Raw genomic sequence first — 101,487 nt, forward strand, 5'->3', positions numbered from 1 at the left:
TATTTGACGTAGCAGAAGAATGAGTAATCCTATTTCTACACTAAAAACTAAAAAAAAGGCCGTAAACACAACCCATCCATGAAAAAACTAATCCTTATACTAGTTGCCCTTGCATTATACTCAAACGAAAGTGCAGCGCAGAAAAATAAAAAAACCGAAACTGATACACTACTAAAAGAACTTGCTGATAACAGCTGTAAATGCATTGACTCCATCAGTGCGTATGACAAAACCAACGATGCTGTTGCCCTTGAAATTAGCGAATGTATCAACAAAAATACGGAAGCCTTACATATAGGAAAACAACTCATGAACACTGCAACCTTAAAGCAAACCAACAATGAAAAAAACAATAAAACAAAGGTAGACATCACAATTAATCTCGATAAAGAATCAACTAGCTACAAAGAATCGTATTATGAACTGGAACGCTATCTAATGAGTAATTGTAGTGAAATGAAAGTAAAAGCAGCTTCATCAGAAAAACAAAATGAAAACTCTGTTTCTAACAATAAAAAAGCACGTGAATTTTATTCTATAGGGCAAAAGGAAAGCACGAAAGGAAATTATGAAAAGGCTGCCGAAAATTTTGAAAAAGCTGTAAAAGAAGATCCTAAATTTGCATTTGCTTGGGATAACTTAGGCATCAGTTATAGACAACTTAATCAAATCGACAAAGCCATTGAGGCCTATCGCAAATCCATTGCACTTGATCCTACTGGAACGATGCCGTTACAAAACATTGCCGTTGCTTATATCTATAAAAAGGAATACCACAAAGCAATTGAAGCTTACGAAAAACTTGCCACGGTAGAAAAAAACAATCCTGAAGTGCAATATGGAATTGGAAACATATATACTAATTATCTCAAAGAGTACGAAAAAGGACTTGATAGTATGTGTAAAGCGTACAATTTATATGTTGATCAAAAATCACCTTATAGAACAGATGCCGAAACAATAATTAGTATGATCTATGCCGAAATGAAAAAGCAAGGCAAGGAAGAACAATTCAATACCATTTTAAAAAACAATCATATTACTCAAAACTAAGAAGACAAAAAAAGCTGCATTTTATAAATAAATGCAGCTTTTTTTTATGAATTATAAACCGAAAGTTATTTTATTTTCACTGGTGGCAAATCAAATGCCGCTGGTTCATGCTCAAAACCATTACGGTGTGATCCATCACAAAAAGGCTTATTTGCAGATAGTCCGCAACGACATAAACCTAAAGCGGTTCTTCCTTCTAAACCGTATACTTTACCTTCACTGTCCATGATTTCAAAATCACCTTCGATCTTGATTGAACCATTCTTATTGATTGTTAATTTTGTCTTGCTCATAATGCTATTTATTTTATCGACGCCAAAGATTGTAAAATATTTTTTAGCTCCCTGAATTGCCAACACTTTTTTATGCTCTTACCCTCTATTTACATTAATTCTATTTTACAAAAAAAGACCACTGCTACTTTATCAAATCTATATATGAAATCGTTTATCAAAATGCAATTTCAAAAACGAGACCTGCACCAATACTAAAACCGACAAACAAGACACTGCATAAAGAACAATTTTTGAAACAGAAAAACCAAAAGCAGTGCTGGAAATCTTATCCATCACCACGCTATTAACATTCGTCATTTCCATCCAACTTGAAGTTTCTTGCTGTGGACCATACAGAACATAAGCGATGATCAATGCAAACAAAGCAGCAATCAAAGACCATCCTTTTCTTGATATCAATGGCTTATAAATGGTCGCTTTTGACTGACTCATAGCACTAACTTGCATCATCAACTGCGCAGTAAAATCAATAGTAGGCGATTGCAAAGAGCTACTTTTCATCGCTTTATTTACTATGCTTTCTAGTTTTTTATCTTCGCTCGCGTTCATATTGCTCAATTATTTCTGGTTCTAATTTTTCTTTTAACAATGCAGCTAGTTTTTTCCGACTTCTAAATAGTTTTACTTTGACGTTAGCCTCAGATATAGCCACGATTTTTGCAATTTCGGCTATTGACTGTTCATCAAAATAATAAAGTGTCAGTAAAAAACTTTCTTCTTCGGGTAATTTTTGCAAACAGGCTTCTATTATTTGGCTCTGTTCCTTGTCTGCCAAAATTTCAAAGGCATTATCTAATGTTGCCAACTGCCTTTCCGTGAATTCGTCAATTGTATCTTTTTGATATTCTTGTTTGTACTTCTTTAATGCATCAAGACAACTATTATATGTAATTCTGTAAATCCAAGTCGAAAACTTTGCCTCTCCTTTGAACTTCGATAAAGACTTAAACACTTTTATAAAAGTATCTTGAGCAACCTCCTCTGCTTCTTCCCTGTTTTTTAGCATGCGCAACGCTAAGGTAAACACCAAATCCCGATACCGATCTACTAATACAGCAAAAGACTTTGTATCTCCAGCTAGCACTTTCTTAATGTAGTATGTATCTTCAATTTGAATCATATAATGGTAAGACTGTGATCCAGCTGTTTTGGTTACAGTTAAATTAAAAAAAGTTTTTTTTGATAAAAAGTGTAACCAAAGTATCATTACTACCGTCCTAAGCTAGGAACACATTAAAAGTAATCAATTAAAAAACAAACTATCATGGGACCAGAAGTATTTATCATTTTCATCATTTTCGGAGCTATCTTCGGAGTATTCTATTTATTTTTTTCGACTCGTAACAGAGAGCGCTTAGCGTTAATTGAAAAAGGAGTTGACGCCAGTGTTTTTATGTCTAAGAGACCCAAACACACCTCTTCGTTATGGAAAGCTTTTCTATTGAATCTAGCCGTTGTTTTAATGGGAGTAGGTGCAGGGATATTAATCGCATTAATGATACAGAACATTTTTGGGATTACAGACAACGCCTTATTCCCTGGAATAATCTTTTTAACAGCTGGTACAGGCTTACTAGTTGGATTTAAAATAACCAAAGATTTAGATGATAAATAAGGTTTCAAACATCAATCCATTACAACCGCTACTTCATCAATAGCGGTTTTTTTGTACTCGAAAAAGTCATAGAGCACAATAAAGCCCTAGCCCTGATGGTAGTGAAATACTTATGAAATTAATTTTTACTTTTTCTTGACCTAAAAGAGCGACTAAAAGAAGCTCCTTTTGGGGCATTAGAAAAATAAAATTAATGAAATAAGGATGCAACGACAGCAGGAAATAGCTCCTAAAAAAAAACTCCCAAGCATATAGTTGGGAGTTTATTATCGTTTAAAAATCGCCTCTTTTTTTTTACAACACGCGGTTGATTTGAGTAACTCTTTTAGTATAATATTTTTCTTTGAGTGATGAAATAATAACCCCAGTTGACGAAGCATGAATGAATTTTATATCGCCATCATTTACTTCTACCACCATACCTACGTGGTTTATTTGTCGTCTCCCATTGGTTTTAAAGAAAATCAAATCTCCTTTTTGAGCATCTTCATTATTGATTTTTGTACCATAATGAGATTGCTCTATTGAAGTACGAGGCAGGTCGATATCAAAAGCTCCAAATGTAGTGCACATCAAGCCCGAACAGTCAAAACCATCTTTAGTAGTACCACCTGAACGGTATCGTGTCCCTATGTTTTCTGACGCTGTAGACACTAGTTGATCTAGAAAATCAGTACCATGAAATCCTTTTACATTGTAATTTGATGTATTAGTATCTATAGCTACTGCTTCTGGCACAATAACAGGCTCAACAATTTTAATATTACTGATAGATAATTTAAAGCCTATTGGCAAATTATTTACGATACTTGGATTTTGTCTTTCCAGCTCTTTAACTGATATTCCGTACTCTCTTGCGATTCCGTATTTAGTTTCTTTTGGCAACACTTCGCGCGTTACTGTGGTAGTCTCGGCAAGTTTTTCATCTGGAACTACTGGCTTCAAAGTTTCTAAAACTACAGGTTTTACACTAGTAGCTTCAACTACCGCTACAGTGCCTTTATTTTCTTCTGCTTTTACTGGAATCAATATTTTTTGTCCAATTTTTAATCCTTCGGTTTCTAAAATTGGATTTGCTTTATCTAAATCTGCAACTGTAATACCATATTCTTTTGCAATTGCATACTTGGTCTCTGTGGCTTGTATTTCACGAACAACCATATCCGAAGCAGCAACAGGAGTATCATCCGCTGCCACAGTCGACTTTTTATCAATAGTTTTCGAGGTCTCTTTTTCCGTTTTCTTTTCTGCGACTTGCGCTGTACCTGCATTAAATTCGTTACCTGGAATAGTTATTTTTTGACCTTTTCTTAAACCTGATTTTTCTAGTGTAGGATTACTTTGGTACAATTCTTTTACCGTCAGACCATATTGTTTTGCAATACCGTAAATGGTTTCTTTGGGAAGAACAGCATGTGTTTTTTCGGGAAAGTTGGTTGGTTTTTCTGTTGATGTAATTTTAGTTTTTTCGCTTGTTGACGGAATCAATAAAACAGATTTAAATTTAATTCCCTTCTTAGCATCTGGGTTTAGTGCGTAAATAGCTGATGATTTCACCTTGTATTGTTCTGCAATTTTAGTAATTGTTTCTCCCTTACCAACAGTATGCTTTGTATAGTTTTCTTGTGAAAAAGAACTGAAACCTGCCAACATTACCATTCCTAAAATCAAACTACTAAACTTCATACCACTATTTTAAATTCAATAAAAACTAACTATAATCAACTGATTTTCAATACTAAATAATGCAATTATTAAAAACCAGTACATTTAACTTATTCTAAATCAACAATATTAAAATACAAAAATGTACTAAATGCGAATTTAGCCAATTATTACAAATATCGTTTTTTTTTAACAACTCTTTATATAGAATTTAACAAAAACTTAAAAAAAAAAACAAAAACGCTCTGTTTTCACAGAGCGTCTTTAATATATACTAAACTTAAAATTAAGCTTCAGCAGCAATTAAATTTAATGCAGAACCTGCAACATACCAACCAATTTGACCTGCATTGTAAGTATGATTAGCCAAAACCAAATCCTTACTTCCATCAATATGGACAAATTCAATTGTTAATGGTTTTCCTGGAGCAAAATCTACTAAATCAATAAAGTTGATCGTGTCATCCTCTTGAATTTTATCATAATCCGCTTCATTTGCAAAAGTCAAACCTAGCAAACCTTGTTTTTTAAGATTTGTTTCATGAATACGAGCAAAAGATTTTACTAAAACCGCTTTTACACCTAAGAAACGAGGCTCCATTGCAGCGTGTTCACGAGAAGAACCTTCTCCGTAATTATGATCTCCAACAACAACAGAAGGAACTCCAGCTGCTTTGTAAGCACGAGCGACAGTAGGAACAGCATCATACCCTCCTGTTAACTGGTTCTTAACTGAATTTGTTTTTTTAGTATATGCATTTACAGCACCAATCAACATATTATTTGAAATATTATCTAAATGTCCGCGGAAACGCAACCATGGTCCAGCCATAGAAATATGATCGGTTGTGCATTTTCCAAAGGCTTTGATAAGCAATTTAGCTCCTGTTATATTTTTACCGTCCCAAGCATCAAATGGCGCTAATAATTGCAAACGATCTGAGGATTCATCAACAACAATTTTCACTCCAGATCCATCAGAAGCAGGCTCTTGAAAACCATTATCATCAACATCAAAACCTTTTTTAGGCAACTCATCACCAAAAGGAGCTTTCAGCATCACTTCTTCTCCTTTATCATTCAATAAAGCATCTGTCAAGGGATTAAAGTCCAAACGTCCTGAAATTGCAAGTGCAGCTACCATTTCTGGAGACGTTACAAAGGCGTGGGTATTTGGGTTTCCGTCCGCTCTTTTGGAAAAATTACGGTTAAATGAATGTACAATGGTGTTTTCCTCTTGCTTATCTGCTCCTGCTCTATCCCACTGACCGATACAGGGTCCGCAGGCATTGGTAAAGACTTTGGTTCCCATTTTTTCAAAAGTCGCAATCATACCGTCTCTCTCGATCGTGTATCTTATTTGCTCTGAACCTGGGTTAATTCCAAATTCAGCTTTAGGAGTAATTCCGTGTTCCACAGCTTGATTTACGATGGATGCAGCGCGAGCCATATCCTCGTAAGAAGAGTTGGTACAAGAACCGATTAAACCCCATTCTACTTTTATTGGCCATCCGTTTGCAGCAGCTTCCTCTTTCATTTTAGAAACTGGTGTACCTCTATCTGGCGTAAAAGGACCATTGATATAAGGTTCCAACTCTGAAAGATTAATTTCGATTACTTGATCAAAATACTGCTCAGGATTAGCGTATACTTCAGGATCCCCTGTTAAGTGATCAGCCACTTTATCCGCAGCGTCAACTACATCTTGGCGTCCTGTAGCACTTAAATACCTACGCATGGAATCATCGTATCCAAAAGTAGATGTAGTAGCACCAATCTCGGCACCCATATTACAAATAGTTCCTTTACCCGTACAAGACATATTAAGCGCCCCTTCACCAAAATATTCTACAATTGCTCCTGTTCCCCCTTTTACAGTAAGAATATCAGCCACTCTTAGAATTACATCTTTTGGCGCTGTCCAACCTGATAATTTACCTGTTAATTTTACACCTATTAGTTTAGGGAATTTCAATTCCCATCCCATTCCTGACATTACATCCACCGCATCAGCTCCACCAACACCAATAGCCAGCATGCCTAAACCACCTGCATTTACAGTATGCGAATCAGTTCCAATCATCATTCCACCTGGGAAAGCATAATTCTCTAAAACGATTTGGTGAATAATCCCTGAGCCTGGTTTCCAGAAACCAATTCCGTATTTATTTGAAACAGAAGATAAAAAATCAAAAACTTCACTTGATTGCTGTTTTGCAAAAGCTAAATCTTTTTCGGCTCCTACTTTTGCCAAAATCAAGTGGTCACAATGTACCGTTGTAGGTACTGCAACCGTTTTCTTTCCGGCATGCATAAATTGCAACAAAGCCATTTGTGCAGTTGCATCTTGACAAGCAACTCTATCTGGAGCGAAGTCAACATAATCCACTCCTCTGCCGTAAGCTTGACTCGCTTTACCATCCCAAAGGTGGGTGTATAAAATTTTCTCCGTTAATGTAAGCGGACGTCCCACTACCTTACGTGCAGCTTCAACACGAGTCGCCATATTGTCGTACACTTTTTTAATCATATCAATATCAAAAGCCATACTTTCTAAATTTTATATTTATTTATCCTTTTAAACACCACAAGATACAAAAAAAACAGCTCTAATAAAAAAGCCTGAGCTATTAACTCAGGCTTTTAGAATATATTTAACAGACAATTTACAATTATCTAACTAGTTGCTTGTGTGAAGGAGAGAACTTAGTCAAGTTGATTCCGTCTACCGCGGCGATATACTCTTCGATAGTAGGTGTTCTTCCTAAAATTGTAGACAAAACCACAACTGGTGTTGACGAAAGTAAGGACTCTCCTTTTTTACCTTCTGTATCTTCTACTACTCTTCCTTGGAAAAGACGTGTTGATGTTGCCATAACAGTATCTCCTTTAGCCGCTTTTTCTTGGTTACCCATACAAAGGTTACAACCAGGACGCTCTAAGTACAACATTTTTTCATAAGATGTACGAGCCAAAGCTTTAGGCACATTATCATCAAATTCAAAACCTGAATATTTTTGTAAAACAGCCCAGTCTCCTTCGGCTTTTAATTCATCAACAATGTTATAAGTTGGTGGAGCAACAACTAGAGGCGCTTTAAATTCAACTTTACCTTGTTGTTTTTCGATATTCTTAAGCATTTGAGCTAAGATTTTCATATCTCCTTTATGAACCATACAAGATCCAATAAAACCAAGATCTACTTTTTTATCACCACCATAAAAAGAAAGTGGACGAATTGTATCGTGTGTATATCTTTTAGACACATCAATATTATTTACATCTGGATCTGCAATCATTGGTTCAGCAATAATATCAAGATCCACCACTACTTCAGCAAAATATTTTGCATCTGCATCTGGAGCCAAAGCTGGTTTTTCACCAGTTCTAATCTCGTTAATTCTCTTATCTGCGATAGCAATCAATCCTTTTAATACTTGAGTTGCATTATCCATTCCTTTATCAATCATGATTTGGATTCTGCTTTTTGCAATTTCCAATGATTCGATTAAAGTAGCATCTTCAGATATACAGATAGACGCTTTCGCTTTCATCTCTGCAGTCCAATCTGTAAATGTAAACGCTTGGTCAGCAGTTAATGTACCAATATGCACTTCAATAACTCTTCCTTGGAACACGTTATCTCCTTTAAATTGTTGCAACATTTGAGATTGAGTAGCATGAACTACATCACGGAAATCCATGTATGGTTTCATCTCTCCTTTGAACGTTACTTTTACTGATTGCGGGATTGGCATAGTAGCTTCACCTGTAGCTAATGCTAAGGCAACTGTTCCTGAATCTGCTCCAAAAGCAACCCCTTTAGACATTCTAGTATGAGAGTCACCTCCAATAATAATAGCCCAGTCATCAACTGTTAGGTCATTCAATACTTTATGAATAACATCCGTCATGGCAAGATATTCTCCTTTAGGATCACGAGCTGTAATCAATCCGAAGTCGTTCATAAACTTCATTAACCTTGGGATATTCGCTTTTGACTTATTATCCCAAACTGATGCAGTATGACAACCTGATTGGTAAGCACCATCAACAATTGGCGAAATCACAGTAGCAGCCATAGACTCTAATTCTTGTGATGTCATTAATCCAGTTGTATCTTGTGAACCTACGATATTAACTTCTACACGTACATCTGAACCTGCGTGCAATACTTTACCCGGAGTTGTTCCAACAGCGTTTTTGTTGAATATTTTTTCAACAGCCGTAAGTCCTTGCCCTTCGATAGAAATTTCTTTTGATGCAGCGTAAACTTGCGGAATTTCAATATTTAAAGTTTTGCAAGCAAATGTTTGTAGTTTTTTACCAAAAACGATAGCATAAGATCCACCCGCTTTGATAAATTCCACTTTTTGCGGAGTTAATGAAGAAGAGATATCAATCAATTCTTTGTCTCCGTTATATAATTTCTTAGATTTTGTATTGATAGTCAAAACAGTACCTGTTGCCACAGAGTAAACCTCTTCAAGAACTGGTTCTCCAGCAGCATCCACAACAACATTTCCTTGTGCATCTACTTTTTTAACCCAGTTTTTAAGATCAATTCCAATTCCTCCTGTAACACCTACAGTAGTAAGGAAAATTGGTGATATACCATTTGTTCCTGCAATGATTGGAGCAATATTAATAAAAGGAACATAAGGACTTGCTTGTTTTCCTGTCCATAATGCCACGTTATTCACACCTGACATTCTTGAAGATCCAACTCCCATTGTACCTCTCTCTGCAATAAGCATAACGCTTTTATCAGGATTAGCTTCGGCCATAGCTTTAATCTCATCTTGTGCTTCAGGAGAAATTAAACATTTTCCATGCAATTCACGATCCGATCTTGAGTGTGCTTGGTTTCCTGGAGAAAGTAAATCTGTTGAGATATCTCCAACACCAGCGATGTAAGTAATTACCTTAATTTCTTCTGCGATTTCTGGTAACTTAGTAAAGAATTCTGCTTGAGCATAACTCTCCAAAATTTCTTTAGCTACAGCATTACCACTTTTATAAGCTGCTTCTAAACGATCCGTATCTGCTTCATAAAGAAAAACTTGCGTTTTTAAAACTTTGGCAGCCTCTTTTGCAATAGCAGCATCAGCTCCTAAAGCCAAGTCTAGTAAAACTTCAACAGAAGTACCCCCTTTCATATGCGATAACAATTCTAAAGCAAAAACAGGAGTAATCTCAGCAACTACTGATTCCCCTAAAATGATTTGCTTTAAAAACTTAGCTTTTACACCAGCAGCAGGAGTAGTTCCAGGAACAACATTATAGATAAAGAAGTTTAGAGAATCTACTCTATACTCGTTATTCAAATCTTTAATTTGCGAAATAACATCGCTCAATAATTCTGCTCCATCAATTGGCTTTGGGTTAAGCCCTTGGGTTTTTCTTTCGGCAATCTCTTGGATATAATCCTTATACGTATTCATAATAGAAGTATTTTTTTTTCAATTTAAACAGCTCATTACATTGACAAATTCAACACAAAAGCCATTGTATATAGGTACTTATTTGTTTTTCAAACGCAAATTTACATATTAAAGATGAGAATTAAAAAAATTTAATAGAGGTGCGCTTTTCAAAAATTATTATTATCTAATACTGATTTTTAATGCGTAATATTAGCGAAATACAAAAATTTTAACAGTTTTATGGTTAATCCATAATTAATCATTTGTATTTTCGCGTTTTTAAAAACACAAAAAGACAGCGATCTAAGAAAACGATATAGTTCTAACAAAAAATCCAGCTCAAAAGTGCTTTAAAGCAACTTTGAAATAATAATTTCCTCCGTGATTCCTTCGGCATCTGCTTTATAATTCTTAATAATTCTGTGACGGAGTATCCCAATAGCAACCGCCTTCACATCTTCAATATCTGGCGAAAACTTACCATTAAAAGCTGCATTTGCTTTGGCTGCCAAAATTAAATTTTGCGAAGCTCTTGGACCTGCTCCCCAGTCTAAGTAATTTTTCACAAAACCGTCTGCCATAGCGTTATCCGGTCTGGTTTTACTGACTAATCCCACCGCATATTCTACCACATTATCTGCTACCGGAATCCTACGTATCAAATGCTGAAAATCAATAATTTCTTGGGCTGTAAATAATGAATTCACCACTGAGCGAGCGTCTGAAGTTGTTCTTTTAACCACTTCTACTTCTTCTTCAAATGTAGGATACTCTAATTTTATAGCAAACATAAAACGATCTAACTGCGCCTCTGGCAAAGGATAAGTCCCTTCTTGCTCAATAGGGTTTTGTGTAGCAAGAACAAAATAAGGAAGATCTAATTTATAATTTTCCCCAGCAATTGTAACTGAGCGTTCTTGCATAGCCTCCAGCAAGGCCGCTTGCGTTTTAGGAGGTGTTCTATTGATTTCGTCAGCTAGAATAATATTCGAAAAAACGGGCCCTTTTATAAATTTAAACTGGCGATTTTCATCTAAAATTTCACTCCCTAAGATATCCGAAGGCATCAAATCTGGTGTAAACTGAATTCTTTTAAAATTCAAACCTAAAGCTTGCGCCAATGTATTCACCAATAAAGTTTTGGCTAATCCGGGCACACCTACCAAAAGTGCATGTCCACCAGAAAAAATACTTAATAAAATTTGATCTACCACCGCATCTTGACCAACGATAACTTTGGCTATTTCGGTTTTAAGATCATTACGTTTTTGAACTAAATCATGTATTGCTGCGACATCAGACATTTATAAACTTGTTTAAATTAAAAAAGAGCTAACTCTATGGATTCATAAAGCTAACTCTTTTTATTTATTTTATAAAAATTATTTTTTAATCCAATTATTTGTAAAAGTACAATCTCTATATTCTCCTAGAACTTTTACATACGTTTCTTTGATCTTTTCATCAAACCATTTTCCAATAGCTTTAATTTGCTTTTCTTTTAAAGCTAATTCTTTGATCTTAATATAATCCGTAGCATAATCAGCTGTGTGTTCATTAATTCTATTTGTTACCGTTACAATTTTAAAAGTCTTTTTACCATTTTCATCAGAATCTAAGAAAGGCTGAGAAATAGAATCATCTTTTAAATTTGAGACTTGGCTGTAGAGACTTGGATCCATTTTTGTCAATTCAAAACGTGTGTCTTGCGTTTTTGGGTTAATCAAAACTCCACCGTTAGCTTTTGTTTCTTTTTGATCAGACTCTGCTCTTGCCGCATCAGCGAAAGTTATTTTCTTATCAATAATTTTATTTCGAATCAAAGTAATCTTTTCTTTAGCCGCATTTACCTCTTCCTCTGATACAGATGGCGTTAATAAAATATGACGCAATTCAATTTCTTGACCTTTAATTTTCTCTATATATATAATATGAAACCCGTAAATAGTTTCAAACGGAGCCGATATCTCCCCTTCTTGCAAACTAAAAGCAACATCCTTAAACTCTTTGATAAAAGCTGTTTTTCTATTCATTTTATAAAAACCTCCATTTGAAGCTGATCCAGGATCCTTAGAATACAAAACGGCTTTCGTAGAAAAACTAGACCCTTCCTCTACATCTTTCTTAAAACTATTTAGCTTGTCTATTACCTTTTGCTTTTCAGCATCCGAAATTTTTGGCTCAATTACAATTTGCGCGACTTCCATTTCGGCACCAAACTGTGGCAACTCATCTTTAGGAATACTTTTAAAGAAGTTACGAACCTCTTCTGGAGTAATTTCTACTCCTTCAACAATCTTTTTTTGCATTTCAGAAGTCAACCTTTGCTCTTTTAAAATATCAAAGAAATAACTTTTAAACTCTTCCTCTGAATTTTTCTTGTAATACTCTACAACTTTATCTAAAGAACCAATCTGAGCAACCATACGACTCAATTGATCTTCCATCAAGCCTTTAACTTCGGCATCTGTTACTTTAATACTATCTTGAACTGCTTGATGAGCATATAATTTATCTTCCATTAGTTTACCTAACATCTGACATCTTGTAATATCTTTGATTGATCCACCTTGACCAGAAATCTCCAAGTATGATTTATCAATATCTGAATCCAAAATAATATAGTCACCCACTGTTGCAATAACACCATCAATTTTTTGACGCTGACTTGATTTAACCTTCTTAACAGGTGCAACCACACTATCCTTAATTACTTCCTGAGCCTGTGTTAGTGTACTTGAAAAAAATACAAGAAAAAAAATAAGTGCAATTTTATTATTGATGGACTTCATTTGAAATTTATTTAAAACCATTATTTGAAATTTAAACTATAATATAGGGGCCTGTTGTTGCTTTTTTAACATCTTTCCACAAATAACTGACTCACGCAACCAAATATGCGTTATAAGTATCTAGAAATAAAAATGTTCTTACAAACCTTTAACCCGCTTTTAAGCGAACAAAAATAACAATTCGATTACATAATACAAGTTTCAACAGTACTATTAACAAAAAATTATAGACAGATGGCTCGCGTAACGGCTTAGATTAACAAAAATCCAAGACTTGCCAGTTTTCAACAGGATGATTCTCTATTTTATTTTCTATTTCAGCTGCATTCATTCAACCAACTAGCGCAAAACTTAATCTTCATCAATCACAACTAACTTACTTAAATAGATCTAAAACTGTAATAAAAATGATCCATGTTCAAAAGAGCACTGCCTTTCTTTTTTTTAGCATATATAAATAGTACTTTTGCAAACTATTTACAGTAAATATGAGCTTTTTAAAAGAAATACAAAGAAGAAGAACTTTCGGAATTATATCGCATCCAGATGCCGGTAAAACAACCCTAACAGAAAAACTACTGCTTTTTGGTGGTGCAATTCAAGAAGCGGGAGCCGTAAAAAATAATAAAATTAAAAAAGGAGCTACGAGTGATTTCATGGAAATTGAGCGTCAGAGAGGGATTTCGGTTTCTACCTCTGTTTTGGCTTTTAATTACCAAGATAAAAAAATCAATATTCTAGACACACCTGGTCATAAGGATTTTGCCGAAGACACCTTTAGGACATTAACGGCAGTAGACAGCGTAATTGTTGTTATTGATGTTGCAAAGGGAGTTGAGGAGCAAACCGAAAAATTAGTTGCTGTTTGTCGAATGCGTAAAATTCCGATCATTGTTTTCATTAATAAAATGGACCGCGAGGGTAAAGATGCTTTTGACTTAATGGATGAAGTGGAGCAAAAACTAGGTCTTACTGTAACACCTTTAAGCTTTCCTATAGGAATGGGATACGACTTTCAAGGTATTTACAATCTATGGGAGCAAAACATCAATTTATTTAGCGGTGATAACCGTAAAAACATTGAAGAAACAATTGCTTTCTCTGATGTTCAAAGCCCTGAATTAGAAAAAATAATTGGTCAAAAACCAGCCGACACATTACGTGAAGAGCTAGAATTGATTGACGAAGTATATCCAAAATTTGATCGTCAAGATTATCTAGACGGAAAATTACAACCGGTATTCTTTGGATCTGCATTGAACAACTTCGGTGTAAGAGAACTTTTGGACTGTTTTATTGCTATCGCACCTTCACCGCGAGCGAAGGAGTCTGAAACTAGACTAGTAGATCCAAAAGAAGAAAAAATGACCGGCTTTGTATTTAAAATCCATGCTAATATGGACCCCAAACACAGAGACCGTTTGGCATTTATCAAAATAGTATCTGGAACATTCGAAAGAAACAAACCGTACTACCATGTACGTCAAAAGAAAAATTTAAAATTTTCCAGCCCTAATGCTTTTTTTGCTGAGAAGAAAGAAATTGTAGACATCTCTTATCCTGGTGACATTGTAGGGCTACATGATACTGGAAACTTTAAAATTGGAGACACGCTAACCGAAGGAGAAATCATGAGTTTCAAAGGGATTCCAAGTTTCTCTCCTGAACACTTTAGATACATCAATAATGCAGACCCAATGAAAGCAAAACAGCTTGACAAAGGGGTTGACCAATTGATGGATGAAGGGGTCGCACAGTTATTTACATTAGAAATGAATAACCGTAAAATCATAGGAACTGTTGGAGCACTACAATACGAAGTGATACAATATCGATTAGAGCATGAATATGGTGCAAAATGTACCTATGAAAACTTTCCTGTACACAAAGCATGTTGGGTAAAACCAGATGACGCTAAAAACAACGAGTTCAAAGAATTTAGACGAATTAAACAAAAATTCTTGGCACACGATAAGTACGGTCAATTAGTTTTTCTAGCCGATTCAGACTTTACAATCCAAATGACTCAAAATAAATATCCATCGGTGAAATTATTTTTCACATCAGAATTTGAGTAATTCAAAAAATACTAGACATAAAAAAAAACGCTAATTTTCATTAGCGTTTTTTTTATGTTGTTACTTTATCTTTATTTAAGCCACAGCACTTTCAAAGTTAACTGCCTTTTTCAAAAAAGCCTTAATCAATAAACGATTAGGAGCTAAACCTGAAGTCATAATTTGTTTTTTTGTATTTACTCCTTCAGTAGAGATCGTACTATTTGGATCTTGCTTAGAACCCATAAACCACAGTACAAATTCCATATTTGAAGTAGCTCTGCTGTTTTGTTGTTTAACCTCATTCGTTACTTCTGTAGTAGATGAAACGATATTGTTAACCTCTTTACTTTGACCAAATGAAACACTAGATACCAAGATTAATGCAAACATAAAAAATAAACGAACTGAATTTCTCTTGCTAATTGTAACTATTGTATTAATCATAATTTTTTGCTTTTCAAAAAGGACTATTTAGTAATTCCCTTATTGTTGTACAAAGGTACGTGAACAATAAAGTTGTATAAAATTTTTCCGATGAACAACTATAATAGTCGTTGATAAACAAATAAAACGACAACAACAGGCCAAAAAATCAATAAATACAGCATTAAAACTAAACTGACCAGCCCAATACACAATCTGCTACAGCGCAGAGGTTATGACTCTAAATAAAAAAAAGGCTCCATTTCTGGAGCCTTTAGTATAAAACTATGCTTGTCCTGCAGGACCAAAATTAAGCGGTATTGGAGGTTGTTCAGTATCTTTAATTTCGCCATGAGCGATTTCAAAACGGTGAATATTTTCTCCAATTGCCTTCAATAATCTTTTGGCGTGCTGCGGAGTCAAAACAATTCTTGACTTTACTTTAGCTTTAGGAATACCCGGCATGATACTTACAAAATCGAGAACAAACTCTGATGATGAATGATTGATAATTGCTAAATTGGAATAAATTCCTTCAGCAGTTTTTTCATCCAATTCAATATTAATTTGCTCTTGTTGTTGATTTGAGTTGCTCATGTCTTAGTAAATATATTCCTCTTTATTAGCCATCATGTCATTGTAATCGTCTTTTGAACCTACTATTGTATGATCGTATTCTCTCATACCTGTTCCAGCAGGAATTCTATGACCTACAATTACATTTTCTTTCAATCCTTCTAAGTAATCAATTTTACCTGCAACAGCAGCTTCATTTAATACTTTAGTTGTTTCTTGGAAAGATGCAGCAGAGATGAATGATTTAGTTTGTAACGATGCTCTAGTAATACCCTGTAAAACTGGTGTACCAGTAGCAGTAATAACATCACGCGCTACAACAATATTTTTATCATTACGTTTTAAAAGTGAGTTTTCATCACGTAATTCACGAGGCGTTATAATTTGACCTTCTTTTAAGTTAGTCGAATCTCCAGCGTCTTCAATCACTTTCATTCCATAAAGCTTATCATTTTGGACAATAAAGTCTTTCGTATGAATCAATTGATCTTCTAAGAATAATGTATCTCCTGGATCTTGAACTCTCACTTTACGCATCATTTGACGTATTACTACCTCAAAGTGTTTGTCATTAATTTTCACCCCTTGTAAACGGTATACTTCTTGAATTTCATTTACCAAATACTGTTGAACAGCAGCTGGTCCTTGAATTCTTAAAATATCTTCAGGAGTAATCGCTCCATCAGATAAAGGTACACCAGCTCTTACGAAGTCATTTTCTTGTACAAGAATTTGACTTGAAAGTTTCACTAAGTACTTTCTGATGTCACCAAATTTAGATTCGATAACAATCTCACGGTTACCTCTTTTGATTTTTCCAAAAGAAACAACCCCATCGATTTCAGAAACTACTGCTGGGTTTGAAGGATTACGAGCTTCTAAAAGTTCTGTAATTCTTGGTAAACCTCCTGTAATATCTCCTGATTTAGAAGAACGACGAGGAATTTTAACCAATACTTTACCTGCTTTAATTTTCTCACCATTTTCAACCATCAAGTGGGCACCAACTGGTAAGTTATAAGAACGAATCAATTCACCATCATTACCATAAACTAATAAAGTTGGAATTAATTTCTTAGCTCTTGACTCAGAAATTACTTTTTCTTGGAAACCAGTTTGCTCATCAATTTCAACCATGAATGATTGACCTTGCTCTAAATCTTCGTAAGCAATTTTACCTGTGAATTCCGAAACGATAACTCCATTATATGGATCCCATTTACAGATAACATCTCCTTTTGCAACTGACTGACCGTCTTTTACAAAGATGCTAGAACCGTAAGGAATATTATGTGTATTTAATAAGATACCTGTTTTTTCGTCAATCAATTTCAATTCAGTTGAACGAGAAACTACAATATCTACTGCATTACCATCGTTGTCTTCACCTTTTACAGTTTTTAAATCTTCAATTTCTAGCTTACCATTAAATTTAGTAACAATGCTAGACTCTTCAGAAATACCACCCGCAACCCCTCCAACGTGGAAAGTACGTAATGTTAACTGTGTACCTGGTTCTCCAATAGATTGTGCTGCAATTACTCCAACTGCTTCACCTCTTTGTGTCATTTTACCAGTAGCTAAGTTTCTACCGTAACATTTAGCACAAATACCTTTTGGCGCTTCACAAACAAGAGGTGAACGTACTTCCACTTTCTCGATTGGAGAAGCTTCAATTACTTTCATTATTGCCTCAGTGATTTGTTCTCCAGATTGGATTAACACTTCATTAGTTAAAGGATTAATTACATCTTGCAAAGCAACACGTCCTAAAATTCTTTCTCCTAATGATTCAACAATTTCTTCATTCTTTTTCAATGCCGAAACTTCAACACCTCTTAATGTACCACAATCTTCAATGTTAACAATAACATCTTGAGATACATCATGAAGTCTTCTAGTTAAGTATCCAGCATCCGCCGTTTTCAAGGCAGTATCCGCAAGTCCTTTACGAGCACCGTGAGTAGAAATGAAATACTCAAGAATCGAAAGACCTTCCTTAAAGTTAGAAAGAATCGGGTTTTCAATAATTTCTCCACCACCAGCAGTCGATTTTTTAGGCTTAGCCATCAATCCACGCATACCAGTTAACTGACGAATTTGTTCCTTAGAACCCCTCGCCCCAGAGTCAAGCATCATATACACCGAGTTGAAACCTTGTTGGTCTTCTCTAATGTTTTTCATTGCTAACTCCGTTAATTGAGCATTTGCTGAAGTCCATACATCAATAACTTGGTTGTAACGTTCGTTATTAGTAATAAGACCCATGTTATAATTTGCAGAGATACCTTCAACTTGCTCTCTAGCATCTGCAATTAATTTTGGTTTTTGTTCTGGAATTCTAATATCACCTAATGAGAATGATAATCCTCCTCTAAAGGCGAATTTATACCCCATATCTTTCATGTTATCCAAGAAGGCAGCCGTTTCCGGTACACTTGTTGAATTTAATACGTGACCGATAATATCTCTAAGATTTTTCTTAGTCAATACTTCATTGATATAACCCGCTGCTGGTGGTACTACTTCATTAAATAATACACGTCCGGCAGTAGTTTCAATAATTTGATACACTAATTCACCAGCATCATTAAAATCTTTTGCTCTAATTTTCACACGAGCATTTAATTCTAATCTTCCTTCGTTCAATGCAATATTTGTTTCTTCTGCAGAATAAAAAATTAGATCTTGACCTAAAATTTTCTTTTCTGGAGTAGACAATCTTTCTTTGGTCATATAATATAGACCCAAGACCATATCCTGAGATGGTACCGTAATTGGAGCACCATTTGCAGGGTTTAATATATTATGAGAAGCCAACATCAATAATTGAGCTTCAAGGATAGCTTCTGGTCCTAATGGTAAGTGAACCGCCATTTGATCCCCATCAAAATCCGCATTAAATGCCGTACAAACTAAAGGGTGCAATTGGATTGCTTTTCCTTCAATTAATTTTGGTTGGAAAGCTTGAATACCTAGTCTGTGCAAAGTAGGGGCACGATTCAGTAAAATCGGGTGACCTTTAATTACATTTTCAAGGATATCCCAAACTACAGGCTCTTTCTTGTCTATTATTTTCTTAGCTGATTTTACAGTTTTAACAATACCTCTTTCTATCAACTTACGGATAACAAAAGGCTTGTATAATTCGGCTGCCATATCTTTAGGGATACCACATTCGAACAATTTCAATTCAGGTCCAACAACAATTACCGAACGAGCAGAATAATCCACACGTTTTCCAAGTAAGTTTTGACGGAAACGTCCTTGCTTACCTTTAAGGGAATCAGATAATGATTTTAATGGTCTGTTTGATTCTGTTTTAACAGCAGATGCTTTTCTTGTATTATCAAATAATGAATCCACCGATTCTTGCAACATACGTTTTTCGTTTCTTAAGATCACTTCTGGAGCTTTAATCTCCATTAATCTTTTCAAACGGTTGTTACGGATGATTACACGACGGTACAAGTCATTTAAATCCGAAGTTGCAAAACGACCTCCATCAAGTGGCACAAGCGGACGTAATTCAGGTGGAATAACAGGAACTACCTTCATAATCATCCATTCAGGACGGTTTTCACGGTTCAAGTTAGACTCACGGAAAGACTCAACAACTTGTAATCTTTTTAAAGCTTCAGTTTTACGTTGTTTAGACGTTTCATTATTAGCTGAATGACGCAATTGGTAAGACAATTGATCCAAATCGATACGAGCTAATAAATCCATAATACACTCTGCTCCCATTTTGGCAACAAATTTATTAGGATCAAAATCATCTAAATATTGATTATCTGCAGGAAGTGTATCCAAGATATTCAAATATTCTTCTTCTGTTAAGAAGTCTAATCTTTGAACTGATTCACCATCTGCATTTTTAGCAATACCAGCTTGGATTACTACGTATCTTTCGTAGTAGATAATCATATCTAATTTCTTAGATGGAAGACCAAGGATATAACCAATTTTATTTGGAAGAGAACGGAAATACCAAATATGAGCAATTGGCACAACAAGGTTGATGTGACCTACTCTATCTCTACGTACTTTTTTCTCAGTAACTTCAACACCACAACGGTCACAGATGATCCCTTTGTAACGAATTCTTTTGTACTTTCCACAAGCACATTCAAAATCCTTAACAGGTCCAAATATTCTTTCACAAAAAAGACCGTCACGCTCTGGTTTGTGCGTACGGTAGTTGATTGTTTCTGGTTTCAAAACTTCACCTCTAGACTCTTTCAAGATAGATTCTGGAGAAGCAAGACCAATTGATATTTTATTGAACCTTTTTACAGGGTTCTTATCTTTATTATTATTATTATTTCTATTATTCATCATAGTTTTTACTATTGATTTAATTGCAATTAAAAATTGATTCTAGCAAAGGACTTCATGTCTTTACTACTCCGGATTACTTCTCAAAACTTTAAACTTATTATTTAAAGCGCTAGTTACACAAATAGCAATCTGCATAAAAAATCGGAACGGTTTACGGCTCTAAATCCTAAAAACTTATTAAAAAAAGTGTTCAGTATTCAGCTTTAAGTGTTCAGTTTATCACTGATTACTAAAAACTGAACACTGAATACTAAAATATTATTCTTCTAATCTAATGTCTAACCCAAGACCTTTCAATTCATGCATTAATACATTGAATGATTCAGGTAATCCTGGTTCTGGCATAGACTCTCCTTTTACGATAGCTTCGTAAGTTTTAGCTCTACCAATAACATCATCAGATTTTACTGTTAAGATTTCTCTAAGTGTACTAGATGCTCCATAAGCCTCAAGTGCCCAAACCTCCATCTCTCCAAAACGCTGACCTCCAAATTGAGCTTTACCTCCAAGTGGTTGTTGTGTAATCAACGAGTATGGTCCAATAGAACGTGCGTGCATCTTATCATCAACCATGTGTCCTAATTTTAACATATAGATCACACCTACAGTAGCTGCTTGATGGAAACGCTCTCCTGTACCACCATCATAAAGATGTGTATGTCCAAAACGTGGTACTCCAGCTTCGTCAGTCAATTCATTAATTTGATCAAGAGAAGCACCGTCAAAAATTGGAGTAGCAAATTTTCTACCCAAGTTCATTCCAGCCCATCCTAATACCGTTTCATAAATTTGACCGATGTTCATACGTGAAGGTACCCCAAGTGGGTTCAACACAATATCAACTGGTGTTCCGTCTTCAAGGAAAGGCATATCTTCATGACGAACGATACGAGCAACAATACCTTTGTTACCGTGACGTCCAGCCATTTTATCCCCAACTTTCAACTTACGTTTCTTAGCGATATAAACTTTTGCTAATTTCAAGATTCCTGCTGGCAATTCATCCCCAACAGTAATAGTGAATTTCTCTCTACGTAAAGAACCTTGCAAGTCGTTCAACTTAATTTTATAGTTATGAATTAATTCATTCACCATTTTATTAGTTGCATCATCAGCTACCCATTGTCCTTTGCTTAAGTGAGCAAAATCTTCTACAGCATAAAGCATTTTTTGAGTGTACTTTTTACCTTTTGGTAAAACTTCTTCACCCAAATCATTCATTACACCTTGAGAAGTTTTTCCGTTAACGATTAAGAAAAGTTTCTCTACTAATTTGTCTTTTAATTCAACAAATTTAGTTTCAAATTCCATTTCTAAAGCACCCAAAGCATCTTTGTCTTGCGTACGCTTACGTTTATCTTTTACCGCCCTTGCGAATAATTTTTTGTCAAGAACTACACCATGTAAAGAAGGAGATGCTTTCAATGAAGCATCTTTTACATCACCCGCTTTATCTCCGAAGATTGCACGAAGCAATTTCTCTTCTGGAGTAGGATCTGATTCTCCTTTTGGAGTAATTTTTCCAATTAGAATGTCACCAGGTTTCACCTCAGCACCAATTCTAATCATACCGTTTTCATCTAAGTCTTTAGTAGCCTCTTCAGAAACGTTTGGTATATCATTCGTTAGTTCTTCATTACCTAATTTAGTATCTCTTACTTCTAATGAGTAATCATCTACGTGGATTGAGGTAAAAATATCATCACGAACTACTTTTTCAGAAATTACAATCGCATCCTCAAAGTTGTATCCTTTCCATGGCATAAAGGCCACTTTCAAGTTACGACCTAAAGCAAGCTCTCCGTTTTGAGTAGCATACCCTTCTGACAATACTTGACCAAGAATTACTCTATCTCCCTTTCTTACGATAGGCTTAAGGTTAATACTTGTCCCTTGATTGGTTTTTCTAAATTTAATTAGATTATATGTTTTCTCATCGCTATCAAAGCTTACCATTCTTTCTTCTTCAGAACGATCGTACTTAATAGTTATAATATTGGCATCAACATATTCGACAGTTCCATCTCCTTCAGCATTAATCAATACTCTAGAGTCAGAAGCTACTTGACGCTCCAATCCAGTTCCAACGATAGGCGCTTCAGGACGAATTAATGGTACGGCCTGACGCATCATGTTAGATCCCATCAAGGCTCTATTCGCATCATCATGTTCCAAGAAAGGAATCAATGAAGCTGAGATAGAAGCAATTTGATTTGGAGCAACATCTGTATAATCTACTTGTGCTGGATCAATAACAGGGAAATCACCTTCTTGACGTGCAATTACGTTTTCGGCACTAATTTTTCCAGAATTATCCATTGCTATATTCGCTTGCGCGATTAGCATTCCTTCTTCTTCTTCAGCGCTTAAGTAAATAGGAGTAGACTCAAGATCTACAACACCATTCGTTACTTTACGGTAAGGCGTTTCAATGAAACCCATTCCGTTTACCTTAGCATAAACTCCAAGAGATGAAATCAAACCAATGTTTGGTCCCTCTGGTGTTTCAATAGGACATAAACGTCCGTAGTGCGTATAGTGAACGTCACGAACCTCAAATCCAGCTCTCTCTCTCGAAAGTCCACCTGGTCCAAGTGCAGATAATCTTCTTTTGTGCGTAATCTCAGCTAATGGATTCGTTTGATCCATAAATTGAGACAACTGATTAGTACCAAAAAAAGAGTTGATAACAGATGATAATGTTTTAGCATTAATCAAATCTATTGGTGTAAACACCTCGTTATCTCTAACGTTCATTCTCTCACGAATAGTTCTAGCCATACGTGCTAAACCAACCCCGAATTGTTGCGACAATTGTTCACCAACTGTTCTAACACGACGGTTTGATAAGTGGTCAATATCATCAATATCTGCTTTCGCATTAATCAATTCAATTAAATACTTCACGATCGTAATAATATCCTCTTTGGTAAGCACTTGCTTTTCCATCGGGATATTTAAACCTAATTTTTTATTCATTCTATAACGACCTACTTCACCTAAATTGTAACGTTGGTCTGAGAAGAATAATTTGTCAATAATACCACGAGCAGTCTCTTCATCAGGCGGTTCTGCATTACGCAATTGCCTGTAGATATGCTCAACAGCCTCTTTTTCAGAGTTTGTTGGATCTTTCTGTAATGTATTATGGATGATAGCATAATCAGCTTGATTAGCATCTTCTTTATGTAACAAAATGGATTTAACGTTAGAATCAATGATTTCTTCTACATTATCTTTATCGATAATGGTATCTCTATCAAGAATTATTTCGTTACGTTCGATAGAAACTACTTCACCAGTATCTTCATCTACGAAATCTTCATGCCATGTATTTAATACACGAGCTGCTAATTTTCTACCGATATATTTTTTAAGACCTGTTTTAGAAACTTTAATTTCCTCTGCAAGGTCAAAAATTTCAAGGATATCCTTGTCTCTTTCAAAACCAATTGCACGAAATAAGGTAGTTACAGGTAACTTTTTCTTTCTATCGATATAAGCATACATTACACTATTTATATCTGTAGAAAATTCTATCCAAGATCCTTTAAAAGGAATTACTCTAGCAGAATATAATTTTGTTCCATTAGCATGGAAAGACTGTCCAAAGAAAACCCCTGGAGATCTATGTAGCTGTGAAACAACAACACGCTCAGCACCATTGATTACAAAAGTACCACTTGGAGTCATATAAGGAATTGTACCAAGATAAACATCTTGCACAATAGTTTCAAAATCTTCGTGCTCTGGATCTGTACAATACAGTTTTAACCTAGCCTTTAAAGGTACACTATGAGTTAGACCTCTTTCTATACACTCTTGAATTGTATAACGTGGTGGATCCACAAAGTAGTCAAGGAATTCCAATACAAAGTTATTTCTTGTATCTGTAATTGGAAAATTCTCCATGAAGGTATTATAAAGTCCTTCATTGCCTCTTTCATCAGATTTAGTTTCTAATTGAAAAAAATCTTGAAAAGATTTAACCTGAACATCTAGAAAGTCTGGATATGCAGGAATATTTTTAGTAGAGGCAAAATTCAATCTTTCAGTCTGATTTGTTATCATCAATGGACAAAATTTTGATTATAAAAGTAATTTTTTTCGCATAAGACATTTGCCTTATACATTATAATTTACGACCATTACATCTTTAAAAATCAATTTAGGATAACTACTTTTTTATTATCTGTTAATTTTTTTTCCTCGTAATGGGTAAAATCAATTTGTTATGAAAGCCTGATTTTCAATAAAAAAAATCTAGACTTTTATTATAGCAAAAAATGGTTTAGGTCAATGGATGATTAAACCCAAGACCTAAACCTTATTTTAAACTAATTGAGAATTATTTTAATTCAACAACAGCTCCAGCTTCTTCTAAAGATTTTTTAAGAGCTTCTGCCTCATCTTTAGTTACACCTTCTTTAACAGTACTTGGAGCACTATCAACTACATCTTTAGCTTCTTTCAAACCTAAACCTGTAAGTTCTTTTACCATTTTCACAACAGCTAATTTAGAAGCACCAGCTTCTTTTAAGATAACTGTGAATTCAGTTTGAGCTTCTTCAGCAGCTTCTCCACCACCTGCAGATACTACTACAGCTGCAGCAGCTGGTTCGATTCCGTACTCATCTTTTAATATTGTTGCTAATTCGTTAACTTCTTTTACAGTTAAATTAACTAATTGTTCTGCGAATTGTTTCAAATCTGCCATTTTTTCTATCGTTTTAAAATGATTTGTAAAATTATATTTTGTTTATTGTGCGCATTGTAAATAATAAATCTGGAATAGAATCCCTCTTTTATTATGCTTCTTCAGCTTGCTCTTCTCCAGCAAATTTGTTTTGAAGTGCTGAAATAATTCTTTGAGCTGGTGATTGAAGTAATCCGATAAGCTCTCCAATAAGTTCTTCTTTAGATTTGATAGTTGCTAACGCATCTAATTGATCATCTCCAATATAAACTTCATTATTAATGTAAGCTCCTTTTAAAACTGGCTTAGCCGATTTTTTACGGAAATCTTTAATGATTTTACCAGGTCCATTTGCAACATCTGAGATAAAAATAGCACTATTTCCAGTTAAAACTGAAGGTAAGTCACCATATTCATTTTCAGAAACCTCCATTGCTTTTACAAGCAAAGTGTTTTTTACAACCTCTAATTTTATACCTGCTTTAAAGCAAGCTCTTCTCAAGTTTGAAGTTGTTTCTGCATTTAATCCAGAAATATCTGCTACATAAACAATATTTGTACCAGCTAACTGTGCAGTTAAATCTTCAATCGCGATTGATTTTTCTTCTCTAGTCATACTAAAAATTTTTAACTACCAATTATACTGCTTTAGGGTCAAGCGCAATTGCTGGACTCATAGTGCTTGTAAGGTGAATTCCTTTAATGTAGGTACCTTTAGCAGCAGTTGGTTTAAGTTTGATTAATGTTTGAATAATTTCGTGTGCATTGTCATAAATTTGCTCAGCTCCAAAAGAAACTTTACCAATTCCTGCATGTACGATACCAGTTTTATCAACTTTAAAGTCAATTTTACCAGCTTTCACCTCTGCAACAGCTTTAGCAACATCCATAGTTACTGTACCTGTTTTAGGGTTTGGCATTAAACCTCTAGGTCCTAAAATACGACCTAATGGACCTAATTTACCCATAACAGCTGGCATAGTGATGATCACATCAACATCCGTCCAACCGTCTTTGATTTTTTGTAAATACTCATCAAGACCTACATAGTCCGCACCAGCTTCTTTAGCTTCCGCCTCTTTATCTGGAGTAACTAATGCTAAAACCTTAACATCTTTACCTGTTCCGTGAGGTAATGTAACTACACCTCTTACCATTTGATTCGCTTTTCTTGGATCTACACCCAATCTAACAGCGATATCAACAGACTCATCAAATTTTGCAGAAGCAAGTACTTTAATTAATGCAGAAGCATCTTTTAAAGAATATAATTTGTTCTTTTCAATTTTTGAAGCAGCCTCTTTTTGCTTTTTTGTCAATTTTGCCATGTCTTTCTCTTAATTAAAAAGGAGCGTCTCCTGATACAGTTATACCCATAGATCTAGCTGTTCCAGCAACCATACTCATAGCTTTTTCCATTGTAAAAGCATTTAAGTCTGGCATCTTGTCTTCAGCAATAGCTCTAATTTGTTCCCAAGTAACACTAGCTACTTTTTTACGATTAGGTTCCCCTGAACCAGATTTTAGCTTTGCAGCTTCCAATAACTGAACCGCTGCTGGAGGAGTTTTGATAACAAAATCAAATGATTTGTCTTTATACACAGTAATTTGTACTGGGCATATTTTGCCGGATTTATCTTGTGTTCTAGCATTAAACTGCTTACAGAACTCCATGATATTAACTCCAGCAGCTCCTAAAGCAGGTCCAACCGGTGGCGATGGATTCGCTGCACCTCCCTTAACTTGTAGTTTAACTACCTTACTAATTTCTTTAGCCATTTTTTAAAAAATTTAACACAACAATTAATTGAAGCAATTGTTATGATTTATTATAGTGTAACAAAAATTATACTTTTTCAACTTGCATAAAACTTAATTCTAATGGTGTTTTTCTTCCGAAAATTTTAACCATTACCTCTAGTTTACGCTTTTCATCATTTATTTTTTCAACTGTACCATTGAAACCATTAAAAGGTCCATCTATAACCTTAACTGTTTCACCTAAGTTGAAAGGTATTGAATGCGTATCTGTATTAACAGCTAATTCATCCACTTTACCCAACATTCTATTTACTTCTGACAATCTCAAAGGAACTGGTTCCCCGCCCTTAGTTTCACCTAAAAACCCAATCACCGAAGTAATAGACTTTATAATATGCGGAATCTCTCCTACTAGGTTAGCCTCGATCATCACATAACCAGGAAAATAAACCTTATCTTTAACTATTTTTTTTCCTTCTTTTACAGTAACCACCTTTTCAGTTGGCACAAGTACCTGAGAAACATAATCTTCCATTTCTAATCTAGAAATTTCCGTTTCTATGTAAGCTTTCACTTTATTCTCTTGTCCGCTTACTGCACGAACAACATACCATTTTTTTAAATTATTATCTGCCATCACAAAAACTATCCTTTTATCCAGTTAAAAAATCCAGCTAATACCTTTGCGAAAAACTCATCCACTCCCCATGTTGACAAAGCGAATAAAACAGAAAAAATAGCCACAACAATCGTTAGACGTTGCACCTCAGCCCATTCTGGCCAAGTCATATTTGATTTTAATTCCTCAAATGCTTCTGATATGTAATTAACTACTTTTGCCATTGTGATATATATTTTAATTGCACGGGCGGAGGGATTCGAACCCCCATCAACGGTTTTGGAGACCGCTATTCTACCCTTGAACTACGCCCGTAGTTAAAGCCAGTGACAACATTGAAGTAAATCAACTGGCTTTATATTTATTATAGTATTAAGCTACTATCTCAGTTACCTGACCAGCACCTACTGTTCTACCACCCTCACGGATAGCGAAACGTAAACCTACATTCATTGCGATTGGACTTAACAAAGCTACGTTAATAGTTAAGTTATCTCCTGGCATTACCATCTCTACTCCTTCTGGTAAAGTAATAACTCCTGTTACGTCAGTTGTACGTACGTAGAACTGTGGACGGTAGTTGTTATGGAATGGAGTATGACGTCCACCTTCTTCTTTTTTCAAGATATAAACCTCAGCTTTGAAAGTGTTGTGTGGTTTTACTGAACCTGGCTTAATAATAACCATACCTCTTTTGATATCAGCTTTATCAATACCTCTTAACAATAAACCTACGTTATCTCCAGCTTCACCTCTATCAAGGATTTTACGGAACATCTCAACTCCTGTAATAGTAGAAGTTAATTTTTCAGCTCCCATACCAATGATTTCAACTGGATCTCCTGTATTAGCAATACCTGTTTCGATACGTCCTGTAGCAACAGTTCCACGACCAGTGATTGTAAATGAATCCTCAACTGGCATCAAGAAAGGCTTGTCAGTATCACGTACTGGCTCTTCAATCCATGCATCAACTGCAGCCATTAATTCAAGAATTTTTGGTACCCATGCAGCGTCATTATTCAATCCACCTAAAGCAGAACCTTGAATAACTGGACAGTTGTCACCATCATATTCGTAGAAAGACAATAAGTCTCTGATTTCCATTTCAACAAGTTCCAATAATTCCTCATCATCAACCATATCCACTTTATTCATGAATACAACCATTCTAGGAATACCTACCTGACGTCCTAATAGAATGTGCTCACGTGTTTGTGGCATTGGTCCATCAGTTGCAGCAACTACAAGGATAGCACCGTCCATTTGAGCAGCACCAGTAACCATGTTCTTTACGTAATCCGCGTGACCTGGACAGTCAACGTGAGCGTAATGACGATTAGCAGTTTCATATTCAACGTGAGATGTATTAATTGTAATACCTCTTTCTTTTTCTTCAGGAGCATTATCAATTTGATCAAATGATTTTGCTTGACAGTAACCTGCATCAGATAACACTTTAGTTATTGCAGCAGTTAATGTAGTTTTTCCGTGATCTACGTGTCCGATCGTACCTATATTTAAGTGTGGTTTCGAACGGTTAAAGGTTTCTTTTGCCATTTTACTTCGTTTTTAATCTTTTATTAATATTTATTAGTGTTCAAAATATACATTCTTGAGCCAATGTCGGGAATTGAACCCGAGACCTCTTCCTTACCAAGGAAGCACTCTACCCCTGAGCTACACCGGCAGAGCCTATTATTTTTATAAACCCAAATTTTTTACCAATTTGAATTTTGTGGGGAGAGCAGGATTCGAACCTGCGAAGTTTACACAGCAGATTTACAGTCTGCCCTCGTTGGCCGCTTGAGTATCTCCCCTCTTTCCTTATCGTTAACATTGCACTTGGCCAAATACAACATTTCTGCTTATTTAGAGCCGGCGGAGGGACTCGAACCCACGACCTGCTGATTACAAATCAGCTGCTCTAGCCAACTGAGCTACGCTGGCAGTATTGATAAAAAAAGTCCGCTATTTCTAACGGACTGCAAATGTATAGATTTTATCTCTCAATCAAAACATTTTTTTGAAAAATTTTAATATTAAATGTGAGTACGTAGCTTTTCTTTCCTTTTTACTAGCAATCTCTCCAATGATTCAGCCGAAAGCTCCACTGCTTCCTCAAATGTCTTACATTGTTTTTTTACCAAAAAATCATCCCCAGGGACATTAATTTTTATCTCTACAATTTTATTTTCCTTATCACTCGTGTTTTCAACCTTCAAATAAACATCAGACGAAACTACTTTATCATAGTACTTCTCCAACTTATCCATTCGCTCTTGGATATAACCTACTAATTTTGCATCAACCGCAAAGTTAACTGCATGAACATTTACCTTCATAATCTCTTTGTTTTAATGGTTAAACTATCTCAATTATTATTTATTCCTAGGATGCGCTTCTTTATACACCTTCTGCAGCTCAGATAAACTACTATGCGTATAAATTTGTGTTGACGCTAAACTAGAATGACCTAATAATTCCTTTACTGAATTTAAATCAGCCCCGTTATTCAATAAATGAGTCGCAAATGTATGTCGTAAAATATGCGGACTCTTTTTTTCCTTTTCCGAGACTTTACTAAAGTATGAATTTATTAACCTATAAACAAAAGAATCATTCAATTTCACCCCTTTTTTTGTTAGAAAAAAAACATTGCTATCTTTAATAGATTCTAAATCAGCCCTTTCTTTTAAGTACAACAAAAACTGATTGGCAATAATAGGCAAAACAGGTAAAATTCGCTCCTTATTCCGCTTCCCCAACACCTTAATCGTACTGTTTTCCACATTGATATTAGCAACCTCCAGATGAATCAACTCTGTGCGACGCATTCCAGTGGTGTAAAACAAATCAATAATCAATTTATTACGCACTTCCTCAAAGCCTACAGGATTTTCTACATCACTCAGTACAGCAACAACCTCCTTTTCCGAAAAAGGAATCTGCAACGTCTTAGGAACCCTCAAAGCCTTATGCTTTAATAACGGACTAACCTCTATTTGCTTTGTTTTTAACAGGAACTTATAAAAAGCCTTCAAAGAAGCCATTTTTCTATTCACAGTAACATTAGACAAACCACCATTAACCAGCGAAACAATCCAATTTCTAATTTGACCATAACCCAAATCAACAATATTCTCCTCACCAAAACTATTTTTATGAAACGTTTGAAAACTCAAAACATCATTCAAATACGCGTTTACCGTATGGGTAGAATATTTTTTCTCTTTAAGTAAGTAATCCCGAAATGCTGCTACAGTAGTAATCATAATATAAAATAAAAAAACCGTTAGCATCAAAGTTAAAAAACTTTAATGACTAACGGTAATTATCATGTAAAAAGAGTTACTTAGTTTTCTAAGTTGTCTTTCATGTTTTGAATGTAAGCTGCTTTTTGAACTTTAATTCTATTTTTTACAGAAGGCTTAATAAAAGCAGTACGTGCTCTTAACTGACGAACAGTTCCTGTTTTATCAAATTTTCTTTTATAGCGCTTTAATGCTCTATCTATATTTTCTCCGTCTTTAATTGGTATAATTAACATAATTTTGACACCCCCTTTCGTTAAGCCTGCAAAAGTAAACATTATTTCGACTTAAAGACTATAAAAAACTAATTATTTTGGGTGTGCCGGCAAAAAACACGAACAAACAACACCATAAAACCCGTTTGCCGTCAGGCTATTCGCTACAATCTTTTATTCCGTTGCACTCCATAAAAGGATTTTCACTGCTATCCTTCACACAAAAAAAAGAGCCAATAACTAAATTGACTCTTCCATAGATCTAAACCATTATTTACTACTATTCAACAGCAGGCTTGTAATTTTTATTATCAATGATCATTTTCGATAAAATCTCTTTCAAAATCTCCGAAGTACCACCACCAATAGGTCCTAAACGACTATCTCTTAATAAACGTGCCAAAGGATACTCTTCCATATACCCATAACCACCTAACATTTGCAAACAACTATAAATAGTCTCATCAGCCACTTTTGTCGATTTCAACTTCGCCATAGTTGCTTCCTTAACCACATATTCTCCTTTATCCAATCGCGCAACAGCTGCATAATTAAATATTTTGCAATGCTCCACATCTGTAGCATGTTCTACTAAAGTATGTCTTAAAGCCTGAAACTTATCAATTGTTTTACCAAAAGCTTCACGCTGCCCCATGTATTCAATTGTATACTCAAGAGCATATTCTGCTCTAGCATGACCATTAATAGCCATAATCAAACGCTCTAAAGCAAAATGTTGCATGATATAAGGAAAACCTTTTCCTTCTTCACCCATTAAATTAGCTTCAGGAATTTCAACATTATCAAATGCAATTTCAGCAGTATCAGATGCTCTCCAACCCAGTTTATCTAACTTGGTAGCAGCAATACCCTTCGTATTTGTGTCTACAAGAAAAATACTAATCCCTTTATTTCCTAAATCCGGACTTGTTTTAGCCGCGACTACATAATAATCCGCATAAACTCCGTTTGTAATAAACGTTTTTGAACCATTGATCACATACTTATCCCCTTTTTTCACAGCCGTTGTGCGCATTCCCGCAACATCACTACCACCAAAAGGTTCTGTAATACACAAAGCTCCTATTTTATCCCCTAATATACTTGGCGCTAAATACTCTTGTTTGATTCTTTCGTCACCTTCAGCATCCAAATGCGTCATAGCTAAATAAGAATGCGCCCACATTGCAGCAGCAAAACCAGCCGACTTGATTTTTTGAAGTTCTTCAAGGAAAATTACGGTGTAGAACAAATCTAAATTTAACCCTCCATACACTTCAGGACATCTGATTCCGAAAAAACCCATTTCTCCAAATTTCTTCCAAATAAAACGCTCAATCGTCCCGGTTTTTTCCCATTTTTCAATATGTGGCACAACTTCTTTCTGTAAAAAATCTTTCAAACTCTCCCTAAACAACTGATGTTCTTCTGTGAAATAAACTGAATCCATGTAAATATATTTTTTTTTATAATAAATTAAAATCTTTAAAAAGCTTGGAATAAATATAACTTAAGGCGTAAAACATACAGCTCTATCACAATCCCCTTTTTCATACCAAAAGCACCATCTAAAGCGTCGTTCTTCCTGAATATTACTCCTTCAATCAACTAACCCGATTATGCACTTCTAATTAAAGTCCAAATATAAGGCAATTATATTTGCTTTTTCAACAGGAAAACCCTTAATTTTTATTAAATCCTCAATATTTTTAAAATCACCATTCATGCTTCTATAAATAATAATATCTTTTGCTAACGTATATTTAAAATAAGGAAACTGAGCCATTTCTTTTAAGGACGCATTATTGATACTAATTTTCTTAATAGTATTAGAAGGCAAAACTGTAAAGTGACTATACAAATTATCAATTACCTCTGGAGACAAACCCCAAACCTCCTTAACCTGTTCCATAGATACAAAACCGCCTAAACTTTCTTTTAAATTTAAAATTCGTTTCGAAATCACCTCACCTACTCCATATATTTTAACCAAATCTTCCTGACTTGCAATATTAAGATCGATAAGCGGCGTTTTTTTCTTCTTTTCAAATATTGGGTACGATTTATTTTTGTAAGCTACATAATCCTTCTTATTCTTTACCCAATCAGGAAATTTAAAAAATGGCGCGATAGTACGCAACAAAGAATCCGAAATCTGAGTGACTTTTTGAAATTCTGCAGCCGAGTTAACATATTTATCCTCCTTGCGATATGCAAGCAGTCTGTCAATTTCCTGAACAGACATTCCCAATTTATAACCTTTATAATCCGTAATAAAATTGGGATTAAAAGGATACACTTTTTGAACAGCAGTAACAGAGCCCGATTTTAAAGAATCAATTTCAGCCTGCAAAGACATCCATTGTTGCTTTCCCGAATCGCTTTGCTTACTAAGCACAGCCAAACCATCACAGTAATAATAGCCTAACTGCAAAAAAGCGATAACAAGAAACAGTGAAAAAATACCTGCGCGCTGCTCTTTGGAAAATCTAAAATAACAATTAAGCTTATTAAAATCCATTAAAAATGCAGTTGATTAAAAACATTAGTACTAAACCACAACGTCTACAAAACCAGTTCTTTTATTAAACAATAAATTTAAACAAATTTGCATTATGAAACTCGAACCGAAAAAAAATATTTTCACAATTATATTTATCGATTTATTAAAAAAATAACTATTTAATTAGTAAACAACTAAAAATATTCGAATTTCGAAGTTAAACAAACATCTTAGCACATTATTTTTTTTAGTTAAATTATCAAAATTGTTTTTATATTTTGTAAAAAACAATACATTTGGGCACTAATAACAATTAAACCAATAAATATATGTCAATTTGGAAAACAAAACCGCTATCGGTTTTACTAAATGAAGCTTCAGAAGACGAGAAAGGGTTAAAAAGAACACTATCTGCTCGATCCCTTGTTGCTCTTGGAGTTGGAGCGATAATTGGTGCTGGACTATTTTCTTTAACAGGAATCGCAGCCGCAGACAATGCAGGACCAGCAGTAACCCTATCTTTCATCTTAGCAGCTATAGGTTGTGCCTTTGCTGGATTGTGCTACGCTGAATTCGCATCTATGATCCCCGTTGCAGGAAGTGCTTACACGTACTCGTATGCTACAATGGGAGAATTTGTTGCTTGGATTATTGGGTGGGATTTAGTTCTTGAATATGCGCTTGGAGCTGCAACAGTAGCCGTGAGTTGGTCCCAATACGTAGATAAATTCCTCGGTAATTACGGACTTCATATTCCGCAAGCAATACTCCACGGACCATGGGACAAAACTCCTGGATTAATTAACTTACCAGCGATCTTAATTATTTTCGCCCTCTCTTTTTTATTAATTAGAGGTACAAAAGAATCTGCTTTGCTAAATAACATTTTGGTTATCCTAAAAGTAACTGTTGTTATTGTATTCATTGGAATTGGATGGGGCTTTATTGATGGAGCAAATCATACTCCTTTTATCCCTGTAAATGAAGGTGAATCTTTATTGAGTTCAGGGAAAATGACATTCTTAAATTTCTTTAGCAGTGATTACTTTGGTCATTATGGCTGGAGTGGTATTCTTAGAGGTGCAGGAGTTGTGTTTTTTGCATTTATAGGATTTGATGCGGTTTCTACAGCGGCACAAGAAGCTAAAGACCCACAAAAAGGTATGCCAATTGGTATCTTAGGATCTTTAATAATCTGTACCATTTTATATGTATTATTTGCTTTTGTTTTAACTGGTTTAGAAAACTACCTAAACTTTAAAGGAGATGCTAGTCCCGTGACTACAGCATTTGCTAAGACAGGTTATACATTCTTAAACTCAGCATTAACAATCGCGATTATTGCAGGATACACCTCAGTAATGTTAGTAATGTTGATGGGACAAAGTAGAGTATTCTACAGTATGAGCGTTGATGGTTTATTACCTAAATTCTTCAGTACATTACACACAAAAAACAGAACACCTTATAAAACAAACTTACTATTCATGGTTTTTGTAAGTGTATTTGCTGGTTTTGTACCAGTATCTGATTTGGGTCACATGGTAAGTATAGGTACCTTATTTGCATTTGCCCTTGTATGTATTGGGGTTATTGTAATGAGAAAAACCAATCCAGATGCCGAAAGAGGTTTTAGAGTACCATTTGTACCTGTATTCCCTATAGTAGGAGTCATCATCTGCTTAATCTTGATGGCTGGTTTACCTATTGTAAGCTGGGAAAGACTTGCGATTTGGATGGTTATCGGAGTAATCATTTACTTCTTATACGGAAAGAAAAACAGTATATTGAATAATCCAGACAAAAAATAACAGTCAAAATTAATCAATGAAAAAGGGATTATAAAGTGTCAAAACTTTGTAATCCCTTTTTCATTGATTAATTGTTATTTTACAAATCAAATACCGAACTTCTTTTGGTGCGTACTAAATCTTTTAACCGGATCCAGAATGCTAATGTGAGATACACCCCAAACCACAGACCTGCAGTGACAAACGAGATATAGATAAAAAACAACCTAACACTGGTCACGCGCATCCCTAGTCTATCGGCTAATCTTGATGAAACATGAAACCCATATTTTTCAAAAAAATACTTCATCTTGATCACCTTACTAATTTTTTCAGCCATTATTCTTTGTTTTACAATCGAAACTACAAAAATACAATTTTATTACTACCAATCACAGCTCCCGCATCAATAGCACTCCTATTGCACAGTCCAAACACCTTCCCTTTGCACAATATTCGTTTTTTAGCTGTAATAAAGATTGTGTCTCAAAAGCATTGACTCCTTTCAATCCAAATGAATTAAACTTGTCTATAATGGCATTTTTCTCTGGTTTAACATCCATCAATAAATCTATTATACTTTCGGAAATCTCCGTACCAAGTGTTTTTGCGTAAGCGAATTGAACAGGAACTATTGTATTTATAATCAGCAAATCAACAAAGGATCTTGACAACATCTTTTTCTTATTGGGACTCAACTTATCAAATTGATAATGATCAAGCCAATAATCTGAAGAAGGAACCTGAAAGAGCTCGTAACAACTTTCTACTGTTTTTAATCCAATAATTATTGAAAACAAGTTGCGGTGCAGATGGTACAAATTAGCCAATTGTGACAACCTAATCGTTGGAAAATTATCAGGACGATGTTTAAAAAATTGAACAGGCGCAATATGCACCTTTTCCAATTGATATTTATGTAGTAAATAAAAATACCTAATTTTTAAGTCTTTGAAGTAATTATCTTCTTTTTCAACATCTAATAATCCAGAATTTCCAAAAAGTAGTGCTTCAATATTCTCAACTTCGGAGCTCTCTTTTCTAATAATACTAAACGGTATCGAGTTGGCAATTTGAAAAAAAACGTCGCCATTAGTATTTAAACCAAAATTTTTAGCTAAAAGAGCAAACAAAACAGCCTCCCAATCGTTGTTAGTCTGGTTAAGTAACGAAAAAATGGGTTTTGACTTCCTTTCTAATCGCTCAAAAAACAAACGTTCTTGCCAGTTTTTCACAGTAAATAGATCTGCTTCTTTCAATTGTTTTTCGCAATAAATCCATGACTTTGGCGCCATTAACGACTGATAATTAGTTACCGTATCTTGATCCACATACTGCTTCAATTCAAGGACAGGAATCTCTGTATTATCTTTGCGAAAAATCTCCGTATCATGCTCCCAGACTACGTGTAAAATAACGTTTTCATAGCCCGCATCCCTTTCATGATGATGTACATACCAATCCGAAGATTTAAGGTGAATCTCGACATTTCCAGCCCATTTTTGTGTGCCAATTGTAATTTGAGCATTAAAAAAATCAGGCCCAGCCAATTCTAAATATTGACCAACTTGAGTAATAATTACATCCTCATTATTTGTTGTTTTTAAATCTAAACAATCAAACTTTTTAAATTTCCAGAGATAGTGTAGAAAATCTTCTTTCATCTTAAAACCTTGTTTTTAAGACACTAATGTAATCAAAAAACAATTACGTTTGACTTTAAGACCCAAAGTAAAATCTTACTTAAGTAGATATAATTTTGCACAAGCACGAGCATCCGATAATGCCTCATGGTGATTCAAAGCAATATTCATCGCCCTGCAACAATCACTCAATTTAGTAGGTTTTAAGCCTTTGGCTTTATAAATTTTCACCGTACATTCCCAGCGCGCAGCTATATTTAAATCGTCATAATTCAAACCATAAAGCGCCATAGACTTAGCCAACACATTTCTATCAAAGCTTTCATTATGCGCTACAACCACTTTGTTTTGTAGTCTTTTTTGAATTTCTGGAAAAACTTGCAAAAACGATTTTGCATTCACAGTATCCCTAGGATAGATCCCATGTACCTGAATAGTAAAAGGGGAATACAAATTATTAGGTGGTTTAATTAAGGTGACAAACTCGTCCACAATTTGACCGTTTTCTACGGTAACAATACCTACGGAACAGGGATGGAATGCAGTTGCTGTTTCAAAATCGATAGCAGTAAAAGTCATTATTATAATAGAATTAAAGTAGCATACTAAAGTATATAAATAAATTAAAAAAGCCGCGAATTAATAGCAACTACTTCAAATAAATTTGAATTTTACTATACAATTCGCGGCAAAAAAAAATAGTTTTGAAATTATTTTATGGAACCAATAATATCATATTTTGTTATAATGTGGTGCTTGCCATTACCTAAATCAATCAAAACAGCAGCGTTTTCTCTTGAAAACAACTTAGAAACTGCTTCAATAGTAGTTCCCATTGGGACGATAGGATATGGTTTTCCCATTATTTCTCGGATCGGTCTATCGGCAGTGTTTTTGTCATTGACATAACTTTGAAACAAATCAGACTCATCTAGAGATCCTACAAAACCAGTAATATCCATGACTGGAATTTGTGAAATTTTGTATTTACGCATTCTTTCGATGGCGTGAGAAACCAATTCCTCTGTCTTAGCAACGATTAATGGTTTCTCTATATGATCTTTTATAACATCTTCTGCTTTTGTAACCGTTTCTTCTAAGAATCCACGCTCACGCATCCAATCGTCATTAAACATTTTACCTACGTATCGGCTGCCAGAATCATGAAACAACACCACCACTACATCTTCGGGTTTAAAGTGTTCTTTTAATTGTAAAAGCCCTTTTATAGCTGCCCCTGCCGAATTACCAACAAAAATCCCTTCTTCAAGAGCAATTTTACGAGTATAAACAGCCGCATCTTTATCAGTTACCTTAGTAAAACCGTCTATCAATGAAAAATCAACGTTTTTTGGCAAAATATCTTCTCCAATACCTTCGGTGATATACGAATAGATTTCGTTTTCATCAAAAATTCCCGTTTCATGGTATTTTTTAAAAACAGAACCATAAGTATCAATACCCCATATTTTAATATTTGGATTCTTTTCTTTTAAATACTTTCCTACTCCAGAGATTGTTCCTCCAGTACCAACACCAGAAATAAAATGAGTAATCTTCCCTTCTGTTTGATCCCAAATTTCCGGACCTGTTTGCTCGTAATGAGCTATGGCATTTGATGGATTATCGTATTGATTTACGTACCAAGAATTTGGCGTTTCTGTAGCTAATCTTTTTGAAACCGAATAGTATGACCTTGGATCAGTAGGCTCAACATCAGTAGGACATACTACAACTTTGGCTCCTACTGCACGCAGAATATCCATTTTTTCTTTAGACTGTTTGTCTGAAATCACACAAATTAACTTGTAGCCTTTTATAATAGCCGCCAATGCTAATCCCATTCCTGTGTTACCCGATGTACCCTCAATAATAGTACCACCTGGTTGCAAACGACCATCAGCCTCAGCATCTTCAATCATTTTAACAGCCATTCTATCTTTTACAGAATTTCCAGGGTTAAAAGTTTCTACTTTGGCTAGTACTAGTGCATCTATTTCTTGGGCTACTTTGTTTAGTTTCACCAAAGGCGTATTTCCTATCGTACCTAATATATTATCAGCGTAATGCATTTAAAATTATTTTAAAAGTTGTTTTTGTTATAAATATTGCTGCAAAGATAGGGATTTGTTACAAAACAACCACACATAGTTGGCCCCGCGTTCGTGATAGTAGCGGCATCATTTACTTGCTTTCTTTAAGCAAGTAAATATATAGCGGATAGCGCGTTAAAACGCCCAAAAAAATTACTGATTAATTGAAGAAATTCCAGATTAAGCCAAAACGGATCGTGAAGTCGCGGTATGGTGTATTGGGTGCTGAATAGAAATTATTCCCTGTAAATGACGAATTAAAATGCTCCGCTTTAAAGTAGATTCTTGTTCTTTGAATTTTTGCATTGATGAAAAAATCAAGATTTGGATAGTTCCCAATTTCTTTTTTAGTTTGCGTAAAAAACTCCCCAATTACAGGATTATAGTCGTTAGCAAAATAGCTTGTAAAATAATTGAGTGTTATTCCAGTTTGCAAGAATAAGGCTTTTTTAAACATGAAATTTGTATAGTAAATTGTATTTCTCGTTACAATTTCGGGTACGTTTAAAACAGCATCTTGCTGATCTGTTTTTTGATATAAAACAGTATTATTGAACGCAAATCTACCAAAGGTAAATTCTTTACTCGCTTTTATAGAAAGGTAATTTATAGTGCTTCCGTATTGCTTTGGGGTAATAATTTGTTGACTAGCGTCAGTAGCTGTATTTTCAAAATACAAATGATCATTTAAAGTTGTTAGCTGTAACGAGGCTTCTATCCATGGTGTGGCAGCAGTAGCTGTTAAGCTGTTGATTTTCTCGTTTTTAAAATCATTGGACCAATTGTAATCGACATAACTACTTTGATACAAATTATAATTGTCATTTGGTAATTTGTTTAAGTTTTGATAACCAAAAGTAAATTGATACGCATCATTGAGCTCATAATTTAACTTTGCATCCAAATTAGACAATGATTGATTGGTAATTGATCTTGAGTACAGGAATTTACCGTTCCACTTGTTTTTTTGGTATTCGTACTGTCCGCCTGCGCTATTGATTTGCCTTGACAAGGATGCCGGGACTGTTTTACTGTCAAAAATTAATATTTGATCGTAATAAAAATTAGATCTAAAATCATCTGCAAAAAACTGAAACTTACCTAAGGTGGTATTCTCATAGACTAAGCCTACTTTATTATACATTTTGTTATAATGCGTTTGATCATTGATTCCTGAACTTAGAAACGAATCACCAAATCGGTAAATTGTTGAGGAGCCAACTGTAGAACCTACTGTGGGTTGATTGTATTCGAAAAATTTATTTTCGTAATTAAATTGATGAGCTACGTAAAGGTTATTAGCCCCTTTAGTGGGATTTACTCTAAAAAAATGGTCTACAAAAAAACGTTTGCCTTTTAAAAATGACTTTGCATCGGTCAAATAAACTTCTAGCCGTTCTCTTGTAGTATAGTTGGAATCACCACTTTCAAAATCGGATGTGGTAGTAATCCCTCCATTTTCTTCATTCGAAATATCTTGTGAAGTAAAATGAGCATTTACTACATACCTACTAGTCAAGGTGCTGTAACTTGTTGTAAAACGAAAATTTCCAGTACTCGACAGATGATTGATATACCTTCCTTGGGAACGTAAACCTTTGTAAGCTATTGAGAAATTTAATCTTGGTGAGGTATTTAAAGTAAAAAAAGCATCAAGCGTTTGCCCTTTTTGCATAACTGATTTAAAATATAATTCGGTTACAGGAGTTGCTACAGAGCTGTATTTTATGTCATTTGCTTCTAAAAAACTAAAATGCTTAGCCTTGAATCCAAATTCTGGATAAGGCGAATACTTAGTTAAGCTGTACTGCAGCGTATTGTAGGTTTGCCCTTCATTAGGGAAAGCTAACAGTCCAAAATTATCTTTGCGAAGATAATTAAAAGAATATTCACGCTGAATGGTTAACGAAGTATCTAAATAAGTCGTATCGCGCTCTATGTTTATAAAACGATATTGATCAATAGGAGCTACTTTTGCTGCATTGATTGTATCTGATTTTCTTTGAAATTTACTGGAACTATCCGATCTTTTGCCTGATTGTACCTGCGAAATTAAAAGCATGGGGATTAATATAAAAAATAATAAAGTAACGATTCTCATTGAAATGAATATATAATTAGGACTATCAGCCTCAGTCTAATAATTGAAGCAAAGGTAAATTATAATAAGCAGATATTAAAAAATAGATTTATTATTTAACGTAACGGATGGAGAAACTTTTTGGATAAAAAAAAACCGAGTTGGACATGAAGTCCAACTCGGTTTACTATTCAATTAATTTAATGAATTATCTATTAGCATTAACAGATTCGTCAATAAACGGATTCGCATCAATTTCTGCTTGAGGAATTTTTAAGTAAAATTTCTTATCATCAGCAGTTAAATTAGCCGCAGTACCTATTCTATGATTTCCTGTACGAGTAATTCCTTTTCTTAAACGTTTAGCGTCAAACCACTCAACACCTACTTCAGCATAAAGCTCTTTTCTTCTTTCCAATAAAATCTCATCGATCAAAGCAGTACCTGTATTAGTAGATTTAACTGCATTTACATCTCTGTTCTTTTGTAAAACATATAACAAATCATGTGCCTCTGTTTCTTTTCCAGTGATTCTAGCTTTTGCTTCTGCTTCGATTAAGATCATTTCTGGTGTTCTAATAATAGCGTTATCACCATCAAACGTAAATGTAAATTTACGAGTAACCCAATATCTATAATCACTAGTACTTGTTATAGAAGTACTTTTTCTAACAAAATATGCTCTAACATCTGTTGCAGAAAATTTATTTACAAAATCATTATTAATGTATGTAGCAGAATAAGAAGTAGTGAAATGATCTGCCATAGAAGCAGGTGCATTCCAGTAATAATTAGACTGATCAGTTCTTTGAGCGCTTCCCCAAATCCATTCTACATTAGAAATATCTGCAAAACCAGATCTATAGCTAGCTGGAGCTAATACAGCTGTTGGATTTCCTCCGTAAGCAGCATTTGCATTATCAGCAGCTCCCTGCCAGTTACCCATTACTTGGTAAACTTGAGCTAAAATTCCTTGCGCTACATTCTTGTTGATATATGATTTCCCTAAACGGCTAGCTGTTAAACCATCAACCGCTTTTGTTAAATCACTAACAATTAATTTATACACATCATCAACTGTAGACATTGGTCCTCCTGTTAAAGAAAGTTCCGTATAAATAGGTGGCGCTGGAAAAGTTTTATCTGCACTGTATGTAGGACAGAATTCCAAAACTAATTGGTGGTAAAAGAAACCTCTTAAAGCATAACCATAAGCTGACAACTCTTTTTTATCACTCGCTGCCAAATCACTTGCCTCTACACCGTTGATCAATGCATTAGCTTGATTAATCATGTAAAAACAGTAGTTCCAAGAAAAACTTGTTCTTCTATACGTAGGCTCACGATTATCATTTGCATAATCAAAATTAAACCATGTATTAGATTGAATAATATCATTCCCTTTTAATGATCTTGCATAAAAAATAGAGTTTAATCCAGCCGAATCAGTAGAAGTATACTGTCCTCTAAATCTTCTCATTATTCCAGATATAAAAGCCTCAACACCTTCTCTTGATGTAAAAATTACATCTGGTGCGACTGCATCTGTAGGTACTGGTGCGTCAAGAAAGTCCTCACTACACCCTACCGTCATAAACAAAGCCATAGCAGCTATGAATATTTTTGTAATTATATTTTTCATATTTTTCGTTTTTTATTAAAATTCTAAATTAATTCCAAAAGACATTACTCTTTGATTGTAAGATCTACTGTTTGTAGCACCTGCAAAACTTTGCTCTGGATCAATTCCTTTGTGAGACTGGTACGTCCATAAGTTATCACCTTGGAAGTATAATCTTAACTTAGATAAATGAAACTTTTCAATTGCACTTGCAGAGAAATTATAACCAAAATTTAAAGCTTTCAATCTGATGTAATCGTTTTTAAACAAAAATCTAGTAGATTGAGAATTGAAATCATTGTTTGAGTTCAATAACAAAGGAACATCTGTAATGTCTCCCGGATTTTGCCAACGGTTTTCAATATCTTGGTGAACTGCTCTACCACTTGATTTAAAACCTTCCATCAAACTTGCATAGGTACTATCATAAACACTTGCGCCATAACTGAAGTTAAACAAGATATTCATGTCAATATTTTTATATCTAAAGAAGTTAGTAAGTCCACCTACTACGTTTGGAAGTGATGATTGACCTACATAATTTCTAGAAGCTTCACTGTACTTTTTAGTAGTAACTTTTGCACCAGTTTTGTTTCCACTTCCATCTAATTCATCTTTATACCACATAGCGTAACCATCTGTTGGATCTACACCAGCCCATTCTTGCATGTAAAATTCATAAAGTGATCTTCCTACTTCCCATCTTTTATTTCCATTGATGAAACTAGCTTGAGTTAATTGTGCAATCTCATTTTTATCAAATGATAAGTTTACTCCTGTGTTCCAAGTAAACTGTGGTGTTCTAATGTTATTAGAATTCAATGTAACTTCCCAACCGTAATTTCTTAAAGCTCCTACATTTGTAGTAATTCCTGTATTTCCAGTAGAACCAGGAACTGGTTTGTTATAGATCAAATCAACTGATTTTTTATTGTAATAATCTACAGTACCTGTAATTCTATTATTGAATAAACCAAAATCCAATCCAATATCTGTTGAAGCCGTTTTCTCCCAAGTTAAATTTGGATCAACTGCTCCACCTAATACAACTCCTGTATTATCCAATTCATTATATCCAGTTTCAAACAACTGCTTGTAAGGGAAATACAAAGCATTTCCATCAGCATCTTGTGTTTGATTATTTCCTAATTCTCCGTAAGAACCTCTCACTTTTAAGTCAGAAACAATACTGTTATCTTTCAAGAAATTCTCTTCAGAAATCAACCAAGATCCACCAACTGCATAAAAACTACCCCATCTTACATCTGGGCTAAATCTTGAAGAACCATCTCTACGGTAAGAACCTTCAACGAAGTATTTTTCTTTAAAATTATAACTTAAACGTCCTAAATAACTAGAAATTCTATCCTCTGCAGTATATCCTGATACACTAGAAGGCGTTGTACTTCCGTTTAATACGTTTACTCTTGGCAAGAAACCTTCTCCTTGCGCTCCAAGAGCATCTAACTTAAATTTGTATGCTTCTTGAATTAAATCAAGACCAAAACTATGATTACCAAATGTTTTTCTATAGTTCAATGCATTAGTTAAGTTGATACCTGTAGTAACATTTCTATTTTGACTAACTCTACCATTTACATTCGAAGCATAACCTACTTCATTACTTGCATAGGTATAAGAATCGTACAAATACTTGTCATATGCCAAAGTTGTTTTGAAAGTCAAATCTGGCGCTAGAGTTAACTCTAAATAACCGTTGGCAGTATAATTATCTCTTTTGTATCCAATTTTATAGTTGTATAATGAACCATAAGCATTTTCATTATTAAAAGTAGGACGGTTACCATTTAAAGCTTGTCCTGTAGTAGCACCGTAATCAAAAATCTTTTGACCTTTTCCATCCAAAACTAAATCTCCATTACCATCTACTCTATAAGCTGGATATATTGAAGGTACTGTATAAATCCACTGAATAGCACTTTGATAGCTACTTCCACTTTGTGAAGGGAAATTTTGATCAGATGTTGAGTAAAACATAGTTACACCAGTTTTCAACCAATCATTCACCTTCGTATCCACACTTAAACGTGTTGTAACACGATCAAACTTAGAAGTAACAACATTACCTTCTTGAGACAAATAGTTTGTTGTAAAATAATACTTGGTATCCTCGCTACCTGCAGAAACAGACAATGTATGCTCTTTTCTTACAGCTGAGTTGTTTAACATTAAATCAGCCCAATCTGTATTCCATTTTTTTTCTGTTGTCACTAAATTACCATTAGCATCTACTGGTTTAACAGCAGTGTAAGGATTGTACCCTAGATTACTTACTAAGTTATTTGATGCATTTACACCAGCAGTTGCAGCGGTTTGAGCATTAACATACTGATTAGTATTTCTTAACGCTTCCCAATTTAACTGCATGTATCTGTCAGAACCTACTAACTTGTGTAAAGGCACGGCGTTTCCTGAGAAACCAACAGAAGATGTTAACGAAACTACTGGAGCCGAATTGAATTTACCTCTTTTAGTTGTAATAAGAATAACTCCATTTGCACCTCTAGACCCATAAAGAGCAGTAGAAGAAGCATCTTTTAAAACACTCATTGTTTCGATTTGATCAGAACTAATTGAGTTTAAGCTTCCGTTGAACGGAGCACCATCCAAAATAATTAATGGATCTGAAGACGCATTAATTGAACCAGTACCACGAATACGGATTGTAGGATTCTCACCAGGCATACCACCTGCTGCAATAATATTTACACCTGTAACACTACCTTGTAATGCAGTCATTACACTTGTTGCTTGTTGCTTCAGTAAGACATCGCTTCCTAATGTTGCAACAGAACCAACAATAGACTTCGCTTTTTGCTTACCATAAGCTACAATTACAACTTCATCAAGTGATTTAGCAGATGACTTCAAAACAACATTCATCTTAGTTGCAGCACCTACAGTGATCGATTTGTCTTCCATACCTATAAAAGAAAAAACTAAAACATCTCCAGTTTTTGCTTTTATTGCGTACTTACCGTCAAAATCAGTTTGAATACCAACTTTAGAACTCTTGTTGATTATGTTTACCCCAGGTAAAGGTCCAGAATTATCCGAAACCACTCCTGAAATCGCTTTCTCTTGTGCAAAAGAAAACTGTAATGATAACGCCGCTAACAGCGTTAAAATCCATTTGAATTTTAATCTCATTTTTAAATTATTTTGAATTAGTAAATTCAAATATCTTAAAAAAAACCAAAAAAACCAAAAAAAAAAAATCACTATTCTTAATAAAAATAGTTAAAAAGCAACAAAAAATAAGAATTTTAGCTCATTTTTAACTAAAAAAGGAGAATAATATAATTTGCGAAAAAATTAACTACTAAATTTACATTATTATATATAAATTAAAGATTAATATTATCAAATAAAAAGTTAAAACAATAACAATAATAGAGTATTTATTAAAAATCCTACAATTAGCTTTAAAGAAGTCTCAAAAGACCCCAAAATTTCATTTTCAATCACTAGAATGAAACCTACTTATCTTTTTTAGTATCAACTCACTATAAATTCCAAAAATTAACAATTTAGTAACATTTAGAATAAATATTAGAAGCAGCAAAACACCATTCAAAACAGACATTAAAAAAGAAATAAAAGCAAAACTTAAAAAAAAAATTAAAAAGTTTAAAAAAGTTTAAATACCTTACAAAAAAAGATAATGAATAAGATCCTAAAAGGCAGTTTAATCGAATAAGACACTTTCTACCATAATAACAATCTCACCATCAGACGTTAAAAAAAATCAATAATTACCTTTCTATTTGATAGCCTTACAAAAACACGATAAACACACCCTTTTAAATTAATGCAAGACCTTACACTAGCCTACTTAAAAAAGAGTAATAAAAACATATTTTTGCAAAAAAAACAAATATGCTATTACTAAACTTTTCTAACTTTCCAATCGAAGCGGGTACAGATGAAGCAGGGAGAGGCTGCCTAGCAGGACCGGTAACTGCTGCAGCAGTAATTCTGAGTGCCGACTTCTCCAACTCAACATTAAACGACAGCAAACAATTATCCGAAAAATCTCGAGAAAAGCTCAAACCCATCATTGAACAACAAGCGGTATCCTATGCAGTTTGCCACCTCTTTCCAAATGAAATAGATGAAATCAATATATTGAACGCATCTATGAAAGCAATGCAAGAATGCATCCTACAATTACACCCAATACCCAAATTCATTATAGTAGACGGAAACCGTCTATTGAATGCCAAACTAGGACAAATCAGTCATTCTGGTAAAACTTTTTCAAAATCAGAAATAGCACTTTTAAAATCCATTCCAAATCAAAGCATTATTAAAGGTGACGCAAAATACATGAGTATTGCTGCAGCATCTGTCTTAGCAAAAACATACAGAGACGAATACATGAATACCATACACGAGGAATTCCCCATGTATAATTGGAAAAAAAACAAAGGATACCCAACAAAAGAACACCGTGAAGCAATAAAAAAATACGGCGTTACTAAATACCACCGAATGAGTTTTAAATTACTACCTGACAAAAATTTATTTGACATCTGAAACATGCTCCAAAGTAGAAAGTGCGCAAAAAACTTACTTTATGATATTGTCAATTAATTAATCAGAAAAAACTACCCTAATTTATCATAATACGACCATTTTCCTAATAAAAATACCTACCATTTTCTTAACAATTGACAACTTATTACCTATAATACTAGCAACAAAAAACTCAATAGCATGACAAATATTAATTTTTAATCATTAAATACAAGAATAATAGCAAAAACTTAAGAAAAACCAAAACAAAACAATGCACTATTCTTGCATATTTAACGAATTATAATCAAAAAATTTAACGCTTTCTAAAATACAACCTGTAATTTTGAATTATCATTAAATAGCTTAAATTATGATTTTTTTTTATATTAATAAAATACTAATTACACAATAGGTAACTGTTAAATATTTATTTTTTTTTAAAATAAGTTAATATGATTTTTGCAGCTTACTAATTCAAAATAACTTATGATGAAATCACTTAAAATGAAATTGATTTTTGCACTCTTAGCAGTGCTATCCATGCAACTTTCTTTTGCTCAAGAAAAGACTGTTTCGGGGATTGTTTCAGATGCTTCAGGCCCCATTCCTGGAGTAAATATAATTGTTAAAGGGACTAAAAATAGCTCCCAAACAGGTTTTGATGGAAAATATTCCGTAAGCGCTAAGCCTGGAGATGTATTGATTTTTTCATTCGTAGGAATGGAAGACAAAAGTATCACTGTAAAAACAGCTACGACATATAATGTCACTATGACATCTTCTGCACAATTAATGGAAGAAGTAGTAGTAGTTGGTTATGGAACTCAAAAAAAGAAAGAAGTAACAGCTTCTATATCTAAAATCAAAGGATCAGATATAGCAAACTTAGTTACACCAAGTTTTGAAGGTGTTTTAGCTGGTAGAGCAACTGGAGTTCAAGTAACTACTACATCTGGAATTATTGGAGTTGCTCCAAAAATTAGAATTAGAGGTGTTGCTTCACTTACCGGTGGAACAAATCCGTTAATTGTACTTGATGGTGTACCAATCTTAACCGGAGACATTGGAGGTGCAGCAAACACCAACGGATTAGGGGACATTAATCCTGCAGATATTGAATCATATGAAATATTAAAAGATGGAGCGGCAACGGCAATCTACGGCTCACGAGCATCTAATGGAGTAATACTTATTACTACTAAAACTGGAAAAAAAGGACAGCTAAAAGTAAACTTTTCAAGTACTTTAGGAGTTGCAAGTGCCGCAAAAAAATACGATTTACTAGAAACTCCTGATTTCTTAGTAATATCAAATGAAAAAAGAACCAATAGAGGTCAAGCACCATGGGCAATTGGTAACACTTATAATACTGATTGGCAAAGTGCAATTTTAAGAAATGCTACTCAATTAGATCACAACCTATCATTTAGCGGTGGGTCTGATAGAACTAAATATTACTTATCATTATCTTTAACTGATCAAGAAGGGATCAACTTAGCGAATGACATGTCAAGATACTCGATTAGAGCAAATGTTGATCAAGATGTGAACAAGTGGTTAAGTATTGGAACAAATTTAAGTGTTACAAGAACCGAATACAACGGTTTAAACACAAGTGCAAGCGGACTTTCTGGAAACATTTTTAACGCTATCAGACAAGTACCTAACGTACCAATTTATGATACTACTAACCCAACTGGATATAATTTAACACAACCTTTAACTTCAAATACTGTAGGACAAGGATTAAATACTGACCCAGTAGGTGATAATATTACAAATATTGTTTACGTTCTAAACAACAACAAATACTATTCAAAAGTAAACAGAACATTTGCAAATGTATATGCAAATGCTAAAATCACTTCTGATTTAAGTTTTAGAATGCAATTAAGTTCAGACAATTCAATCACTAATGGTTTTCAATACTGGAATCCAATTCATGGTGATGGTCGTTCTTCAAACGGCTACATATATAATGACAATACTGAATACTTAAGATGGAACTGGCAAAATGTATTAAATTACAAGAAAACTTTTGCAGGAAATCATAATATCGGAGCAACATTAGTGTCTGAATACCAAAAACAAACTGCAAAATACTTCTTTGGAGAAGGTAAAGATTTATTATCTAATTTTTACAACCAAAATTTAGTAACAAACTCATACGCAACAAAAGACTCAGGTGGATCAGTTACAGAAAACGGAATTATCTCATACTTAGGGCGTTTTACATACAACTTTAAAGAGAAATATTTCATCCAAGGATCTATCAGAAGAGATGGTATATCTAAATTGAGTGAATCCACAAGATGGACTAATTTCCCAGGGGTATCTGCTGGATGGACTGTAACTAACGAAAGTTTTATGGAACCTATCAGAAATATTGTGTCTGAATTAAAACTACGAGGATCATACTCTGAAGTTGGAAACACAGACATAGGTAACTATCCATACAAAGGACTTACAATTAGCTCACCATACGGAGCATTAAACGGTATTGGTTATTCGCAATTTGGAAATGATGCACTACAATGGGAACAAAGTAAAAAAATTGACTACGGTGCTGAATTAGGTCTTTTCAATAGTCGTTTAAACTTAACTTTTGACTATTACAGAAACAATATTGACAAATTAATATTAGCTGTACCTACATCGCCTTCATTAGGAATTCCTGGAAATACAATCAACAAAAACATTGGAAAAATGTACAATGAAGGTTATGAGTTTTCTGCGAATTACAAAGTAATCAACACTGCAAATTTCAGCTGGAATGTTTCAACGAACATAACTCTATCTAAAAATAAGGTAACCGAATTATATAATGGTCAAGATTTAATTGGTGGCTCTTCTACGGACACTAACATTGCTCCAAACATTATTACAAGAGTTGGAGAGTCTGTAAATTCACTATACGGATATAAATATTGGGGAGTAAACGCCGCAAATGGTAACCCTGTTTATTACAAAGCTGATGGATCATTGGTTCAGGGTAACCTGAGTACTACATCATATTTTGTTTATGACCCTGCAAACCCTGCAAGCTTAGCTACTGCAGCTAGTTTAGGTACAGCTGACAAAAAAATACTAGGTAACACACTACCTACTTATTTTGGATCTTTTAGTTCAAATATGACTTACAAAAATCTTGATTTTGGTTTCATGTTTAGATTTAGTGGAGGAAACAAAATCTTTAACGGAACAAGAAGAGAGTTAATGAATCAAAACTTCAACAACAACGGTACAGAAATTTTAGGAAGATGGCAAAGTGTTTCTAACCCTGGAGATGGATGGACGCCTAGATTATATGCAAGTTCAAATACTTTTACAAACCTTTCAGGTAGCGCAACGTCACGTTTCGTAGAAAGTGGAGATTTCATCTCACTAGATAATATCAGCATAGGATATAGCCTACCAAAAGATTTACTTAACCATGTAAAACTTGATAAATTTAGAATTTTTGTACAAGCGCAAAACATCTGGTTAATCAGTAAATACAAAGGTATCAATCCTGAAATGGAAACTTTCGGTGTAGATGTAAACGGTACACCTCGTTCACGTGCCTTTTCAATGGGTATAAATGTTAGTTTATAAAAAAAATATTATGAGAAATATAATAAAAACACTATTACTTTCTGTAATTGTTTTCGGAATGAATTCATGTACAGAAGAAAAGATCTTAAATCTTAGTCCAATTAACAATATTGCAGACGACGCAGCATTTTCGACACCTTCATTGATTGAGTCTAGTATGAATGGAGTTTATAATGCGGCAGGTGTCGGACAATACAACTCAACTAGTGCAAATGGAGGAAGAGGATATATCTGGGGAGCAGCATTTGTAGAACAAGGAGAATGTAGAGGAGAAGACGCAGTAAATGCTGCTACTTTTTACCAACTTACCTACACCGCTACTTACGATCCTACAACTGCTAATAATTCATATTACTGGATTGACGGATATCGATTAATAAACAGATGTAACTTAATGATCGAAGGAGTTACCGCTGCAGTTGCGAGTGGTACAATCACGCAAGCTGTTGGAAACGACTATATTGGTCAAGCAAAATTTCTAAGAGCTATTACGCACTTTGAGTTATTAACTTATTTTGCTAGACCTTATAATTTTACAGCTGGTGCAACTCATCTTGGTATTCCTTACAGAGAAGTAGGGATTAATACGCAAAGTGAAATTGATTCTGAAATCTTAAAACCAAGAAATACTGTAGCTGAATGTTATACTAAAATCTTAGCGGATTTAAATGATGCTGAGACTTTAATTACAACAAATACAATATCAAAAGCGTCTAAAAACGCTGCAATTGCATTTAAAACTAGAGTATATTTACACAAAAGAGATTGGCCTAATGTAATAACAGAAGGTAGTAAACTAAATACTGCCTATACTCTTACTGCACTTCCTAGTGGTGTTTTTACTAATAATTTAGCGAACACAGAGTCTATTTTCTCTATTCAACATTCGGCTACCAGTAATCCTGGTGTAAATGGTGCATTAGCTAGTATGTTAAAAACACGAGCTCTCGTTACTATAAGTCCAATTATTTGGAGAAACGCTAGCTGGTTACTAGATGACAAAAGAAGAGAAGAAGGCGTGATGATCTACACTGCTTCAGGTAGAAAATATACCAATAAGTACATTGATGCTACAAACTTAAGCGACGCATCTCCAGTAATTAGATATGCTGAAGTACTATTGAACATGGCAGAAGCTAATGCTCGTTTAATAACACCAGATCTTGGTACAGCATTGACTTTATTAAACAGAGTAAGAAATAGATCTTTGGCAACTCCTGCAACTCAAGCTTATACTGCTGCTACATTACCTACTCAAACAGATATGGTAAAAGCAATCCTTGTAGAAAGAAGAATTGAATTTATCATGGAAGGACGCAGATGGTCTGATATTCACAGATTACAAGGTGACAACATCGCTCCTATTGATGGTATTCCAGCAAAAATTGCAAACGGAGCTCCAGCAGCTTCATTATTCACCTTAGGAACTCCTTATACTGGAACTTTCGGTGTTCCAGCAATACCTGGATCGGACTATAAATTTTTATGGCCAATACCTCAATTAGAGTTAAACACAAACCCAGGTTTAGGTCAAAACCCAGGTTGGTAAAACTTCATTAAATTAAGCTTAACTAAAAAGCTGTCTAGAAATCATTCTAGACAGCTTTTTTTAATTAGTGATACCGATTTACCCAACAATTGCAAACCATAATTCTATCTTTCTACATAAAAACAATAACATTGTTATAAAAAAAACTCGGTGCTACCATGTAGCACCGAGTTTTTTATTATATGGCAGTAAAGGATTTATTTGACCACTAAACCAAAGCAGCCTCAAACAAACTAGAAAAATGTTTCAAAATTTTACTTTTCACTTCTTCCTCATCTATCTTACTTACACCTAATTCAACGTTTAATGAAGTGACCGCTTTACCTCTAATCCCACATGGAATGATATTATCGAAGTATCCTAAATCGGCATTGACATTCAAGGCAAATCCATGCATAGTTACCCAGCGAGAAGCACGAACACCTAATGCACATATTTTTCTTGCAAATGGCGTTCCTACGCCCAGCCAGACGCCTGTTTCGCCTTCGCTACGACCGCATTCTAATCCGTACTCTTGCAAGGTTAAAATAATTGATTCTTCTAGAAAACGCAAGTATTTATGAATATCTGTAAAGAAATTCTCTAAATCTAAAATAGGATATCCTACCACTTGACCCGGCCCGTGATACGTAATATCACCGCCACGGTTTATTTTATAGAAAGTAGCTCCTTTTGCCTCTAATTGCGACTCCGATAGAAGAAGATTACTTAAATCACCACTTTTACCTAATGTATATACATGTGGATGCTCTACAAAAAGAAAATAATTAGGGGTTTCTAACTCTAATTCTTCTCTACGGTTCCTAATTTTCAGGTCTACAATACCTTTAAACAATTCTTCTTGGTATTCCCAAGTTGCTTTGTAATCTTTATTTCCAAGATCTTGAAGCTGTATTTTTTTATTCATTTTATTCAAATTCTACTTTAAAACTTAAATCCATATTGTCTGAAAGATTTTCCATAGCAATGTCTTTTACAAAACTCTTTCTATCTGCTGCTATTACAACGCCTGGCATCGATACTGTTTTTATTTTTTTAGGAAAATGATATTCAATTGAATATTTACATTCCTTTAAAAAATCTCCTAACTTTTTCGAAAATTCATCTTCAGGCTCTTCCTCTTTTTGGGGCTGTGTTTTTGATTTTTCCTTTACTAACTTCTTTTGTTGCGACTTTGTTAAGGTAACTGTTTTTGTAAAATATTTACCATCATAGCTAAAACTGGTATTACTTGCATTTTTATCCTTAGCAGGAGTTATCTTTTTTGCTGGAATTTTTTTATCTGAAAGGGATAACAATGATGCCGCTTTAGTTGGTGACATCATATTGGACATACTATCTACGGCAGGAAAATCAAACTCCATGTCATAGCTAAATTCCTTTTCGATCTCATTAATTTTCATTTTTACCCGAAAGCCTTCAAGCAACTTGAATTGTGCTTTTTCAACCTCAGATAATTTGGAAATACTGTCTTTTAATGGCAACATTATTTCTTTAAAAGTAAAAGTAGAGTCCATTACTTTGGGAACTTTAGTAGAATCTGTGGATTTGCCCATTTTCATTAGAGCCGAAACGTCAAAACCATAAGAAAATGTACCCGAACCATCTTCGTTCATTACCATTTTTTCTTTGATGGTGCAACTTGTAAAAACAAAAATCGAGAGTAATACTACGTATATCTTCTTCATCTTTTTTTTGTAAAGATACAAACTCTACTTTAAAAGACTAAACTGTTTTGCATTCATTAGTCCAATACTACCTCTAGATTCGTACTAACAGGGTTCTTTAAAAAATCTAAAATAGCAAACTGCAACTCGAAAGATTTTTTATCAGCACTAATTATAGCATTAGGATTTGAAACCGATTTAATTTTACGTGGAAAATGATATTTAAGTAAATAAGTTTGAACCAAGTTATATTGATATACTTTATTGTAAGATTCAAGTTTTTCCTTTTGCTCCTTAAACATCGCTTCATCAGTTATTGAAACAACTCTATTGAATTGATTGTCCTTTAATGTGTATCGAATGTTATAATAATGTTCTTCGGCAGTTAATGCGTAATTGTGCACGATATCACTAATATAATTTTCTGTTTTCGAAAGATCAGCCACATCCGCTACTTTTTGAAAATCTTGTGAAATGGTCGTTCTAAAATCCTTATCAAAAGCACTTTTTTTAATATGTACTTTCACATTTTTAAACTTATTGAACATCTCTTGCTCAGTAGCGGTATATTTAACAAAATTATTATTGTATTTAGCAATATAATCTTGAAAAATATAGGTAGTGTCCTCAAATACAGTTTCTTTAGTATATTGCTCTCCTGCTATTTGCATATAGCTGTTTTCATTCCTATGACTATCAAATTCTATCGTTCCAGAATTATCCGAATTTATATTTAGAGTTTCGGTAACCTCACAACTATTTAAAAATACCAACGCGAGTAGTAATAGAATATTTTTTTTCATTTTATTTTTTTTTCGGCACTAAAAGTAATACGATTTAATTTTTCAAACTAAATTTTAACAAAATATTCTTACAATAAAAAAGACACCTTGCTAGAGTGTCTTAGTCCTATTTACTGGGGCATCATCTGCAATATTTTTTTGTCCATTATTTACATGAGGTCGAAATTAAATTTACATCTTCAATTGTACTTCCAGATATCAAGGTATGCCCCGTAAATCCACTATAAGTTTTAGGATAAAAAGTGCTTCTGAAAACACTATTTTGTGCAGCGGTAACACCTTGTTTCAAAACACCTGAAGTGCTTACTGGATTGATGTATTGCCAAACGGTAGTACCACTACTATTTATTTCGGTAAAAATCCCCGCTGGACCATTACAAAAAAGCACGTTACCATTGGACAATTGTTGTGCGCCAGAAATATTTTGAGCATACAAGCTATTTGGATTTCCGTAATTGTAATTCCATGATGTTGTAGCAGGTAAATAAGGTAGTGTTTGCGTATAATTGTACCCGCTCACAGGTGGTTTTATAATTTCTATTGTCGAATAATTCCCTCCAGTTCTTCCGTTTCCATTATTGAAAATCATAATTTGGTTTTCGAATGGAAATCCCGACTCTATCCAATAAGCGTTATGTTGTCCGAATAATTGCGTTGTTGTTCCCGTGTTGTATGCCAAGGAATTCCCCCATCGATAAAGTAAATCGCCACCATTACCTGAGTTTCCTCCCGCATGACTTTTGGCTTGAGCAGTAGTTGTACTGTGATCAATAATCCATACTTCATTAAAGGAATGCGAACTAACCAATATTTGATCTAATGAAGCATTATAATCTATTGAATTAAGATGAATCCAATCTTGATTTGTAGCACTTGCATTGTAATTGATATTGATCAATTTTGAAGATGAAGCTACGGTATTAAAATTCGCTTTAGATGCGTCAAAATCTTGAACTAAATGATCCCATAAATGCCATTCCCAAACAATGGTACCTCCAGAAGTTCCTGTAGGTTTGATTTCAATTATTTGCTCACTCCACACAGTTGTGGGAACCAAATTTGGATTTCGCCCTTGTGCAATAGCTTCTGTATTTGTTTTTGACTCCCATGCTATCACTAAAATATTCCCGTTAGGCAAAGCTTTTACATCGTGATGTTGACATTGTAAAGCATCCGAAATTGTATAACTCCAAGTCACATTTCCGTTCCAATCTATTTTTTCGATAATTCCACCTTTTCCACCTGCATTAAAAGTAGTGTTATTGGTGTTTCCTGGACGCAGTAAGCTACCATCTGACAACAAATAGCATGACTGTCCTGGTTTATAACTGCTTGCCCAAGTTTTTACTTGCTTCCCGCATTTATCAATTAAATAAGTGGTGTTGCTGCCTATTGGTGCAAACAAAACATAGCCATCATTTAGTGCTCCAGCATCGTTACGAATTAATCCTACGGTATTTAAAACTGCCGGAATTACTGGGGTTTCACTAGGGTTATCATTTGAAGTACTACAAGAAATCACCATTATAAAGATGAAAATCGAAGATATTACTACTGCTATTTTCTTATTGGTCATACTTTCATGGCTTATGGTTTCTTATCCCTTTAAAATGCTTAATTTTCTTTTTTTAATGTAATAATATCCTCAATAATTCTATCCATTTCTATAGCAAGGGTACCATTATAAATTCCTCGTATGCGTTGTTTTTTATCCACCAAAATAAAATTTTCAGTATGTAAAAAATCATTCGCTTTCCCGAAATAACCAATAGAATCTCCAGCGAAATATTGTTTTTTCGCTATTGAATAAAGCGCCTCTTTGTCACCGGTAAGCAAGTGCCATTTTCCAGAAATACAACCTTTTTCTTTAGCGTATTCTTTCAATACTGGAACTTTGTCAATCTCTGGAGCAACAGTATGTGATAATAATAAAACAGCATCATCATTCTTGAATTTGTTTTGCAAAATCTCCATGTTATCGGTCATCTTTGGACAGATACTACCACAGCTGGTAAAAAAGAAATTAGCTACATAAATTTTACCGTCAACCGTTTCTTTTGTTATTGTTTCGCCATTTTGATTGGTGAAAGAAAAGTCAGGAATAGTATGGATTTTAGTATATTCAGGACTGTCTGCGCTAATCCATTCTGGAGTAAATTCATAGGAATTAAAAAAGGGAAGTCCCTCATCATCCTCTTTTACTTTGTTGCAAGAGGAGGTTATAATTACTAGCGCAATTAATAAAGTCCAGTTGTTATTTAATACTTTTTTCATAAGGGTTTTTACATAATTTAATTCCGATTAAACCGTATTTCTTGCCTTTTTTAATCACATAATTGGCACGCACGCTACCGTCTTCGTACCATAATCTTTCGCTACCTTCTTCGTGTCCGTTAGTGTAGTGAAATTTTTTAAATAAATGTCCGGTTTTGTACCATTCTAGCACTTCACCATGAAACTCATCGTTGTAAAAATGGTATTTGTATCTAGGCTTTCCATTTTCCCACCAGTTTTGGTGTACGCCTTCTTTTTTATTGGCGATATACAGGCGCTCTTCGGCTAAGATTTTATTGTCGTGCCATAATTTTTGAACACCTTCAAGCATACCGTTTAAATAGGATTTTACAAATGCGGTGTCTTTACTAGGATACAGCTCATATTGTTTTCCGGAATATTTTTCGGTTTTAAAATACAAGGTGTCTTGTTTGAAATTGAAACCCGCATCTGACGCCACTTTATAAATCGAAGGCGTTTTTTGCGCTTGTCTTTTAGGCGCCTCTTCTGGACTTTGATTGCAACTAATAAAAAATACTGTCGCAATCAAAGAGAAGATTATTTTTGTAAAAGAATTGATTTTTAAACTCATTGTATTTAAATACAGATTTGCTCCGCCTTTTTGTTAATGTTCTGGCTACCCTTTCTTAAAGGTTTTTGAATTTTGTTAACCACAGATACATAAAATAAAATCTTAGTATCTTAACAACTTAGCGATAGGCAAAAAACTAATTAGAAAATGTTCCCGCAGTACCGTAAAATCCGCTTCCGTTGATGTAAGGATCAGAGTTAGTGATGTGGTAATGGTAAATTCCGTTTGGATAGTCAACAGTTACCCCTGTGTGGCCGTGATAGACATCTAGACCAGTTACAGCAGTACCGTTTTCTTCAGGACCATAAACAGGAAAGCCATCTAGTAAAAACCCCATTAAGGCATCTTTCCCTTTGGTTTGTGTTAAATAAAGAGGTTCTATATGATAATGATACATACTTGTTGCTGTAGGATGTCCCCAATATTGATCAAAAGATTGGAATTCATCAGTCAATGGCTGGTTAGGACCTGCGTATTGATTGAAAAAAGGCACTCCGTTTATAGCAACGCCAATAGCAGCTAATGGAGTAGAAGCATGTGTTGTGGCAACTACAGGATTTAATGGTATTTTAAATGTATACGCATTTGTTAAGCTAATGATATTTGGATTCTTTTTGAAGGTGTAATTTCCAAAGGTAGTTGTCCCACTAAAAGCTTCGTATTTAGCATTAGTGGTTGGGTAATACACACTCTTATGATCCGGTTGACCATTGGTTTTAATGGTAATATAAGTACCGTCAGAGGTGATGCTTGAAGCGCCATAAACTTTCTTATATACATCAGGTACTGTGGTCGAACTAGGCGCACTCGTTGCTGCACTTTCTTCAGAACTACTGCAAGCATAAAGTACAAAAACGGCTACTAAAGAGGCTATTGCCACGATTGTTTTTCTCATATTTTTTTTTAAAAGTTTATCAATTGAATATTCATCATTCAAAGTTATATAAATTAGACTAATACAAGAGAATAAGGTTTAATTCTAAAAGTGTAAAATTAACGTTTTTGCTAATCTTACTATACTTAACTACATATGTAGATTTTATATCATGCAATTTTTCATCAGCGATAGCAGGCACAAATTAGCGCTTTTCACTTTGCAAAATTAACACATAAAGACTATCTTTGCGCTCTTAAAATCAGAATAAAATGGCATTATCAGAACAAGAAATTATCCGTAGAGAAAAACTACAAGCCTTACGTAATTTGGGTATCAACCCTTATCCAGCAAATCTTTTCCCTGTAAATCATACTTCGAAACAAATAAAGGAAAGTTTTGAAGAGGGTAAAAAGGTGATAGTTGCCGGGCGTTTGATGAGTGTAAGGGATCAAGGAAAAGCTTGTTTTGCTGAATTGCAAGATAGCGAAGGACGTATTCAACTGTACGTAAATCGTGATGTACTTTGTGAGGGCGATGATAAAACATTGTACAATCAAGTATTTAAAAAATTAACCGATCTAGGTGATTTTATAGGTATCGAAGGAGAACTGTTTACTACAAAAGTAGGTGCACAGTGCATCCGTGTGGACCAATTTACTTTTTTGAGTAAAACATTACGCCCATTGCCTTTACCAAAGGTTGATGAAGACGGAAAGGTACATGATGCTTTTAATGACGCCGAATTGCGTTACAGAATGCGTTATGTGGATTTGACGGTAAACCAAAACGTAAAAGAAACATTCATTAAGAGAACAAAATTGTTCAACTCGATGCGTTCTTTCTTTAATGATGCAGGATATCTTGAGGTTGAAACTCCGGTTTTACAATCAATTCCTGGTGGTGCAGCGGCGCGTCCGTTTATCACACACCATAACTCACTTGATATGCCATTGTACATGCGTATTGCAAATGAGTTGTACTTAAAAAGATTAATTGTAGGTGGATTTGATGGAGTATATGAGTTTTCTAAAAATTTCCGTAATGAAGGAATGGATAGAACACATAACCCAGAATTCACCGCTATGGAAATATATGTAGCCTATAAAGACTACAACTGGATGATGGAATTTACCGAAAACTTACTAGAACATTGCGCTATTGGTGTAAATGGAACCAGTGATGCTACTTTTGGTGAGCACCAAATCAGCTTCAAAGCCCCTTATGCGCGTGTAACAATGACTGATTCTATCAAGCATTTTACAGGTTTTGATATTTCTGGTAAAACAGAAGCAGAACTTTTTGAAGCAGCAAAAGGAATGGGTATCGAAGTAGATGCGACAATGGGTAAAGGAAAATTGATCGATGAAATTTTTGGAGCAAAATGCGAAGGAAATTACATTCAGCCAACATTCATTACAGATTACCCAAAAGAAATGTCACCACTTTGTAAAGAGCACCGTGACAATCCTGAATTGACAGAACGTTTTGAATTGATGGTTTGTGGTAAAGAAGTAGCAAATGCGTACTCTGAATTAAATGACCCAATTGATCAAAGAGCCCGTTTTGAAGACCAAATGCGTCTAGCAGAAAAAGGAGATGATGAAGCAACAGGAATTATTGACGAAGATTTCTTGAGAGCATTAGAATACGGAATGCCACCTACTTCTGGATTAGGAATAGGAATGGACCGTTTGATGATGTTCTTGACCAATAATGCATCGATTCAAGAAGTGTTGTTTTTCCCTCAAATGAGACCAGAGAAAAAACAAATCACTGTTGAATTGGAAGCTGACGAGAAAACGATCGTTGCTATTTTACAAGCGAATGAGAACCAAATGGAATTTGGTTTACTAAAAATAAAATCAGAATTAAGCGGTAAAAAATGGGACAAAGCTATGAAAAACCTTTCTGCTTTAGGAATGACTGAAGTCGTTGTTGAAGTAGACGTGAAAGCGTGTCGATTAAAAGGATAATTATTTAAGCTTACATAAATTGTAGAAAAGGAACTTCGTATTGGAGTTCCTTTTTTAATATAATAAATTATTTACTTACTTTTGAAACATGGAAAGAGCAAAACTTATCGTTAAAAATTTCGGTCCTCTAAAAGATATTGAAATCGAAGTTAGAGAAATGGTTACTTTGATTGGAGCACAAGCTTCAGGGAAGAGTACTTTGGCTAAATTGCTTTCAATATTTGAAAATGAAAACTTTAGAAGAGATCATAATATTACATTCGAAGAAGAATTAAAAAAGTATAATATCTTCTCTTATTTAAAGGAAGACTCGTTTATAAAATACCACAATGCTAATGATTTAAGCAACCTTCCTTTTGGTTTTACTTATTCAAATAAAACATTAACAAAAGGGAATACATTAAACATATTTGAAACAATAAAAGCTTTTTCTAAAGAAAAGGGAGCAGATAAATTAAAGTTGATTAACGATATAAAAAAAATAATTAATTGGGATTTTGATTTTTTACGATATGAGATTAGCCTTTTATTTAAATTAAATACTATTTTTAATGACACCCAAAAAAGTACAAAATTTATTAATTATCTTACAGAAATAAAGGCTAAACATTTTGATGCAAGTAAACTTTTAGAAATATTAGAAAAAGAAGAAAGTCTAGAAAATTATATTAATTTATACGATTCTATAATCAAGATATTTCCTGATATATATATTAATGACTCAATCTACATACCGTCCGAAAGATCCTTTCTACATTTAATTGAGGGAAATACATTAGGCTTAATAAAAAATAAAATACAAATTCCAGAACATATATTAAATATTGGACTTGAATATGAAAAAGCAATTCAAACTATCAAAGAATTACCTTTAGTTATTATTAATAAAAAAATAAAATACAAACGAGAAGGAAAATCTTCATATATCTATCATAATGAAACTGAAAAAGTTGATTTATTAGAATCAGCTTCTGGATTACAATCGGTAATTCCAATTTTATTATTAGTTGAATACTCTAAATCATTAAAAGACAAGTATAACTTCAATTTTGTAGTTGAAGAGCCAGAATTGAATTTGTATCCAAAAGCACAACACGAATTAATTAAATATTTGGTTAAAAATTGTTTGTTTGATAGAAAAAATCTAATATTGACTACTCATAGCCCTTTTGTATTGGCATCAATAAATAATTTATTATTAGCCTATGATAAAGGTCAATCTAAGTCAAAAGAAGTTAATAAAATTATCAAAAAAGAATCTTGGTTGAATCCAAAAAATTTCATTGCTTATGAGTTGAAAAATGGAAAAGCAAAACTAATAATGGATGATAAATTGGGGCAAATCAAAGAGAATATGATTGATTCGGTTTCTGATTCTTTTGCTGACGAATTTGATAAATTATTGGATTTATGATAAATCAACTTAGAGAAGCTTTTCCTCAAATTGAAATTAATTGTCTAACTACAATTATAGATAAACATACTTTCGTTTTTGAATGCCCTGAATTTAAAAAAGGACTTTTTGTGAATGCCACAAAAAAATATCATTTACATATACAGAATAACATAAATTCACAATTCTATTTTATCCAAAATGATGACTGTGTCATGAAAACCGTAAAAGGTGGCCAGTGTGATTATGTTATCCTAAATGATTTTTCTATCTATTTTACTGAAATTAAAGCAACTAAAGAGAATCTATCCGTTCGCAGAAAAAAAGGACTACAACAGTTAGAAAATACGATTAAATTTTATTTGAACAAAATTGATTCGATTAATCTCGAAAACAAAAACGCTTTAATTTGTTTTGACAACAATAAAAGAATTGCGCCACAAGCTAGCGTATCATCAAAACGAAAAGAATTCAAAAATAAATATCAAATAAATCTCCAAGAAGGGAATTATATTTTATTTGAATAAAAACTAAAAAAAGGAACTTCTAGTCGAAGTTCCTTTTTCGCTTTGTTACGCTAGCAAAGCTAGTTTGTTATCTATATCCTCTTTTGTTAGTAGTGATTCAATATTACCTAAAGTGGTTAAAGCAATTTGCGTTAAAGCTTCATTAGTAAAAAAGGCTTGATGGGCCGTAACTAAAACATTTGGAAAACTCATTAATCGCTGGATCTCATCATCTTGAATAATATCATCCGATAAATCTCTAAAGAATAATTTTTCTTCTTGTTCGTATACATCAATACCTAAATAACCAACTTTACCATTTTTAAGTGCCTGAATTATATCTGAGGTGTTAATTAATGCACCACGACTGGTATTGATAATCATGACATTTTTTTTCATCATCGAAAGCGCTTCTTCATCTATTAAATGCTTTGTTTGTTCATTTAAAGGGCAGTGTAGCGAAATGATTTCTGCTTGTTTAAAAATGCTTTCTAAATCTGTGAAAATGACGCCTTTTTTTTCCATTTCTGAATCAACAACTACATCAAAAGCGAGGATCTTACAACCAAAACCTTTAACTATTTTAGCGAAAGCTTTCCCGATATTTCCCGTTCCAATAATACCAATTGTTTTACCATGCAAGTCAAATCCCAATAATCCATTTAAAGAAAAGTTTTGTTCTCTAACTCTGTTGTACGCTTTATGTGTTTTTCTATTTAAAGTTAAAATCAAAGCCATCGCATGTTCAGCAAAAGCTTCAGGTGAGTACGAAGGAACACGACAAACACGAATATCGTGATTCTTGGCGGCCTCTAGATCTACATTGTTAAAACCTGCACATCGAAGCGCAATTATTTTGATCTTTTTTTGAGCTAGTAATTCTATAACTTCAGCGTCAACAACATCATTTACAAAAACACAAACAATTGTTTCATCTTGAATTAACTCAACCGTTTTATTATTTAATTGAGACTCGATGTAATTAATATCGAAGTTGAAATCAGTTGTGTATTTATCAAAAAAAACCTTGTCATAGGGTTGCGTTGAAAAGAATGCGATTCTGGTTTTTTGAATATCAATAAGTGCTTCCATCTGCTGATTGCTATTAATTTCAAGTAATTTAGGAATTATTAATCTAAAAAGTGATCAATAATTACTAAAATAAAAAGTAAATAAATACTCCAGCTAAACAACAGCACTTCTATTGATTTGAGTAGCTATAAAATTAAAAAAAGTCAGCATTATAGAGCTATTTACCAACTTGATTTTTAACTTATTATACTACAATAGATATTAAAAGACTACATGGTGCGACTAATTCATGTAACGAGATCTGGGCTGAAACTTTCTTTTTTTTTCAAAACCGTAGTGAAATTATTTCATGCTTTTTTTTGTAAGCAGTACCCTGCGTTAAATAAGTCATAAAATTCTTATATGCTTTAGTTAAACTGTTATTTTTGAGTCAACAAAAAACAAACAAATATGAAAAAAATTATTTCATCAATGATTGCAATATTCGCTTTTACATTTGCGAATGCACAAGCAAAAGACGATCAGGTTTCAAAAGGAAAATGGCTGATCGAAGCAAATACTGGCTTTGGTCAGAACGTGGGAAGCACTTCTATTTACTTTTCCTCTACAGATGGTGTCTCTTCTTTTAATATAGGAGCCGAAGGAGGTTATTTCATTATGGATAATTTAGCGCTAAAGCTAGGATTAGGTTATGGTGAAGTTGATGGTGTAGGAGATCCAATTGCTTATAAAATTGGTGCTAAATATTACTTTAAAAAAATGATTCCAATTGAACTATCCTATAACGGTGTAGGAATTGGTCAAGCCGATGCAAATCCTACTTATATTGGTGCTCAAGCAGGTTATGCGTTCTTCTTAGGGAAAAATGTAAGTATTGAACCTGGAATTCGCTATAATATGGCAACCAATCAACAATATTATGACAACAGTTTGCAATTTAATATTGGCTTTGCTTTGCATTTTTAGAAACGCATTCTCAGCTTCATATGCTAGGAAAAAAAAGCGACTTGATTCATTTCAAGTCGCTTTTGATTTTTATACTAATTCTGGAATTTTAAAATCTTGTAATTCTTGTTTAAAAAAGAATAGTGATGCTTCTGATGTGGTCTTTTCGACTTCAGAAAACCGAATAGATTCGAACAGTGATTGGTAATAGCTGATCCCTTCCAATAAATTGTTTTTGAAAGCATTCCACTTTTTTACTTGACCTGCAGTTATCGTTTCTGAAACGGTATTGATTTCATTTTTCAAATAGTCAATATACATTTTCAATTCTTTGACAAACATATTTGGTCTATTAGTAGCCGTCAAAACCGAATCATTACCATAAATGTGTTGCACCATCTTTGAAAGTGAAACTTCCTTATCAAAATAAGCCATATTAGGTCCCGGACAAATCACTACCCCTTGCGCTTGTCCCTTTATTTTCATGTCGTTTTCAAGATAGGAAGCATTAGCAAGTCCTACACAAAGACAAGATTTATCAGTAATTTTATTCTTGGCATTGTCATACATAGCAGCAGTTAATGTCTCTTTTGTAGCTTCTAACTCTTGTAGTTTTACATCTTGGTATTTCTTTGAAGCAGTACATATTCCTTCTGGCCCTAATTCTTTGCTTAACGCCAAAAATCTTTTCGGGCAAGAACTCCCTGCTTTATTTTCCTGAATTCTTTTTTGCTTCAACGCCTCATTAGTCGTACCTCTCAATGTATTAAACGGAATTCCTAATGGTGATATCGGACTTAAATATAAATCTTCTTCTTTGGCTTTCGCCAATAGTTCACGGGTATGTGCATCGACTGAAGTAGCTTCGGGAACTAATAAAAAAGGGCTTCCCCAACCCACAGAATCTACTTGATAATGATCCAATAAAAAATCATGTTCGGCAGCTGTACCCACGCCACCTTGGACAGTGATTTTTAATTCTAATGGATGCTCAGGAGTGTGTTTTCCTTTTTGAGTTAGTGCTTTAGTCATTAATTCATGTGCCGATTGTATTAACTGCACCTTCTTTTCTTTGAATTCCTCTAAAATAGGTCCTAATAAAAAACCATCGGTTGCAAAGGCATGTCCGCCGCAATTCAATCCTGATTCAATTCGATATTCAGAAACCCAAAGTCCTTTTTTGGCCAAGAAATTCCCTTGGATCATTGCCGATCTAAAATCACTTACTTTCAGTATTATCTTCTTACTCAACTGATTGTTCTCATCTGGAAAAAAGACATCAAAATTCTCAAAATAACTATACAATCTTGGATTCATTCCCGCCGAAAGCACTACTGATGAAGTCAAAGTACTATTGGCAAAACCACGAAGCGATGCATGAGCATCATTAAATTCAGTAGGCAATTGTTCTTCCTTAATGAAATTGTCTTTATCGACTTTGGTCATAATGTTAACATCAATGGCACCAGGACTTAAATTAGAGTCCAAGTAGTTCATAATAGCCTCTTTACCTTCTTCCATCATGTTTTGTAATCCTTGTTTGATTTCTGATTTATTAGGCAACATTGCAATGTAATTTTCTAATGTTTGCTTGCTTTCGGCCAATTCGTTTTTAAAACTTTCGAACTTATCTTTTACAATTTTATCAACTAAATTCAGATATGAAGTCACGCGCTCCGCACGATAATCATGCATTTTTTGAGTGATTTCTTGGTAAGGAAGATTAAATTTCGAGCTATAAAAAGCGCTCATTTTTTCTATTAAATCATCATCAATGATCGAAATCACTGACGAGATTCCGTATTTCGCTACACGAACCGGACTGTCAATCGTGTAAGCCAATCCCATTACTGGGATATGGAAAGTATGCAATGGTTTTGTAGTTGTCATGGATTATAAATTTTAAAATAAATAGTCCACAAATATTAGCATTATCATCCATAAAAAAACTGATATTTATCATACCCCATTTTGAAACCAAAAAAAAGGCTAACCTTTGAAAACAATTTCAAATGCTAGCCTTTTCAACTCATTTAAAGAGACTTAAACAATTGCTACAAAGTATAATTTAAGTTTACGCTCCATCTATAATTAGCTTCAATAGCTCCGTTTGCCAGATTTTGATTGACCGGCAACATGGCATTCACGCCCAATGAAAACTTATCTTTACCTATCTCAAAACCAAATTTCCCAAACAATATATCTCCAGCTGTATTTTGCACTCCAGTACCATATTGCTTGTTTTGTCCATACACTTCGCCGGCTAATCCTATTTGAGGAACAACCTGAATCGATTTTAAATCTAACAAATAAAACAAGGTACTACCATAATTAAATTGGTTTCCGAATTGGTAATTCTTGTCGTTTTCTGTTTTAAAAGTATAATTCAACATCGTATTCAACCCTAGATTTTTCTTTTTTATAACGTACTCTGTCAGCAATAAATAATCCCAACTCCCTGTTCCTAATTGAAAACTTTGGTTTACCGTTCCTAAATTATTTGCTGCTTTAAATTTACCCGTTGGGATTTTCACTCCACCACCCAATTGCAAATTGTGCGTAAACACAGTACTGTCCTTTTGCGTCTTGAACAAGGTATAAGTTGCCATCACCGTAACATCCCCTAGTCCACTAATTTGATCTGTACCAGTTGCTAGTTCCCTATTATGAAAATGATAAGGTATCAACGCTGTCACTTGTACTTTATCTGAAATGGGGATCTTGGCCCAAACTTGGGTTGTATTAAAGTTCTCGTCAATCCAAGGAGAATTGGCAAAAATCCCATCTCTACTCGTATAACTTTGATAAAAATAACGCAGCCCTACAAAATTAGCGTTCAGCATCGAGCTAAAACCCATGCTTCCGCCACTGGCTGAGCATCCGCAGGCATCGCAATCAAAATCTAAAGCGGCATCCAATTGCATTTTTTGAAAAGTAAAGCTAGAAATGCTGTCTTTTACCGGATTTGCATGAGCAAATTGTAGTACTAACAAAGCAAAAAGCACTTTTATGATTGTGTTTTTCATAGTATTTAATATTCTGAGAATCGTTTATCTGTTAGATATTGATTGTCTGTTAATGTTTTTAGAAAGACTATTAATTGTATTTTTTCTATTGTTGTAAGCGCAATTCCTACCATGCCATTTTGCTTTAAAATAGGATCTAATGTAGCCGACTCAGTAACGCCTGAACTATAAAAATCCAATACTGCCTGTAAAGTTCCAAAACGTCCATCATGCATATACGGTGCCGTCATCTCGACATTACGCAAGCTAGGCACCTTGAATTTATAATAATCGGTTATTAGTTCAGTTACACGGTAGCGCCCCACATCATTGATAGCCGGATTGACTACTAAGCCATTGTTGCGAAAAGAATTATCCGTCATCAAATCCGTGGCGTGGCAAGACGCACATTTAGACTTAAATAAAGCGTAACCCGCTAGTTCATCTTCTGATAACGTTCCTCCAGTTTCTAAGCGGCGGTATTTATCAAAACGAGAATCAGAGGACGTAAGCATCACCATAAATTGCGAAAGCGCTTTTAGCATGTTTTCGATCGTAATTGCTCCGTCATTAAACGCTTGCTTGAACAATGTTTTATAAACTGGATCAGCTTTTAGCATGACTAGAATAGCCGTTAAATCACCATTCATTTCGACCGTACTAGTCAAAGGTATAATGGGTTGCAAATCCAGATGACTTGCCGCTCCATCATACATAAAAGTAGTTTGGTATCCCATGTTTTGAATTGCAGGCGTATTTCTAGTACCAATTCCTTCACCAACTCCATGACTAAAAGTATGTCCGTGGTGGGTGAATGCATTTTCTTGAATGTGGCAAAACCCACAAGAAACCAAGCCATCTGAAGACAAACGGCCATCATAGAAGAGTTTTTTTCCTAGTTCAAATCCTTTTTCGGTAGGTGGATTAAGCGTTACATCATAGACTAAATCTGGAAAATTAGCGGGAACCGTAACCGTTAATGGTTTGTCAATATAGGCATCATCATTATCCGTACAACTGAATAATAATGGCACAAGTACTAAACAATAATATATGTTTTTCATCTCACAATGTTTTAGATACGAAGAAGTTCTAAAATAGCCCCGACTGAACCGGTATCCCGCGCCTTTTTTTGGCGTGGATAAAGGAGAAGGCGGGACAACTATTCCTTATGGAAAGGAATAGCTGTGCTCCTTCTAAATTATTTAATCGTTGTGAACATGAGCCACTGAGAACATATTTATCAAGTTAGCTGTAATTAGCGCTAAGCTTGAGCCTCCCATGATAGTTGCGCTTTCGGACAGTTTGAATTTATTGGTCCCGTCAATGATTTTTGACGCATCGGCAACGATGTGAATTTCTGGAGTTATTGTCGTTCTCACCATTGCGTTTGTAGGCAATGTAAGTGTTACTTCGGTATAATTATAGTCGGTTCCCGTTTGTCCTGTATGTACTTTAAAATCGGTCGCTGTAGTTACTGTAGGTGAGGTAAATGAACCTTCGAAAGCCATAAATTTATAACCTGCGGTCCAACTCCACATCATTCCCGCCGCTTGAGCAGTCGCTAAGAAATCGCCTTGACCTGATGCTCCTAGTTCCCATTGTGTTTTATCTACACCGATACCAAAAGTTACCTTTGTATAATTTCCCGCAGGTACATCTACTAATCCAGCTACTCTTTTTTCAGAATCCGACTCGTCAATTATAAAATAACTTTGACTTTTTGGGTAAGTATAGGTTGTTCCATCCTCTTTTGTCAAAACAATATTGCTTACAATATATTTTAAAGTGCTTATTTTTAGCGCTTCATTATTTGAAGTGGTATATGATTGACTGTTTAATAATAAGTCATTCTCTCCATACGAATTATCAAATTCTAGGTCTAGATTTCCTGTTCCTGAGATCGCTACTTCATCACTTGAACATGAAGTTAAGGCTGCACTGATAGCAATTATAGCCACTGCTTTATTTAAAATATTTTTCATTTTGTGTTTTATTTTTATTCTTTAATTTAAAATAATGATGCGCACAAGTTTGTTCCAATTGAACGGATTCAAATGGAAAACACAGCTGGCACTAGCACTGTTTACTATTATTTAAGAAATAAAAATGGGAGGATGAAAAATACGGTTCGTATCTATACTCGAATAGAGATTTGTATACTTAGAATTCATAACAACAGCTGTAGCATAACTACCACTATCGAACACAAACTCATTTACATTTTGAACGAAAAGATCGTTTATAGTATACGCATTTACTTTTTTATTATTAGAAGAGGTCGAAGCTGCTTTCTCTTCGTCGGCTGCTTTGGCTAATTCTTGCATCAAATGACATTTACCATTACATTGTAATGCCGGCTTGTCTTTATTGATACACAATACAGTAGAAATATAATCATAGTCAACAGCATATTCTATCACTGGAAATACCGGTTTTAGAAAAAGTACTAAGATGATTATGACTGCTATTTTTTTCACTTTGCAAATATAGCACAGATTTATTTAAAAATTATGTTAAATGTGCTCTATGTACTAAACTTTTGTTAACGCTTTAAACCAAAGCTTCCTATCCCTGTCTTATTACTATAACTTAAATATTAAAAAAATGAAAAAATTATTTATCGCAGCATTAATAGCTGTAACTATCTCAGGATTTGCTCAAGACAAAAAAAGAAAAACTGATCAAGGCGAAAAAGAAAAGATGGAACGTTTTACTCCTGAACAACAGAATGAGTTAATGCTAAAGAAAATGACTTTAGAGCTCGATTTATCAAGCAAACAGCAAAATGAAATGAAAGGCATGATTGCAGAACGAACTGCAAAAAGAGAAGCCATGATGAAAGCACATAAAGAAAACAAAACCAACAAAAGACGAGCGTTTTGCGATGAAATCTAAAATGCTTGACGAACAAATTGCATCTAAAGCAAAAATGAAAAACATACTATCGCCAGAGCAATTTGCAAAATGGGAAAAGATGAAAGAACATCACGGTAGAAAAAAATCTCAGGGTAAACACCATAAAAAAGGGAATGAAAAAGAGGATAAAAAAGAACCTCAAAAGTAATTGAAACAAAAAACTCTCGGCTAAACCGAGAGTTTTTTGTTTGTTTTAAAAAGTTTTAGAAACTTTATCTATTGCTTGAATTGTAAAATCTAGATCTTCATACGTTAAAGCATCCGTTATAAACCAAGTTTCATAAGCCGATGGCGCGATATAAACTCCTTCTTTTACTAAACCGTGAAAGAATTTCTTGAAGGTTTCATTATCTCCTTTTCCAGCTGATTTTAAATCGACTACTGGACTTTCGTCAAAATGTACGGAGATCATAGAACCAATTCTATTGATGGTAAAAATAACATTGTTTGCTTTTAGTACCTTTTCGATTCCTTCGTGTAAATAAGCTGTTTTCTCGGCTAAGCGTTGAAAAATTGCTGGATCATTGTTTAATGATTCTAACATGGCTAAACCTGCTGCCATTGCCAATGGATTCCCTGACAAAGTTCCCGCCTGATAGACCGGTCCTAAAGGCGCTAAATAATTCATAATCTCTTCGCGAGCTGCAAAAGCACCAACCGGTAATCCGCCTCCTATTACTTTCCCGAAGCAAACAATATCAGCAGTAATATTAAAAAGTTCTTGAACACCACCTTTGGCTAATCTAAAACCAGTCATTACCTCATCAAAAATAAGCAAGATACCATTTGCCGTACACAAGTCTCTCAAGCCTTCTAGAAAACCTGCTACTGGTGGAATACACCCCATATTTCCTGCTACTGGCTCAACAATAATGGCCGCAATTTCGTTAGGATTTGCCCCTATTACTGTTTTTACATTTTGTAAATCATTGTATGTTGCAAGCAAAGTATCCTTTGCAGTACCGGCAGTAACCCCTGGACTATTAGGAGAACCAAAAGTCATTGCTCCACTTCCTGCTTGAATCAAAAAAGAATCAGAGTGACCGTGGTAACAACCAGCAAACTTTATTATTTTATCTCTTTTTGTAAAACCACGAGCAAGACGCACTGCACTCATACAAGCCTCTGTACCCGAATTTACAAAACGTATTTTATCGATATTAGGAACCATCGCTACAGCTAAAGCTGCGATTTGCGTTTCTAATTCAGTAGGCATTCCAAATGAAGTTCCTAGTTTAGCCTTTTCAATTACAGCCTCAACAACTGGCTCATAAGCATGACCTAAAACCATAGGTCCCCAAGAGTTAATGTAATCAATTAAACGGTTTCCGTCTTCGTCATACAAATAAGCTCCCTTGGCACTTTTAACAAAAATAGGTGTTCCTCCTACTGCTTTGAATGCTCTTACAGGCGAATTTACGCCACCTGGGATTACTTTTTCTGCTTCAGCAAAAAGCTGACTACTTCTTTTATAAATCATTATAGATGTAATTGTAAGGGTGAAAATTTAGTTTACTATCAATTTTTGACCAATTGAAATGGTGTTTTCTGACAGGTTATTTTTTATTTTTAAGTCGGTAATTAGAACGTTATACTTTTTAGAAATAGAATATAAAGTGTCGCCTTTTTGAACCTCGTGATAACTTCTATTGGGATCATAAACCGCATTAGCAACGACTGTTCTTGTTCCCGTATTGTTTTCTGTAGGTATGTATCGATTCCCTAAAACAAGCGCATCATATTGCCCTAAATCATAGCGTTCAATATAAGAGATCAATTTTTGAGGATATCGAGGATCTGTAGCATAACCGGCACTGCGCAATCCATTTGCCCAAGCTTGATAATCTGATTTGGATAAATTAAATAAGCTAGCATAGCGGCTTCTGCCTGTTAAAAACAAAGCATGATCTCGATAGGATTCAGCGGCTTCATTGTATTTTCTAAAACATTCTTGACTGGCATCATCGTCATGACGTACGCTATCTCCTGTCCATCCGGCATGGCATTTTATACCAAAATGATTGTTTGCTGTTTGGGCTAAGTCGCCCCTACCAGCACCCGATTCTAAAATCCCTTGTGCCAAAATAATACTCGCAGGAATACCGTAGGTTTTCATATTGCTCATGGCAATATTTTTATATTGTGCCACATAACTTCCTATAACATCATTCGAGACCACTGTTCGTGACGTAGACTCGATAACCTCGTCATCTTGATCTGCACTGCTTTGACTGTTTCTTTTTATTGGAACAGGCTTCGCCACTACCTTTTTTCTATACGTATTTGCAACTGGTTTTTTAGTTGTAGGTGCTTTTTTAGACGTTACAATTGGTGATTTTGTAGCGTTACAGCTAATCAAAGTTACAATTATAAAAAGAAACAAGATTTTTTTAAACATGGATATCTATTGTTGGTAATTTTTTGTTTTTTAACTTCAAATTCATTCCTTGAATTCCTTGAATTCCTCCAGTATGAATCAATAAAATTTTCGATTTTGGAGGAAAATAACCCGTTGCAATTCTATTCATAACGCCAAAAACCATCTTTCCAGTATATATAGGATCTAATGGTATTTTATTTTCCTGAAAAAACTGGTTGATAAAAGCAATTAATGCTTCATTTACTTTCCCGTACCCACCAAAATGATAGTCTGTTACCAGTTCCCAATTTTCCTGCTTTGCAAAAATACGAATTTCATCTTGTAAAAAGTCGCCTTTCAAAGCTGGAAATCCTAAAACTTTTTGATGTGACAGTGCACTATTTATTAAACCCGAGATAGTTCCACCAGTCCCTACTGCTGTACAAATGTAATCAAATTGCTGATCTTCAACTGTTAAAATCTCTTGACAGCCTTTTACAGCTAACTCATTTGTACCTCCTTCTGGTATCAGGTAGAAATTGCCGTAGGTCGTTTTTAAATTTTCTAAAAATGATATTTCTTGCTTATTACGATAATCTTCTCTTGAAACAAATTTAAACTCCATTCCGCAATTTTGTGCAAATTGCAAGGTAGGGTTGCTAGCAATTTTATCTACCACCTCATCACCGCGAATCACGCCAATAGTCTTAAAACCATTCTCTTGCCCTGCAAAAGCTACTGCGGCAATATGATTCGAATAAGCTCCTCCAAAAGTGAGTAAGGTTGTTTTATGCTCTATTTTCGCTTGAAGCAAATTATACTTTAGTTTTCTAAATTTGTTTCCTGATACAAACGGATGCATTAAATCCTCCCGTTTTATAGTTACCGAAATGGAATTAGGAAGCGGTATTGTTAATAGTTGATTCAAACTTTTTTTGTCAAAGGTATGGCTTCTAACAAAAAAATGCAATCGGTACAGGATTGCATTTTTGAGAACAAACAGGTATAAAATTAATTTTTGACAATGATTTTTTGACTGAAACCTGTATTTTCATTAGTAGTTAATTTCGCGATATAAATACCGTCACTAAGATTAGATGTAGAAAAACTATAATTGGTCTCTGATCCTAAATCTTTTTTAGTGAAAATTAATTTACCTAGAATATCATACAAACTACAAGAAACTAGCTCTTTTTGTAATGGATTACTTATTGTTAAGTTTTTAACTGTATTGTTTATGTACATTAAAAAAGATTCATTTTTAACCGCATCAACTCCTAGTGTTGCTCCACCTTTAAACGTGATTTCAAACTGAGAATTGTTCACTCCTGCAGGCAAAATCAACTCATAAAAGCTGTCTTTTATATCCACATAAGTATTTGCTACTTTATCGTGTAAGTACACTTTATCTGATTCTGTGAAATTAATTATTTCTTTAACTGAGATTTTATAATTAGCCGATTTAGTGTTTTTGAATCCCAATGGTATTTTTTTATCAATATCAAACTTCACTGCATCGATTACAAACTCTTTTTTATCCAGAACAAAATACATATCAGCCTCCGCATTATCACTAGTAGAAGCAGCGTCCATGGCAGCGTCAATCCCGTCAGTTGCATCAGGTACAAAAGCAAGTACTATTTGACGAACTCCTTTTCCGTTCAACAAGGCGTTCAAACGTATTTGAGGCGCTGGAGTTGTATTTACTGTAGTATAATCATAACCCGAAACAGATGGGATTTTGGCTAAAAAATTACTTTTATTAGTTTTAGAATTAGTAGCCATTTTTTCAAAATTAGACAAATTTGCCGTACCTTCTTTTACAAAAACTCTAAAAATATTTTGCATGCTCACACTACCAGCAACAGTTCCTTCGATCATAAACCCTTGCCCTATTGGCGAAAAACGTCTTTCGTAAGTCCCACCTGTACCAGTCGTTGTAACCTGATTTCCAGACCCATCGTACGAATAAAAAGTAGCTGGAGTATACACACCGTTTCCTGATCCTCCCAAAGGAGAATAAGCCCCATAACCTCCCTTATAATCTGCTATGTAGTGCGAATTAACGGTTTTATCTTGTTCCCAAAAATAGGCGATACCTGTAGAATTTGTTGCACTTACTAAAAATGCCGACAAATCAATCGCCGATGGATACGGATTACCCGTCAAAGTATATTGCCCTACAGCAACTGGAATAGCAATTGTACCATCATTTGGTTTTCCTCTAAAGTCATATCTTTGTTTGCTTCCTGCATTATTTTGCACACCGTCAACAGTGGTAGCATTTGTTCCTGCAGTCCCTTTCATAGTAAAACCTTCCCCTGCATTCAATGTATTTCCAGCTCCAACAAAAACCCAACTTGGAGCACTGCCTGGTAGTTTCCAAATCCAATAAGGAGCTATTGCCAATGGCGAAGCGGTCCCATTATAATTACTTGAAGCCAAAATAGTAGGTGCGTTACTAGTTGTACTTGTTGCAACATCCATAAGTTGTGTCACACCAAAAGGCGAATTACCTGTTGTTCCTACAGCACCTCCTACCGGAGAACACCAGTAGTTGTATTGAAAATTATTTACAGATCCTTCTTGATATACAGATAATTTACCTAATCCCTTATTGGCACTAGCAACAGCTGAACCTTGTAATAATTGTGCATCTTTCCTTAAATAAAAATCGCTACTCGCAGCATTCAATTCCAGTTCTTTTTTTATAAAAACAACTTCGTTACTTACATAAACAGAACTGTTTGGGCTGATAAACATTTGTGCTTCTGTTTTATTGATGAATAAAATTCCAGAAACAATAATAAAGCTGTGTTTTAGTAGTTTTGTGTTCATAAATAGTGAAATTAAGTTAACGGTTGTTTTTTTAATTGCTGCATTCTATTAAAAATTCAAACTTTTAATCTCTATCTGATAATCAAAGTATTAGAATTCTGTTTTCTTGCTTTACAAAACTACAAAGAATAGTTTTTCCAAAATTAAAAAAACACGATTAATTACACTTTATATCGACAAAATACATCTTTTTAATTAAATTTGGTAAATTTTCTTACTATTTTAAAACGAAATACAATGCCAAATGAGTCCAAAAACGGATCACTCTACAAAGCAAAAAATAGGACAGTTATTAATTTTAGAATGGTTTTACAATAAAAAATACCCCAAAAAGGATTTGTTTCCTAGTTCTAGAACATAGCTAGTTTTGTTAGAAAAAAAAGGAAGTTTTTAATTTAAAGCGCTGCTACTACCAAATACCTTAAAAAAGAATAAAAACTACGCTGCTGTAAGTACTGCATGTTTGATTCATTTGCGTAAGCTTCCCGTTCAAAACTAATATTTCGATACGCTGTATTCCGATCCCGATATTGCAACAACCGAATTAAGTATTCTAAAAAATACCAGATAAAAAAAGGCAATACTAACAACTCTATTTGTTGGCGCAAATGTATTTTTTCGTGGTTTACAAAAATTTTATTATCCTTATCCACCGCATATTTTACAAACACAAATGGAAATGCGGTTAATCCACGAAATCCTTTAGGTATTAAATATTTGGTAACAATTAAAAACATTGATTATAAAATTTATAAATTTGTAACTATATAATGGTGCTTTTTAATGAAAAAGATAATTAACCGCTTCTTTTAAAAATTAGAATAAACCGCCAAAAAACTACAATTTACAATACAACCAAAATATGCTGGAGCAAAGTAATGAAAATAAATTAATAGAAGGAGAAGATTTTTACTACACCCCCGAAGGTTATAAATGCTTCACCGAAAAACACCACTTAAAAAGAGGTTATTGCTGTAAAAGTGGTTGCCGTCATTGCCCCTATGGTTTTGACAAAAAAACAGGAACAATCAAGAAGTAAGCAATACTTCATTTTTGCCAATCAATTAACCCAACCATAAATATGGATATCTGTTCTCAACAATACAGGATTAAAATCTACAAATCCTATCATCGGTCGGATATTCGTTATCCTTAGTGATTTGTACGCCAGTTAGTATCGATTAATCAACTCACCTATTTAACGAATAAAATTTGAAGATGACTTTTAAAGAACAAATCCAACAAGGAATTCCTACTATATTACCAGAGCCAAAACCGTTTGAGGCCAACATCAATCATGCGCCCAAACGAAAAGAAATTTTGACTGTTGACGAAAAAAAATTAGCCTTACGCAATGCGCTCCGTTATTTTGATGCGAAGGATCACGCAGTGCTATTACCTGAATTTAAAGCCGAACTTGACACTTATGGTCGCATTTATATGTACCGCCTGCGTCCTGATTACGAAATGCGTGCGCGTCCCATAGCAGAATATCCTGGAAAATGCGAGCAAGCCAAAGCCATTATGTTAATGATTCAGAACAATCTGGACTATGCCGTAGCGCAACACCCACATGAGCTAATTACTTATGGAGGCAATGGTGCTGTGTTTCAAAACTGGGCTCAGTACTTATTGACCATGCAATACTTGTCTGAAATGACAGAAGACCAAACCTTAACAATGTATTCTGGTCACCCAATGGGATTGTTCCCATCGCACAAAGAAGCGCCAAGAGTGGTGGTCACAAACGGAATGGTTATTCCTAATTATTCGCAACCCGATGATTGGGAAAAAATGAACGCACTAGGCGTATCCCAATATGGACAAATGACTGCCGGAAGTTATATGTACATAGGTCCTCAAGGAATTGTACACGGTACAACAATTACCGTTTTAAATGGTTTTAGAAAAATACAAAAAACAACAGCAGGCGGATTATTTGTTACTTCAGGTTTAGGAGGCATGAGCGGTGCCCAACCCAAAGCGGGTAATATTGCAGGCTGCATCACTGTTTGCGCCGAGGTAAACCCAAAAATAACACACATACGCCACAGCCAAGGCTGGATTAACGAAGTCATTGAAAACTTAGACCAACTGGTGAGCAGAGTCGCTTTGGCGAAAGCCAATAATGAAGTGGTATCCATCGCTTATCTTGGAAATGTAGTAGACGTTTGGGAGAAATTTGACCAAGAAAACATCCAGATCGACTTGGGTAGTGACCAAACATCACTTCATAATCCTTGGGCTGGTGGGTACTACCCTACCGGTCTTAGTTTTGAAGAAGCTAATGTTATGATGGCCGAGGACCCTGAATTATTCAAACAAAAAGTACAAGAAACCTTGCGCCGTCATACGGATGCCATCAATAAACACACCGCCAAAGGAACTTATTTCTTTGATTACGGAAACGCTTTTTTATTAGAAGCTTCTCGAGCTGGTGCGGCAATTATGGCCGAAAATAATATTGATTTTAGATACCCTAGCTATGTTCAAGACATCATGGGACCCATGTGTTTTGATTATGGATTTGGTCCTTTTAGATGGGTTTGCGCCTCTGGAAAACCCGAAGATTTACAAAAAACAGATGATATTGCTTGCGCCGTTCTTGAAGAAATGGCAAAAACTGCCCCAATTGAAATTCAGCAACAAATGCAGGATAACATCACTTGGATCAAAGGAGCGCAAGCCAATAAACTAGTAGTAGGCTCTCAAGCTCGAATACTATATGCTGATGCCGAAGGTCGAGTGAAAATTGCCGAAGCTTTTAATCAGGCTATTGCCAAAGGCGATATAGGTACGGTAGTGTTAGGTAGAGACCACCACGATGTTTCTGGAACCGATTCTCCCTATAGAGAAACCTCTAATATATATGACGGATCTCGTTTTACCGCTGATATGGCAATCCAAAACGTGATAGGTGATAGTTTTCGTGGTGCAACCTGGGTTTCAATTCACAATGGTGGAGGTGTTGGCTGGGGAGAGGTAATTAACGGTGGTTTTGGTATGGTTCTTGATGGTTCTAAAGAAGCTTCAAGACGCTTAGCTTCAATGCTTTTCTGGGATGTAAATAACGGAATATCAAGAAGAAGTTGGGCACGAAATGAAGGCGCTATTTTTGCTATAAAAAGAGCCATGGAAACGCAACCTTTATTAAAAGTGACCATCCCTAATATAGTTGACGATAGTTTATTAAATTTTTAAAACGGAATCTATCTTAAAACACAATATAGTAATTAAAAACCCATATCATGAAAGCAATAAAACTTATACCCGTACTTTTACTATTCATATTAGGTGCTTGTAGCACTGTGAGAGTAAACGCAGATTATGACAAAAATGTCGATTTTACACAATATAAAACCTATGCCTTTCACAAAAACGGTATAGACAAAGTACAAATCTCTGAGTTTGACAAAAAAAGAATTCTTCGCGCCATTGACGCTGAATTAAGTAAAATGGGAATGACCAAAAGTGAGAACCCTGATTTGTTAATCAACATTATGACTAAAGAGAGAGAAAAACTGGAAGTCAATCAATTTAATGCTGGTTTTGGCTACGGTTGGGGATTTGGCTGGAATCCGTACATGTGGGGAGGACGTAATTTTGTAAGTTCATCTACCGAAGGCACTTTGTTCATTGATTTGATCGATGCTAAGAAGAAAGAATTAATTTGGGAAGGTGAAGGTGTTGGTAATTTGACTCAAAACAGAGACAAAAAAGAAGCCGTTATCAATGATTTTGTAGCTAAGATTATGGCACAATTTCCACCAAAAAACTAAAAACACAACCCGTATCTTATAGAAATGGCCTACCTTTGCGTAGGCTTTTTTTATACCCTATTATGACAACAAAAACAGACATAACTACCCTTGATGATATTAAATTATTGGTAGACAGCTTTTACTCCACCGTTCAAAAAGATGCTTTCATAGGCCCCATATTTAATGGAAAAATAGGCAATCGCTGGCCAGAACATTTGGAAAAAATGTATCGCTTTTGGCAAACTATTTTGCTCGAAGTTCACTCGTACTCCGGAAGCCCTTTTCCGCCACACAAACATTTACCTGTTGACAAAGAACATTTTGACCGCTGGATGGAAATTTTTGTAGCGACGGTAGATACTTTATTCGAAGGTCCTATTGCTGACGAGGCTAAAATGCGCGCCAAGAACATGGCTGAAATGTTCAATTATAAAATCAATTACTTTAGAGATGCCTCGCAAAATGGCGATCTATTAAATTCAAAATAAACGCCATGCGCAAATTAGTATATCTTACCCTTTTATCTCTTAATTTTTTTTCATGCTCGAGCCTTAAAGTTACAAACACTGTCAACCCGAATCCAAAACTAAAATTTGTTAACGCTATTGAAGTTCCTTTTAATCAAGAGTTCAAAAACACTGTTGTAGGCGGATTATCAAGTATTGATTATGATTCTAAAAATGATTTGTACTATTTCATTTGTGATGATCGAGCGGTTTACAATGACGCCCGTTTTTATACTGCCAAAATTCAGCTTGATGCCGATACGATCAAAAAAATTACTTTTCAAGATGTAGTCTCTTTAAAAAATGCTGCTGGCGCAAAATATAGTAATTGGGAAAAATACCCTGATAGCTCTATTGACCCTGAGGAAATGCGTTACAACCCAAAAACAAAATCGGTGGTTTGGAGTAGCGAAGGCGCACGTGTGATTGCCAAAGATTTTACGGTTATCCAGAATCCATCGTTGCAAACGGCTTTCCTAAACGGAAGTTATATAAATGACTTTAGTTTGCCCAAAAACCTCAACATGCAAAAAGAGGAAAAAGGCCCACGTAGCAATGGTGTTCTAGAAGGAATCACTTTTAATTCAGACTTTAGCAAACTGTATACAAATGTAGAAGAACCGCTATACGAAGACGATCAAGAAGCTACTACCACCAAAGGAGGTATGATTCGTCTATTTGAATTTGACACTAAAACGCGTAAAAATACCGCACAATACGGCTACCTACTCGATCCTATTGCACACGAACCCAACCCACATACTGGTTTTGCCGTAAACGGAATCTCAACGATTCAATATTATGATAAAAATCAACTGCTTATTGTAGAACGTTCTTATTCGGTAGGGAAACAAGCGTGCACTATTAAAGTTTATTTGTGTGATTTAACCAATGCAACCAACGTAAAGGATATTGCATCATTGCAAAATGAAGGCGTACAATTAGCTAGTAAAAAGCTAGTATTAAACATGGATGACTTGGGAATATTTACTGATAATATTGAAGGAATTACTTTTGGCCCAAAACTAGCCAATGGCAAACAATCTATCCTTTTTGTATCTGATAATAATTTTTCAGACAAACAGAAAACGCAAGTATTGCTTTTTGAAGTGGAGTGATTTCAGTTTTTATGATATTATATAAATCCGCGGCTGTATGTTGCGGATTTTTTTTATTCATTAAAGGAAATACAAAAAGAGCTTCACCATAATCTCAAACACAAACCTCCGAAGCAGTTGAATATTTTATTACTGTCTCCAATACCTATTAAACACCAAACTTCTTACAAAGAAATAAAAAGCGTAATCTTTTTATTGTTAATGAATTAAATTAATATTTACTTTGAATTCGGTATATTAGCAACTATAAACCATCAATCAATGACAATACTAATTGACACAGTAAGAATAGCAAACTTTAGAGGAATTAAAGAAGTTGAAGTAAATTTATCTCCCACAACATTGCTTGTTGGAGCAAACAATGCAGGAAAAACTTCTTTCCTAAAAGCATTACATCTCGCTTTGGGAGCTGATAGAAGAAGCTTAACAAAAGAAGATTTTCATGATGATGGTTCAAATGAGAAACCTGATAGCAAAGAGATTTTAATTGATATTAGAATTGTTCCTTACAACTTTGAAACTAACGAAAGAGTTGATGAATTTGAAGAAAACTGGGCTAATATTGATTTCAGTGGTAGTTTAATCAAAACAGATGAATTTGACAAACAATTTGTTTGTTTTAGAACAAGAGGATTTTACGATATACTAAAAGGATATACTTTTGAATCTTTAGAATTACGAGATTGGGACAAATTTAATTCTATAAATGGAAATGGTGAATTGACAAGTTTATGGAAAGAGACAAAAACATTTGGGAAATTTTCGAAAAAAGAATCAATTCCTTTGTTTTTTATCGATGCTCAAAGAGATATTCAATTAGATTTAAAAGACCGTTCGTCTTACCTTGGAAAACTAACCGAAAGATTGAATCTTGATGAACCTCAAATTAAAGAAATCGAGGAACAGTTAAATATCCTAAATGCGAATATTGTCAAAGAAAGCCCTATTCTCGAACATTTAAGGACAACCTTACTAGAACTAAGCAAAACCGTAAATTCTCAAGGAACTGGTGTAGAAATAACGCCTATAACAAAAAAGATAAGAGACATTGGACGTAATTTAAATATCAATTTTAAAGACACAGATAAAGAAAGTTTACCATTAGACTATCACGGAATGGGAACAAGAAGCTGGGCATCGGTTTTAACCTTAAATGCTTTTATATCTTGGAATGAAAACGAAAAAAACAAAAATAAAAAAGACCCATTCTTTCCAATAATTGCCCTTGAAGAACCCGAATCGCATTTACACCCCAATGCACAAAGGCATTTATTTAAACAATTAAAGGATATTAATGGACAAAAAATAATTAGTACTCACTCGCCTTTTGTAGCCGCACAATCAGAGTTAACCGATTTGAGGCATTTTTATAAGGATGAAAATGGGTTGTTAACAATTGGTCAGATAGAAATAAGTGACCCCGATGAAGAAGAGATTAGAATTCTACTTGAAGAAATTGATTTAAACCCAAACAATCAAGAAATCAGGATTAATAACCATAACAAGAGAAAACAAATTCTAAAACGTAAACGGGGAAAGATTAATTCTGAAGAATACAGAAAGATAAAGCGAGAAGTAATGAACACTAGAGGAGAATTACTTTTCGCTAAAGCAATTATTTTGTCAGAAGGAGAAACAGAAGAACAAGCATTGCCTATCTTTGCAGAGAAATATTTTGATTGTCATCCTTTTGAACTTGGGTTAAATTTCATTGGTGTGGGTGGAAAAGACAAATACACTTCATTTTTATCAATTGCAAAATTCTTAAATATCCCTTGGTTCATCTTAAGTGACGCTGATCACGATACTGTAAATCAGGTTAAAAATCAAATCAAAAATGTATTCGGAAATAGCAATAATTTCACAAATAAACTAATTGATTTAGGAGGCGGTAATGATTTTGAGAAATACTTAATAAATGAAGGCTATACACCCGAATTAATAAAATCAATAAATGAAATTGAAGGAGAAAATTATTTTCCAGATGAATATATCAAAAAGTTTAATGATCAAAAAGGAGTTGGCGATATAATTCGCAATTATACTTTGGATGCAGATGGAGGAAATCAAAGAGCGTTATTAGACTGCTTAAGTGGAGATAAAACAAAATATCCAAAACAAATTGCAGAAAACATTACATTTCTCGAAAACAAAAATATCCCAACCAAAATAAAAGAGTTATTTGATTTAATCAATAAAGAATTGAAAATACAATAAAATGAAATATAAATTATCTGATATCCAAGAAAGAGTTAAACTTCATACAGACGGAGCATTACTTGTTTTAGCAGGTGCTGGTAGCGGAAAAACTAGAGTCTTAACCGAAAGAATTAAAACACTTTTGGAAACAGGTACTTATCATATATTGGCATTAACTTTTACAAATAAAGCTGCCGAAGAAATGAAATCAAGGCTTGAAGATGTCACAGATATTCAAGACCGAGCTTTTATTGGAACCATTCATAGTTTTTGTTTAGAAATCATTAATAAACAAGGTTATGCAATTGGATTAAAAGAAGTTCCTCATTTTTTTGATAAAGAAGAAGATAGAAAATCAATCTTAATTGATGTTTTTGATAGTAATATTGAGTTAAAAAACATTTATCTTAATAAAGTTGATAAAGAAAGAAGAAATTTTATATACGAAATTCTAGATTATATTAGCAATAAAAAGAAAAACTTAATTGAAGCTATTCCTAATAACCCCGACATTAACGGCCTTATTTATTGGGAATACCAAGAACTTTTAAAAAAACAAAATGCAATTGATTTTGACGATGTTATTTTTTTAGCCTATAGAATATTAGCCGACAGACCTTCGATTGCAAAAATTTATAGAAGATTATACAAATACATTTCGATTGATGAAGCACAAGATTTGAATTTTGCTCAATATGAATTCATCAAACTTTTGTGTAACGGAGAACATAAAAATGTTTTAATGGTTGGAGATATTAACCAATCATTATTTCATTTTAACGGCTCTGATATTAAATACATGAAAGATTTATTTAAGAAAGATTTTGGCGCAGATACTATAGAACTAAAAACCAATTATCGTTCATCAAAGGCTGTTTTAAAAATTGCCAATAAAATCAAACCAGATTCGACTACAATTGACCCAGAAACTCCCGAAGGTTTATTTGAATTAAAATCATTTGAAACCGATAAAGATGAAGCTAATTGGGTAATTGATAAAATTGAGGAACTATTAAGTAAAAAAAATGAATTCGAAGAAATTGAAGGAGCAATTACTTTGGATAAAATAGCCGTTTTGGCAAGAAATAAATTTTTATTTCAATCCATTGATTTTGAACTAAAAAAAAGAAATAACGAAGGCAAAAAATTAGATTACTTTTTCAAAAAAGGGACAGATATTACCGATTTAGGTAGTGAATTGATGATTTTATTTGATTTAGGTTTAAGTATTTTATCAAACAACCAAGACCAATTGCATTACTCAAAAATTCAATCCATTTTGGGTTTTTCAAAAATTGATTTATTAAATAATGAGAGTGGTTTAGAAAATTTAAAAAAAATATCTGCTGTAATTGATAATGAAGAAAGCCAAGTCAATTATAATTTACTAATTGACGCATGGACTTTAATAGACAAAGGAATTAATAACTTTTCGACTGCTTTAAATAATTTAGAAAAAAGCATTAAAACCATTTACGAAGAAAAAGAAGATGCAGTCAAAGAAGACGCAGTTATTGAATTAGATAAAATATTTTTTGACATTAATTCATTCAGAGACCTTTGGAAAACGTATTCAAGAAATACTAAAGTTGAATTAAAAACGCTATCGCATTTCAAAACACAAATAGCACTAGGCATTACCTATATTGAAAACAACCAAAAAGGAATTACTTTAGGAACGGTTCATTCGGTTAAAGGATTAGAGTATCCAATTGTATTTGTAATTGGTATGACACAAGGTGCTTTCCCTGATTTTAGAGCTATTCAAAAAGGAGGAAATGAATTGGAATCCGAAGAAAATGCTTTTTATGTAGCTGTAACTAGAGCAGAACGATTTCTGTACTTAACTTATCCAAAAAACAGAGAAACACAATATGGTATGAAAACTCAAAAAGAGTCTGAATTTATTGAGAAACTACTAGATATTTAAAAATACAACTCCCCTAGCCCAGATTGCAATGGAAAGCTTTTTGTGACGGCCGTTTTTTGTTTTTTCCTGTTGTGGCAGAGCGACCAGAGGAAGCTCCTGCCGGAACTTTGGAAAAACAAACGGGCGAACAAAAACTTGTAATGAAAAGCGGGAAATGGCTTCTATAATTCGTACTTTTGTATCTTAAACTACAACGTTTTCGATATGAATGCAACCATTGAAAGTAATCCCTTATTAGACCGATTACCCAAACATTTAAAGCAATTTATTAAAGCTCAAGATTATAGCGATTACACGCCTATTAATCAGGCGGTTTGGCGCTATGTAATGCGTAAAAACGTAGATTACCTTTCGCAAGTTGCGCACAGTTCGTACTTGGATGGCTTGAAAAAAACCGGAATTGAGATTGATAACATCCCGAGTATGTACGGAATGAACCGCATTTTGACCGAAATAGGCTGGGCTGCTGTTGCTGTGGATGGCTTTATTCCGCCCAATGCTTTTATGGAGTTTCAGGCTTATAACGTTCTAGTGATAGCATCAGATATTCGTCAGTTGGAACATATTGAATACACACCTGCTCCAGATATTATTCATGAGGGTGCTGGGCACGCGCCTATTATTGCCAATCCTGAATATGCCGAATATTTACGCCGTTTTGGTGAGATAGGTTGCAAAGCGATTTCGTCAAGTAAAGATTACGAGATGTATGAAGCGATCCGACTTTTATCAATCGTAAAAGAAGCCGAAGGAACACCACAAGCCACAATTGATGCTGCCGAGAAAGCAGTAGAAGACTTGCAAAACAACATGGGAGAACTATCTGAAATGGCTCAAATACGCAACCTGCACTGGTGGACTGTGGAATATGGCTTGATAGGAAGCGTTGAAAACCCTAAGATTTATGGTGCGGGATTACTGTCCTCTATTGGCGAAAGTGCGTATTGCATGACCCAAGAAGTAAAGAAAATTCCTTATGACATATCAGCAGCGTATCAAAGTTTTGACATTACAAAACTGCAACCACAATTGTATGTTACGCCTACTTTTGCCTATTTGAATTTGGTTTTAGAAGAGTTTGCTAATAAAATGGCGCTAAGAACAGGTGGTTTATCTGGAATTGAGAAATTGATTAATTCGGCTGCTTTAGGAACTATTGAATTGAGTACAGGCTTGCAAATTTCAGGTGTTTTCACCAATGTGATTGCGCACGAAGGCAAACCAATTTACATACAATCTACCGGGAAAACGGCTCTCGCTTCACGCGAAAAAGAGTTGGTTGGTCACGGTACGTTGACACATCCTGAAGGTTTTGGTAGTCCGATTGGGAAACTAGAAGGCATCAATTTGGCTATTGAAGATATGAGTCCGAAGGATTTAAGCGCATACGATATATTAGAATCGAAGACGGTAAAACTAGAGTTTGAAGGCGGAATTACTGTGGAAGGTGAAATTGTTACGGGTTCTAGAAACTTACAAGGTGAAATTATCTTGATTCGTTTTAAAAACTGTACGGTGACGCATGGTGAAACGGTTTTATTCCAACCAGAATGGGGCGTTTATGACATGGCAGTAGGTAAGAAAGTCGTTTCGGCTTTTTCTGGCCCTGCTGATGTCAATAGTTTTGATTTGATTACGCACATGCCTTCGAGCACAACAATTAAAGCAGAACACACAGCAGAACGTGACGACTTAGAGGTTTTATACCAACAAGTTCGAATGATTCGTACTACCAAAGATACGCAGGCTGCTTTGCAAATTATTTTTGAAAGCGTACAACAAAACCACTCTAAAGACTGGTTGCTATCCGTAGAAATTGCAGAACTTTTAAAAGACCGTAACGAGCCTGAATTACTCGACAAAGTAGTTGCGCATCTTGAAGCACAAAAAATTAAAAGACCCGAGGTTGCTCATTTAATTACAGGCGGACTTGAGTTGATTTTTGAAAACGCAAACGCATAATTAGCACTTGAGCTTCACAGATTAATAACTAAAACCGCAAATTCGCCATTATTTTAGCGAACTGGCGGTTTTAGTTTTAAATCTAGTACACAGCAAAATTGAGCTGTGTTTAATTTGCGAATTCGCGGTAAAAACGATCTGTTAAAACAGTCATTACAGCTTGATTTGTTGCTCTAAGGCTTGGTCTTTTTCTATTACTTTTCCATCGTATTTTAAGGTCCACCCTAAATTACTTGTTGTGATTAACAACTGTGACAACTCACTAATTAAGCGGTTTTGCGCATTTGATTTTAAGGTCGAATTTTCTATTTTTTTGGCTAGATTCGCCTTTACTGATTTGTTGATTTTGTTATAATCATCACCTGTAAAAGGATTTAGTTTACTTTGCTCCACATCGTAGAACTTAATATCTGGATTGATTTTTATTTCTTCTTTCGGAATGTATACAATAGAGATTGTTTTGTTGGCCTCATCTATATCATACTTCATTTTGTGCAAATCATACGCCACCGAAACATCGGCATTGACAACCACCAAGGCTTTTTTATCAAAAGTCACCATCCCCATCAAGTACTTCTCTTGGTTTTTATAAGTGATCACCTCTGAGAAATGACCTTCGGTTACAATAAGCTTACCTACATTCAAAATTTGTTGCTGAATCAAGCCAGCGCTATCAATAGTTGTTGCATCATCTGTTTTCTTGAAATCACAAAACTTGAATAACAAAAAAACAGTTCCAATTAACCCGATAAAAATAAAAAATCTCTTTAACATAATTAAAATTTCATAAATGAATATTGCGAAACCATTCTAGCAATTTTAGCTTGCAAATTGGTTTCAAATTTTTGATGACTTTCAGATGCTGGATTGAAAGCTCGGTGTTGTAATGATTTTTGGATTGTATCTACAGCATCCATAGTTTCATAAGCCGAAGGAGCAATATGTGCTTCTTTAAAACGATCCCAAATATAATCAATAGCAACATCTGATGGATGCAGCATATCTGCATTATAAAAACGATAATCACGCAATTCATCCATCATGATTTCATAACTTGGGAAGTAGTCCGTATTCCGTTTACAGTGTTCAGCTTTGACTACATTATGAATTGCAGTAATTAAATGTGATTTACTTCTTTGATTTTCGACAAAACCATCTTTGAGGTGGCGCACTGGGGAAATGGTAAAAACAACAGTGTGATTTGGATTGATTTTTCCGATTAAATCGATCGTATTTTGAATGGACTTTTCAATCGAATCAATCGATAATAATTCTTTTGTAAATTGCTTTTGAGGTACTTTATGACAATTGGCCACTACAGCATCGCTCGCTATTAAACGATATACCCAAGAGGTACCATAAGTGATCATAATATGTGAGGCTTCTTGTATTTCGTGTTGCAAACCTTTTACTATTGTGTTTAAACCTGTTAGCAACTCTTCTTTACTAACGTTGCTTAAATCTGAATGCGCATCATAACAATGCCAACGTTCATTATAAAAAAAGATATCTTTTTCTGTAAATTCTTTTTCCGAAACAGCATAACGAACTAATTTTTCGATTGCCAATGGATGAAATAAAATCCCAAATGGATTGCAACTGCTTTGAAACTTAAAATAATCTAGTTTCTCTGCCATATTTACCGCAAAACAAGAACCCAAAGACACCACCTTCGACGAATAGTCAAGAGGGAAATTGCTTTTAGAAATAGGTATTGAAGTGCTAAATTGCATGACTTTTTATTTAATGCAAATTTGGCTAATTTTCACGAATTAAACACGGTTTCTTTTCTTTTTTCCAATCTATCAAAAGCATAAAAAAACCCTATCTACATTTTACAGTATGAAAGGGTAATTATAGTATTTTATACAATAGACTATTAATAATAAAAAAGTGTTTTTGCGTGATTTGAATGTGCTTCATTAAAAAAAGTTTTCTCACCAACTATCTCCGTTGGATATCCACCTGCATCGTACTTGTAATCGTTTTGTGACTGATTCAGAGACGACGTAATTTGATCTGTTTCTGTATTTTTCACCTCTGCAATCTCTGTTTTACTTATTGTATTATTCTTAGAAACTAAATTACCATAGTTCAACAAGACACTAAATCCAGCAGCGTTCCTTAGTCCATTGTTCTTCGCATCATACCCATAAGTAGTTGTTTTAGTACTTACACTATTTGCAGCTGTATTATCTAAAATCGTTACTTCTTTTATCAAATTAGCAGCAGCATAATACAAAACACCATGATTCACTTTTACATCAATATTACTAGCGTCTTTTACCCATTTTTCATACGAAACTGTTCCATCTGTATTATGAACATAGTTCACCACATAATTGTCCGAAGATGTGATTTTTACTAAATCATTATCAACATAAGTCAGAACCAAAGTAGTAGTATGATTAGTTACCTTATCTAATTCTACTATTTTAGTAACTAAAAGTCCTGTATATGAAAAAGTGCTACTCTTCACAGTGTTGTCAATACTAGTGATTTTGTTTGAATTATAATTGATTGACGTTGTTATTGACGATCCATCAGTAGCTGTTTCAACTATTTGTTTGATTAATTGCGCTTCACTAACATTAATATCGTTAGTACATGAAATAACAGTTAGTGAAAGGAATAGGATTCCAAAGTAGGTTTTAAAAATTTTCATTTTGAAAAATATATTAATTAGTGGCATGATAAAGCGGGGCAACTCAATCACTTGACAAAAGTATAACAAAGCTAAAACAGCTACAAATATCAACGACATTTAGCCAATTAATCAGATAAACAACCACAAAATGGCATTAAAACTCCTCTAACCCACTACTAACTAAGCTTTAACAGCCATAAAAAAACCTCTTCTGTATTTATAATACAAAAGAGGTGTTATATCTAATTGGCTTATTAAAGCGTTTTATTTATTGTATAAAATCAACCGCTTTCGCTAAAGCTTCTGGAATTCCTTCGGCTTTTTTTCCTCCAGCAGTTGCAAAGAATGGTTGCCCACCTCCACCACCTTGGATGAATTTACCTAATTCACGAACGACAAGTCCTGCGTTTAGATTTTTGTCAGCAACTAATTCTTTCGAAATGTAACAGCTCAACATTGGTTTTCCTTCTTCGGCTGTAGCCAAAACTAAAAACATATTATTTCCTAAAGTCCCTAATTCATAAGCCAAATCTTTAGCCCCTTCAGGATTTAAGTCTACTTGTTTTGCTAAAAATTGTACGCCGTTGATTTCTTGGATTTCTTTAGCCAAGTCGCCTTTCATATTTTTAGCCTTGTCTTTCAACAAGCTTTCTAATTGTTTTTTCAACTTCGCATTATCGTCTTGCAAAGCCACCACAGCCTTTAAAGTATCTTGTGGGTTTTTAAGCGAAAGTTTAATTTCACTCAACAATTCTTCTTGATTTGCAAAATGCTTCTTAACCGCATCAGATGTGATTGCCTCAATACGGCGAATTCCTGCTGCAACTGCACCTTCAGATACAATCTTGAAAGACCAGATTTCAGCAGTGTTTTTCACATGGATTCCTCCACACAATTCCATACTGTCTCCAAATTTGATTGCACGAACTGAATCTCCGTATTTCTCACCAAATAAAGCCATAGCACCTTCTTCTACCGCTTGCGCAAAAGGAATGTCTCTACGCTCAATTAACGGCAATTGTTCTTGGATTCTTGCGTTTACAAAATCTTCTACTTGTTTTAATTCATCATCAGTTACTTTTGCAAAATGCGAAAAGTCAAAACGTAAATTATTTGGTGTTACCAAAGATCCTTTTTGCTCTACATGTGTTCCTAAAACCGTGCGCAAAGCCAAATGCATCAAGTGGGTAGCCGAGTGATTCTTAGCAGATGCTGCTCTCAAATCCGTATTTACCTTAGCTACAAAACTAGCATTTATATTCTCTGGTAATTGCTTAGCTAGTAACAAAATTAGGTTATTCTCTTTTTTAGTATCTATAATTTGGATCGTCTCATTAGCCGAAACCAATGTTCCTTTATCTCCTACTTGCCCTCCTCCTTCTGGATAAAACGGACTATTATCAACAACGATTTGGTACAAAACACCGTCTTTTTTAGAGTCAACTTTACGGATGCGAGTGATTTTTACATCTGCTTCCGTTTGATCGTATCCTACAAATGTTTCTACGTTTCCAGGAACCAATACAGACCAGTCTTCGGTTGAAACTTCAGAGGCAGCGCGCGAACGTGCTTTTTGCTCCTGCATAGCAACATCAAAACCAGCTTCGTCTAGTTCTAATCCTCTTTCTCTCAAAATCAAAGCTGTCAAATCCTTTGGAAAACCAAAAGTATCGTACAATTCGAATGCTTTTGCTCCCGAAACTTCATTTCCTTTAGTTTCGCTAATGACGTTTTCAAGCAATTGCAGTCCTTGGTCTAATGTTCTTAAAAAAGAAGCTTCTTCCTCCCGAATCACATTAGTTACTAAATTTTGTTGCGATTTGATTTCTGGGAAAAATTCTCCCATTTGGTCTGCTAATACAGCTACCAATTTGTATATAAAAGCTTCTTTGGTATCCAAAAAAGTAAATCCGTAACGAATAGCACGACGTAAAATACGACGAATTACATAACCCGCACCAGTGTTTGATGGCAATTGACCATCGGCAATAGCGAAGGCTACCGCACGCACGTGATCTACAATGACACGTATAGCGATGTTTATTTTATTTTGTTCTTCCCCTTCAGCTCCACTCAGGACAACATCATTTGAAGTATATTTTAATCCTGTAATTTCCTCTACTTTTTCAATAAGGGGTGTAAAAACATCCGTATCATAATTTGAAGTTACGTTCTGGATTGCCATACACAAACGCTCAAATCCCATTCCGGTATCTACGTGTTGTGCTGGTAATTTTTCAAGAGAACCATCGGCTTTACGGTTGAATTCCATAAATACATTGTTCCATATCTCTACCACTTGTGGGTGATCTTCGTTTACTAAACTGCGGCCGCTTACTGCAGCTCTTTCGGCATCAGTACGTAAATCAATATGAATTTCAGAACAAGGTCCGCAGGGGCCTTGATCTCCCATTTCCCAGAAGTTGTCTTTTTTATTTCCAAGGATAATGCGATCTTCTGGCACAAATTGTTTCCAGATATCAAATGCTTCTTGATCAAAAGGAACATTCTCGGCTTCGTTTCCTTCAAAAACAGAAACGTATAAACGGTCTTTGTCTAGTTTTAAAACCTCGGTTAAGAACTCCCATGCAAATGGCAATGCTTCTTTCTTGAAGTAATCACCAAAGGACCAGTTACCTAACATTTCAAACATAGTATGGTGATAGGTATCAAAACCTACATCTTCAAGGTCATTATGTTTTCCTGAAACACGAAGACATTTTTGCGTATCGGCAATTCTATTGCTTTTTGGCGTGGCGTTTCCCAGAAAATATTCTTTAAACTGAGCCATTCCTGAGTTGTTGAACATTAAGGTTGGATCATCTTTAAGAACAATTGGTGCAGATGGAACGATTAAATGTCCTTTGCTTTGAAAAAAATCTAGAAATTGTTTACGTACGTCTTGTGATTTCATTATTTATTTTAGTTTAAAGTTTAAGGTTTAAAGTTAATTAGACCCGAAACTATCTCATTTTACTATTCCATTTCATGCCCCAGATAGTAGTGAAAAGCTTTGAAGTTTTGAAATTTATTTTTTCTTGTGGTGGCAGAGCGACCAAAGGAAGCTCCTGCCAGCGCAGTAGAAAAAAAGATTTCAAGACGAGAACTTGAAACGAATAGCTGGAATAGGCACATTATTTTATTTATTCTTGAAAAAAGGCCATAACGAATGAAACATTTATTAAATTTGTTTCTCTAACACTTTTTACAAAGTGCAAAAATAGGGTATTTTAAAATATGGCGAAAGTAAAATATTATTACGATTCTGAAAATCTGGCTTATCGAAAAATAAAAACTAAAAAAAGACGAAAATTTGGCTTTATCGCTTTGTTTCTCGTGGCTTCGGCTTTGTTTGGTTTTATAAGTTTTGTGGTTTTATTGAATACTCCGTACTTTAAAACACCTAAAGACTTGATTCAGGCGCGTGAAATTGAGAATTTGAAGCTAAATTATGCCGTTTTGAATAAAAAAATGGATCAATTGAGCACGGTTTTAAGTGCAATTGAAGATCGAGACAACAACTTGTATCGCACCTATTTTAACACAGCGGCAATTCCGGAGGAAGAACGAAAATCAGGTTTTGATAAAATGGATCGTTATGCGGCGCTAGAAGGCTACAATAATACCCAACTGGTTTTGAATACTACAAAAAAAGTGGATGGCTTGTCTAAGGAATTAGCCATTCAATCAAAATCACTGGATTATATTTTGAAATTAGCCAAAGAGAAAAACAAATTACTGTCTGCCATTCCTGCCATTCAGCCAGTGAAGAACGAAAATTTGAAACGCATGGCATCTGGTTTTGGATACCGAACAGATCCGTTTACAAAAGCGCGTAAAATGCATGAGGGAATGGACTTTACAGCAAATACAGGAACTCCGATTTATGCATCAGGCGATGGCGTTGTAGCACGAGCAGACAATACGGCATCAGGTTATGGAAATCATATTGTGATTAGGCACGGTTATGGATATGAAACTTTGTATGCCCACTTGAGCAAATACAATTGCAGAGCAGGTCAAAAAATAAAACGTGGTGACATTATAGGATATATAGGTAGCACGGGAAGATCTGAGGGGCCCCACTTGCATTATGAGGTTCATAAAGATGGTAAGGTGGTGAATCCTTTGAATTTTTATTATGGCAATATTTCAGCTGTAGAATATGTAGCTATTTCACAACAGGCCAATCAAGAGAATCAGTCATTAGACTAGAGGTCAATATTCGGTTAATAGCAAAAGGTTTAAAAATTAAAATATAAAAAATGTACATTGAACTTTCTAAAGACAAAAGGTATTACAGCATTGGTGAGATCGCCAAGGCATTTGATGTAAACGCATCATTGATTCGGTTTTGGGATAGTGAATTTGATATTTTGAAACCAAAGAAAAACGCCAAAGGAAACCGAATGTTTACTCCGGAGGATGTGACTAACTTGCAATTGATTTATCACCTAGTAAAGGAAAGAGGGTTTACGCTTGAAGGCGCCAAAACACACTTGAAAGAAGGACAGAAGAAAACACTGGACAAATTTGAGATTATAAGAAAACTAGAAACCATACGCACACAATTGACAAATATTAAAAACCAACTTTAAAGAGTAACAAATAGATTAGAACTAAATATTAAATTTAAAATTAAATAAACATGAAAAGATTTTTGCCTTGGATTATCGGAGCCGTTGTTATTTTTGCAATCTACAGCTGGGCATCAGGGATTTACAATACCGCAGTTACACTTGATCAAGATGTAAAAGAAAGCTGGGGTAACGTTAATACATCATACCAAAGAAGAAATGATCTAATACCAAACATTGTAAGCACTGTTAAAGGATATGCTGAACATGAAAAAAGTACTTTGACAGCTGTTATTGAAGCAAGAGCTAAAGCTACATCTGTAACAATTGACCCATCAAACGTTACTCCAGAGCAGTTAGCCGCATTTAACTCTGCTCAATCTGGTGTTTCATCTTCTTTATCTCGATTATTAGTAAGCGTTGAGCAATACCCTAATTTGAAGGCAGATGCGAGTTTTATGAAACTACAAGACGAATTAGCGAGTACTGAAAACCAAATTTTGACTGCAAGAACTCGTTTTAACGAATCGGTTAAGCCTTACAACAATAACATCAATACGTTCCCAAGAAACATCTTAGCAGGAATGTACGGTCTTAAAGAAAAACCATACTTTGAAGCGGTAGCTGGTGCTGAAAAACCGGTAGAAGTAAAATTCTAATCGCTTTTTAATTAAAAAGTATTTACACAACAAACCATTAAGAAATTTAGATTATTAAGAAATAATGAATCTTGTTTCTTAATGGTTTTGTTATTTTAAATTCACTCTAAAAAAAAACTCATGTCTAAAGTAGAAGATTTTTTAACGCAAGAAGAAGAACTTGAAATTGTTGAAGCGATTCGAGTGGCCGAAAAAAACACCTCGGGAGAAATAAGAGTTCATCTTGAAAAAACAACCGAATTAGATCCTTATGACCGTGCACTAGAAGTTTTTAATGAATTAAAAATGGATGAGACGCAACTTAAAAATGGGGTTTTAATATACATTGCCGTAAAAGACCAAACATTTGTTATTTGTGGTGATCAAGGAATTAATGATATTGTTGCCAATGATTTTTGGGATAGTACCAAAGATATCATGGTTGCTCACTTTAAAAACGGGAATTTTAAACAAGGCTTAATAGACGGAATTCTAAGAGCTGGCGAAGAACTTAAGAAACATTTTCCGTGGTCTGAGGATGATACGAATGAATTATCAAACGAAATATCTAAAGGATAAACATGACTTTACAAAAAAAGAATACAACAAACCTATTGCGCTTACTTATTTGTCTTTTTATTACTCAAATAGGATTTGCACAGTTTACTATCCCAAAAAAACCCGATTTTCAAACGAGTGTTTATGATTATGCTAATGTTCTTAGCGCATCCGAGAAAGCACAGTTAGAAGAAAAACTAATTAAATATGCCGACACTACTACGACTCAAATTGTAGTGATTACTATCGAAAGTTTAGAAGGCGAAGATATTGGGATTCTTACTCCAAAATGGGGACATGAATGGGGTATTGGTGGCACCAAGAAAGACGATAACGGTGTACTTATTTTATTGGCTAAAGCCGAAAGAAAAATATGGATCTCACCAGGATATGGATTGGAAGACCGCTTAACAGCTGGAATTGGTGGAGAAATAACCCGAAACATTATTATACCTGAATTCAAAGCAGGAAGCTATTACAACGGTTTAGACAAAGGAACCGACGCTATTTTTACGGTTTTCAACGGTAAGTACAAGGGAGAACGGAAGCAAACCCAAGGGAATGATTTTCCGCTATTACCTTTTATTATTATCATTATTGTCATACTTGTACTGGTCTCTAAAAATAAAGGCGGAGGAAACTCAGGCAATCGCGGAGGCGGAGGTCCTAGCCTACTCGATGTTATTATATTAAGCAGTCTTGGCCGTGGTGGCGGAGGTGGTGGTTTCGGCGGCGGTTCATCAGGTGGTGGATTTGGCGGCGGAGGCGGTGGCTTCGGTGGAGGATTTGGCGGAGGCGGGTTCTCCGGTGGAGGATCTGGCGGAGGCTGGTAAAAAAAAAATGATCTAAAGTCGCAATCTAGTATTGCGACTTTTTTTATGATCATAATAAAAAAAACATAGTACACTACAAAACAACCGTTTAAATGAAATATTTTTTATATTTACAGTAAAAAACCCGTCAAATAGTGTACTCATGAAATCTTTAAAATCAGCTCCTATTATTCTAGTTCTCTTTCTAGTATTTAGTACTAACGGATATTCTCAATTTGGTAATTTAAAAGGTAAAATCCTTGAGGCAGGTGCTGTCATGGGAGCAAAAAAACTAGGATTAGACGAAGTGCTTAAAAAACCCGCCGCCATCACCACTTCATTTGAAGATGTTGATAAGCAAGGTTCTAAATTTCCAGATGTAATTGTAGTGAAAAACATCCAGCCTTTATACTTACTACCTAAAGCAAGTACTGGCGGATTTCTATTATGTGATGGATTTTATGAAATGACAAATAAAAGTTACTGTTTAAAAGCAGGAACTTTTGCTCCTTCTAAAGGCGATGGATATATGTACGCTCCTGTTTTAGGTCCGAAACAAGAAATTGTAACTACTATATTGAAAAACGCAGAGAAGCACCCAGAAATCAATCAACATGACATTCAAATATTATTATGGACTATTATTGCTCGAACACGTTTTGCCGATTATAGTGGTCAAGTAAAACTAACGGCTGTTGCGTTATTGAGTCCGCTAGAACTAACACATCTTGAAGGTGGCATGCTTGGTGTATTACCCGCGAGTGTAATGAATAAAGCCAAATCACAACTTCCTGACGGAGTTCAAAGTGCTTTTGAAGCCGAAAATAACATTCGTCAAATGGTTGCTTCGGGAAATTACACCTATGCCGAAATGGAAAAATATGCCATTTTAGCCGGTATGGCGCCCGCACGTACTGATGTCCCTTCGGGAATATGGACCTTGCACCCAGACGGTTATTACCTTCGTTATTTTCCGCAAGGCTATTCGATCACTAGAGTTCAAATTTATGTCCCTACAGCACTTATAGCGCTTGGAAAACCTATTATTTATGATGCCACAAATGATATTGCTTGCCCTGCTAATACTGGTTCTCAACGATTAGCACAAACTAATGAGCCGTTGGGAGCAGACTATACCATCAAAATAAAAACAAACTGCAAATAAAAGATACACCTATTTTATAATCGAGAAGGATACAAAACGTTGTATCCTTTTTTTTATTTCCAAGATTGCCCCATAAACTCTTCGTTATCTTACTTTACTTTTTATTACAAAGCGATGCAACAGCTTGGGGAAAAATCGCTTTAAATAGACACCCAATACTTCCTTACCACCGATATATGCTTCAAACTTATTTTTTTCTACAGCTTTGATTAGTTTTCTTGCAAAAACGCCTACTTCCATTCCATTTAAAGTAGCCTCGTCCTCTGTGTTTTGCGAAGATCCATCTGCGGTTAGTGCATTTTTAGCCACATTTGTCTGGATAAAACCCGGACAAATTAAACTAACATTGATATTGTCTTTTTGATGCTCCATACGCAAAACGTCAAAAAAACCGTGTAGAGCATGTTTAGCTCCGCAATAACCCGAACGGTAAGGCGAACCAAATTTTCCCATCAAACTAGTAATCGTTACGTAATGTCCGCTTTTATTATTTATAAAATGAGGCAACACCACTTTAGACAGAGCAACAGTTCCCAAATAATCAACTTCAATCAATTTTTTATCGACTTCAAAACTAGTTTCTACCAAAAGTGAACGCTGACTTACACCGCCATTATTGATTAGAACATCAATTTTCCCGAAGTAGGATATTGCCGTTGCTACTTGATCCGGGGCAGTATTAAAGTGAGCTAGATCAAATGGTAAAACCACAACATCTGGGTGCGCACAATTCATTTTTACCCGTTCTAAGTTTTCTAGATTTCGAGCCGAAAGGATGAGCTTACAGTTTCTCTTAGAAAGCTCATACGCTAGAGCCTCCCCTATACCGCTTGAAGCTCCAGTAATCCAAACTACTTTATTATCGATTGCTTTCATCTTTTTTTTTTATAAATGTAAAAAAGTTTAGCAAACTATCTATAAGCCAACGCATTTTCTATTTAAGAACGGCACTATTATTTTTAACAATATAGATTTATGCACTATTGTTACTGCATAAAAAAACCTCCAAAATGCAATTGCAAATTAGAGGTTTATGATTTGAAGAAAAAAAATTATTTTTCTCTAATATAAATATCAATAGGTACACCTGAGAAATCCCAGTGGTCTCTAATTTTATTTTCAAGGTAACGCTTGTATGGTTCTTTTACATACTGTGGCATGTTGGCAAAAAATACAAACTGTGGCGTTTGTGTAGGCAACTGCATGCAATATTTAATTTTCACATATTTTCCTTTAGTCGCTGGTGGTGGGTATGCTTCAATCACTTTCAACATGTATTCGTTGAATTTTGAAGTAGCAATACGTTGTTGTCTACTTTCGTATACTTTAACCGTAGCTTCTAATGCTTTTAATAAACGTTGTTTAGTTAACGCAGATACAAAAAGAATAGGCACATCAGTAAATGGCATTAATTCTTGTCTGATTTTCTCTTCGTAATCTCTGGTAGACATCGTCTCTTTTTCGACTAAATCCCATTTATTTACTAAGATCACTACCCCTTTACGGTTTTTTTCGGCCAACCAAAAGATACTTTGATCTTGTCCTTCAAATCCACGTGTAGCATCAATAATTAAGATACAAATATCAGCATGCTCAATAGCACGTACCGAACGCATTACAGAGTAAAATTCTAAATCTTCCTTCACCTTAGCCTTACGACGGATTCCCGCAGTATCTACTAGGTTAAATTCGAATCCAAAACGGTCAAATTTTGTATCAATAGAATCACGAGTTGTTCCCGCAATATCAGTCACGATATAACGATCTTTGCCAATTAATGCATTGATAAAACTTGATTTTCCTGCATTAGGACGTCCTACAACAGCAAAACGTGGTAAATCAGAAGCTTCTTCAACAACTGGTTTTTCAGGAAAAGCTTTGATTAAAGCATCCAATAAATCTCCTGTTCCACTTCCTGAAATACTAGCAAAAGTATAATACTCTCCTAAACCTAGGTTGTAAAACTCAACAGCATCCTTCTCACGCATGGCGTTATCTACCTTATTTACAGCAAGAAGTACAGGCTTAGTTACTTTACGCAACAATTTAGCAACAGTATCATCCATTGGGGTGATCCCCTCCTCTACATCCACCACAAAAATGATAACATCAGCCTCATCAATTGCAAGTTCTACTTGCTTACGGATTTCGCCTTCAAATACGTCATCTGATCCGCGGATGTATCCTCCGGTATCAATCACTGAGAACTCTTTCCCATTCCACTCGCTCTTACCGTAGTTTCTATCACGGGTTACTCCCGAAACTGAATCTACGATCGCTTCTCTTCTTTGTATCAGCCTATTGAAAAGGGTTGATTTCCCCACATTAGGTCTTCCTACTATCGCAACAATATTGTTCATAATATAAATTCAAATATTTTGCAAAGGTAGTGTAAAAACGGTGAATATCAATTATTTTACTATATTAGCTATACTGAGATACTTAATTGACAAAATTTACGGCATGGATACTGAAAATAAAATCACTTTACGCTTGCGTTTTTATATGGATATTGAGGAAAATAGTACCGCAATACTCCAAAAGTTTAAAGAGCATTCGGTTCAAAAATCAGAAGATTTTACTATAAAAAACAGTGAAAATCACATTTGGCTTGACATTATTGCGTCAAAAAGAAATTATTGGTCTCCGCATTTGCATTTAGAGCTCGAACCAAGAAGCGAAAAATCGACTCACATTAGAGGACTATATGGACCTGACCCTACGTTGTGGACATTCTTTATGTTTTTGCATTTTATTATTGCGGGCGTGTTTCTTATTTTTTGCGCCATTGCTTACTCTGATTATATTCTAAAAAACTCCATTATAACAGACTTAGTGATCATGGCTTTAATGACTTTATTTTGGTTTTTATTGTATTATTTAGCCAAATCAATTCGAGAAAAAGGACATCCTCAAATGAATGAACTGGAAAAATATTTTCACTCGATCCTGAAATCATAAAAAAATCCCGATGTTATCTTAAGATTTCATCGGGATTTTTTTATGATTTATGCTTAATTTGATACTAATCCGTTATTTGTTGCACAATACCGCGTGAAGGATAGTAGTGAAAATCCTTTTTAATTGGCTTTTTCTGCCAGTTAAAAAGATTGTAACGAATAGCCTGGCCCTTTTTCAGGGACACGCCCAAGTTTTAGTTATTGATTATAACCAAAACGTTTTAGCATATTAGCATTGCTTCTCCAGTTTTTATTTACTTTAACAACCAATTCGATGTGAATTTGTTTTCCAAAAAACTTTTCTAAATCCTCACGAGCCTCAGTACCTACTTTTTTCAAAGCAGCACCTTTGTGACCAATGATAATTCCTTTTTGAGTTTCGCGCTCTACCATAATTAAGGAACGAATGCGGATGATTTTTTCATCCTCAAAAAATTCTTCGGTTACAATTTCGACTGCGTACGGAATCTCTTTACTGTAGTTCAATAAGATTTTTTCGCGGATAGTCTCGTTTACAAAGAAACGCTCTGGTTTGTCTGTCAACTGATCTTTTGGATAATACGCTGGCGACTCTGGTAAAAGCGAAATGATTCTTTGAAAAACCTCTGGTACATTAAAGTTTTTTAAAGCTGATATTGGGTAAATCTCAGCGTTAGGTACTTTTTCTGTCCAGAAAGCTACTTGTTGCTCTAATTGCTCTTGATTTGAATTGTCAATTTTATTCAACAATAATAGTACTGGTATTTTAGAATGAATGATTTTATTAAAAAAAGCTTCGTCTTTTAAGTCCTGCTCTCCTATTTCGACCATGTAAATCAAAATATCAGCATCTTCAAAGGCTGATTTTACGAAGTTCATCATTGACTCCTGCATTTCGTATGCTGGCTTGATAATTCCAGGAGTATCAGATAGGATCATTTGAAAATCTTCTCCATTTACGATCCCTAGAATCCTGTGACGTGTTGTTTGTGCTTTGGATGTGATGATAGATAATCGCTCTCCAACAAAGGCATTCATTAATGTTGATTTACCAACATTAGGATTCCCTATAATATTTACAAAACCTGCTTTATGTGACATTTAATATACAATTTATTGTGCAAAGGTAGTTATATCAAGTCAATAGATAAAATAAAACATTTTTTTAAATTTATGTTGTGAAATGCAGAAATTGGTTGTACCTTTGCACCCGAAACAACCGGGA

The 101,487-nt window shown here is 34.6% G+C and carries 84 protein-coding genes and 4 tRNA genes; 28 read left to right on the forward strand and 60 right to left on the reverse strand.

Annotated elements, in window-relative coordinates; genetic code table 11:
• Positions 1 to 78: 78 nt before the first annotated feature.
• Positions 79 to 1,053, forward strand: a complete 975-nt coding sequence (locus tag H8R24_RS00295) for a tetratricopeptide repeat protein (RefSeq protein ID WP_187016585.1) — start codon at positions 79 to 81, stop codon at positions 1,051 to 1,053.
• Positions 1,054 to 1,118: 65 nt separating this feature from the next.
• Here H8R24_RS00295 and H8R24_RS00300 read toward each other — a convergent pair whose 3' ends face one another.
• The 3 genes from H8R24_RS00300 to H8R24_RS00310 all read right to left on the reverse strand — a co-directional run bounded on the left by H8R24_RS00300 (position 1,119) and on the right by H8R24_RS00310 (position 2,556).
• The gene (locus tag H8R24_RS00300; RefSeq protein ID WP_187016586.1) at positions 1,119 to 1,346 is read right to left on the reverse strand and encodes a CDGSH iron-sulfur domain-containing protein; all 228 of its coding nucleotides are present in this window, start codon (positions 1,344 to 1,346) and stop codon (positions 1,119 to 1,121) included.
• A 138-nt stretch (positions 1,347 to 1,484) separates the two neighbouring features.
• On the reverse strand, positions 1,485 to 1,898 hold the full coding sequence (locus tag H8R24_RS00305; protein ID WP_187016587.1) for a hypothetical protein: 414 nt from the start codon (positions 1,896 to 1,898) through the stop codon (positions 1,485 to 1,487).
• Complete coding sequence (locus H8R24_RS00310) at positions 1,879 to 2,556, reverse strand: RNA polymerase sigma factor (RefSeq protein WP_317173674.1); 678 nt, start codon at positions 2,554 to 2,556, stop codon at positions 1,879 to 1,881. Before H8R24_RS00310 ends, H8R24_RS00305 begins: the two co-directional genes overlap by 20 nt.
• A gap of 57 nt (positions 2,557 to 2,613) precedes the next feature.
• On the opposite strand from H8R24_RS00310, the gene H8R24_RS00315 reads away from it, so the two are divergent.
• On the forward strand, positions 2,614 to 2,964 hold the full coding sequence (locus H8R24_RS00315; RefSeq protein WP_187016588.1) for a DUF6249 domain-containing protein: 351 nt from the start codon (positions 2,614 to 2,616) through the stop codon (positions 2,962 to 2,964).
• 294 nt (positions 2,965 to 3,258) lie between these two features.
• Here H8R24_RS00315 and H8R24_RS00320 read toward each other — a convergent pair whose 3' ends face one another.
• The 5 genes from H8R24_RS00320 to H8R24_RS00340 all read right to left on the reverse strand — a co-directional run bounded on the left by H8R24_RS00320 (position 3,259) and on the right by H8R24_RS00340 (position 12,868).
• Complete coding sequence (locus H8R24_RS00320; protein WP_187016589.1) at positions 3,259 to 4,650, reverse strand: peptidoglycan endopeptidase; 1,392 nt, start codon at positions 4,648 to 4,650, stop codon at positions 3,259 to 3,261.
• Positions 4,651 to 4,915: 265 nt separating this feature from the next.
• Positions 4,916 to 7,177 carry an aconitate hydratase gene (locus tag H8R24_RS00325; protein ID WP_187016590.1) on the reverse strand — a complete coding sequence of 754 codons (2,262 nt, stop codon included), beginning with the start codon at positions 7,175 to 7,177 and terminating at the stop codon, positions 4,916 to 4,918.
• 124 nt (positions 7,178 to 7,301) lie between these two features.
• Positions 7,302 to 10,073 carry a bifunctional aconitate hydratase 2/2-methylisocitrate dehydratase gene (locus H8R24_RS00330; protein WP_187016591.1) on the reverse strand — a complete coding sequence of 924 codons (2,772 nt, stop codon included), beginning with the start codon at positions 10,071 to 10,073 and terminating at the stop codon, positions 7,302 to 7,304.
• A gap of 332 nt (positions 10,074 to 10,405) precedes the next feature.
• Positions 10,406 to 11,359, reverse strand: coding sequence for an AAA family ATPase (locus tag H8R24_RS00335; protein WP_187016592.1), 954 nt, complete (start codon positions 11,357 to 11,359; stop codon positions 10,406 to 10,408).
• Positions 11,360 to 11,437: 78 nt separating this feature from the next.
• Positions 11,438 to 12,868 carry a peptidylprolyl isomerase gene (locus H8R24_RS00340; protein WP_187016593.1) on the reverse strand — a complete coding sequence of 477 codons (1,431 nt, stop codon included), beginning with the start codon at positions 12,866 to 12,868 and terminating at the stop codon, positions 11,438 to 11,440.
• Positions 12,869 to 13,335: 467 nt separating this feature from the next.
• Here H8R24_RS00340 and H8R24_RS00345 point away from each other — a divergent pair, with 467 nt between their 5' ends.
• A complete protein-coding gene (locus H8R24_RS00345; RefSeq protein WP_187016594.1) occupies positions 13,336 to 14,925 on the forward strand; it encodes a peptide chain release factor 3 in 1,590 nt (529 codons plus the stop codon).
• A gap of 75 nt (positions 14,926 to 15,000) precedes the next feature.
• Here H8R24_RS00345 and H8R24_RS00350 read toward each other — a convergent pair whose 3' ends face one another.
• The 20 genes from H8R24_RS00350 to H8R24_RS00445 form a co-directional block, all read right to left on the reverse strand.
• A complete protein-coding gene (locus tag H8R24_RS00350) occupies positions 15,001 to 15,351 on the reverse strand; it encodes a hypothetical protein (protein WP_187016595.1) in 351 nt (116 codons plus the stop codon).
• A gap of 264 nt (positions 15,352 to 15,615) precedes the next feature.
• Positions 15,616 to 15,927, reverse strand: coding sequence for a DUF3467 domain-containing protein (locus tag H8R24_RS00355; RefSeq protein WP_187016596.1), 312 nt, complete (start codon positions 15,925 to 15,927; stop codon positions 15,616 to 15,618).
• A gap of 3 nt (positions 15,928 to 15,930) precedes the next feature.
• The gene (rpoC, locus tag H8R24_RS00360) at positions 15,931 to 20,247 is read right to left on the reverse strand and encodes a DNA-directed RNA polymerase subunit beta' (RefSeq protein WP_187016597.1); all 4,317 of its coding nucleotides are present in this window, start codon (positions 20,245 to 20,247) and stop codon (positions 15,931 to 15,933) included.
• A 258-nt stretch (positions 20,248 to 20,505) separates the two neighbouring features.
• A complete protein-coding gene (gene rpoB, locus H8R24_RS00365; protein ID WP_187016598.1) occupies positions 20,506 to 24,318 on the reverse strand; it encodes a DNA-directed RNA polymerase subunit beta in 3,813 nt (1,270 codons plus the stop codon).
• A 277-nt stretch (positions 24,319 to 24,595) separates the two neighbouring features.
• Positions 24,596 to 24,964: a 50S ribosomal protein L7/L12 gene (gene rplL, locus H8R24_RS00370; protein ID WP_187016599.1), complete on the reverse strand. Its 369-nt coding sequence runs from the start codon at positions 24,962 to 24,964 to the stop codon at positions 24,596 to 24,598.
• A gap of 91 nt (positions 24,965 to 25,055) precedes the next feature.
• Positions 25,056 to 25,559 carry a 50S ribosomal protein L10 gene (rplJ, locus tag H8R24_RS00375; protein WP_187016600.1) on the reverse strand — a complete coding sequence of 168 codons (504 nt, stop codon included), beginning with the start codon at positions 25,557 to 25,559 and terminating at the stop codon, positions 25,056 to 25,058.
• A 22-nt stretch (positions 25,560 to 25,581) separates the two neighbouring features.
• The gene (gene rplA / locus H8R24_RS00380) at positions 25,582 to 26,271 is read right to left on the reverse strand and encodes a 50S ribosomal protein L1 (RefSeq protein ID WP_187016601.1); all 690 of its coding nucleotides are present in this window, start codon (positions 26,269 to 26,271) and stop codon (positions 25,582 to 25,584) included.
• 13 nt (positions 26,272 to 26,284) lie between these two features.
• A complete protein-coding gene (gene rplK, locus H8R24_RS00385) occupies positions 26,285 to 26,722 on the reverse strand; it encodes a 50S ribosomal protein L11 (protein WP_187016602.1) in 438 nt (145 codons plus the stop codon).
• 67 nt (positions 26,723 to 26,789) lie between these two features.
• Positions 26,790 to 27,341, reverse strand: coding sequence for a transcription termination/antitermination protein NusG (gene nusG, locus H8R24_RS00390; protein ID WP_187016603.1), 552 nt, complete (start codon positions 27,339 to 27,341; stop codon positions 26,790 to 26,792).
• A gap of 8 nt (positions 27,342 to 27,349) precedes the next feature.
• Complete coding sequence (secE, locus tag H8R24_RS00395) at positions 27,350 to 27,547, reverse strand: preprotein translocase subunit SecE (protein ID WP_187016604.1); 198 nt, start codon at positions 27,545 to 27,547, stop codon at positions 27,350 to 27,352.
• Positions 27,548 to 27,567: 20 nt separating this feature from the next.
• Positions 27,568 to 27,638: transfer RNA gene (locus tag H8R24_RS00400), tRNA-Trp, on the reverse strand.
• A gap of 57 nt (positions 27,639 to 27,695) precedes the next feature.
• Positions 27,696 to 28,883 carry an elongation factor Tu gene (tuf, locus tag H8R24_RS00405; protein ID WP_187016605.1) on the reverse strand — a complete coding sequence of 396 codons (1,188 nt, stop codon included), beginning with the start codon at positions 28,881 to 28,883 and terminating at the stop codon, positions 27,696 to 27,698.
• Positions 28,884 to 28,941: 58 nt separating this feature from the next.
• Positions 28,942 to 29,013: transfer RNA gene (locus H8R24_RS00410), tRNA-Thr, on the reverse strand.
• Positions 29,014 to 29,062: 49 nt separating this feature from the next.
• A tRNA-Tyr gene (locus H8R24_RS00415) sits at positions 29,063 to 29,143 on the reverse strand.
• A gap of 56 nt (positions 29,144 to 29,199) precedes the next feature.
• A tRNA-Thr gene (locus H8R24_RS00420) sits at positions 29,200 to 29,273 on the reverse strand.
• A gap of 92 nt (positions 29,274 to 29,365) precedes the next feature.
• The gene (gene hpf / locus H8R24_RS00425; protein WP_187016606.1) at positions 29,366 to 29,668 is read right to left on the reverse strand and encodes a ribosome hibernation-promoting factor, HPF/YfiA family; all 303 of its coding nucleotides are present in this window, start codon (positions 29,666 to 29,668) and stop codon (positions 29,366 to 29,368) included.
• A gap of 36 nt (positions 29,669 to 29,704) precedes the next feature.
• Positions 29,705 to 30,598, reverse strand: a complete 894-nt coding sequence (locus H8R24_RS00430) for a tyrosine-type recombinase/integrase (protein ID WP_187016607.1) — start codon at positions 30,596 to 30,598, stop codon at positions 29,705 to 29,707.
• 80 nt (positions 30,599 to 30,678) lie between these two features.
• Entirely contained in the window at positions 30,679 to 30,873 is a 195-nt protein-coding gene (gene rpsU / locus H8R24_RS00435; RefSeq protein WP_007137807.1) for a 30S ribosomal protein S21, read from the reverse strand.
• 259 nt (positions 30,874 to 31,132) lie between these two features.
• Complete coding sequence (locus tag H8R24_RS00440; RefSeq protein WP_187016608.1) at positions 31,133 to 32,302, reverse strand: acyl-CoA dehydrogenase family protein; 1,170 nt, start codon at positions 32,300 to 32,302, stop codon at positions 31,133 to 31,135.
• 177 nt (positions 32,303 to 32,479) lie between these two features.
• Positions 32,480 to 33,373, reverse strand: a complete 894-nt coding sequence (locus H8R24_RS00445) for a ComEA family DNA-binding protein (RefSeq protein ID WP_187016609.1) — start codon at positions 33,371 to 33,373, stop codon at positions 32,480 to 32,482.
• A gap of 311 nt (positions 33,374 to 33,684) precedes the next feature.
• On the opposite strand from H8R24_RS00445, the gene H8R24_RS00450 reads away from it, so the two are divergent.
• Positions 33,685 to 35,166 (forward strand): amino acid permease, encoded by a 1,482-nt coding sequence (locus H8R24_RS00450; RefSeq protein WP_187016610.1) that lies wholly within the window; start codon positions 33,685 to 33,687, stop codon positions 35,164 to 35,166.
• Between the two features lie 79 nt (positions 35,167 to 35,245).
• Here the strand turns inward: H8R24_RS00450 and H8R24_RS18120 are convergent, their stop codons facing one another.
• The 7 genes from H8R24_RS18120 to H8R24_RS00485 all read right to left on the reverse strand — a co-directional run bounded on the left by H8R24_RS18120 (position 35,246) and on the right by H8R24_RS00485 (position 45,753).
• Complete coding sequence (locus tag H8R24_RS18120; protein WP_225876747.1) at positions 35,246 to 35,485, reverse strand: PspC domain-containing protein; 240 nt, start codon at positions 35,483 to 35,485, stop codon at positions 35,246 to 35,248.
• Between the two features lie 52 nt (positions 35,486 to 35,537).
• Positions 35,538 to 36,809 carry a DUF2851 family protein gene (locus tag H8R24_RS00460; protein ID WP_187016611.1) on the reverse strand — a complete coding sequence of 424 codons (1,272 nt, stop codon included), beginning with the start codon at positions 36,807 to 36,809 and terminating at the stop codon, positions 35,538 to 35,540.
• Positions 36,810 to 36,884: 75 nt separating this feature from the next.
• A complete protein-coding gene (locus H8R24_RS00465) occupies positions 36,885 to 37,367 on the reverse strand; it encodes a 3'-5' exonuclease (protein ID WP_187016612.1) in 483 nt (160 codons plus the stop codon).
• Between the two features lie 131 nt (positions 37,368 to 37,498).
• Positions 37,499 to 38,860: a pyridoxal-phosphate dependent enzyme gene (locus H8R24_RS00470; RefSeq protein WP_187016613.1), complete on the reverse strand. Its 1,362-nt coding sequence runs from the start codon at positions 38,858 to 38,860 to the stop codon at positions 37,499 to 37,501.
• 181 nt (positions 38,861 to 39,041) lie between these two features.
• Complete coding sequence (locus H8R24_RS00475) at positions 39,042 to 40,982, reverse strand: putative porin (protein ID WP_187016614.1); 1,941 nt, start codon at positions 40,980 to 40,982, stop codon at positions 39,042 to 39,044.
• Positions 40,983 to 41,169: 187 nt separating this feature from the next.
• Entirely contained in the window at positions 41,170 to 42,603 is a 1,434-nt protein-coding gene (locus H8R24_RS00480) for a RagB/SusD family nutrient uptake outer membrane protein (RefSeq protein ID WP_187016615.1), read from the reverse strand.
• 15 nt (positions 42,604 to 42,618) lie between these two features.
• The gene (locus tag H8R24_RS00485; RefSeq protein ID WP_187016616.1) at positions 42,619 to 45,753 is read right to left on the reverse strand and encodes a SusC/RagA family TonB-linked outer membrane protein; all 3,135 of its coding nucleotides are present in this window, start codon (positions 45,751 to 45,753) and stop codon (positions 42,619 to 42,621) included.
• 729 nt (positions 45,754 to 46,482) lie between these two features.
• On the opposite strand from H8R24_RS00485, the gene H8R24_RS00490 reads away from it, so the two are divergent.
• The 3 genes from H8R24_RS00490 to H8R24_RS00500 all read left to right on the forward strand — a co-directional run bounded on the left by H8R24_RS00490 (position 46,483) and on the right by H8R24_RS00500 (position 52,267).
• Positions 46,483 to 47,142 (forward strand): ribonuclease HII, encoded by a 660-nt coding sequence (locus tag H8R24_RS00490; RefSeq protein ID WP_187016617.1) that lies wholly within the window; start codon positions 46,483 to 46,485, stop codon positions 47,140 to 47,142.
• A gap of 468 nt (positions 47,143 to 47,610) precedes the next feature.
• Positions 47,611 to 50,718, forward strand: coding sequence for a SusC/RagA family TonB-linked outer membrane protein (locus tag H8R24_RS00495; RefSeq protein ID WP_187016618.1), 3,108 nt, complete (start codon positions 47,611 to 47,613; stop codon positions 50,716 to 50,718).
• Positions 50,719 to 50,728: 10 nt separating this feature from the next.
• A complete protein-coding gene (locus H8R24_RS00500) occupies positions 50,729 to 52,267 on the forward strand; it encodes a RagB/SusD family nutrient uptake outer membrane protein (RefSeq protein ID WP_187016619.1) in 1,539 nt (512 codons plus the stop codon).
• A 208-nt stretch (positions 52,268 to 52,475) separates the two neighbouring features.
• Here the strand turns inward: H8R24_RS00500 and lipB are convergent, their stop codons facing one another.
• The 7 genes from lipB to H8R24_RS00535 all read right to left on the reverse strand — a co-directional run bounded on the left by lipB (position 52,476) and on the right by H8R24_RS00535 (position 58,498).
• Positions 52,476 to 53,174: a lipoyl(octanoyl) transferase LipB gene (lipB, locus tag H8R24_RS00505; protein ID WP_187016620.1), complete on the reverse strand. Its 699-nt coding sequence runs from the start codon at positions 53,172 to 53,174 to the stop codon at positions 52,476 to 52,478.
• Between the two features lies 1 nt (position 53,175).
• Entirely contained in the window at positions 53,176 to 53,955 is a 780-nt protein-coding gene (locus H8R24_RS00510; RefSeq protein WP_187016621.1) for a hypothetical protein, read from the reverse strand.
• 56 nt (positions 53,956 to 54,011) lie between these two features.
• Positions 54,012 to 54,737, reverse strand: coding sequence for a hypothetical protein (locus H8R24_RS00515; RefSeq protein ID WP_187016622.1), 726 nt, complete (start codon positions 54,735 to 54,737; stop codon positions 54,012 to 54,014).
• A gap of 145 nt (positions 54,738 to 54,882) precedes the next feature.
• Positions 54,883 to 56,313 carry an aryl-sulfate sulfotransferase gene (locus tag H8R24_RS00520; RefSeq protein ID WP_187016623.1) on the reverse strand — a complete coding sequence of 477 codons (1,431 nt, stop codon included), beginning with the start codon at positions 56,311 to 56,313 and terminating at the stop codon, positions 54,883 to 54,885.
• Positions 56,314 to 56,351: 38 nt separating this feature from the next.
• A complete protein-coding gene (locus tag H8R24_RS00525) occupies positions 56,352 to 57,011 on the reverse strand; it encodes an SCO family protein (RefSeq protein ID WP_187016624.1) in 660 nt (219 codons plus the stop codon).
• Positions 56,992 to 57,603 (reverse strand): toxin-antitoxin system YwqK family antitoxin, encoded by a 612-nt coding sequence (locus H8R24_RS00530; protein WP_187016625.1) that lies wholly within the window; start codon positions 57,601 to 57,603, stop codon positions 56,992 to 56,994. The genes H8R24_RS00525 and H8R24_RS00530 overlap by 20 nt, the downstream gene beginning before the upstream one ends.
• Positions 57,604 to 57,739: 136 nt before the next feature.
• Complete coding sequence (locus H8R24_RS00535) at positions 57,740 to 58,498, reverse strand: YHYH protein (RefSeq protein ID WP_187016626.1); 759 nt, start codon at positions 58,496 to 58,498, stop codon at positions 57,740 to 57,742.
• A 251-nt stretch (positions 58,499 to 58,749) separates the two neighbouring features.
• Between H8R24_RS00535 and lysS the strand changes: the two genes are divergently transcribed.
• The 3 genes from lysS to H8R24_RS00550 all read left to right on the forward strand — a co-directional run bounded on the left by lysS (position 58,750) and on the right by H8R24_RS00550 (position 62,373).
• Complete coding sequence (lysS, locus tag H8R24_RS00540; protein WP_187016627.1) at positions 58,750 to 60,453, forward strand: lysine--tRNA ligase; 1,704 nt, start codon at positions 58,750 to 58,752, stop codon at positions 60,451 to 60,453.
• An 88-nt stretch (positions 60,454 to 60,541) separates the two neighbouring features.
• Positions 60,542 to 61,867: an AAA family ATPase gene (locus H8R24_RS00545; RefSeq protein ID WP_187016628.1), complete on the forward strand. Its 1,326-nt coding sequence runs from the start codon at positions 60,542 to 60,544 to the stop codon at positions 61,865 to 61,867.
• On the forward strand, positions 61,864 to 62,373 hold the full coding sequence (locus tag H8R24_RS00550) for a hypothetical protein (protein WP_187016629.1): 510 nt from the start codon (positions 61,864 to 61,866) through the stop codon (positions 62,371 to 62,373). Before H8R24_RS00545 ends, H8R24_RS00550 begins: the two co-directional genes overlap by 4 nt.
• A 45-nt stretch (positions 62,374 to 62,418) precedes the next feature.
• Here H8R24_RS00550 and H8R24_RS00555 read toward each other — a convergent pair whose 3' ends face one another.
• Complete coding sequence (locus tag H8R24_RS00555) at positions 62,419 to 63,444, reverse strand: 2-hydroxyacid dehydrogenase (RefSeq protein WP_187016630.1); 1,026 nt, start codon at positions 63,442 to 63,444, stop codon at positions 62,419 to 62,421.
• Between the two features lie 390 nt (positions 63,445 to 63,834).
• Between H8R24_RS00555 and H8R24_RS00560 the strand changes: the two genes are divergently transcribed.
• Complete coding sequence (locus H8R24_RS00560) at positions 63,835 to 64,350, forward strand: porin family protein (protein WP_187016631.1); 516 nt, start codon at positions 63,835 to 63,837, stop codon at positions 64,348 to 64,350.
• A gap of 69 nt (positions 64,351 to 64,419) precedes the next feature.
• Here H8R24_RS00560 and H8R24_RS00565 read toward each other — a convergent pair whose 3' ends face one another.
• The 5 genes from H8R24_RS00565 to H8R24_RS00585 form a co-directional block, all read right to left on the reverse strand.
• A complete protein-coding gene (locus H8R24_RS00565; protein WP_187016632.1) occupies positions 64,420 to 66,219 on the reverse strand; it encodes a hypothetical protein in 1,800 nt (599 codons plus the stop codon).
• Between the two features lie 164 nt (positions 66,220 to 66,383).
• The gene (locus tag H8R24_RS00570; protein ID WP_187016633.1) at positions 66,384 to 67,355 is read right to left on the reverse strand and encodes a transporter family protein; all 972 of its coding nucleotides are present in this window, start codon (positions 67,353 to 67,355) and stop codon (positions 66,384 to 66,386) included.
• Positions 67,356 to 67,360: 5 nt separating this feature from the next.
• Entirely contained in the window at positions 67,361 to 68,398 is a 1,038-nt protein-coding gene (locus H8R24_RS00575) for a cytochrome-c peroxidase (RefSeq protein ID WP_187016634.1), read from the reverse strand.
• A gap of 141 nt (positions 68,399 to 68,539) precedes the next feature.
• Positions 68,540 to 69,319, reverse strand: a complete 780-nt coding sequence (locus tag H8R24_RS00580; protein ID WP_187016635.1) for an MbnP family protein — start codon at positions 69,317 to 69,319, stop codon at positions 68,540 to 68,542.
• Positions 69,320 to 69,430: 111 nt separating this feature from the next.
• Entirely contained in the window at positions 69,431 to 69,814 is a 384-nt protein-coding gene (locus tag H8R24_RS00585; RefSeq protein ID WP_187016636.1) for a hypothetical protein, read from the reverse strand.
• A gap of 127 nt (positions 69,815 to 69,941) precedes the next feature.
• On the opposite strand from H8R24_RS00585, the gene H8R24_RS00590 reads away from it, so the two are divergent.
• Complete coding sequence (locus tag H8R24_RS00590; RefSeq protein WP_187016637.1) at positions 69,942 to 70,232, forward strand: hypothetical protein; 291 nt, start codon at positions 69,942 to 69,944, stop codon at positions 70,230 to 70,232.
• 34 nt (positions 70,233 to 70,266) lie between these two features.
• Entirely contained in the window at positions 70,267 to 70,401 is a 135-nt protein-coding gene (locus H8R24_RS18250) for a hypothetical protein (RefSeq protein ID WP_262891092.1), read from the forward strand.
• Between the two features lie 45 nt (positions 70,402 to 70,446).
• Here the strand turns inward: H8R24_RS18250 and hemL are convergent, their stop codons facing one another.
• The 5 genes from hemL to H8R24_RS00615 all read right to left on the reverse strand — a co-directional run bounded on the left by hemL (position 70,447) and on the right by H8R24_RS00615 (position 76,187).
• Positions 70,447 to 71,733: a glutamate-1-semialdehyde 2,1-aminomutase gene (gene hemL / locus H8R24_RS00595; RefSeq protein WP_187016638.1), complete on the reverse strand. Its 1,287-nt coding sequence runs from the start codon at positions 71,731 to 71,733 to the stop codon at positions 70,447 to 70,449.
• A gap of 27 nt (positions 71,734 to 71,760) precedes the next feature.
• Complete coding sequence (locus tag H8R24_RS00600) at positions 71,761 to 72,651, reverse strand: glucosaminidase domain-containing protein (protein WP_187016639.1); 891 nt, start codon at positions 72,649 to 72,651, stop codon at positions 71,761 to 71,763.
• On the reverse strand, positions 72,644 to 73,540 hold the full coding sequence (locus tag H8R24_RS00605; protein ID WP_187016640.1) for a 1-aminocyclopropane-1-carboxylate deaminase/D-cysteine desulfhydrase: 897 nt from the start codon (positions 73,538 to 73,540) through the stop codon (positions 72,644 to 72,646). Before H8R24_RS00605 ends, H8R24_RS00600 begins: the two co-directional genes overlap by 8 nt.
• Before the next feature lie 83 nt (positions 73,541 to 73,623).
• On the reverse strand, positions 73,624 to 75,450 hold the full coding sequence (locus tag H8R24_RS00610; RefSeq protein WP_187016641.1) for a T9SS type A sorting domain-containing protein: 1,827 nt from the start codon (positions 75,448 to 75,450) through the stop codon (positions 73,624 to 73,626).
• Between the two features lie 395 nt (positions 75,451 to 75,845).
• On the reverse strand, positions 75,846 to 76,187 hold the full coding sequence (locus tag H8R24_RS00615; protein WP_187016642.1) for a hypothetical protein: 342 nt from the start codon (positions 76,185 to 76,187) through the stop codon (positions 75,846 to 75,848).
• Positions 76,188 to 76,312: 125 nt separating this feature from the next.
• Between H8R24_RS00615 and H8R24_RS00620 the strand changes: the two genes are divergently transcribed.
• The 8 genes from H8R24_RS00620 (at position 76,313) to H8R24_RS00655 (ending at position 86,926) form a co-directional block, all read left to right on the forward strand.
• Entirely contained in the window at positions 76,313 to 76,489 is a 177-nt protein-coding gene (locus H8R24_RS00620; protein ID WP_187016643.1) for a DUF5522 domain-containing protein, read from the forward strand.
• A 179-nt stretch (positions 76,490 to 76,668) separates the two neighbouring features.
• Positions 76,669 to 78,651 (forward strand): urocanate hydratase, encoded by a 1,983-nt coding sequence (locus tag H8R24_RS00625; protein ID WP_187016644.1) that lies wholly within the window; start codon positions 76,669 to 76,671, stop codon positions 78,649 to 78,651.
• A 47-nt stretch (positions 78,652 to 78,698) separates the two neighbouring features.
• Positions 78,699 to 79,229 (forward strand): DUF4136 domain-containing protein, encoded by a 531-nt coding sequence (locus H8R24_RS00630; protein WP_187016645.1) that lies wholly within the window; start codon positions 78,699 to 78,701, stop codon positions 79,227 to 79,229.
• A 62-nt stretch (positions 79,230 to 79,291) separates the two neighbouring features.
• Positions 79,292 to 79,699, forward strand: coding sequence for a group III truncated hemoglobin (locus H8R24_RS00635; RefSeq protein ID WP_187016646.1), 408 nt, complete (start codon positions 79,292 to 79,294; stop codon positions 79,697 to 79,699).
• A 5-nt stretch (positions 79,700 to 79,704) separates the two neighbouring features.
• Positions 79,705 to 80,835, forward strand: a complete 1,131-nt coding sequence (locus H8R24_RS00640; RefSeq protein ID WP_187016647.1) for an esterase-like activity of phytase family protein — start codon at positions 79,705 to 79,707, stop codon at positions 80,833 to 80,835.
• A gap of 261 nt (positions 80,836 to 81,096) precedes the next feature.
• Positions 81,097 to 83,052, forward strand: coding sequence for an AAA family ATPase (locus tag H8R24_RS00645; protein WP_187016648.1), 1,956 nt, complete (start codon positions 81,097 to 81,099; stop codon positions 83,050 to 83,052).
• A gap of 1 nt (position 83,053) precedes the next feature.
• Positions 83,054 to 84,964: an ATP-dependent helicase gene (locus tag H8R24_RS00650; protein ID WP_187016649.1), complete on the forward strand. Its 1,911-nt coding sequence runs from the start codon at positions 83,054 to 83,056 to the stop codon at positions 84,962 to 84,964.
• Between the two features lie 204 nt (positions 84,965 to 85,168).
• Positions 85,169 to 86,926 carry an aromatic amino acid hydroxylase gene (locus tag H8R24_RS00655; RefSeq protein WP_187016650.1) on the forward strand — a complete coding sequence of 586 codons (1,758 nt, stop codon included), beginning with the start codon at positions 85,169 to 85,171 and terminating at the stop codon, positions 86,924 to 86,926.
• Between the two features lie 153 nt (positions 86,927 to 87,079).
• Here the strand turns inward: H8R24_RS00655 and H8R24_RS00660 are convergent, their stop codons facing one another.
• The 4 genes from H8R24_RS00660 to alaS form a co-directional block, all read right to left on the reverse strand.
• The gene (locus H8R24_RS00660; protein ID WP_187016651.1) at positions 87,080 to 87,700 is read right to left on the reverse strand and encodes a DUF4230 domain-containing protein; all 621 of its coding nucleotides are present in this window, start codon (positions 87,698 to 87,700) and stop codon (positions 87,080 to 87,082) included.
• 2 nt (positions 87,701 to 87,702) lie between these two features.
• Positions 87,703 to 88,659: a GSCFA domain-containing protein gene (locus tag H8R24_RS00665; protein WP_187016652.1), complete on the reverse strand. Its 957-nt coding sequence runs from the start codon at positions 88,657 to 88,659 to the stop codon at positions 87,703 to 87,705.
• Positions 88,660 to 88,805: 146 nt separating this feature from the next.
• A complete protein-coding gene (locus tag H8R24_RS00670) occupies positions 88,806 to 89,591 on the reverse strand; it encodes a hypothetical protein (RefSeq protein WP_187016653.1) in 786 nt (261 codons plus the stop codon).
• Positions 89,592 to 89,841: 250 nt separating this feature from the next.
• Positions 89,842 to 92,487, reverse strand: coding sequence for an alanine--tRNA ligase (gene alaS / locus H8R24_RS00675; RefSeq protein WP_187016654.1), 2,646 nt, complete (start codon positions 92,485 to 92,487; stop codon positions 89,842 to 89,844).
• Positions 92,488 to 92,810: 323 nt separating this feature from the next.
• Between alaS and H8R24_RS00680 the strand changes: the two genes are divergently transcribed.
• The 6 genes from H8R24_RS00680 (at position 92,811) to H8R24_RS00705 (ending at position 97,323) form a co-directional block, all read left to right on the forward strand.
• A complete protein-coding gene (locus H8R24_RS00680) occupies positions 92,811 to 93,788 on the forward strand; it encodes a M23 family metallopeptidase (protein WP_187016655.1) in 978 nt (325 codons plus the stop codon).
• Between the two features lie 50 nt (positions 93,789 to 93,838).
• Positions 93,839 to 94,171 (forward strand): MerR family transcriptional regulator, encoded by a 333-nt coding sequence (locus H8R24_RS00685; protein ID WP_187016656.1) that lies wholly within the window; start codon positions 93,839 to 93,841, stop codon positions 94,169 to 94,171.
• A 50-nt stretch (positions 94,172 to 94,221) separates the two neighbouring features.
• The gene (locus H8R24_RS00690; RefSeq protein ID WP_187016657.1) at positions 94,222 to 94,809 is read left to right on the forward strand and encodes a LemA family protein; all 588 of its coding nucleotides are present in this window, start codon (positions 94,222 to 94,224) and stop codon (positions 94,807 to 94,809) included.
• Between the two features lie 120 nt (positions 94,810 to 94,929).
• Positions 94,930 to 95,367, forward strand: coding sequence for a TPM domain-containing protein (locus H8R24_RS00695; protein WP_187016658.1), 438 nt, complete (start codon positions 94,930 to 94,932; stop codon positions 95,365 to 95,367).
• Between the two features lie 2 nt (positions 95,368 to 95,369).
• On the forward strand, positions 95,370 to 96,179 hold the full coding sequence (locus tag H8R24_RS00700) for a TPM domain-containing protein (protein ID WP_187016659.1): 810 nt from the start codon (positions 95,370 to 95,372) through the stop codon (positions 96,177 to 96,179).
• A 142-nt stretch (positions 96,180 to 96,321) separates the two neighbouring features.
• Positions 96,322 to 97,323: a hypothetical protein gene (locus H8R24_RS00705; RefSeq protein ID WP_187016660.1), complete on the forward strand. Its 1,002-nt coding sequence runs from the start codon at positions 96,322 to 96,324 to the stop codon at positions 97,321 to 97,323.
• 84 nt (positions 97,324 to 97,407) lie between these two features.
• On the opposite strand, the gene H8R24_RS00710 is transcribed toward H8R24_RS00705, so the two are convergent.
• Positions 97,408 to 98,199, reverse strand: coding sequence for an SDR family oxidoreductase (locus H8R24_RS00710; protein WP_187016661.1), 792 nt, complete (start codon positions 98,197 to 98,199; stop codon positions 97,408 to 97,410).
• 176 nt (positions 98,200 to 98,375) lie between these two features.
• Complete coding sequence (gene der, locus H8R24_RS00715; protein WP_187016662.1) at positions 98,376 to 99,683, reverse strand: ribosome biogenesis GTPase Der; 1,308 nt, start codon at positions 99,681 to 99,683, stop codon at positions 98,376 to 98,378.
• Positions 99,684 to 99,786: 103 nt separating this feature from the next.
• On the opposite strand from der, the gene H8R24_RS00720 reads away from it, so the two are divergent.
• Entirely contained in the window at positions 99,787 to 100,284 is a 498-nt protein-coding gene (locus H8R24_RS00720; protein ID WP_187016663.1) for a hypothetical protein, read from the forward strand.
• A gap of 197 nt (positions 100,285 to 100,481) precedes the next feature.
• On the opposite strand, the gene era is transcribed toward H8R24_RS00720, so the two are convergent.
• Entirely contained in the window at positions 100,482 to 101,363 is an 882-nt protein-coding gene (gene era, locus H8R24_RS00725; protein WP_187016664.1) for a GTPase Era, read from the reverse strand.
• Positions 101,364 to 101,487 lie beyond the last annotated feature (124 nt).

Source organism: Flavobacterium muglaense (assembly GCF_014305155.1).
Classification (GTDB): Bacteria; Bacteroidota; Bacteroidia; order Flavobacteriales; family Flavobacteriaceae; genus Flavobacterium; species Flavobacterium muglaense.

Bases quoted from the DNA above. Each gene is read 5' to 3' on its own strand.
- H8R24_RS00325 (WP_187016590.1), bottom strand. From the start codon at position 7,177: ATGGCTTTTGATATTGATATGATTAAAAAAGTGTACGACAATATGGCG.
- H8R24_RS00345 (WP_187016594.1), top strand. From the start codon at position 13,336: ATGAGCTTTTTAAAAGAAATACAAAGAAGAAGAACTTTCGGAATTATA.
- lipB (WP_187016620.1), bottom strand. From the start codon at position 53,174: ATGAATAAAAAAATACAGCTTCAAGATCTTGGAAATAAAGATTACAAA.
- H8R24_RS00340 (WP_187016593.1), bottom strand. From the start codon at position 12,868: ATGGTTTTAAATAAATTTCAAATGAAGTCCATCAATAATAAAATTGCA.
- H8R24_RS00630 (WP_187016645.1), top strand. From the start codon at position 78,699: ATGAAAGCAATAAAACTTATACCCGTACTTTTACTATTCATATTAGGT.
- H8R24_RS18120 (WP_225876747.1), bottom strand. From the start codon at position 35,485: ATGGCTGAAAAAATTAGTAAGGTGATCAAGATGAAGTATTTTTTTGAA.
- H8R24_RS00680 (WP_187016655.1), top strand. From the start codon at position 92,811: ATGGCGAAAGTAAAATATTATTACGATTCTGAAAATCTGGCTTATCGA.
- H8R24_RS00440 (WP_187016608.1), bottom strand. From the start codon at position 32,302: ATGGATTCAGTTTATTTCACAGAAGAACATCAGTTGTTTAGGGAGAGT.
- H8R24_RS00590 (WP_187016637.1), top strand. From the start codon at position 69,942: ATGAAAAAATTATTTATCGCAGCATTAATAGCTGTAACTATCTCAGGA.
- H8R24_RS00450 (WP_187016610.1), top strand. From the start codon at position 33,685: ATGTCAATTTGGAAAACAAAACCGCTATCGGTTTTACTAAATGAAGCT.
- rplA (WP_187016601.1), bottom strand. From the start codon at position 26,271: ATGGCAAAATTGACAAAAAAGCAAAAAGAGGCTGCTTCAAAAATTGAA.
- H8R24_RS00335 (WP_187016592.1), bottom strand. From the start codon at position 11,359: ATGTCTGATGTCGCAGCAATACATGATTTAGTTCAAAAACGTAATGAT.
- H8R24_RS00570 (WP_187016633.1), bottom strand. From the start codon at position 67,355: ATGAAAAACACAATCATAAAAGTGCTTTTTGCTTTGTTAGTACTACAA.
- H8R24_RS00350 (WP_187016595.1), bottom strand. From the start codon at position 15,351: ATGATTAATACAATAGTTACAATTAGCAAGAGAAATTCAGTTCGTTTA.
- hpf (WP_187016606.1), bottom strand. From the start codon at position 29,668: ATGAAGGTAAATGTTCATGCAGTTAACTTTGCGGTTGATGCAAAATTA.
- nusG (WP_187016603.1), bottom strand. From the start codon at position 27,341: ATGGCAGATAATAATTTAAAAAAATGGTATGTTGTTCGTGCAGTAAGC.
- H8R24_RS00460 (WP_187016611.1), bottom strand. From the start codon at position 36,809: ATGAAAGAAGATTTTCTACACTATCTCTGGAAATTTAAAAAGTTTGAT.
- H8R24_RS00295 (WP_187016585.1), top strand. From the start codon at position 79: ATGAAAAAACTAATCCTTATACTAGTTGCCCTTGCATTATACTCAAAC.
- tuf (WP_187016605.1), bottom strand. From the start codon at position 28,883: ATGGCAAAAGAAACCTTTAACCGTTCGAAACCACACTTAAATATAGGT.
- H8R24_RS00645 (WP_187016648.1), top strand. From the start codon at position 81,097: ATGACAATACTAATTGACACAGTAAGAATAGCAAACTTTAGAGGAATT.
- H8R24_RS00635 (WP_187016646.1), top strand. From the start codon at position 79,292: ATGACAACAAAAACAGACATAACTACCCTTGATGATATTAAATTATTG.
- H8R24_RS00640 (WP_187016647.1), top strand. From the start codon at position 79,705: ATGCGCAAATTAGTATATCTTACCCTTTTATCTCTTAATTTTTTTTCA.
- H8R24_RS00565 (WP_187016632.1), bottom strand. From the start codon at position 66,219: ATGACAACTACAAAACCATTGCATACTTTCCATATCCCAGTAATGGGA.
- H8R24_RS00305 (WP_187016587.1), bottom strand. From the start codon at position 1,898: ATGAACGCGAGCGAAGATAAAAAACTAGAAAGCATAGTAAATAAAGCG.
- H8R24_RS00465 (WP_187016612.1), bottom strand. From the start codon at position 37,367: ATGACTTTTACTGCTATCGATTTTGAAACAGCAACTGCATTCCATCCC.
- rplK (WP_187016602.1), bottom strand. From the start codon at position 26,722: ATGGCTAAAGAAATTAGTAAGGTAGTTAAACTACAAGTTAAGGGAGGT.
- H8R24_RS00490 (WP_187016617.1), top strand. From the start codon at position 46,483: ATGCTATTACTAAACTTTTCTAACTTTCCAATCGAAGCGGGTACAGAT.
- H8R24_RS00485 (WP_187016616.1), bottom strand. From the start codon at position 45,753: ATGAGATTAAAATTCAAATGGATTTTAACGCTGTTAGCGGCGTTATCA.
- H8R24_RS00615 (WP_187016642.1), bottom strand. From the start codon at position 76,187: ATGTTTTTAATTGTTACCAAATATTTAATACCTAAAGGATTTCGTGGA.
- H8R24_RS00310 (WP_317173674.1), bottom strand. From the start codon at position 2,556: ATGATACTTTGGTTACACTTTTTATCAAAAAAAACTTTTTTTAATTTA.
- H8R24_RS00600 (WP_187016639.1), bottom strand. From the start codon at position 72,651: ATGTTTAAAAAAATCTTGTTTCTTTTTATAATTGTAACTTTGATTAGC.
- H8R24_RS00470 (WP_187016613.1), bottom strand. From the start codon at position 38,860: ATGCATTACGCTGATAATATATTAGGTACGATAGGAAATACGCCTTTG.
- H8R24_RS00320 (WP_187016589.1), bottom strand. From the start codon at position 4,650: ATGAAGTTTAGTAGTTTGATTTTAGGAATGGTAATGTTGGCAGGTTTC.
- H8R24_RS00690 (WP_187016657.1), top strand. From the start codon at position 94,222: ATGAAAAGATTTTTGCCTTGGATTATCGGAGCCGTTGTTATTTTTGCA.
- H8R24_RS00520 (WP_187016623.1), bottom strand. From the start codon at position 56,313: ATGACCAATAAGAAAATAGCAGTAGTAATATCTTCGATTTTCATCTTT.
- H8R24_RS00550 (WP_187016629.1), top strand. From the start codon at position 61,864: ATGATAAATCAACTTAGAGAAGCTTTTCCTCAAATTGAAATTAATTGT.
- H8R24_RS00610 (WP_187016641.1), bottom strand. From the start codon at position 75,450: ATGAACACAAAACTACTAAAACACAGCTTTATTATTGTTTCTGGAATT.
- H8R24_RS00480 (WP_187016615.1), bottom strand. From the start codon at position 42,603: ATGAAAAATATAATTACAAAAATATTCATAGCTGCTATGGCTTTGTTT.
- der (WP_187016662.1), bottom strand. From the start codon at position 99,683: ATGAACAATATTGTTGCGATAGTAGGAAGACCTAATGTGGGGAAATCA.
- H8R24_RS00545 (WP_187016628.1), top strand. From the start codon at position 60,542: ATGGAAAGAGCAAAACTTATCGTTAAAAATTTCGGTCCTCTAAAAGAT.
- H8R24_RS00580 (WP_187016635.1), bottom strand. From the start codon at position 69,319: ATGAAAAATATTTTAAATAAAGCAGTGGCTATAATTGCTATCAGTGCA.
- H8R24_RS00720 (WP_187016663.1), top strand. From the start codon at position 99,787: ATGGATACTGAAAATAAAATCACTTTACGCTTGCGTTTTTATATGGAT.
- H8R24_RS00710 (WP_187016661.1), bottom strand. From the start codon at position 98,199: ATGAAAGCAATCGATAATAAAGTAGTTTGGATTACTGGAGCTTCAAGC.
- era (WP_187016664.1), bottom strand. From the start codon at position 101,363: ATGTCACATAAAGCAGGTTTTGTAAATATTATAGGGAATCCTAATGTT.
- H8R24_RS00535 (WP_187016626.1), bottom strand. From the start codon at position 58,498: ATGAGAAAAACAATCGTGGCAATAGCCTCTTTAGTAGCCGTTTTTGTA.
- H8R24_RS00685 (WP_187016656.1), top strand. From the start codon at position 93,839: ATGTACATTGAACTTTCTAAAGACAAAAGGTATTACAGCATTGGTGAG.
- H8R24_RS00575 (WP_187016634.1), bottom strand. From the start codon at position 68,398: ATGAAAAACATATATTATTGTTTAGTACTTGTGCCATTATTATTCAGT.
- H8R24_RS00650 (WP_187016649.1), top strand. From the start codon at position 83,054: ATGAAATATAAATTATCTGATATCCAAGAAAGAGTTAAACTTCATACA.
- hemL (WP_187016638.1), bottom strand. From the start codon at position 71,733: ATGATTTATAAAAGAAGTAGTCAGCTTTTTGCTGAAGCAGAAAAAGTA.
- H8R24_RS00670 (WP_187016653.1), bottom strand. From the start codon at position 89,591: ATGAAAATTTTTAAAACCTACTTTGGAATCCTATTCCTTTCACTAACT.
- H8R24_RS00705 (WP_187016660.1), top strand. From the start codon at position 96,322: ATGAAATCTTTAAAATCAGCTCCTATTATTCTAGTTCTCTTTCTAGTA.
- H8R24_RS00475 (WP_187016614.1), bottom strand. From the start codon at position 40,982: ATGAGAATCGTTACTTTATTATTTTTTATATTAATCCCCATGCTTTTA.
- H8R24_RS00495 (WP_187016618.1), top strand. From the start codon at position 47,611: ATGATGAAATCACTTAAAATGAAATTGATTTTTGCACTCTTAGCAGTG.
- H8R24_RS00430 (WP_187016607.1), bottom strand. From the start codon at position 30,598: ATGATTACTACTGTAGCAGCATTTCGGGATTACTTACTTAAAGAGAAA.
- H8R24_RS00560 (WP_187016631.1), top strand. From the start codon at position 63,835: ATGAAAAAAATTATTTCATCAATGATTGCAATATTCGCTTTTACATTT.
- H8R24_RS00665 (WP_187016652.1), bottom strand. From the start codon at position 88,659: ATGCAATTTAGCACTTCAATACCTATTTCTAAAAGCAATTTCCCTCTT.
- H8R24_RS00500 (WP_187016619.1), top strand. From the start codon at position 50,729: ATGAGAAATATAATAAAAACACTATTACTTTCTGTAATTGTTTTCGGA.
- rpoC (WP_187016597.1), bottom strand. From the start codon at position 20,247: ATGATGAATAATAGAAATAATAATAATAATAAAGATAAGAACCCTGTA.
- H8R24_RS00530 (WP_187016625.1), bottom strand. From the start codon at position 57,603: ATGAGTTTAAAAATCAATTCTTTTACAAAAATAATCTTCTCTTTGATT.
- H8R24_RS00445 (WP_187016609.1), bottom strand. From the start codon at position 33,373: ATGGATTTTAATAAGCTTAATTGTTATTTTAGATTTTCCAAAGAGCAG.
- H8R24_RS00625 (WP_187016644.1), top strand. From the start codon at position 76,669: ATGACTTTTAAAGAACAAATCCAACAAGGAATTCCTACTATATTACCA.
- rpoB (WP_187016598.1), bottom strand. From the start codon at position 24,318: ATGATAACAAATCAGACTGAAAGATTGAATTTTGCCTCTACTAAAAAT.
- H8R24_RS00300 (WP_187016586.1), bottom strand. From the start codon at position 1,346: ATGAGCAAGACAAAATTAACAATCAATAAGAATGGTTCAATCAAGATC.
- H8R24_RS00330 (WP_187016591.1), bottom strand. From the start codon at position 10,073: ATGAATACGTATAAGGATTATATCCAAGAGATTGCCGAAAGAAAAACC.
- rplL (WP_187016599.1), bottom strand. From the start codon at position 24,964: ATGGCAGATTTGAAACAATTCGCAGAACAATTAGTTAATTTAACTGTA.
- H8R24_RS00660 (WP_187016651.1), bottom strand. From the start codon at position 87,700: ATGTTAAAGAGATTTTTTATTTTTATCGGGTTAATTGGAACTGTTTTT.
- alaS (WP_187016654.1), bottom strand. From the start codon at position 92,487: ATGAAATCACAAGACGTACGTAAACAATTTCTAGATTTTTTTCAAAGC.
- secE (WP_187016604.1), bottom strand. From the start codon at position 27,547: ATGGCAAAAGTAGTTAATTACATATCAGAAGCATTTGAGGAATTAAAA.
- H8R24_RS00355 (WP_187016596.1), bottom strand. From the start codon at position 15,927: ATGAGCAACTCAAATCAACAACAAGAGCAAATTAATATTGAATTGGAT.
- H8R24_RS00510 (WP_187016621.1), bottom strand. From the start codon at position 53,955: ATGAAGAAGATATACGTAGTATTACTCTCGATTTTTGTTTTTACAAGT.
- H8R24_RS00655 (WP_187016650.1), top strand. From the start codon at position 85,169: ATGAATGCAACCATTGAAAGTAATCCCTTATTAGACCGATTACCCAAA.
- H8R24_RS00315 (WP_187016588.1), top strand. From the start codon at position 2,614: ATGGGACCAGAAGTATTTATCATTTTCATCATTTTCGGAGCTATCTTC.
- H8R24_RS00695 (WP_187016658.1), top strand. From the start codon at position 94,930: ATGTCTAAAGTAGAAGATTTTTTAACGCAAGAAGAAGAACTTGAAATT.
- H8R24_RS00620 (WP_187016643.1), top strand. From the start codon at position 76,313: ATGCTGGAGCAAAGTAATGAAAATAAATTAATAGAAGGAGAAGATTTT.
- rpsU (WP_007137807.1), bottom strand. From the start codon at position 30,873: ATGTTAATTATACCAATTAAAGACGGAGAAAATATAGATAGAGCATTA.
- rplJ (WP_187016600.1), bottom strand. From the start codon at position 25,559: ATGACTAGAGAAGAAAAATCAATCGCGATTGAAGATTTAACTGCACAG.
- lysS (WP_187016627.1), top strand. From the start codon at position 58,750: ATGGCATTATCAGAACAAGAAATTATCCGTAGAGAAAAACTACAAGCC.
- H8R24_RS00700 (WP_187016659.1), top strand. From the start codon at position 95,370: ATGACTTTACAAAAAAAGAATACAACAAACCTATTGCGCTTACTTATT.
- H8R24_RS00515 (WP_187016622.1), bottom strand. From the start codon at position 54,737: ATGAAAAAAAATATTCTATTACTACTCGCGTTGGTATTTTTAAATAGT.
- H8R24_RS18250 (WP_262891092.1), top strand. From the start codon at position 70,267: ATGAAAAACATACTATCGCCAGAGCAATTTGCAAAATGGGAAAAGATG.
- H8R24_RS00525 (WP_187016624.1), bottom strand. From the start codon at position 57,011: ATGAAAAAAGTATTAAATAACAACTGGACTTTATTAATTGCGCTAGTA.
- H8R24_RS00555 (WP_187016630.1), bottom strand. From the start codon at position 63,444: ATGGAAGCACTTATTGATATTCAAAAAACCAGAATCGCATTCTTTTCA.